We start from the raw sequence: 114,178 nt of genomic DNA, 5'->3' as shown, positions 1-114,178 counted from the left end.
GTCGCTGGAGCGCTTCATGATGGATTTCCTGACCAAAGTCCCTGGCGTTGCGAACATCCGTTCAAGCTTCGCCCTCAAGCAAGTGCGCTACAAAACCGCACTGCCATTGCCGGCCAACGGCCTGACCCTTTCGAGCTGACCCCGTCCCCGTAGCAGCTGACGAGCCACGCGAGGCAGCGTCCGGCGGCGCAGCCGTCGCAAACCTGGCCATCGAGTTTTGTCAGGTAAACCGCAGACGCAGCCTCGCGGTGCTCGACAGCTGCTACGAAGGGTGGGGAGTCAGCGTGGAAGTAATCGAACGTCAGAGTTTATTGATGGGGATTTTCAGGTACGTCACGCCATTGTCCTCAGGCGGCGGCAGATTCCCGGCCCGCACATTCACCTGAATCGCCGGCAGCAGAAGGTTCGGCATGCCCAACCCGGCGTCGCGGCGCGTGCGCATTTCAACGAAGGCGGTCTCATCAATGCCGTCATGCACGTGAATGTTGCTTTTACGCTGTTCGCCGACCGTGGTCATGCACTGGGATTCGCGGCCTTCGGGCGGGTAATCGTGACAGATGTAAAGACGCACGCTGGCCGGAAACGCCAGTAATTTCTGGATCGAGGTAAACAACTGATTCGCGTTGCCGCCGGGAAAGTCGCAACGCGCGGTGCCCACATCCGGCATGAACAGGGTGTCGCCCACCAGAATCACATCGCCGTCGACCAGGTAAGCCATGTCCGCCGGCGTGTGGCCGGGTACGTGCAGGGCGGTGGCCTTGAGGTTGCCGATCATGAACGACTCATCCGGTGCGAACAGATGATCGAACTGCGAGCCGTCAATGCGAAATTCCGGCTCCAGGTTGAACAGGTTTTTGAACACGCCCTGAACCAGGCTGATCGACTGGCCAATCGCAATGTTGCCGCCCAGCTCGCGGCGCAGGTAAGGCGCGGCAGACAAGTGATCGGCATGGGCGTGGGTTTCCAGCAGCCATTGCACCTGCAAATGATGTTCACGAGCAAAGGCGATGATCTTGTCGGGTTGGGTGGTCGCGGTCCGCCCGGCCGCCGGGTCGTAATCGAGCACCGGGTCGACGATGGCGCAGTGGCCGCCATCGGTTTCATAAATCACGTAGCTATAGGTCGACGAGGCGGGGTCGAGGAAGGCTTTGATCAGGGCAGGCATGGTGAGCGTTTCTTACTGGGCGAGTGCTGAGGGTAGATTCATTTTCCCCGCATTGGCCAGCCCGGATTAATTCAAATGATGAAAAAATCTGCGCGGGCTCTATCCTGTCAGTCATCGATACCGGGCGGTCCCGGCTTTTTTTCGCAGATCACGAGTGGTTTATGTTGCTGGCGAGTTTTTTTGGGGTGGTCATGGGCCTGGTCCTCGGGTTGACCGGGGCCGGTGGCGGCATTCTTGCGGTGCCGGCCCTGGTATTGGGGCTGGGCTTGACCATGACCCAAGCGGCACCCGTCGCCTTGTTTGCCGTGGGCAGTGCGGCGGCGGTCGGGGCGATTGACGGATTGCGGCATGGCCTGGTGCGTTATCGCGCGGCGTTGCTGATCGCGTTACTCGGCGCGGTGTTTTCACCGGTCGGCATTTACTTCGCCCATCAGTTGCCGGAAAAAATCCTGATGGTCCTGTTCAGTATGCTGATGGTCATGGTTGCCTGGCGGATGCTGCGACGTGAACGCAAGGACGAAGGGCCAAGCGATCACGGCCACGCCAACTGGGGCCAGAAAAACTGCATGCTCGATCAGCAGACCGGGCGTTTTTCCTGGACTGCCAAATGTACGGCGACCTTGGCCGCGCTCGGCGCGGTTACCGGTGTGGTGTCGGGGCTGCTTGGGGTGGGCGGCGGTTTTCTGATTGTCCCGGCGTTCAAGCAGCTCACTGATGTGCAGATGCGCGGCATCGTTGCCACTTCCTTGATGGTGATCAGCCTGATTTCCGCCATCGGCGTGATCGGTGCGTTTCATGCCGGCGTGCGAATCGACAGTCTCGGCGCAATCTTCATCGTCGCCAGCATCGTCGGCATGATCGTTGGCCGCAAGCTTTGTGCGCATGTGCCGGCCCGGGCGCTGCAGGTGGGCTTTGCCAGCATCTGCATGGTGATTGCGGCTTATATGCTGTTCAGAGTAGGCGTTTAGCCAGTACTGAGGTCTATGACTTCCAAGTGGGTCAACAGACCTACACCTTGAGTTCCGGGCCGTGCCGACGGCCGGTCTTACACCGTAGTTGTCATGCGTTCCCGGCCCTGCCAAAGCACTTGAGCACCGCTCCCAAGGCAGCGTATGGCGCCGCCGGTCACCTTTCGATAATCGCTTCCGACACCTCGTCCCCTGTCGCGGAGCGCGCCATGTACAACAATAAGAACGTCAAGCATCGCTTTTTACCCCTCTTCATCGCCAGCCTGTCCGGCCTTGGCCTGAGCTCAATGGCCGAGGCCGAGATCATGCTGTATGACAAGGACCAGACCACATTCTCGACCGACGGCTACATCAACGCATTTTATGTGAACAGCGATGTCGACCGTGCCGGTGATCAGTTCGACCGCCGACAGGCACGCGTCAAGATGGGGTTCCTGCCCAACTACCTGGGCTTCAACATGGGCAAGCAGGTCGATGACCTGAAGCTCGGTGCCCGGGCTTCGTTTTGGGTGACCATCAACGACAGCCAAACCAACGGCACCGACACCGCCATCGATGTGCGGCAGTTCTACGGTACGGTGGCAAACGCTGAGTGGGGTGAAGTGCTGATCGGCAAGGACTTCGGCCTGTTTGCCCGCTCCAACATCCTGCTCGATGAAATGCTCGCCGGTTACGGTCAGGTCAGCGATACCTTGGGGTTGGTGGATGGCGGCGGCGTCTCGTTCGGCAACATCGGCACCGGGTATCCGTATCCGTTCCCGACATCGCAGATCACCTACCGCACGCCGGTCATGGACGGTTTGCGCGTAGCGGTCGGGATCATGGACCCGGTTGATACCAACGACAGCAGCCCGACGGGCAAGGCTTATCAGGAAAACCCGCGCACCGAGAGCGAGATCACGTACCAGTTCGACGTCGCCGGGGCGAAGATCTACAGCTGGGTCAATGGCAGTTACCAGACTTCGGACAATACCGACTCCACCGTCAACACAGTCACCTCTAAAGGGGTTGGCTATGGCGTGCAGGCGAAGATGGGCGGGTTGTCACTCACTGGGTCCGGGTTCCAGGCCAAAGGCATCAATCCGTTCTTCACCAACAACGCCGGCGAGCCAACCTTGCGCAACGTCGACAGCGACGGATACCTGCTGCAAGGTTCCTACAAGCTGGGCAAAAACCGCCTGGCCCTGTCCTACGGCAAGACCAACGATGATGGCAATGGCGTGGTCGGCAGTGGCGCGGACTACGAAACGCGCGGTATTGCGCTGTTCCATGACGTGAATGACAACCTCAAACTTGTCGCCGAGTACAACCAGTTCGAAATCAACGGTCATGACACCAGCGCCCAGAACGAAAACACCGATACCGTTGCGGTGGGGGCCGTGTTGACCTGGTAACCCTTGGTCGTGACCCTGGCTGTGCGCATCGCAGCCGGGGTCTCGACCCTTCTCATCCCATCGAAGTGGTTACCCGCTACCCAAGTAGCATTCGTTACGACCCGCAGGCTTCGTACACTCATGCCTCATATCTACGCACCTGCGGGGGGCGATCATGGAGCAGGCCCAAGGCGCAGGCATTGTCAGCGCAATGTCCCAAGCCACCGATGCCCGGCAAGTGGCGCAAGAACTGGCGCGGCAATTGTTGCACCCGCATCTGGGTTTCGTGCTGTTTTTCTGTTCCGCCGAGTATGACTTGCAGGCGCTAGGGCAGGCCTTGCAACACAGCTTCGGCGGTATTCGTCTGGTGGGTTGCACCAGCGCCGGGGAAATCACCCCGCTGGGCTATGGGCGCAATTGCGTGACGGCAGTGGGTTTTGATCATCGGCACTTCTCCATTGCGGTCGAGCTGATCGACGAAATGGAACACTTCAGCCTGATCGATGCCCAGCAAATGGTCGAGCGTCTGGTCAGTGGCTGTCGCAGTAACACCCTGGCCCCGATCAAGGGCAACAGCTTTGCCCTGACGTTGCTCGATGGTTTGTCCAGCCGTGAAGAAATGGTCCTCGCGGCGCTCAGTGCCGCGTTGGGCGACATTCCGCATTTTGGCGGTTCGGCCGGTGACGACAATTACCTGACCCATACCCACGTTTACTTCGACGGCGAATTCCACAGCGGCGCGGCAGTGGTGGTGCTGGTCAATACCTGGCTGGATTTTGAAGTGTTCACCACCCACCACATTCTGCCCAGGGCCGAAAAACTGGTGGTCACCGGGGCCGACAGCGCCTCGCGCCGAGTCTATGAACTCAACGCCGAACCGGCCGCCGCCGAGTACGCCCGGCACATTGGCGTTCCGGTTGATGAGCTGGATCACCGGATCTTTGCTGCACACCCCTTGGCCGTGCGCATCAACGAACAGTATTACGTGCGCGCCATTCAGCAGGTGCACCCGGACTTGAGCCTGAGTTTTTACTGCGCCGTGGAGAACGGCATCGTGCTCACCGCCATGACCCCAGGCCCGATGTTGCCGAACCTGCAAAACCTGTTCGAGGGGTTACAGGAGCGCTTGGGCGACTTGTTGCTGACCATCGGTTGTGACTGCTTTCTCAGGCGTCTGGAGCTGGAAGACGACGGCAGTCTCGAAGCAATCGGAACGTTTTTGCGCGAGCAGCGGGTGATGGGTTTCAACACCTACGGAGAACAGTTCAATGGCATGCACATCAACCAGACCTTCACCGGCGTTGCCATTGCCCGAGGTCGGTCCCCGGGGCACCGCTGAACTCCAGGCAGAAGTCGCCAGCCTGCTGCACGATAACCACAAACTTCAACGCATCAACGCGGCGCTGATCGAGCGCATCGAGTCCGGCATCACGCGCGGCAACGATCCATATGCGGCGTTCCAGCACTCAGTGGTGCTGGCCGAGCAGGTGCGTGAGCGCACCGATGCCTTGAACCAGGCCATGGCCGAACTCAAGGCTGGCAATCATTTGCTCAGTGAGGCACGCCTGCGCGCCGAAACGGCGCATCGACATCTGATCGATGCCATCGAGAGCATTTCCGATGCCTTTGTATTGTTCGACGCCGACCAGCGAATTGTCTTGTTCAACAGCCGCTTCAAGGCGTTCTGGAGCAACAGCCGGGTGCGGATCAACGCGGGCATGCGCCTGACCGAGGTCAAGCGCCTGATGATGAACAACGGGTTGTTCACCGAAGAACCGCGTGGCAATGCTGACGAGAGCCTGCTCTATCGCCTGCTGAACGGACGTTGGCTGCAGGTCAGCGAGCGGCCGACTCAGGAAGGCGGGCGGGTCATCCTGTTCACCGACATTACTGACGTCAAACTCAGCGAAACCGTGCGCCGCGAGCAGGCCGTGGCGCAGAAATCGCATTTGTTGCAGCGGGCGGTCGATAACCTGTCCCAAGGGGTGGCCATGGTCAACGCCGACGGCATCCTGGAGTTGTGGAACCGGCGCTTTCTCGAATTGAGCGGCCTGGCACCGGTTGCTGCCCATCGACCGTTTGCCGAAGTGATCGCCGACACGGAGTTGAATTTGCTCACCCCGGCCAGTCGCGATGGCAACGGCCGGCCTGTACAGGAATGCGAACAACGCCTCTATGACGGCCGGGTCCTGGAGATCCGCACGCATCCGCTGCCCACTGGCGGATTCGTCAACACCTTCACCGACATCACCGAGCGCTACCAGCACGCCGAAGCACTGAGTGAAAGCGAGCGCTGGATTCGCCTGATCACCGACCACGTCCCGGCGCTGATTGCCTACCTCAATGCCGATCTGGTGTACGAATTCACCAACAAAGTCTACGAAGAATGGTACTGCTGGCCCCGTGGCGTGATGCTCGGTCAGAGCCTGCGTGAAGTGCACAGCGAACAGCATTACCAGCGCCTGGAGTCTTACGTGGCCCGGGCATTGGCCGGTGAGAGCGTCACGTTCGAGTTCGCCGAGACCAACGTCAATAATCAGGAACGCTACATGCTGCGCTCCTATGTGCCCAATCGACTGGCTACAGGGGAGGTGGTGGGGATTTTCGTGTTGATTCGCGACATCACCGAACGCCGCCGCACCGCTGAGGCGTTGCACCAGGCGTACCAGAATCTTGAGCTGCGGGTGTGCGAACGCACGGCGGAACTGACCACCCTCAATGACCAGTTGTTGCGTGAAATCGATGAGCGTCGTCGGGTGGAATCCCGTTTGCGCGAGGCCAAGCTTGAAGCCGAGCAGGCCAACCTGTCGAAGACCAAGTTTCTGGCGGCGGTCAGCCATGACCTGCTGCAACCGCTGAACGCCGCACGATTGTTCACCAGTGCATTGATGGAGCGGCGCGAGCCCATCTCCAACGAAATTCTGGTGCGCAATGTCAGTAACTCCCTGGAAGACGTGGAAAACCTGTTGGGCACGCTGGTGGATATTTCCAAGCTCGATGCCGGGGTGATCAAGGCCGATATTGCGCCGTTCGCCCTGAGCGAACTGTTGGAAAACCTGGCGGCTGAATACACCCAGGTGGCGCGCAGCGAGGGCCTTGAACTGCGCTTTGTTGCCTGTTCGGCCTTGGTGCGCAGTGACATCCAGCTATTGGCGCGCATCCTGCGCAATTTGTTGAGCAATGCGATTCGTTACACCTACAGCGGTCGTGTGGTGTTGGGCTGCAGACGCCATCACCAGCGGTTATTGATTCAGGTCTGGGACACGGGCATGGGCATCGCCGAACATCGCCTGGAAGAGATTTTTCAGGAGTTCAAACGCGGTGACGTGCAGCGTCCGGATCAGGATCGCGGCCTGGGACTGGGCCTGGCGATTGTCGAGAAAATTGCCGGCATTCTCGGGCATCGCATCCAGGTGCGCTCCTGGCCGGGCAAGGGTTCGATGTTCTCGGTCGAAGTGCCGTTGAGTGCAACAGCGCCCAAGCCTCAGCCGACGTTGCAGATGAGCGAGCCGATGCTTGAGCGCTTGCGCGGCGCGCGGGTATGGGTGCTGGACAACGACGCGACCATTTGCGCCGGTATGCGCACGTTGCTGGAAGGGTGGGGTTGTCGGGTGGTCACGGCGCTGTCGGAAGAGGATCTGGCCCGGCAAGTGGACAACTACCACGCCGAGGCCGACCTGCTGATCGCGGACTACCATCTGGACAACGATCAGAACGGTGTCGACGCCGTCGCCCGGATCAACGCCCGTCGGGCTTCACCAATCCCGGCAATGATGATCACGGCCAACTACAGCAATGAACTCAAACTGCAAATCCGCGAGTTGGGCCATACCCTGATGCACAAACCGGTGCGGCCAATGAAACTCAAGACCGCGATGAGCCATCTACTCGGCAGGCCTTGAAGGCTTGCTCCCATAAGGGTCGCGTTGTACCTGTGGGAGCGAGCTTGCTCGCGATGGGGGCGACGCGGTCCATCGGTTGCCGCTAATTTCAACGCCGCAAATAAGACCCGAAATCAATATCCCCGGCACTCAAGATCGCCTGCACCCGGTTGTGCACGTTGAGTTTGCGCAGGATCGCCGAGACGTGGGCCTTTACCGTGGTTTCGGCAATTTCCAGGGTGTAGGCGATCTGCTTGTTCGACTCACCTTTGGTCATGCGTTCGAGCACCTGCAATTGCTTGCGGGTCAGGGCCTGGAGCAGTTCGGGCGGGAAGCTCGGGGTGTCGTTCATCCGCCGGTGAGTGCTGCTTTTGGTCGTGCGAATGATGTCCGGGGGCAGGTAGACATTGCCGTTGAGGATTTGCTGGATGGCGTCGGTCATCTGCGTGCGTGGCGAAGACTTGGTGATGAAGCCCACGGCGCCGTAAGTGATGGCTTGCAGGACGATTTGTTTGTCCTGCTCGGCGGAGACAATCACCACCGGAATGGTGGGCGCCTCGTTGCGCAGGTTGATCAGGCCATTGAGACCATGCATGCCGGGCATGTTCAGGTCGAGCAGGATCAGGTCCAGGTCGTCGTGTTCCTGAGTGAGCGCCAGGGCACTGTCGAGGTCGGCCGTTTCCATGACTTCGCTGTTCGGGAAACCATCGCTGATGACGTTATGAATTGCTTCGCGGAACAGCGGGTGATCGTCGGCAATCAGAATTTTGTACATAGCCTTTCACCTCATTATTTTGATTATGGTGTGGCAACAACGCGCCAGCGTAAAGGTCAGGGGAAAGGTTCGGGCCGGGCGGGCGTCACGGGCAGGTTTGCCGCTTGCCAGGCGTCCAGGCCGTCGCGATACCAATACAACGTCTTATAGCCCATGGTGGCGGCACGTTTAACCGCGTTCCAGCTCAACCAGCAGTCGGAGCGGCAATAGAAGACCAGCGGTTGCGCCGGATCGCCGGCGGTCAATGCCTTCAGGTTTCGCGCAAAGTAAGCCTGCCAGTCGGGCGTCAGGTTGCCGTCGCCGGTATTGGCCAGCCAATGACTGCCGGGCAGGTTTTCATGGGGCTGGTCTTCGATAAAACGCCCTTGCAGCCATTGGCGGCGATAGACGTCGATCAGAATCGGGGCAGGGGTTTGACTGAGCAGGTCTTGCAGGGCAGGGGTGTCAATCAGCGTCGCGCCTTGCAGGCTGTTGGGCGTCGGGCTGCGGTACAGGTCGATGCGATAGCCATCGGGCGAAAACAGCGCTGGCTCAGCCTGCGCGGTGCCCAGCAACAGGCTCAGCGACAGCGCAGCGAGAGTAGGGCGCAACAGACAACGTCGGGCACGCGGCATGGGTTCAATCCTTATAGTTATGAACCTATTACATGCCAGTCGGGGTGCGTTGGGAATGAGACGATAGACAGGTAAACCCGTACTAAAGTAGTAATTTTGCCGTGTTCAATGAAGATCAACGGTGCGGCGCTGTGTCATTAGCCGGCTTTGCGCAAGGCCGCATGCTGCGGGTTGAAGGTGAGCACGGCGAGTAACGTGAACATCACGGTCAGCCCCCCACACACCGCCAGGGCGAGCGGATTGAAGCGTTCATAAAGGGCAAACCGCACCAGCTCCACCGCATGAGTGAACGGGTTCATCGCGCACAGCCAGTACAACCACTCGTTAGCCTCACGCATTTTCCACAGCGGATACAGCGCCGATGAGAGGAAAAATAGCGGGAAGATCACGAAATTCATCACCCCGGCAAAGTTCTCCAATTGGCGAATGGCGTTCGACAGCAACAGGCCCAGTGCGCTGAGCATCAACGCCACCAGCAACAGCGCGGGCAGGGCAATCAACAAACCCATGGCCGGTGGCTGCACGCCGTAAACCCAGGCAATCGCCAAAAAGGCATAGACCTGCAGCAGTGAAATCAGTGAAGTGGCCAACAGCTTGCTGCACAGCAGAAAGGTTCGCGGCAGCGGGCTGGTCAGCAGCACGCGCATGCTGCCCATTTCGCGGTCGTAAACCATCGACAGCGAGCCTTGCATGCCGTTGAACAGCAGAATCATGCAGGCAAGGCCAGGGATGATGTAGACCTCGTACGGAATGTAGGTGTCGTAGGGCTCGATGATCGCGATGCCCAGGGCCGCCCGGAAACCGGCGGCGAACACGAGTAGCCACAACAGCGGCCGTACCAGCGCACTGAGAAATCGCGTGCGCTGCAACACAAAGCGCAGCCATTCGCGCAACACGATGCCGCTAAAACATTGCCAGTAAGCATTCATCGAGCAACTCCTGTGGTCGCCAACGTGGTCAGGCGGGTGAAGACTGAGCCGAGGTCTGCGCCGTATTCCAGGCTCAATTCACTGGCCTGTCCGCTGGCCACCAACCGGCCCAGATGGAGAATCAGCAAATCGTCGCCGGCCTGCACTTCGTCCAGTAAATGAGTGGCCCAGAGCACGCTGATGTGGTGCTCGCGGCACAGGTTGCGAATGTGCTGGTTGAGCGCCAGGCGACTGGCGGGATCGAGCCCTGCACTGGCTTCGTCAAGCAGCAACAGGCGCGGCTCATGCAATAGGGCGCGGGCGATTTCCACCCGACGGCGATGACCGCCATTGAGTTCGCGCACCCGTTCGTGGCGGCGTTCAGTCAGGGCTTGACGGGTCAACTCGGCGTCGACACGAATGCCGGTCTGGCGCCGCGACAAGCCGTGCAACGCCGCGTGATAACGCAGGTTCTGCTCGACGCTGAGGTCCAGGTCCAGCGTGCTTTGCTGAAACACCACACCTAACTGCTTGAGTGCCGGGCGAGGTGCCTGGCGCAATGAATTCCCACCGACCCGGATGTCACCGTGTTGCAGGTCATAGAGCCGGGTCAGCAGGGCGATCAGGGTCGATTTGCCGGCGCCGTTGGGGCCCAGTAAAGCGGCGAAACGCCCCGGTTCCAGGCTGAAATTCAAATGGCGCAAGGCTTCCCGGGGGCCGTAGGCGAAGCTCAGGTCGCTGACTTCCAGGGCGTTCATGGCGTCACCACCACGCCCCACGGGTAGCGTCCGACTTTCACCGATTTGCTCACCTTCAGGCTGTCGACATCGATGACCGACACATCACCGCTGACGCCATTGGTGGCCAGCAGTTGTTTTTGGTCTGGTGTGAATGCCAACTGCCAGACACGCCGGCCCCCCAGCAGGTAGTCGAGGATGTCGAATGTCTTGGCATCGATGACCGCCACATGATTGGCCGGACCGAGTGCGACGAAAGCGTACTTGCCATCGGCGCTGAGCTTGATCCCCACCGGCTGGACCTTGTCCGGGTGCACGCCTTTGATCTGGAAGTTCAGGGTCTTGAGGATCTTGCGGCTGGCCACATCGAGAATCGTCACCGTGCCGCCAATTTCCGCTGAAGCCCAAAGCTGTGAACCGTCCTGATTGAACTCGACAAAGCGCGGTCGCTGGTCCACCAGGGTGCTGTCGGCGAGGGTCTGGGTGCTGGTGTCGATCCAGTGCAGCATGTTGGTGGTTTCGCTGGTGTTCACCGCCCACTTGCCGTCGGGGCTGACGGCCATGCCTTCGGGCTCGACGCCGACGTTGATCTGGCCGAGCACTTTGGAGGTTTCGGTGTCGATCACGGTGACCAGCGCATCGTCTTCGTTGGAGACGTACAACCAGCGGTTGTTGGGGTGCAGGGCGAATTGTTCGGGGTCTTTGCCTGAAGGCAGTTCCTTGATGATCTTGCGCGTGGCCACGTCCATCACCTGGACCCGGTCCGAGTCGCTGGCGCAGATGTACAGCAGCTTGTTGTCATGGGACAGCAGCAGGCCGCGCGGGCGCTGGCCGACGGGCAAGGTGTCGGTGACTTGCTGAGTCTGCATGTCGATCAGGCTCAGGGTGTTGTCCTTTTCGTTGGAGACCCAGGCGGTGCTGGCAGCGGCATGGCCGGCGGCGAGCAGCAGGGCGCATGAAAGCAGGGTGCGGCGCATGGCGGATTCCTTGTTGTTGTAATTATCGAGTCAGGGAAAGCGGCAGCTGACCTCGGGCTTGTCGTAGCCCAGGCTGTCCATTTCGTTGAAGGGGTGCAGAAATCCGTCCTGCGGTGAGGTACTGACCAGTGCCCGGGGCTGGACGATGGGGATCGGCTGGCGCAATTGGCCGTTCCATGGGCGATAACTGAGCTTGCGTCCTTTGAAACCGTCCAGCGGCAGTTGATCGCTGATTTCAAGCGTCCGGATCGCCATCGGCTCGGTCTGCCCCAGTTTGCTCACGGCGCTGGCGATGCTGCGCACGGCGATCCACGCAGCGAAATCGCGGTCGTTCATCCAGCGTCCGGCCAGGGCTTCAAAACGCTTTTGCAGCTGCGCAGCGCCGTAGGTTTCCACGGTCTTGTGCCAGCCCACCGGGGTCAGGCCCTGAGTGCCGGCGACCGGGCGCGGGAACCAGGTCTGGTAGGGCACGTATTCACCGAAGTCGCCGCGTTCATCGGCCACCAGCACCACGTCATATTCGGCGGTCTGGGTGAACAGCGGCATGTCGGCTTGGGCGCTGCGGCGTTGATCGTTATCGAAGCTCCAGGGTTTTTCCGCGACCAGTTGCAGACCGAAGCGCTTGGCGGCGCGGCGCAGGGCGGCGGCATAGGCTTGATCGTCAGGAGTCGGGCCGACAATCAGCAGCGCCCGTTGCCATTTGCGCACCACCAGAAATTGCGCCAGGGCATCGGCGAGCATCGCCCGACTCGGCAAGGTGTGCAGCACGTTCGGCAAGCAATCGGTGGTGCGCAAGCGGTCGTCGGGACTGCCGGCGTTGAATAGCAGGCTGTCGGGCAGGGCAGCGCTGAGTTGGCGCAAGGTGTCGACCGGAGCGTTCACCACAAACAGACGCAGGCCCTGTGCGTGCTGGTTTTTGGCCGCTTCAAGCAAGGCTTGCGGATTGTCGACGCTGGCGCTGAGCAGGCTGTAACCATGGTTGAGAAAACGCCCGGTGCTGTTGCTGTCGGTGATCGCCAGTTCGGCGCCGCGCAGCCCGGCATCAGCCGGCTCGGGAATGACGTTCGACAACAGTGGCCCCGGATCGGGGCGATACCCCAGGTAGCCGATTCGCACCTGCAATGGCGCGTCTGCCGCCTGGCTGTGGGTGGCCACGCCCGCAGCGCAGGCAATCGCCAGCAGGTAGAGCAAGGCGTAAGGGGCAAGCTGGCGCATAGGGCACTCCTTTACAGGTAGCGCCAGCATAGGAAGCCCGTCGAGCTGGGGAAATATGCAGAAAGTACCGGTCGGCCAGTACCAAGGTAGTAACTCGCCCCGTGCGGCGCGGCTCTAGCATGGGCTGCAACGGTCATCGCCCGGGAGGAGAACGTCCATGCGAATTATCAAAGCGCTGCTCCTGCCTTTTTTGCTGATTTTGACCCTGATCGGCGTCGACCGGCTTCACGGCCCGCATCCACTGCCGTTACCCGTGTTGCCCACCACCCCGGGTCGCTAGGGCTGCTCCCGGTGTCGATCCATCGCCTTACTACCAAGGGACTAGGCGGCGAACACCAAAGCAGCATGGGGTGAATGCGAAGCCGTTTCTAAGATGGGTGCCATAGCCTCTGCCAAGAGGTTTTGCGTGCAATCCAGAGGGCATAACAATGACAACAAAACGCAACGCCTTACTTATCGCCGGGCTGCTGGCCGGTGTTATCAGTGCAGGTTCCGTATGGGCTCACGGCAACGTGGTGCCTCAAGCCGTGGAAACAAAAGGCCTGACGCCCATCAAGGACGCCGGTGTTCAGGTCGATGGCGATGGCTGGGCGGCAGTGAACCCCTACCGCACCTCCCCGGAGCACGACAAAGCGCTGGAAATCGGCTCGTCGGCCTACAACCAGAACTGTGCGGCGTGCCATGGCCTGGAAGCCAAGTCCGGCGGGATTGCCCCTGACTTGCGCATGCTGGATGTCGCTGAGTCGGGAGATGAGTGGTTTGTCGAACGCGTCCGTCATGGCGCAGTGCGTGACGGCCGGGTCTACATGCCGAAAATGGCTGACTACTTGAGCCAGGAAGCGTTGTGGGCGGTGCGCACTTATCTGGACAGCGTTCACGTCGAGGAGTAACCCCATGCGTCTGCTCGCGGTATTGATCAGCGCTGTGTGGCTGTGCTGCCAGGCGGTGCAGGCGCAGGTTCGCAATTACGACGAAGTGATCGCCGCCGGGGAACTGAAAGTGGCGGTCTACAAAGACTTCGCCCCTTACAGTTTTGAGCAAGCCGGCCAGCCCCGAGGCGTTGATGTAGAACTCGCCGAGGCGTTGGCCAAGGCACTCGGTGTGCGCTTGACGCTGATGTGGGCGCCTGCCGGTGAAAAGCTCGACGACGATCTGCGCGATTACATATGGCGCGCCAGTGCTCTGCACAACCAGCAACTGGCCGACCTGATGATGCGGGTGCCCTACGACCGTGACTACGCGCAAAGGCGCAACGAATTGGGCGAACTGGAAAACGGCCATGTGGTGATGTTCGGCCCCTACCAGAACGAACAATGGCAAGTGGCTTACGATCGTCGCCGACTGGACAAGGTCGCCAGCGTTGCAGTGTTCGAGCACCACCCGATTGGCGTCGAGGTCGACAGCGTGCCGTCGTTCTACCTGACCTCGGTGTTCAACGGCATGCTCGCCGGCAAAACCCACCACTACCCAGGCGTACCCCAGGCATTTGCGGCCATGAAGGCCGGAGAGGTCGACGCGGTGATGGCCATGCGTGGCGAAATTGACTGGCAGGTGCATGAAGCGGCCGACCCGCAAGTGGCACTGGCGGAGAACGCCTATCCGAACATGGGCAAACAGCTTTGGGAAATCGGCATGGCGGTGCACGAAAGCAATCGGCAATTGGCCTATGCCGTGGAAGAGGCACTGGAAGGCCTCATCCGCGACGGCTCGGTGAAAACGATCTACAGCCATTACGGCCTGCGGTATGACGTGCCCGAGATGTATCAATAGGAGCAGTTGATGAGCTGGCGAGTGACATGTCTGTTGGCCTGCTGGTTTCCCTGGATCGTTCAGGCCGCGAATATCGATCCGGGCAAGGACCCGGTGCCGTCGGTGATGTGGGGCTTCTATCACAAGCAGATGCTTGGTGATGCCCCCTTTGTTTTTGATGAGCGAGTGAAGCTGCTGGCGCCGCCGTTTGCCGAAGATGCCCGGCAAGTGCCGCTGGAAATCGATGCCCGCTCGTTCAAGGGCGAGGTGGTGAAAATCCTCGCCTGGGCCGAGCTCAACCCGCTGCCGAAAATTGTCGACTTCCAGCCGCTGGACCGTGTGCTGCCGTGGCTGTCGGTGCGGATTCGCATCGAACAGGCCACGCCGTTGCGCGCGGCGGTATTGACCCGTGATGGGCTATGGCACGTCGGTTCGACCCTGATCGACGCGGCGGGCGGTGGCTGCACCGCGCCGAGCGTCGTGCGCACCCAGCCAGGCTGGGAGGACCACATCGGCGAAGTGCTGGGTGGCCGCTATCCACGCAGTGAGTTCAGCCGATTACGTGTGCAGGTGGCGCATCCGATGGACAACGGCATGGTCAGCGGTATCCCGGAATTTTTCATCAACCATGCCGAATTGAAGGACCAGGACGGTCAGGTGTTGGCCCGGCTTGAGTTGTTTCCCGCCGTCAGTGAAAACCCCAACCTGACCTTCGACATCGAAGGGGCAGGGCAGACACGCCTGTTCGTGCGGGACACCAGCGGCAACGAATTTGATGCGGCCATTCCCTGACCCAAAGGAGCGTTTCATGCGCTGGATACTGCTGATTGTGTTTAGCGTCAGTCTGTCGGCATTGGCCGACCTTGAATATTCACTCAAGCCCCGACAGATCGCCCAGGACACCTGGTTGCTGGAGGGCAGCACCGATAATTTTGCCAAGGATAACGGCGGCAACATCGTCAACACCGCCTTCATCGTCACCGAGCGCGGCGTGGTGGTCATCGACACCGGGCCGTCGAAACGTTATGGCGAAGCGATGCGCAAGGCGATTGCCGCCACCACCGATAAGCCGGTGATCCAGGTGTTATTGACTCACCATCACCCGGACCATGTGCTGGGCAATCAGGCCTTCACCGACGTGCCGATCGGTGCCTTGGCCGGCACCACCGAGTTGTTGCATCAACAAGGTGATGCGATGGCCGAGAACCTGTATCGAATGGTGGGGGACTGGATGCGCGGCACCGAAGTGGTGTTGCCTCGCCAAGAATTGACGCCGGGTCTCTACAGTTTTGGGAATCACGATTTGCGCTTGCTGAGCCTGGGTGGGCACTCAGGGGCGGATCTGGCTATTCTCGACCAGCAAACCGGCGTGCTGTTTGCCGGGGACCTGGTGTTTTATCAACGGGCCCTGACCACCCCCAACAGCCCCGGGTTGTCGGTGTGGCTGGCGGACATCGCCACGCTGCAGGGCTTGCCATGGACGCTGATCGTGCCCGGCCACGGCCCGGTGGCCAGCGACTCAGGCCCCTTTGAGCAAATGCGTGACTACCTCACCTGGCTCGATCAACTGCTGCGCGACGGCGCGGCTAACGGCAGCGACATGGCCGAGATCATCCGCAGCCCCATCCCTGAACGTTTTGCCGGGATCAATCTGAGCCGTTATGAATTGATCCGCAGCGTTAGTCATTTGTACCCGCGTTACGAGCGTGGGCAGATGACCCGGGTCGATTCCGGCGCAAGCCGGTAAGGCCTGTACGAATTCGACCCGCTACTAAGGGATTAGGAATCTCCTTATTGCGGGTAATTGTTGTCGCGGCAGTGGCGCCCAAGAATCTGCACTACACCGGGAAACTTTCCCGCTAATAACAAAAACCGCAGAGGTAGCCGTCATGACTCAACCCGTACGTCGCCAGCCCTTCGTCTTGAGCCTGCTGCTCAGTGCCATGCTGTTGTCCGGCCAGGCATTGGCCGCCGTCTCCGACCAGGACATTCTCCAGGACCCGAAAAACCCGGAGCAAGTCGTCACCAACGGCCTGGGTGTCCAGGGGCAGCGCTACAGCCCGCTGGACATTCTCAACGTCGATAACGTGAAGGAATTGCGGCCGGCCTGGGCGTTTTCCTTCGGTGGTGAAAAACAGCGTGGCCAGCAAGCGCAGCCGATGGTCAAGGACGGCGTGATGTACATGACCGGCTCGTACTCCCGGGTGTTCGCCGTGGATGCACGCACGGGCAAAAAGCTTTGGCAATACGATGCACGTCTGCCGGATGACATCCGCCCGTGCTGCGACGTCATCAACCGGGGTGTTGCGTTGTATGGCGACCTGGTGATTTTCGGCACCCTCGACGCCAAGCTCGTGGCGCTGAACAAGGACACCGGCAAGGTGGTCTGGAGCAAGAAAGTCGCTGACCACAAGGAAGGCTATTCGATCAGTGCCGCGCCGCTGGTGATCAACGGCAAACTGATTACCGGCGTGGCTGGTGGCGAGTTCGGCGTGGTCGGCAAGATTGAAGCCTATGACCCGAAAAACGGTGATCTGCTGTGGACCCGTCCCACCGTCGAAGGCCACATGGGTTATGTCTACAAGGACGGCAAAGCCGTGGAAAACGGCATCTCTGGCGGCGAGGCGGGCAAGACCTGGCCGGGCGACCTCTGGAAAACCGGTGGCGCCGCCCCTTGGCTGGGTGGCTACTACGACCCGGAAACCAATTTGCTGCTGTTCGGCACTGGCAACCCCGCGCCATGGAACTCGCACCTGCGCCCTGGCGACAACCTCTATTCGTCGTCGCGACTGGCGCTCAATCCAGACGACGGCACCATCAAATGGCACTTCCAGAGCACGCCCCATGATGGTTGGGACTACGACGGCGTGAACGAACTGGTGTCGTTCAACTACACCGAGGGTGGCAAAGAAATCAAAGCGGCGGCCACCGCTGACCGCAACGGTTTCTTCTATGTACTGGATCGCACCAACGGCAAATTCATCCGCGGCTTCCCGTTCGTGGACAAAATCACCTGGGCCACCGGGCTCGATAAAAACGGCCGGCCCATCTACAACGAAGCCAGCCGTCCGGGTGCCCCGGGTTCTGAGGCCAAGGGCAGTTCGGTCTTCGTAGCGCCAGCGTTCCTCGGCGCGAAAAACTGGATGCCGATGGCTTACAACAGGGACACCGGGCTGTTTTACGTGCCGTCCAACGAGTGGGGCATGGACATCTGGAACGAAGGCATCGCCTACAAAAAAGGCGCGGCATTCCTCGGTGCCGGCTTCACCATCAAGCCATTGAACGAAGACTACATCGGCGTGCTGCGCGCCATTGACCCGAAAACCGGCAAGGAAGTCTGGCGCCACAAGAACTACGCGCCGCTGTGGGGCGGGGTGCTGACCACCAAGGGCAACCTGGTGTTCACCGGCACGCCGGAAGGTTTCCTGCAGGCGTTCAATGCCAAGACGGGCGAGAAAGTCTGGGAGTTCCAGACGGGTTCCGGCGTACTCGGCTCACCCGTGACCTGGGAAATGGACGGCGAACAATACGTGTCGGTCCTCTCCGGCTGGGGCGGCGCCGTGCCGTTGTGGGGCGGAGAAGTGGCCAAGCGGGTGAAGGACTTTAACCAGGGCGGCATGCTCTGGACCTTCAAGCTGCCAAAAGACCTCGTCGCCAAGCACTGATCGACGTCACCTACTACCAAATAACGAGAGTCCCCCTGCCAACGGCGCATTCGTCTGGTACGCGGGGCTCTCTAGTATCGGTTCATCGCCTGTTGGTACGACAGGCATCGACCCAGACAGAGGCCCACCATGATCTACGCACAACCCGGAACCCCAGGCGCCGTCATTACCTTCAAACCACGCTACGGCAACTTTATCGGTGGCGAGTTTGTCGCACCGATCAATGGCGAGTATTTCACCAACACCTCGCCCGTCACCGGTGAGGTGATTGCCGAGTTCCCGCGCTCCAGCGCCGCTGACATCGACAAGGCGCTCGACGCCGCCCATGCCGCGGCCGATGCCTGGGGCAAGACCTCGGCTCAGGACCGCTCACTGGTGCTGCTGAAAATTGCCGATCGCATCGAACAAAACCTGGAAATCCTTGCCGTCACCGAAACCTGGGACAACGGCAAGGCCGTGCGCGAAACCCTGAACGCCGACGTGCCGCTGGCCGCCGACCACTTTCGTTACTTCGCTGGCTGCATTCGTGCCCAGGAAGGCGGGGCTGCCGAGATCAACGAGCTGACCACGGCCTATCACTTCCACGAGCCTCTGGGTGTGGTCGGGCAAATCATTCCGTGGAATTTCCCGCTGCTGATGGCGGCCTGGAAACTCGCCCCGGCCCTGGCCGCCGGCAACTGCATCGTGCTCAAGCCTGCCGAGCAAACGCCGCTGTCGATCATGGTCTTTGCCGAGCTCATCGCCGACCTGCTGCCGGCAGGGGTGTTGAACATCGTTCAAGGCTTCGGTCGCGAGGCCGGCGAAGCACTCGCCACCAGCAAGCGCATCGCCAAGATCGCCTTCACCGGCTCCACCCCGGTGGGCGCGCACATCATGCATTGCGCCGCCGAGAACATCATCCCGAGCACTGTCGAGCTGGGCGGCAAGTCGCCGAACATTTTCTTTGAAGACATCATGAACGCCGAGCCACAGTTCATTGAAAAAGCGGCCGAAGGTCTGGTGCTGGCGTTCTTCAACCAGGGCGAAGTGTGCACCTGCCCATCGCGAGCGCTGGTGCAGGAATCGATCTACGAGCCGTTCATGGCCGAGGTGATGAAAAAGATCGTCAAGATCAAGCGCGGCAACCCGCTGGACACCGACACCATGGTCGGCGCCCAGGCGTCGGAGCAGCAATACGACAAGATTCTCTCGTACCTGAAAATTGCTCAAGAGGAGGGCGCCGAGCTCCTCACCGGTGGTGCCGCCGAGCGCCTTGAAGGTGACCTGTCCAGCGGCTATTACATCCAGCCGACCCTGCTCAAGGGCCACAACAAAATGCGCGTGTTCCAGGAAGAAATCTTCGGCCCGGTGGTGGGTATCACCACCTTCAAGGACGAAGCCGAAGCCCTGGCGATTGCCAATGACAGCGAGTTCGGCCTCGGTGCCGGCCTCTGGACCCGCGACATCAACCGCGCCTACCGCATGGGCCGGGCGATCAAGGCCGGGCGCGTCTGGACCAACTGCTATCACCTGTACCCGGCGCACGCCGCGTTCGGGGGCTACAAGAAGTCCGGCGTCGGTCGGGAAAACCACAAGATGATGCTCGATCACTACCAGCAGACCAAAAACCTGCTGGTGAGTTACGACATCAATCCGTTGGGGTTCTTCTGATTCCGCAAGAACACTGAAAAACCTGTGGGAGCGGGCTTGCCCGCGATGAGGCCAGCACATTCAACATTGATGTTGAACGTCAGGCCGCCATCGCGGGCAAGCCCGCTCCCACATTGGTTTTCTGTATCCCGATCCATGTGCAACACCCCCTACCAAATCACCCCCAAAACTCCTTCGAAAGTAGCATTCGGGCACTCAACGCCCCGTGCATTAATGGCTCTACCGGAATCGCCCGGCACAAGAAGAGGATTGACCCATGTGGACTAAACCCGCGTTTACCGATCTGCGTATTGGCTTCGAAGTGACGATGTATTTCGCCAACCGTTGATTGATCACCCGGCCAGCCGTCGCGTTGGCCGGGCCTGCCTTCAGGAGCCTCCACCATGCACATTCGCGTTCTCGGTTCCGCCGCTGGTGGTGGGTTTCCACAGTGGAACTGCAACTGCCGCCAGTGCGCCGGTGTGCGCAATGGCAGCCTGCGAGCACAGCGTCGTACGCAGTCGTCGATTGCCCTGAGCGACAACGGGGTGGACTGGGTGCTGTGCAACGCATCGCCGGACATTCGTGCGCAACTCGAGAGTTTCCCGCTGTTGCAACCGGCCCGTCAGTTGCGCGATAGCGCCATCGCGGGCGTCGTGCTGCTGGACAGCCAGATCGATCATTGCACCGGCCTGTTGAGCCTGCGCGAAGGCTGTCCGCATGCCGTTTGGTGCACCGAGCGGGTGCATCAGGACCTGAGCAGCGGCTTCCCGTTGTTCAACATGCTGCGGCACTGGAATGGCGGGTTGCAGTGGCAGCCGATTGGTCTGGATCGCCAGCCGTTCAGCCTGCCGGCCTGCGAGCACCTGCAATGGCGGGCGATTCCCTTGGTCAGCAACGCACCGCCGTACTCGCCCAATCGCGGCAATCCGCAACCGGGCGACACCATTGGCTTGTTCATTGAAGACCTGCGCAGCGGTGCCTCGCTGTTCTATGCGCCGGGCCTTGGGCAAGTCGACGATGAAGTGTTGGGCTGGATGCAACGTGCCGATTGTCTGCTGCTGGACGGCACCCTGTGGCGTGATGACGAAATGCGCATCTGCGAAGTCGGCCAGAGCCTGGGCAGCGAAATGGGGCATCTGTCTCAAAGTGGCCCCGGCGGCATGCTGGACGTGCTGGAAGGTTTTACCCGCCAGCGCAAGGTGCTGATCCACATTAACAACACCAACCCGATCCTTGATGAAGACTCGGCTGAGCGCGCCTTGCTGGAGCGACGCGGGATCGAAGTGGCTTATGACGGCATGAGTATTGAGCTGTAGCGAAGGACGCCTTCGCGGGCAAGCCCGCTCCCACAATGGATTTCTGCTGTACATGAAATGTGTGTTCACACCGAACACCTGTGGGAGCCGAGCTTGCTCGCGATGAGGCCGAACCAGACGCCGCAGAACTTCCCGGAGAACCGCAATGACTGACAACGCAATGACCCCCAGCGAATTCGAAGCCGCCTTGCGTGCCAAAGGCGCCTACTACCATATTCACCATCCCTTCCATCAAGCCATGTATGCCGGGCGTGCCAGCCGCGAGCAGATCCAGGGCTGGGTCGCCAATCGTTTCTACTACCAGATCAACATTCCGCTGAAGGACGCCGCGATTCTGGCCAACTGCCCGGACCGTGACGTGCGCCGGGAATGGCTGCAACGGATTCTCGACCACGACGGCGTCCCCGGCAGCGAGGGCGGTATCGAAGCCTGGCTGCGCCTGGGTGAAGCGGTGGGGCTGGATCGCGAGCAGATCCTGTCCCAGGAATTGGTGCTTCCCGGCGTGCGTTTCGCGGTGGACGCCTACGTCAATTTCGCCCGTCGCGCCTGCTGGCAGGAAGCGGCCAGCAGTTCGCTGACCGAACTCTTTGCCCCACAGATCCATCAGTCGCGACTCGACGCCTGGCCGACCCATTACCCGTGGATCGAAGCCGCCGGCTACGACTATTTCCGCACGCGCCTGAGTCAGGCCAGACGCGATGTCGAGCACGGCTTGCGCATCACCCTGGCGCACTACGTGACCGCCGAGGGGCAGCAACGCATGCTGCAGATTCTGCAATTCAAACTCGACGTGCTGTGGAGCATGCTTGATGCCATGAGCATGGCCTACGAGCTGGAACGCCCGCCGTATCACACGGTCACTGCCGAGAACGTCTGGCACCGGGGGATTGCCCTGTGAGCCTGATCAACCGCCAACAGTCACCGGCCTTGCGTCGTGGTTTTCGCCTGCAATGGGAGCCTCGCCAGGATTGCCATGTGCTGCTGTACCCCGAAGGCATGATCAAACTCAATGGCAGTGCCGGTCAGATCCTCGGTCTGGTGAACGGTCAGCGCAGTGTCGCAACGATCATCGATCTACTGGCCGCGAATTTTCCCGGTGTGCCGGGAATTGACGAGGATGTGCTGGCGTTTCTGGAGGTGGCCCATGCGCAATTCTGGATCGAGTGAGACCCCGCCGGGACCGCCGTTGTGGCTGCTCGCCGAGCTGACCTACCGTTGTCCGCTGCAATGCCCCTATTGCTCCAATCCATTGGATTTTTTCCGGCATGGCGAGGAACTGAGCACGGAAGAATGGATTCGCGTATTCCGCGAAGCGCGGGACATGGGCGCCGCTCAATTGGGCTTTTCCGGTGGCGAGCCGCTGGTACGTCAGGACCTCGCCGAGCTGATCAAGGCTGCCCGGGACATGGGTTACTACACCAACCTGATCACCTCGGGCATCGGCCTGACCGAGCAGAAAGTGCGCGACTTCAAGGTGGCCGGGCTGGACCATATCCAAATCAGCTTCCAGGCCGCTGACGAAGCGGTCAATAACATGCTCGCCGGTTCGCGCAAGGCCTTCGCCCAGAAACTCGCCATGGCCAGGGCGGTGAAAGCCCAGGGCTACCCGATGGTCCTGAACTTCGTCACCCATCGGCACAACATCGACCGGATCGCGCAGATCATCGAGTTGTGCCTGGAACTGGAAGCGGACTTCGTCGAATTGGCCACCTGCCAGTTCTACGGCTGGGCTGAACTCAATCGCGTCGGCCTGTTGCCCACCCGCGAGCAATTGCAGCGTGCCGAGCGCGTCACCAACGAATATCGCCAACGTCTGGAAGCCCAGGGCCACCCGTGCAAGTTGATCTTCGTCACCCCGGACTACTACGAAGAGCGTCCCAAAACCTGCATGAACGGCTGGGCCAATCTTTTTCTCGACATCACCCCCGACGGTACTGCCTTGCCTTGCCACAGCGCCCGGCAGTTGCCTGTGCAGTTTCCCAACGTGCGTGAACACAGCCTCTCGCACATCTGGAATGACTCGTTCGGCTTCAATCGTTTTCGCGGCGATGACTGGATGAAGGAGCCGTGCCGCTCCTGCGACGAAAAACACAAGGACCTGGGCGGCTGCCGCTGCCAGGCCTTCATGCTGACCGGCGATGCCAGCAATGCCGACCCGGTGTGCAGCAAATCCGCGCACCACGGTGTGATCCTCAAGGCTCGCGAGGAGGCCGAGGCGCCGGGGTTGGGGATGGAGCACCTGACGATGCGCAACGAGAAGGCTTCACAGTTGATCTATCGCGGCTAGTCTGGCGACACAAATCCCCTGTGGGAGCGGGCTTGCCCGCGATGAGGGTGGCACATTCAACATCGATGTTGACTGTCAGGCAGCTATCGCGGGCAAGCCCGCTCCCACAGGGGGAGTACACCGCAGGTAGGGCTACCCATTGGTCTGATTGCATTCGCAGCTGGATGGTTTAGTGTGGTTTCTACCTTCCAAAACAATAAAAACAGGCTTTCCAATGAGCCAGAGTCTCAACCAGCTGCGTAAATTCGTTTCGCCTGAAATCATCTTCGGTGCCGGTAGCCGGCACAGTGTCGGTAATTACGCCAAGACTTTTGGCGCGCGCAAGGTGCTGGTGGTCAGTGATCCCGGTGTGATTGCCGCCGGCTGGGTCGCGGATGTCGAAGCCAGCCTGCAAGCCCTGGGTATCGAATACTGCCTTTACACCGATGTCTCGCCCAACCCACGGGTCGAAGAAGTGATGCTCGGTGCCGAGATGTACCGGGAAAACCACTGCGACGTGATCGTCGCCGTCGGTGGCGGCAGCCCGATGGACTGCGGCAAAGGCATCGGCATCGTCGTCGCCCATGGCCGCAGCATCCTGGAATTCGAGGGGGTGGACACCATCCGCGTACCCAGCCCGCCGCTGATTCTGATTCCGACCACCGCCGGCACCTCGGCCGACGTCTCGCAATTCGTGATTATTTCCAACCAGCAGGAGCGCATGAAGTTCTCCATCGTCAGCAAGGCCGTAGTGCCGGATGTTTCGCTGATCGATCCGGAAACCACCCTGAGCATGGACCCGTTCCTGTCGGCCTGTACTGGCATCGACGCGTTGGTGCATGCCATCGAAGCCTTCGTGTCCACTGGCCACGGGCCGCTGACCGACCCCCACGCGCTGGAGGCTATGCGCCTGATCAATGGCAACCTGGTGCAAATGATCGCCAACCCGACCGACATCGCCCTGCGCGAGAAAATCATGCTGGGCAGCATGCAGGCCGGGTTGGCGTTTTCCAACGCCATCCTGGGCGCGGTGCACGCCATGTCCCATAGCCTCGGCGGCTTTCTCGATCTGCCCCATGGCTTGTGCAATGCGGTGCTGGTGGAGCATGTCGTTGCCTTCAATTACAACTCGGCACCGGACCGCTTCAAGGTGATTGCCGAGACCTTCGGCATCGACTGCCGAGGCCTGAATCACCGCCAGATCTGCGGGCGTCTGGTCGAACACCTGATCGCCCTCAAGCACGCCATCGGCTTTCACGAAACCCTCGGTTTGCATGGCGTCAGGACCTCGGACATTCCGTTCCTGTCGCAGCATGCCATGCACGATCCGTGCATCCTGACCAACCCGCGTGAATCCAGTCAGCGTGATGTCGAGGTCGTCTATGGCGAAGCCCTCTGACGAGCAGCAACGGGCTCTGGCGGGGCTACTCGGGTTAGGCAGCCATTCGGCGCGCAAGAGTCATTACCCGGAATTGGCCGCGCGGCTCGACGAACTGGAAGCCGAGCGCAATCGCTACAAATGGCTGTTCGAAAACGCTGTGCAGGGAATTTTTCAGGCCAGCCTGCAAGAAGGCATGCGGGCCGCCAACCCCGCGCTGGCGCATATGCTTGGTTATCAGGACCCGCAGGAGGTGCTGTTCTCCCTGACCGACCTGGCCAGTAACCTGTTCGTCGACGGCGCGCAGGAGTTGGAAAACATCGGCGAAATCCTCAGGCACCAGTGCAGCCTCCATGGCTATGAGACCCGTCTGCGCCGCAAGGACGGCAGCCACCTCGATGTGTTGATGAACCTGCTGCTCAAGCCCGGTCAGGAGGGACTGGTGGAAGGCTTCGTCGCCGATATCACCGAGCGAAAACTGGCGCAGCAACGCCTGCAGCAACTCAACGACGAACTGGAGCAACGCGTCACCGCGCGCACCGATGAATTGTTGGAAGCCAACCGCAACCTGCAACAGCAGATTACTCAGCGTAAACAGATTGCCCGCGCCCTGCGCGATGCCCGCGACGCCGCCGAGGCGGCCAACCGCAGCAAGGACAAATACCTCGCTGCCGCCAGTCACGACCTGCTGCAACCACTTAACGCCGCGCGCTTGCTGATATCGACGTTGCGTGAACGCAAACTGCCCGACGTCGAGCAGGTACTGGTCGAGCGCACCCATCAGGCGCTGGAAGGCGCGGAAGATCTGCTCACTGATTTGCTGGATATTTCCCGACTCGATCAAGCGGCGGTCAAACCAGACATCGGTCTGTATCGTCTGGACGAATTGCTCGGGCCGCTGGTTTCCGAGTTTCAGTCGGTCGCCGAAGCGGCCGGTCTGAATCTGCGGGTGCATGTGGGCGATTACGCCATCAGCACCGATTTGCGCCTGATGACCCGCATCCTGCGTAATTTTCTCAGTAACGCCTGCCGCTACACCGATGAGGGTAGCGTTCTGCTTGCGGCCCGCCGACGGGGAGCCATGCTGCGCCTGGAAGTCTGGGACACCGGGCGCGGCATCGCTGCGGACCGACTGGATTCGATTTTCCTGGAGTTCAACCAACTCGACGTCGGACGTGCTGCCGACCGCAAAGGCGTGGGGTTAGGACTGGCCATCGTTGAACGCATCGCCAAGATTCTGGGTTATCAGGTTCGGGTTAAATCGTTGCCAGGGCGTGGTTCGCTGTTCAGCATCGACGTACCGATTGCCCATGAGGTGCCGCTACCGATCAGTCAGGCCACACCTCAGTTGAGCACGGGCAATCCCTTGCCTGGCCGACGTTTGCTGGTGCTGGACAACGAAGTGAGCATTCTCGAGAGCATGAGCGCGCTGCTTGGGCAGTGGGGGTGCGAGGTGGTCACGGCCACCGACGAATCCTCCGCGCTGGCGGCCCTGCGCGGGCAACCACCGGAGCTGATTCTGGCGGACTATCACCTCGATCACGGCATTGTCGGGTGCGATGTGGTCAGGCATTTGCGCGAGCATTTCGGCCAGGCTATTCCGGCGGTGATCATCACGGCGGACCGTACGGACCAGTGTCGACGCTCATTGCAGAGACTCGGCGCACCGCTGCTGAACAAACCGGTGAAACCCGGCAAGCTGCGCGCGGCGCTGAGTCAAATGCTCGGATAGTGGCGTTATCAGAGCGCACGATACTGCAGGCTGAACCCGAGCTCAGCCGACTGGCCTTGCTCCAGCAAGCGCAAACCTGGCCGACCCGGCAGGTGATGTGCGTTGACTGGGTGGCTCACCGGTTCGATGCAGAAAAACCCCAGGTCGACCGGGCAGTACAGCAGGTAGTAGTCGCTGCCGGTGGCCTGGCATTCAAGCGCATAACCGAGGTCGGGTTGCTGGATCAGGCAATGGCCGTCCCAGTGACAGAAACCGTTGTCGACCAGCGTCGCGGGTAATGCGCCCGGTTGCTGAAAGTCCCAGGCGGCGGGCAGCTCAATCAACTCGGTCGGCAGTTTCGAGCTATCGCACAACCAGACTTGCTCGGCCTTGGCCTGTAGCTGCGTGTTGGCGGTGCGTGGAAAGTAGGGGTGCAGACCGAGCCCATGCCAGGCAGCGCGGTCGGCCAAATGAGTGACCTGCAATTCGACGTTTAATCGACCCTTGCTCAGATGGAAGCGTTGGCGGGCGCGATAGGCGAACGGTGTGGTGCTGTCGAGTTGCAGGATGACTTCGTCGACGGCGTGCGACACCACCTGCCACGGTTGTTGCCAGGCACTGCCGTGAATGGGCAGCGGATCGGTGAGGCTGTTGGGCGTCAGGGCCAGCCAGCCATCGGGGCAGTCGAAGCCGCCTTCGGCGATTCGGTTGGACCATGGCACCAGGGGATAGCAGCCGAGTTTGCCCGGCAAACCGGTGTTCAGCGCCTGGGCATCGTTGTGACGCAACAGCGGTTGCCCCGTGCTGCGAACCGTCCAGTTGACGATGCTGCCGCCGAGCTCGGGGGCGAGGGTGAGGCGGGTGAATTCGTCTTCGAGCTCTAGAATCTTTGGCGTCATCTAAATGGGTTCCAAATATGAGAACACTAACCTTGTAGCAGCTGGCGAAGCCTGCGTTCGGCTGCGCAGCAGTCGTAAAACCATATTGCACGGTGCATCAGAAAGACCGCATTCACCGGATTGACGACTGCTGCGCAGCCGAACGCAGGCTTCGCCAGCTGCTACAGGTGAGATCGGCGGTGGTTCATGCGTTGAACTGAGGTTCGGGCAACCCGGTAACGCCTGGATTGAGGGCAAACACACCACCGGCCAGAGACTGCTCATCCTGGTCGTCACCGGGGCGGATCGAGGTCACGAACAGCGTGTCCAGTCGACTGCCACCGAAGGCGCACATGGTCGGTTTTTTCACCGGGACGGGGAGCGAGCGATCCAGGCGGCCGTCCGGGGTAAAGCGGTGAATCAGCCCGGCGTCATTGCCGCAGATCCAGTAGCAGCCATCGGCATCGACAGCGGCACCGTCGGGGCGGCCGGGGAACTGCTGCATGTCGACGAACAGCCGCCGATTGGACGGTATGCCGCTGCCGACGTCGTAGTCAAAGGCCCAGATCTGCTGGACCGAAGGATGAGAGTCAGAGAGGTACATCGTGCGACCATCCGGGCTGAAACCCAGGCCGTTGGGGACGATAAACCCGCCGAGTTGCGCCGCAAGTGGCCCGCGTTCACCGGCGCTGTAGCGATAAAGCGCGCCATCGGCCGCGTTGGCACCCATGTTCAGCACCATGCTGCTCGCCCAGAAACGGCCCTGGCGATCGCAGCGCCCATCATTCAAACGCATGTCGGTCCGGGCATGGTCGACATGCGCCAACACGCGACTGTCGAGGCTGCCGTCGTTGTGCGTGTGCAAATGGAAAAAACCGCTTTCCATCCCTGCCGCCCAGCCACCGTCGCGGTGGCGGGTGATGCACGCGAGCATCTCCGGTGCTGTCCACGTATGGACATCACCGCTCGCGGCACTCCAGCGTTGCAGGCTCCCGGCAGGAATATCCACCCAGTACAGGGCGTTTTCCTCGTGGACCCACACCGGGCATTCACCGACGGCGTTACGGGCATCGACAATCAATTCGGCTTGCATGGCGCCTCATTCCCTTGGGTTTTTGTAGTGGGGTTCAACCGGGGAGCAGGGCGTCAGTCACCAAACGGGCCGGCCGCGCAAAAGGCGCCGCCCTGGTAGACACGGGCCGGATCATCGGTGGCTGGCATCGGCTGGGTTTCGACTTTTTCGCGGAACACTTCGGAAGTGTCGTTCGGGGCATAGCCCAGGTGCGCAGCGTAGCGGTTGTCCCACCAGATGTCCTTGTTGTCGGACATGCCGTAGACCACGGTGTGGCCGACATTCGGAGTGTACAAGGCTTGTTCGAGCAATTGGGTCAGGTCGTCGAAGCTCAGCCAGGTGCTCATCATCCGGCGGTTGTGCGGTTCCGGGAACGAAGAGCCGATCCGCACGCTGACGGTTTCGATGCCGTAGCGATCGAAGTAGAAGGTGGCCATGTCTTCACCGTAGGATTTGGACAAACCGTAATAGCTGTCCGGACGGTGAGGCGAGCGGGCGTCGATGACTTCGTCCTGCTTGTAGAAGCCGATGACGTGGTTGGAGCTGGCGAAGATCACCCGCTTGACGCCATGACGGCGTGCCGCTTCATAGATGTGGAATACGCCGCAGATGTTGGCGCCGAGGATCTGCTCGAACGAGTGCTCGGTCGACACGCCACCGAAGTGCAGGATCGCGTCCACGCCTTCGACCAGTTGATGCACCGCTTGCTTGTCGGCGAGGTCGCACGGCACGACTTCTTCACGGTCATCAATAGCCGGGGCGATGTCGGCGATGTCCGACAGGCGAATGACATTGGCGTAAGGGCGCAAGGTTTCGCGCAAGACTTTACCCAGGCCACCGGCGGCGCCGGTCAGCAGCAGGCGATTGAAAGGGGAGCGGGCGGTTGAAGTGGTCGTCATGGGGAATCCTGGGCAATCAGATTGTTGTTATTGATTCGTTGTAGGTTGTCATACGACTGTGCAGAAGTATCGTAAGGCTTTCCGGGTGTTGTCAACGTGACGTTGGTTGAAATGGACGGAGGGTTGTTTGCTCCTGCACAAACGCTAAACCTCCCGACTGGAAAGCCACCCCTGTAGGAGCAAAGCTTGCTCGCGATTGCGGTAGTTCAGTCAACTCATTTGCTGACTGAAAGATAGCCATCGCGAGCAAGCTCGGCTCCCACAGGGGTGGGGTAATTCCTGAAAACGTCGGTGTTACAACAACGAAATCGGGTAGTTGATGAAGATACGGTTTTCATCAAATTCGTTGGTGCTGAAGCTCTTGCGGATGGAAGCGTTGCGCCACTTGATGTTGAGGTTTTTCAGCGGGCCGCTTTGCACGGTGTAGGCCAGTTCCGATTCGCGACCCCATTCTTCACCGTCGGTGATCTTTCCGGTGTGCACGTTATCGCCGCTGATGTAGCGGTTCATCATCGTCAGGCCGGGAACGCCCAGGGCGACGAAGTTGTAGTCGTGGCGCACTTGCCAGGATTTTTCCCTGGCGTTGTCGTAGCTGGAGTTGTAGCTGTCGTTCGCCAGAGTGCCGCCGCTCGTGCCGTTGACGCGCATCCATTGATCGTCACCGGTCAGTTTTTGCAGTCCGACGTAGAAGGTGTTGCCGCCGTATTTGGCAGAGAGCAAGGCGAATGCGGTTTTGTTGTCGAGGTCGCCGGCCAGGGCGCTGCCGTTTTCTTTGCCGATGAAATAGCCCAGGTTGGCGCCGAGGGTCCAGTCGCCGATTGGCTGGCTGTGGCTCAGGTTGAAATACTGTTGCTGGTAGATATCGCTGAGTTCCGCGTACCAGACGCCGACCTGGGTGCGCTTGTCGTTGAACGCGTATTCACCGCCACCGAAGTTGAAGCGGTCCGAGGTGATCGCCGCCGATTTGCCGTTCATGAACATGTCTTCCATGCTCGCATCGTTACGCGGGCTATTTTGCTGGAACTGGCCGCCGTACAGCGTCAGGCCGCTGATCTCGGTGGACGTCAACTGGCCACCGCGGAAGGTTTGCGGCAGCGAACGACCGTCGTCCGAACGCAGGATCGGCAGCACCGGCATCCACTCGCCGACCTTCACTTCGGTTTTACTCACTTTCATCTTCCCGGCCACCGCCAGACGACCAAAGTCATCAACTGGGCGGCCGTCGCTGCCAATCGGCAGCAATTGGGTGCCGCCCGTGCCTTTGCCGCCATCGAGCTTGATCGACAACAGACCCAGCGCATCGACGCCAAAACCCACCGGGCCCTGTGTGAACCCGGACTTGGTGTCGAGAATAAAGTTTTGCGTCCACTCTTCAGCCTTGCCCTGCGGATACGCCGGGTTGACGTAGTTGCGGTTGAAGTAGGCGTTGCGCAAATTGAGCGTCGCCTTGGCGTCATCGGCAAAACCTTCGGCATGACTGGTCATCGGCAGGGCAAGGGCCAGGCCGCTGCATCCAATGAGGCTTAGGGTATGACGGCGTTTAAAAGTCGGACGTGGGGTGCAGGCGGACGAATTGCGGGCGAGCTTGCTCACTGTGACGCTCCCTTACTTTTTGTTGTTTTTATTTTTGTCATACGTCGTCGTACAACATTGGCGGCGATTATTTGCGAGGCCTCGACGGGTTGTCAATTAGAAGTTGTACGACGACATGGCCGGTCGTCGCGGATGTCGACGAAACCGTGGGAGGGTGTCAGCTGGAAATCATGGGGGGCAGGGTGCCCAAGAGGGAGACGGTGGCGACAGCGCCAATCCCCAGCAGCCATTCGAGGATTACGCTGGTTTTCAGGGTTGCCAGGCGCTGCTCGCAATCGTCTATGCGCAGGCGATTGAACAGTGCCAGGCCCAGCATTACGGCAATCAGCACCACCTTGATCAACAGAATCAACGCGAAACCGGTGAACAGGGGTGTGGGCCAAATGACGCCGGTAAGGACTCGAACATTGATCAATCCGGTGATCAGCAACCCCGCCACCAAGGCGTAACCGACACCACTGAAACGCAGCAGAATCGCTTTGATGGGCTGTGCTGCCGGTTGGCGCAAGATCATCACCAACAGCAACAACCCGCCGAGCCAGGCGCCCACGCAGCTCAGGTGCACGACTTGGTTGAGGATCAGCAATTGGCCGTTGAGGCCGTCCAGCATGCCACCGTGACCGACCGGGGCGAGGGTTGCCAGCAACAGGCTGGCGAGGCCGATTTGCAGAGGGGTGTGCGCCCGCCACGGCGACATCAGCAGCGCTACCAACAAAGCGTTGAGCAGCAAATGCCAGCGCCAGACTTGACCGAAAAACGTATTGCTCAGCACCAGGTGCAGGGTCGACGGATCAACCGCCGCTTCCCAGGCTCCGGCCATGCTTGCGGTACTCAGCAGCAACCAGGCAACGCCGCTGACCAATGCCACTGCTGCCAGCCAGCGAGTTGTCATCGTCAGCCGTCGATCAAGGTGTTCAGCGCTGCCATTGAGCAGCAGTGGCCTGAACACCCACGCCCCGAACAGCATCAGCACCACGGTGAAATGCACAAAGCGACACAGCACCATCGCGCTGATCATGAATTACTGGCCGACCTTGAAGGCGTAGGCGCCTTCGCTTTTGTGGGTGTCGACCGAGACCGCGTGCCATTCGACTTTATAGGTGCCCGCCGTCAGCGGTTCGGCAGGCGTGACGATCAGGGTCTTCTTGTCGCTGCCTTCGCTGGTGAGGCTCTTCACGGGCACGGCGGCACCGTCCTTGCTGAGCATGACCTTGGTGAAGCTCGCCTCGACACCTTCGGAAAACTCCAGGCGCAGCATCGATGGCGCGCTTACGGTGCTGTCGGCCGCCGGGGTCTGGCTTTTCAGATGAGCATGGGCAAACACCGACGAAGCACCAAGCAGCGAGGAGAGCAAGGCGGTGGTGACCAGGGCTTTCTTGAGCATCGTGAATTCCTATGAGTCAAGTTCGGAGTCAAGTTCGGAGGCAGGTTTGAAGTGGCGTCAGTTTAGCCGTCGGAAGCCTGGTGTACAGAGTTTCGTTTTAGCCTGTCGCCGCGACGTAGAGCGGATGCTAGTCTTGGTCAACGCAGGTGTCGGGGAGCCCATATGGGCAATCACAAGATCGGGATTCGTCGCAGTAATGTAGAGAAAATTCTGCTGGGGGCGGAAAAGGTCTTCGCCGAAAAAGGTTTTGGCGGCACTGCCATGGCTGATATCGCCGCGCAGGTGCAATTGCCGCGATCCAACCTGCATTACTACTTCAGCACCAAGACCGAACTGTACAGCGCAGTGCTGTTCGACCTGCTGGAAGTCTGGAAACAGGATGCGTTGTGCTTCGAGATGTTCGACGATCCCCGCGTGGTGCTCAGCAGCTACATCCGCGCCAAGATGAACCACTCGCGCAGCCGGCCTTACGGTTCGAAAGTGTGGGCCAACGAAATCATCCACGGCGCACCGACATTGGGTGAGGCCCTGGACGCCAGCCTCTACGACTGGGCCAAGATGAAAGAAGCGAAAATTCGCCAGTGGGTGGACGATAAACGCATCTTGCCGGTGGAGCCTTCGAGCCTGCTGTACATGATCTGGGCGTCGACCCAGCATTACGCGGACTTTGATCATCAGGTGAACATTCTCAATGACCATCAGCCGTTATCGGACATGCAATTCGAGCGGGCGGTGCAGACGGTGACCAGTGTAATTTTGCGCGGGATCGGGCTGGAGCCTTGAGATTTTCTGTGAGGCTGCTGGCCTCATCGCGGGCAAGCCCGGCTCCCACAGGGGCGGTGTTGAACACAATATTTGTGAACACCACTGATCCTGTGGGAGCCGGGCTTGCCCGCGATGGCGTCAATTCAACCACCGCCTGCTTCAAGGTGAGACATGGTACGGATTCCTCGGATCATGATTCCAATCCAGAAACGGCTTGCCCGTGTCCATCGGCACCATCTCGATACAGTCCTGTACCGGGCAGGTGATCTGGCACAAATTGCAGCCCACACACTCCTCATCGATCACGGCATATTGATGCGTTCCGTCTGCCTGCTTCAGGCTGGCGATCGCCTGATGCGACGTGTCCTCGCACGCGATGTGGCAGCGCCCGCAACCGATACACGCCTCCTGATCGATTTTCGCGATCACCTGATAATTGATATCGAGGTACTTCCAGTCCGTGGTATTGCCCACCGCACGCCCCGTAAATTGCGACACGCTGGCGTAACCCTGACTGTCCATCCAGCGTGACAAGCCGTCCTTCATCTCCTCGACAATCCGGAAACCGTGCAGCATCGCCGCCGTGCACACCTGCACCGAGCCACTGCCCAGCGCAATGAATTCCGCCGCGTCGCGCCAACTGCCAATGCCGCCAATGCCGGAGATCGGCAGGCCTTGAGTCTGCGGATCACGGGCGATTTCGGCGACCATGTTCAGCGCAATCGGCTTCACCGCCGAACCGCAGTAACCGCCATGAGTGCTCTGGCTGCCCACGATCGGGTTGGCGACCATGCGCTCCAGATTGACACTGGTAATCGAGTTGATCGTATTGATCAGCGACACCGCATCTGCGCCACCGCGATGGGCCGCGCGGGCGGCGACGCGGATGTCGGTAATGTTTGGCGTGAGCTTGACGATTACCGGCAGCGAGCAATACGTCTTGCACCAGCGAGTGACCTGTTCGACGTACTCCGGCACCTGGCCGACCGCCGCACCCATGCCACGTTCCGGCATACCGTGGGGGCAACCGAAATTCAGTTCGATGCCATCGGCGCCGGTGGCCTCCACCAGCGGCAGAATGTGTTTCCAGGACTCTTCGACACAGGGCACCATCAGCGACACGATCAGCGCGCGGTCGGGCCAGTCCTTTTTGACTTGGGTGATTTCCCGCAGGTTGATCTCCAGCGAACGGTCGGTGATCAACTCAATGTTGTTGAAACCCACCACCTCACGGTTGGCGCCGAAGTGCGCCGAATAGCGCGACGATACGTTGACCGCCGCCGGGTCTTCACCCAGGGTCTTCCAGACCACGCCACCCCAGCCAGCTTCGAAGGCGCGGACCACGTTGTAGGCCTTGTCGGTGGGTGGTGCGGAGGCCAGCCAGAACGGATTGGGGGCTTTGATGCCGGCAAAGACAATCGAGAGATCGGCCATTTACGCAGCCTCCACATTGAGCTTGAGTTGAGCGTTGATCGCCTCGGCGGCACGCTTGCCGTGCTGCACGGCTTGCACGGTGAGGTCCTGATCGAGGCTGGTGCAGTCGCCACCGGCATACACGCCGGGGATGCTGGTGCGCAGGTGTTCGTCCACTTCGATGCGCTCACCCTGGCGCTTGAGTTCGCGAGCCAGCGGGTCGGCCAGGGCGCTGCCGTCAAAGGCCTGGCCGATGGCTTTGAAGATGGCGTCGGCGGCCAGTTCGAAGGTTTGTCCGGTGGTGTGCAGGCGACCGTCTACCAAATGGGTGCGGGCAAAGCGCATGCCGCGCACGTTGCCTTGATCATCGAGCAACACTTCTTCCGGTTGGGCCCACGTCAGCAAGCGCACCTGATTGGCTTTGGCGATGTCCTGTTCGTGACCGGTAGCGCCCATGTCTTCAACGCCACGGCGGTACACCAGGTTCACATCGTGAGCGCCCAGACGCGCCATTTGCACGGCCATGTCGATGGCGGTGTTGCCGGCGCCGAGGACGATGCAATGATCCGCCAGCGGCAGTTGAGTCAGGTCATCGGCCTGGCGCAGTTCACGAATGTAATCGGTGGCGGCCAACAGGCCAGGCGCCTCTTCGTGGGGCAGGCCAAGTTGTTTGCTGGCGTTCAGGCCAAGGCCGAGAAACACTGCGTCGAATTGCTGATGCAGTTCGCTCAAGGTCAGGTTGTCGCCGAGTTTTTGCCCGTGGCGAATCTCGATTCCGCCGATCTGCAACAGAAAATCCAGCTCCTTCTGTGCGTAATCGTCCACCAGTTTGTATTTGGCGATTCCATATTCGTTGAGGCCGCCGGCCTTTTCCCGGGCTTCGAAGATCACCACGTCATGGCCATGCATCGCGCTGCGGTGGGCGCAGGACAAACCGGCCGGGCCGGCACCGACCACGGCAATGCGTTTGCCGGTGGCGGCAGCGCGCTGGAAGGGATGTTCGCTGAAGTGCGCGTTGTCGACCGCGTAGCGTTGCAGCAGGCCGATCAGCACCGGGGCGCATTCATGGTCGTTGTTGCGCACGCAGGCTTGCTGACAGAGGATTTCGGTGGGGCATACCCGGGCGCAACTGCCACCGAGGATGTTCGCCGAGAGGATTTTTTGCGCCGCGCCCTGAACGTTTTCCTGATGGATGTTGCGGATGAACGACGGAATATCGATTTCGCTCGGGCAGGCGTTCACGCACGGCGCGTCGTAGCAATACAGGCAACGCGAGGCTTCCAGATGCGCCTGGCGATCGTTGAGTGGCGGCGCCAGGTCGGTGAAATGACCGGCGAGGGCGGCCGCATTCTCATAGGGATGCGGGAGGTGGTTCAGGGTCTTGATCACGGTATTGGCCTCACGGTGATGGAGGTGCTGCCTCTGGTGGGCATTGTTTTTGTGTTGTCAGGGCTGACGCCATCGCGGGCAAGCCCGCTCCCACAGTTGAAATGCGTTCCCTTGTAGGAGTCGGGCTTGCCCGCGATAGGCCGAAGGCCGCTCTCAGCGTTTCACAGCAGCTGGCTTATTCAACTCAGCCCGCTTGCTCAGCAATTCAAACACCGCCGGATACGCCGGCCGTTCGACATACCGCCCCGCACCGCGCTCGGCGCGCAAATCGCCATCGGCCCAGACCACACGGCCCTGGCTGACGGTGTGGCTCGGCACACCGCGCACGGTCTTGCCTTCGAAGATGTTGAAGTCGACCTGCTGGTGGTGCGTCTTGGCTGAAATCGTCCGCGTACCTTGCGGGTCCCACAGCACCAGGTCCGCATCCGCGCCGACCCGAATCGCGCCTTTGCGTGGGTAGAGGTTGAAGATCTTCGCGGTATTGGTGGAGGTCAGCGCGACGAAATGCTGCATCGACAGACGTCCGGTGTTCACCCCTTCATCCCAGAGCACGGCCATGCGGTCTTCGATGCCGGCGGTGCCGTTGGGGATTTTGCTGAAGTCGTCGCGCCCGGCGGCTTTTTGCTCAGCGCAGAAGCAGCAGTGGTCGGTCGCGGTGGTGTGCAGGTTGCCCGATTGCAGGCCGTGCCACAGAGCCTCTTGATGACCGCGAGGACGGAAGGGGGGACTCATCACGTAACCGGCGGCGGTTTGCCAATCCGGGTGTTGATAGACGCTGTCGTCCAGCAACAGATGCCCGGCGAGCACTTCGCCGTAGACTTGCTGGCCTTTGCTGCGGGCGTAGGTGATTTCGTCGAGGGCTTCTTTGGTCGAGACATGCACCAGGTACAGCGGCGTGCCCAGGGTCTCGGCGATACGGATCGCCCGGCTGGCCGCTTCACCTTCAACCTGCGAAGGCCGTGACAGGGGGTGTGCTTCAGGGCCGGTGATGCCCTGGGCCATCAACTTGCGTTGCAGGTGATAAACCAGCTCGCCGTTTTCGGCATGCACGGTGGGCACCGCGCCGAGTTCCAGGCAACGTTCGAAACTCGCCACCAGCGTATCGTCGGCGGCCATGATCGCATTCTTGTACGCCATGAAATGCTTGAAGCTGTTGACGCCATGATGGTTAACCAGCTCAGCCATGTCCTCGCGCACCTGTTCGCTCCACCAGGTGATCGCCACATGGAAACCGTAATCCGACGCTGACTTTTCAGCCCAGCCGCGCCACTGGTGAAACGCCTCCATCAGCGATTGCTGCGGATTGGGAATCACGAAGTCAATGATCGACGTGGTGCCACCGGCCAGTCCTGCCGCCGTGCCACTGAAAAAGTCTTCACTGGCCACGGTACCCATGAAGGGCAGTTGCATGTGCGTGTGCGGATCGATGCCGCCGGGCATCAAGTACTGGCCGCTGCCGTCGAGCACTTCGGCACCCGCCGGAACGTCAAGATTGTCGCCGATGGCTTTAATCACGCCGTCGGCGCAATAGACGTCGGCGCGATAACTTTCATCATGGGTAATAACGGTGGCGCCACGGATCAACAGAGACATTCCGAGTTCCTCGCAGGCAATGACCGGCTTGGGCCGGTTCTAACTGTTTTTATATAAATCGGCGTCAACAGGTGTATTCCTGTCAACGCTGTCAAGAATTGAAGCTAGTCTGAGTTTATGAATTCAGCAAGAATATTTTTTATAAGCTTATAGCTAGTTTAACTACTTGATGAATAAAGATTAAATGTGCAAATCACCAAAATGGGGAGACTGCTCACCAATTTGACGCACTTGACAGGATGGGAAAATGGTCAAGATTTTCTATGTGAAATCAACTGTTTGAACAGGGTCTATGATTGATGCGCCTCGATTGAAAAAAAAGCGGTGCACCCGTTTGAGGCCTGATGTTTCGGACAACTTGCCTGGCATTCGGCCTGAGTGAACGGGCAAGTCACCGAGGACTCAGCGGGTATATAAATAAAACTGATAAACATCAGTTGGTTGCAAGGTTTTATGGAACTGCCCGATGCGCAATCGGGGACGTTCGGCATGCTTATTGATGCCATCCGCCCTTGATGAGCAAAAAAATAATTCAAAGAACAGTGGAGCGGCCATGCAACAGATCAGATCGCAAGTGACCGAGCGCGACGGCTTGTACGAGCTCGAAGCCGGCAGTGACGTCCTCGACAGTCTCCGTTATAACCACGACATCGCCCCGACCAAGGTGGCCGAACGAACCTGGAACAAATGGCACATCACCGCGTTGTGGGTCGGCATGGCGATTTGTGTGCCCACTTACACCCTTGGCGGTGTGCTGACTGCCTACTTCGGCCTGAGCGTCGGTGAAGCGCTGTTGGCGATTCTGTTTGCCAACATCATCGTGTTGATTCCCCTGACCCTGAACGCCTTTGCCGGCACCAAGTACGGCATTCCGTTTCCGGTGCTGCTGCGTTCGTCCTTTGGCGTCCTCGGTTCCAACATTCCCTGCCTGATCCGTGCCGTGGTGGCGTGCGGCTGGTTTGGTATCCAGACGATGTTCGGCGGCCTGGCGATTCACCTGTTCCTCGGTTCGGTGTTCGAGGGCTGGAAGTCGTTGGGTGGCACCGGCGAGGTCATCGGCTTCATGGTGTTCTGGGCGTTGAACCTGTGGGTGGTGATCCGTGGCGCCGAGTCGATCAAGTGGCTGGAAACACTGTCTGCGCCGCTGCTGGTCGCGGTGGGCGTGGGGTTGCTGGTGTGGGCGATGCCGAATGTCTCAATGACCGAATTGCTGGCGATTCCGGCCAAGCGTCCTGAAGGCGCTGGCGTGGCCAGTTACTTCGCCGCCGGGCTGACCGCCATGGTCGGATTCTGGGCCACGCTGTCGCTGAACATTCCTGACTTCAGCCGCTATGCGAAAAGCCAGAAGGACCAGATTGTCGGGCAGATCATCGGCCTGCCGCTGACCATGTTCCTGTTCGCCTCCCTTGGCGTGGTCATGACCGCGGCGTCGGTGAAACTGGTCGGTGTGACGGTTTCCGACCCGGTCACGTTGATCGGCCATATCCAGAGCCCGTTCTGGGTGGCGATTGCCATGGCGCTGATCATCATCGCCACGCTGTCCACCAACACCGCCGCCAACATCGTTTCGCCCACCAATGACTTCCAGAACATCGCGCCCAAACTGATCAATCGCACCACGGCGGTGCTGCTGACCGGCCTGGTGGGGCTGGCGCTGATGGCCCATGAACTGCTGAAAAAACTCGGCTTGATCGTCTCGGACCTCAGCCTGGAAACCGTTTACTCCAACTGGTTGCTCGGTTATTCCAGCCTGCTCGGGCCGATCGCCGGGATCATGGTGGTGGACTATTTCCTGATCAAGAAACAGCAACTGGACCTGGCCGGGCTCTATCGCGATGACGTGTATCCGGCCTGGAACTGGTTCGGGTTTATCGCCTTCGGTGTGCCGGTGGCGTTGACGCTGCTGTCGTTGGGCAGCGATGCGTTCAGCTGGTTTTACAGCTACGGCTGGTTCACCGGGTCGGCGCTGGGCGGGTTGATTTATTACGGGTTGTGCTCGTTTCGGCCTGCCCCGTCCGTAGCGAAATCTGCGGTGTGACGGATGGCCTCTTCGCGGGCAAGCCCGCTCCCACAGGGGAATGCATTCCAAATGTGGGAGCGGGCTTGCCCGCGAAGACGGCCTCACCGACACCAATGAAACGTCTGAAGAAACCTATAACAACTGCCTGAGGAGATCACCATGAACGCTGCCGTAGACGTTCTGCAATCCACCCATCAGCACATCAACCGCGACCGCTTGTGGGCCTCACTCATGGAGCTCGCCAAACTCGGCGCCACGGTCAAGGGCGGCGTCTGTCGCCTGGCCCTGACTGACCTCGACCGTCAGGCCCGGGACATCTTCGTCAACTGGTGTGAAGACGCCGGCTGCACCGTCAGCATCGATGCCGTGGGTAACATCTTCGCCCGCCGTCCGGGACGCAATCCGAACCTGCCACCGGTCATGACCGGCAGCCATATCGACACCCAGCCTACCGGCGGCAAGTTCGATGGCTGCTTCGGCGTCCTGGCCGGCGTCGAAGTGCTGCGCACCCTCAATGACCTGAAGATTGAAACCGAAGCGCCGCTGGAAGTGGTGGTCTGGACCAACGAAGAAGGTTCGCGCTTCGCGCCCTGCATGATGGGTTCTGGCGTCTTCGCCGAAAAATTCACCCTCGAAGAAACCCTGGCCAAAGTCGACGCCGAAGGCATCAGCGTCGGCGAAGCGCTGAACGCTATCGGTTACGCAGGCCCGCGCAAGGTCAGTGGCCACGCGGTGGGCGCCTATTTTGAAGCCCACATCGAGCAAGGCCCGATCCTTGAAGACGAACACAAAACCATCGGTGTGGTGATGGGCGCGCTCGGCCAGAAATGGTTCGACCTCAAACTGCGTGGCGTCGAAGCCCACGCCGGCCCGACGCCGATGCACTTGCGCAAGGACGCCCTGGTCGGCGCCGCGGTGATCGTCGGCGCACTCAACCGCGCCGCCCTCAGCCATCAGCCTCACGCCTGCGGCACCGTCGGCTGCCTGCAAGCCTATCCCGGCTCACGCAACGTCATCCCCGGTGAAGTGCGCATGACCCTCGACTTCCGCCATCTGGAACCGGCACGCCTGGACTCGATGATCGCCGAAGTTCGCGAGGTGATCGAAAGCACTTGCAAGGCACATGGCCTGACCTTCGAACTCACCCCGACCGCCGACTTCCCGCCGCTGTACTTCGACAAGGGCTGCGTCGAAGCGGTACGCGGCGCGGCGCAAGGGTTGGGCTTGTCGCACATGGACATCGTCAGCGGGGCAGGGCACGACGCGATCTTCCTCGCCGAACTGGGCCCGGCCGGCATGATCTTCGTACCGTGCGAAGGCGGCATCAGCCACAACGAAATCGAAAACGCCGCGCCGGACGATCTGGCGGCCGGGTGTGCGGTGTTGCTGCGGGCGATGCTGGCGGCCTCGGCGGCGATTGCCAAGGGGGAATTGGCGGCCTGAAACGCCTGACGTGCGCTGAGAAAACACAGCGCACGCCGCTTGATCGTCTGGCGTCATGTCTGTGATTTCAGTGCTGCAAAGTGCGCCGCGCTGGCCTGGACCGAAGCTATGGCCGTACACAGGTTCTTCGCACGATCCCAGCCCTGTGCGGTCGTAATCTTCACAAAGCGCCGCTGAACGTGTGGAGATCCGATGAGCCAGGACGTCCTGAGTACCGAGACCAATCGTCGCCAGTTGCAGCAGATCATTGCCGGCTTGACCGACGGCGTGATTCTGCTGGAGCCAGACCAGAGCCTTCTCTGGGCCAATGATGCTGCGCTGGCCATGCACGGTGTCGGGCAGATCAGCGAACTGGGTGCCAATGCCCGTGAGTACGCCAAACGCTTCATCTTGCGCTATCGCAACAATCACCCGGTGCCGAAGGAAAACTACCCGATCAACCGTGTCGCCCGGGGTGAAACCTTCAGCGATGTGCTGGTGGAAGTAACGCCGTCCGACGATGAAGAACGCACTTGGGTGCACAACGTGCGCAGCATGGTGCTGGCCGACAGCGCCGGTGAACCGCAATCGCTGGTGTTGATCATCAACGACGTCACCGAGTGGGCCGGCGCCGAGCGGCGTTTCGAAAAAACGTTCAATGCCAACCCGGCTCCGGCCGTGATCTGTCGCCTCAGCGATTTGCGTTACATCAAGGTCAACAGCGGCTTTTTGGATATGACCGGTTTTGCCCGCGATCAGGTCATCGGCGCGTCGGCCTATGAATTGGATGTGCTGGAGGGCGCGGAAAACCGAAACCTGGCGATTGAGCGTTTGCGTGACCAAGCCACGATTCCGCAAATGCAGGCCCAGTTGCGATTGCCTGACGGCGGCAGCAAGCAGGTGATCGTCGCCGGGCAGCCGCTGGAGTTGAACGAAGAAGCCTGCATGCTGTTTTCGTTCGTCGACATGGAGCCTCGGCACAAGGCCGAAACTGCCTTGCGCCAGAGCGAAGAACGTTTCGCCAAGGCTTTTCGCCTGACGCCCGTGCCGACGTTGGTGTGCAGCGCCGAGGATCAGCGAGTGCTCGACGCCAACGAAGCGTTTTATGTGACCTTCGCCTATCCCAGCGAAGAAGTGCTCGGCAAGACCGTGGAGCAACTTGAGTTCTTCGACTCGGGCATTGGCACACGCTTGTTTTCGACGCTTGAGAACGCAGGGAGTCTGGACCGGGTCGACGTGAAAATCCGCAAGAAAGATGCGGGGCTGATTGATTGCGCGGTCTCGGCCGACACCGTGAACATTCAGGGCAGTCCTTGCTACCTGCTGGTATTGATGAACATCACTGAGCGTAAACGCACGGAACTTGAACTGGTCACGGCGATCGAGGAGGTGATGAAAGACGCCTCCTGGTTCAGCCGCACGCTGATTGAAAAACTGGCAAACGTGAAAAACGTCAACTCACCCCAGGTCCCTGGCGCGTCTTTCACCGATCTGACGGCCCGGGAGCGCGATGTACTTGGCCTGATCTGCGAAGGGCTGGCTGACAAGGAAATCGCTGCACGGTTGAAGCTGGCACCCAACACGGTGCGCAATCACGTCGCGACGGTGTATTCCAAGCTGAATGTTCACAGTCGCAGCGAGGCGATTGTCTGGGCACGCCAGCGCGGTTTGTTTTCCATTGAGTGGCGGCCCAAGGGCCAGCGCTAGAGTGCAAATGCACTAGTGGAGACAGTGCAAATTCATGTATTGGCGCATGCCTCTCTTTCTTAGGCTGTCAGGGTGCGAAACGGATTTTCAGCCGTTGTCGCATCCACTGCGTAACCGCTTAAGGAACCGTCCCATGTTTCGCCCTTTCAACAGCGTTTCAGTCGATAAACGTGCCCGTCAGCCAGCAGGTGAATCTTGATGATTTATCTGACGCAATTGCGCGATCAACTGGAGCGGCACTTTTCTCCCCGAGCCTGCGAATGCAGTGTGTCAGGCGACAACTCGGTGACGGTCAAGCTGTATCACCCAGCGTCGGGGCAGGTCGATCTGGTGGTCAGCGGGTTGAAGGTCACGAACCTCAGTTCGCCGCAAGCGGTGGCGTTGTTGATTGAAGAGCTGCGTTATGAGTTGGAGAGCAATGGTTTGCATCAACCCGGCGAGAATGCTTAGAAACTGTCGTTTTTTGCGGTAAAAATGAGGCTAAGTGCCTAATTTGCTGGCATTGGCCGGTGAGTGGACTATAAGAAATGCGAGGGTAAAATTTTCTGTGACCGGTCCGCGGCTTCGCGGTGTTCTTGTCGTGTCGCGGAAAGTCTCGATTACTTACCGCGGGTCAGCTTATGAACAGTCTTGGAAAACGTGCTTTTTCGCCGCTGTCGCTCGCTTTCTGCGTAGCGATCCTCAGTGGTTGCTCCAGTCCGCCACCTCCACCACCTCCTTTGCCACCTGTAGAACGCACCTGCGAAACCCTGGACAAGACCGATGTGATGGGGGACGCGAAAGGAGAGGGTGAAGTGACTCGGGTCACCACCACCACCCGCTGCATAACTCAATAGCCCAGGGCGCTTCGGACACCCATGATGAGCTGAAAAACATCCATGAAAAAGGCAGCCCCAAGGCTGCCTTTTTCTCATCCGGCGAATCGAATCAGGACAGGAACCCGCCGTCCACATTCAGCGAAACCCCAGTGGTGTAGCTCGACGCATCGCTCGCCAGGTACAACACGGCACCGGCCATCTCGCTTGGGTCCGCCACACGTTTGAGTGGAATTTGTGCCAGTGCGGTTTTCAGGATCGCATCGCTCTTGACCAGTGCCGAAGCGAACTTGGTGTCGGTCAGGCCTGGCAGCAGGGCATTGCAGCGGATGCCGAATTGCGCGCATTCCTTGGCGAACACTTTGGTCATGTTGATCACGGCCGCCTTGGTCACCGAGTAGATGCCCTGGAAGATGCCGGGCGAAACGCCGTTGATCGAGGCGACGTTGATGATGCTGCCGCCACCGTTTTCGCGCATCAGCTTGCCGGCTTCCACCGACATGAAGAAGTAGCCGCGGATGTTGACGTCGACGGTTTTCTGGAAGGCGCTGAGGTCGGTGTCCAGGACGTTGCAGAACTGTGGGTTGGTTGCCGCATTGTTGACCAGAATGTCGAGGCGGCCAAACTGTTCCTTGATGCCGGCGAAGACCTGGCTGATCTGCTCCATCTCACCAATATGGCAAGCCACGGCGGTGGCTTTGCCGCCGGCGGCGATGATCGCGTCGGCGACGTGCTGGCAACCGTCGAGCTTGCGGCTCGAGACGATGACGTGGGCGCCTTGCTGGGCCAGGAGCTTGGCGATGGCTTCACCGATACCGCGGCTGGCGCCGGAGACGAAAGCGATCTTGCCGTCGAGGTCGAACAACTGAGTCTTGGACATGGGATTCTCTTATGAAAAGTCTTGTTATTGGGCCAGGAGCGTAATCAAAGGCTGGATTTCTGGATGACTTGCAGGCTCATTTGCTCCAGCAGTTTGTTCATGTGAATGAACTGCGAGAAGCGTTTGTCCTGGGTCTGACCATGGAAGAAACGGTAGTAGATCTGCTGCACGATGCCGGCCAGGCGGAACAGGCCATAGGTGTAGTAGAAGTCGAAATTATCAATTTGAATGCCTGCGCGCTCAGCGTAGTAGTCGACGAATTCACGGCGGGTCAGCATGCCCGGTGCGTGACTCGGTTGGCGGCGCATCAGTTGCACCGGTGCCGGGTCGTCAGCCTGAATCCAGTAGGCGAGGGTGTTGCCCAGATCCATCAGCGGGTCGCCCAGGGTTGTGAGTTCCCAGTCGAGCACACCGATGATTTGCATCGGGTTTTGCGGGTCGAGGATCACATTGTCGAAGCGATAGTCGTTGTGGACGATGCTTGAAGTCGGGTGATCGGCCGGCATCTTGTCGTTGAGCCAGGCTTTGACCGTTTCCCACTGTGGAGCATCTGGCGACAGGGCTTTCTCGTAGCGGTCGCTCCAGCCTTTGATTTGCCGTGCGACATACCCTTCGGGTTTGCCAAGGTCACCCAGGCCGTAGGCGTTGTAGTCAACGCGGTGCAGTTCAACGAACTTGTCGATGAAGCTTTTGCACAAGGCTTCGGTTTTCGCCGAATCCAGGCCCAGTTCCGGTGGCAGTTCGGAGCGCAGGATGATCCCGTTGACCCGTTCCATCACATAGAACTCGGCGCCGATCACCGATTCGTCGGTGCAGTGCACGTAAGCCTTGGGGCAGTACGGGAAGCCATCGCGCAGTTGATTGAGGATGCGAAATTCGCGGCCCATGTCGTGAGCGGATTTGGCTTTGTGGCCAAACGGCGGCCGGCGCAGGACGAATTCCTGTTCCGGGTATTCCAGCAAGTAAGTGAGGTTCGACGCGCCGCCTGGAAACTGGCTGATCTGCGGCAAACCACTGAGGCCCGGAATGTGCGCCTTGAGATACGGATCGATCAGGCTGGCATCGAGTTCTTCGCCAGAGCGGATACGGGTGGACTGGTCAGTAAGCGCCATGCTTATCCCTTCTGCTTATTTTGGAGGCCAGACATCATTGGCTAATCTAATGGTGCGCCGGGGGAGCCACAAGTGCGGCACGGTCTTATAGGTTAGCGTGTTGCAGGATAATCAGCGTTCCTGATGTGCGGGAACAGGGACGGCGGGCTATGGTTCAGGGGGTACGGTGCTTCCAGGAAGGAGCGTTGAAATGGGCTGTCCGCAAGTCTGTGCCACCGCAACCCTGCAATGCAGTTTCGGCGCGGCACCTGCCGTGCTCAATGTGTTGCCGGTAAATCGCACCCTGACCGCTGGCCTGCCAGCGGCGAACATCATGGACCACATCCCGATGGTGAATGTCATGCCGTTTGGCATGTGCACGAGCCTGGCCAACCCGATGGTCGCGGCGGCCACTGCGGCGGCACTTGGGGTGCTGACGCCAATGCCCTGCATCCCGGCCACCGCTAGCCCATGGATCCCCGGCGGTGCGCCAACCGTCCTGCTGGGCAATATGCCGGCGCTCGACGCCAACAGCACCTTGATGTGCAACTGGGCAGGGGTGATCAAAATCGTCATGCCGGGGCAGATGCAGATGCTCATTCCCTGAGTCAGCTACGCCTGCTCCGGATCCGTCCAGCGTCGAAACCACCAGCGCATCCGCGAAATCGGTTTGCCCTCGGCATCCAGCGGTCGCCCGTCACTGGCAAAACCCTGCTCCGGTTCAACCAGTTGCCCATTGAGGTAACGCGCATCAACCGCTGGTTTACCATTGGGATGAAAGCGCTGATAACGCCCCTCGCGTACACCATCGCGGTAAAACTCCGACTCGGCGATCTGCCCATCGGGGAAATAATTAGTCGCCTCACCCTGCAACAAGCCCCGGCGGTAGCTGGCCTTGCGCTGCAGCCAGCCTTCAGGCGCATAAAAACTGGCAATGCCCTGCAATTTATCCTGCACATAAGGCAACTGCGCCGATACCTTGCCGTTGGGGTGATACAGCACGCTGGGGCCTTGGAGTTCACCCTGGCTGTAATTCAGATCAGCCTGTGGCCGACCATTTTCCTTGATGTGCAGCGGGCCCTCCAGTCGATCATCGATCAGGCGTCCGTCCATGTGGCTGTCACCACGCTGCAAGTCCACTTTGCTGGATGTCATCGTCATCCGTCTCCTCAGTTGACTTTCACCAGCCCGCCCTTGAGGGTCAGCATGCCACCGCCGTCCACAGTCTGCTCGGCCCCGCCCTTGTTCATCAGACTGACCCCCGCATCGTTGGTCAGCGTGGTGCCGGCCTTGTTGGTCAGTGACGTCCCGGCCTGATTGGTCAGTGCAGTGCCGGCTTTGTGCGTGACGGATGTACTGGCTTCAGCCGCGAAGTCCGCGCCACTCTTCATCGAAAAAGTGCCGCCACTTTCCAGGGTCAGGGTGCCGGTCACTTTGATGGTCAGATTGCCGTCGACCGTCAGGCTGTAATTGCCCGTGACCTGGTGCTCGTAGTTGCCGCCGGTGCTGTGCGTCTGGTCGGCGCCGACCTTCACCGTGCGGCTGTCCTTCACGTCGAGCGTGTCGCTGCCGGTCTGGATCGTCACGCTGCGTTTGCCTTTCTCCAACGTCACGGTTTCGTCACCGTCCTTTACCGTGCGTGTGCGAGCGTTCTGCACCGTCAGGGTTTCGTCATGGCCGACCGTGGCGGTGGTGTCGTTGAGCACATTGATCTTGAAATCCTTTTGCGCCTGCAAGAACACCTCTTCGGCGTCTTTCTTGTCCTCAAAGCGCAATTCGTTGAAACCGCCGCCGCCCTTGGATGATTGAGTCTTGATCCCGGACTGGGTCTGATTCGCCGGCAAGGCATAGGGTAGGGCGTTGTCACCGTTGTAGACGCAACCGGTCACCAGCGGCCGATCCGGATCGCCATCGATAAACGTCACGATCACTTCCTGGCCGATACGCGGGACGAACTGCATGCCGAAACCCTTGCCACTCCAGGGCAGCACGACCCGAACCCAGCACGAACTGGTTTCATCGTTCTTGCCGTCGCGATCCCAGGGGAATTGCAACTTGATGCGGCCATATTGATCGGTCCAGATTTCTTCACCGGCCTTGCCGACGACGAGGGCGGTCTGAGGGTGCATGCGGGGTTTGGGTGTCGTGCGTTGCGGGCGGAACGGTGTGGCCTTGGGGATCGCTTCGAAGCGATTCTGGTAGTTTTCGTGACTGGCTTCATGAGTGACCGCCGTCACTACCCAATCGATATTCAGCGTCGAGTCATCATGGCCGGCGAGGGTGAACCAGTGCCCTGGCACCAGCCAGCGACAGTCACTCTCGCCGACAAAACGTTTCTCCTGGCTGCGCAGCCCGTCGACTCGCTGCTTGGTCAACGTATCGCCCCGAGCCTTGGCGTTGTAGCTGCCGGGGTGCTCGTACATCGAGCGCGGCCCGGCGACGGCTTCGGCCTGGCTGTAGAGCGACGTGGTCGGCGTCGTGAACTCGTAATCTGTTGCACGAAAAAAGCCGGCTACGGCTTGCATGCACACCTGGCCGGAGCGAATGCCGTGCAGTTCGCGCTCGCCCATTTGCTGGCCGAGGTAGTTGATCTTCGGTCCGTTGGGGATCTGCGCGAAGGCATCGTTGCTGTCCCCCAACACCAGCGTGTGCTTGCCTTCTTCGTGGGTGAAAAACCAGAAGATCCCTTCTTCTTCCAGCAACCGCGAAACGAAGGCGAAATCCGTTTCGCCGTACTGCACGCAGTACTCGCGAGGGGTGTAACTGCCGGTGAGTTTCAGCGCGAAGTCGGTGAAACCGTGAGCCTTGAAAATCGTGGTGACGATGTCTGAGGTGCTGAGGTTCTGGAACACGCGGTTGTTGCTGGCCAGCGTAAGCCACCAGAGCCATGGCCGCAGTACAAGCTGATAACGCTCTGCGGTGGCGTCGGCGGGGAGTTGGCGTATTTCGGCGACCAGTGCGTCGAACGCGCGACTTTGTGCGTCGTTGTGCAGGGTGGTGGTGACATGTGTGGCGACCGCAGAAGCCAGGGGCAGGGCGGAACCGTCGTTGAGGCCGTTGAGGGTTTGCGAGCCGAGCGAGTTGAGCGCTTCTTCGCCGGACAGCGACTCAGGATAAAGCGCCGACAGCGAGGTGGCGGTGAGGGAGAGGGTGGTGTTGCTGTCGGTGGTGCGTGGCATTGAACGCCTCAGCAGTGATCAATTACTTGGATAACCGGCACCGCCAGCAAAGTGTCTTCGATATTAATTATCTAGAGGCCTGTGACGTCGTATCCCTTTGAGATCAGGATGGTTTTTAAGTGGCCGGGGAACTCTTGGATTGCGGTCACTGCTACTTTGTAATAACTGTCATCGCCTTTTCCCGTTCGACTCCAATCGACCTTGTGGGTGACCTGGTTATTAAAAAAAATAATACTGATGGCCCTGAATTTATCTTTGGTGCCATGGCTTCCCATCTCGTCAAAGTTTTTACCTACTTCAAACAGGAAGTTTTGAGTGTGTGCAACGCCGGGCTGGTCGGCAATTTTGGTTGTGGTGGCCGTTCTAGAGCAGGCACCTCCTTCGTCGTAGTAGGGGTTTTTTTTGTCGCTGGCTTCTCTCGGTACTACGTCAACATCCCAGTCGAGTGCGTCAGGTTTGAAATAGCCTTCGATGTCGGTGACATAGTTATCTACTTGAGGGCCTTCCAGCCATTTCATGGTTCTGGACTTGAATTGAATCATCTTGCCGTTGGGGGACTTGATGGTGAATACAATTCCGTTGGTCAACGCCTGACTAAAACTTTGACCTATCGCCGATATATCCTCGTCAACGTCGACTCTCAATTGGGCATCGTCAAATTTCATAGGCATACGTTTGACCTCCATGAATTAATTGCTGTCCATGCCGCGGAGTTTTTCACTGGCGACACTCAGCGGCGAGTGCAGTCGTATCCGGGTTGGATCGGGTTGATTAAATGGGTGACTCGTTATAGCCACCTGGACTGGTCTGGGGATTGGAGCGTTGTTGCCACTCAATGAATGATTCGCCATACACGTCGAGTGACTCAAACAGGTGGCCAACGCCAAATGCTCCTGGCGGATTTGCCACGCCTGACAAGATGGCGGTTATTGTTGGCTTCAATGCTCCGCCCAGCAGATTGACCCTGGCAGCGAATATTGTGACCCGACGAGGGAGGAAGGACATGGAGGCATAAAACCGCTGATATTCACGTTCGACCCAACGCAGCGCCCTGCATGTCATGAAGTAGATTCTTTCGGGATTCAACATGCTTAAAGCATCTATCAAATCTTGTGAATGCACGCATTGGGCGGGAGGAGTCGTCATGGGGTGGCCAGCTCTCAGAGGAACTTTTATTCCCGCATTTCCATGCCCCATCCAGAACACCAGGTTGGGACCAGGGTAGGTCATGGTCACGGTGCGTATGTGATGGAGTGTGGCTGGTGATATCCGGCTACCAACGAACAGAACATTGATCAGAACGGCCCCGGTACCAGCAAACAGCGCCGGAGCACGGCCACCTTGATCATCCGAATTGTGCAACACGATAACTGCCATGATCCTGAAACTCCTTTGAGGGTGCCTGACGGCACCTGAATAATCATTTACTCAAGCACCCACTCCGCCAACTTCCCCGTCACCTGCGTCATCAACACATTTTCAACATCCCTCGCACCCGCCGCACTGCACTTGGCCAACACTGCCTGGACAATCCCGGCATCAAATTCGAACTGTTTTCCAGTCGCGGCTTTGTATCGGCCACGCAGTTTCTCCAGCTTCGCCAACACAATCCCTTCCAGTGTTGCCTCATCCAGTGGCCGATACGCCACCACCGTCATCCGCGCCAGAAACGCCGGGCGAAATGCTTGCAGCAGCACTTTGTGCAACGCTTCGTTGAAGGCGTCGGTGCCCAGTTGCGCCACGGGTGTGTCGAGCAACAATTCAGCACCGACGTTACTGGTGGCGAGCATCACAGTGTTTTTGAAGTCCACCACCAACCCGGTGCCGTCCTCCATGACGCCTTTGTCGAAGACGTTGTAGAAGGCTTCGAGCACATCCGGGTGGGCCTTTTCAATTTCGTCGAGCAGCACCACCGAATAAGGTTTACGCCGCACCGCTTCGGTGAGCACGCCGCCGCTGCCATAACCAACATAGCCGGGCGGGGCACCTTTGAGTTGGCTGACGGTGTGGGCTTCCTGGTATTCCGAAAGGTTGATGCTGATCAGGTTACGTTCGCCGCCATACAGCGCATCGGCTAGCGCGTAAGCGGTTTCGGTTTTGCCGACACCGGTGGGGCCGACCAGCAGGAACACGCCGACCGGTTTTTGCGGGTCGGTAAGGCCGGCACGGTAGGCCTGCAGACGCTGGGCGATGGTGCCCAGCGCAATGCTCTGGCCCATGACGCGCAAACCCATGCGCTGGCCGAGGGTGCGTACGGCGTGGGCTTCGTCAGCGAGCATTTTTCCGACCGGGATGCCGGTCCAGCCGGCGATGACGGCGGCGACGGTTTTGGTATCGACCTGTTCCGGCACCAGCGGGTCGTCCTGGCGAATGGCATCGAGTCCTGCTTCCAGTCGTACCAGTTCTGCAGCCAGGTGATCGATACGGCTGTCGATGGCTTCGTCCGGTTTGTCGCTGTCGGCGCGCTCGCTCAAGGCCAGCAACTCGCTGCGGGTTTCCAGCAACTCGCGCACGGCGACTCGCTCTTCGTTCCAGCGGGTTTCCAGTTCGCGAATGGCCTGCACATTGCCGGTCGATTCGCTTTCCAGCAGGGTGATGCGCTCACGATGATCGAGTCCGGTCGCCTGTTCGCGGCGCAGGCGTTCGACTTCATCTTTGAGGCTGTTCTGGCGGTGGCGCAGGCTTTCCAGTGGCGGTGGCACGTCGTGCTGGCCGAGGGCGACACGGGCGCACGCGGTGTCGAGCACGCTGATTGCCTTGTCCGGTAACTGGCGTCCGGAGATGTAGCGGTGGGACAGTTTCACCGCTTCGTGAATCGCAGCGTCCAGCACCTGCACACCGTGGTGTTGTTCGAGTTTGGCAGCGACACCACGGAGCATTTCCACGGCGGTGGTTTCGTCCGGTTCTTCGACTTGTACCAGTTGAAAACGCCGGGCAAGGGCCGGGTCCTTCTCGAAGTATTTTTTATACTCAAGCCAGGTGGTCGCGGCGAGGGTGCGCAGTTCGCCTCGGGCGAGCGCCGGTTTGAGAAGGTTGGCCGCGTCGCTGCCGCCTTCGGCACCGCCAGCGCCAATCAGTGTGTGGGCTTCGTCGATGAACAAAATGATCGGTTTCTCGGCGCTGCGCACCGCGTCGATCACGCCTTTGAGGCGTTGCTCGAACTCACCTTTGACCCCGGCGCCGGCCTGCAACATACCAAGGTCAAGCACCCGCAAACTGACTTCCTGCAACGACGGCGGCACGTCCCTGGCGGCAATGCGCAGGGCCAGGCCTTCGACCACCGCAGTTTTGCCCACGCCCGGTGCACCGACCAGAATCGGGTTGTTCTGTCGGCGGCGCAGGAGGATGTCGATGCATTGGCGGATCTCGCCATCGCGGCCGACGATGGGGTCTATTCGCCCGGCATGAGCGTCGGCGGTAAGGTCCTGGGTGTACTGGTCCAGTACGCCATCGTGTTTTGGCCCCGGGTTGCCAGCCCCTGGAGAACGTACCGCCCCCACGTGTTCCCGAGAGCTTTCGGTCCATTCCAGCAGATTGTTGCGCAGCGCCTCGCGAGGAATTTTCAACAGTGAGGAAGCACTGTTGAGCAGCAGGCTGCGGCGCTCGTCGCGGTCGATCAATGCCAGTAGCAGTAAGCCCGAGCGAATGCTGTCCAGCCCTAGCACGCTGGCTTGCACTACCGCATCTTCGAGCAGGCCGGTGGTGTGCGACGACAATGCCGGGGTGCGTGTGCTGCCGGATTTGAACAGGTCCAGCGCCTTGTTGATTTCCGCCGTCAAGGCATCACGCTCCAGGCCGAAACGCGGCAGCAGATAAGCGAAGTCACCGCCCTCGATGTCCAGCAGTTCCAGCAGCAAGTGCTCAATTTCGACGTAGTGATGGCCCCGTTGCAGACAGCGTTGCGCGGCTCGTTCGAGGGCGCGGCGGTTGTCCGGGTTGAGGCGTCCGATCAGGCTGGCCAGTTCCATGTTCAGGTGATCTCCGGCTGACGAAGGCCGATGGTGATCCGTTGCACGGCAAGGCTGGCCTGACGTTGCAGACCGCCATTCCAACTGAGCACTGGAGGCGCTTGACGTCCAAGTTTCATTGGGCCGGCGCCACGTACCAGCAGCACCAGCGTGCAATCCAGATCCGGACCGAAATACAGGGCGCTGAGGCTGGCGAGCGCAGCATGAGATTCGCCATCGGGCAGAAATCGCGCGGCCTGGGCAGACGTCAGCGGGCCGAGGGTCAGGCGATAACCTGCGTGTTCATCCCAGACCCGAGTGCCGGCCACTGCGCTGACGCCCAATTGCAGATTGCGCCCACCCGGTTGCAAGCGACTGCGACTGGCGGGCGGGATCTCGCGCCAGGCACCTTGAAAGGCACTGAGCTCCACGGGTAGTTCGAACTGCTCACGTATGATCGCGGCAAATCCGGCAAGGGAGCGGCGTCCATCAGTAAACAGGGCAGTGCACGCCAGTACGGCGCAATCGGGGATGGCCTGTCGTTCCTGCAACGCTTTGGGCAGCAGTCCGGTCAGTGCCCGCAATTGCACCTGCACCGGGGAGACTCCGGGTGCGGTGAAACCTGCGGCGATCCGGTGTTTGCGCATCACTTTGTACAGCAGGCTCAGCAGTCGATGCTGGAACAGGTCAAGGAATACGGCGGGGGCATGATCCTTGGCCCGTGCCCGTTGCTGCAGCCATTCCTGATAGGCGTAGGGCAGGGGGCCGTCGGGGCCGCCAAGGCCAAATACCGGTGTGCTCAGGACCGGCTGCTGGCCGGGTTCCTGGGTGAGGCTTTCGATTTCACTGGCCGAGAATAGTGGCGTCAACGGCCCCCGCAAGCGCAGTGCTTCCGCTTGTGGGGCGGTGCCGCTGCCCAGCGATTCGGCCTGCGGGTGTTCGCGTTCCAGCAGCAACAACGCCTGCAACAATTCGAACGCCTGGGGTTCCTGACGCAGTCGTTGGCTCAGGCTCAGAGGGACAGCGGCATGCCGGCTTGGGGTTGCCATGCTTTGACCTCCTTGTCTGATTGAACCAGTACCGTGCGCACAAAGCGGTTGGCGGTGGCGTAGAGCGAAAAGAATTGCGCCAGTACCGCTGAAAACAACACCGCGCTGCTGCCGACGAAATGCTGCGGATCAAGCTGTAACCGCACTTCAAGTCCATTGCGCCAGCCGCGCCAGGCGTCTTCGCCGACATGGGCGATGACCCGTTCGCAACCGAGGCCAAGCAAGCCTTCGATCTGTCGCCAGGCGCTGGCCTCGTCACGCAGGTTGTGCAATTGCAGAATTTCCCGGAGTGCATCCAGAGCCTGTGGCCCTTCGACCAGCGACAAATGATTGAGGCTCAGTTGCGACACCAGCCGCCAACGCGATTCTCCGTCCAGGCGCGGCAAACTCTGTGGGCTTGGAGGATTGCGCAGGCGCGCCCAGGCTACCGGGCCCGGACGCTCAAAGCCTAACGGCGTGCCGGCGGGAAGGCTCTGAGCCAGGTGTCGGTTTGTGCAGAGCAGTTCGGCGGTGAGGCTGTATTCGATGGCGTCCGTCAGCGGGTCGAGTCGGGTATCCACTAGGCTCAGCAACAGGTCAGTGCCGAGGCGATTCGGGGTCATGCCGCTAACGCGCCGGGCGTGCCAGTAACACTGTTTATCGTTTCCGCTGTGCTGGCTGCCGTAATAGGCCGGTACTCGCTGTACGCCCTGGCGGGTGCTGGCCCGCATCGCCCGGATGCTATGGATCTCGACGCTGTTTTCCCGATGACTGTCGGCCACCAGGCGGTATTCGCTGCGGGTGCCGTCCGGACGCAGTGGCTCTGAGGTTCGCGGAAACAGGTTGATCACCGGCGTGCAGCCCAGTGCAAAATCGCTGGCCTGAAGGTGCATTCGATTGCTCGGCGCACGGTCAAAGACGATGTACACATACAGGGCCTGGTGATCGCTGGTGACACCGGCCAGAGGCAAATCAAAGAAGTTGAATTTGTCCGGGAAGGCAAAGTATTCGGCTAATAAGCGCATGCCAGGGTGCACGCCATCCTCGTCTGGTAGCAACACTTCATCGCTGGCAAAACCGACGATGTGTGGCAGCCCCTCAAGCCCCTTCGGCACGCTGCCGATGGGGCCGGCCAGCACCTTCACGGCATGAGCACCGAGCAGGTCATAGAGACAAGCGTTGATCACCGGCGAGGCGCTCAGGTGGATACGCAATTGTTCGATGCCCAGCGTTGACCATTGACTGTCGCCCAGGCAACGCAGGCCCAGACGCAGCGCCGAACGAGCCTGAGCGACGCCCGTCAGGGCCTGGGCTTCTTCGCTGCCCAACATCAATGCTTCATTGATTTCCAATGGCCACAAACGAACCGCCGCAGTGGTGCGAAAATGGATGCTTTCGCCTTTGCTGGTGGTGACGAACAATGGCGTATCGCGGGGCAACGGGTAACCGTCGTCCAGATTGCCTTTGCTGGGGTCCGGTTCGAATTGCACGATGGCGCAAGATGGCAGGGGGCGCATCGCCAATGGATACAGTTGTTCCAGAAGCGCATCGCTGAATTCGGCGTAGTCGTCATCCAGTCGCCGTTGCAGGCGCGCCGCCAGAAGCGCAAAACCCTCCAGCAGCCGTTCGACGTGCGGGTCGGGGCATTCCCCGGGAGACAGCTCCAGGCGCCTGGCAACCTTGGGGTAACGTTCGGCGAAAATACTTCCCGCATGGCGCAACCAGGTCAGTTCCTTCTGGTAATAGTCGAGCAGTTGCGGGTCAATCGAGTCGCTCATGACGCACCTCAAGGCCATCGCTGACCCGCTCGATAAAAAAGGCCACCGGCCAGTGCTGACGGCCACTGCGTAGCTCCCCGACCAACCGAATCCTCAGTTGCTGCGGTTGACCGGGCACTGGCTCGACCTGAACTTCGCCCAGTCGCAGGCGCGGCTCAAAATGGGTAATGGCCTCGCGCACGTCCCGCGCCAACTGACGACGGTCATCGCTGCGTTGCTGTTGCAGGGCGGTCCAGTCAGCGATGCCGTAGTCGAGAATGCTCGGCGGTGAGGTGAGCGCGTGTGGACCGCGTCGGGTGTTGAACAGGCGCAGCAGTTCCGTGCGGACCGAGTCGAGCAGGCCTTGAAGGTCGAACACGCGCAGCGTGTCGACCTCGCTTGAGGCGAGTCGCTCGAACAGCGGCGGGAGGAAGCGGCTGCCAGCCATGGCCGACGCGTGCGCTTACTTGACGAGCTTGTTGGCAGCCAGATCCCAGGTCGAGGCGGCCGTGCCTTCCTTGGTTCCGTCGTCCTTTTGCGCAGTCAGCTCCCATTTGATCTTGGTGAAGTTCAGGGACAGGGTTTCCACCGGTTTGCCACCCGTTCCGCCGCTGACGCTTACGTTGGACAGCACCACGTTGGTCAGGGTGTAGATGATGAACGGCATCAGTTGGCCGCTGCCTTCAGCCGCGTTGCGACCGATGATGACCTTTGCTTCCGGAATCGGTTTGCCGGCGCAGCAATATTCGTTCAGAGATGGAGTCGAGCTGTCGACGAACTTCGTCAACGTGAACTCACCGATGTGTGGCTTGCCGGAAGTCCGTTCCGAGTTGCTGACATCGTTGGTCACCTGCATGGCCACGTTGTGGCTGTAGGACATGACTTCGATCTTGTCCTTATAGCCCTCAAGCAGGCTGTCGCCTTTGATGTCGCCGCCGAGGTCGAGAATGATTGCATCCATCGCATGAAACTCCTGAAGGTTATCGCAATTAAGTGGGGTGAACGCCCATGCCGATCAGTCGAGCCACCGATTGAGCCCCGTGGCGAGGAAGCAAGCCCCCTCGCCACGGGTCAGTGGTCAGGCGGCTACCGGTGGCGGCAGGGTGGCGACCAGGCGGATCGAGGCGGTCAGTTCTTCCAGCTGGAAGTGTGGCCGCAGGAACACCGTGGCCTTGTAGGCGCCCGGCTTGCCGGCGACTTCAGTCACATCCACACGGGCTTCACGCAACGGGTACTGCGCCTTGATTTCTTGCGGCGCGTTATCGTTGATCAGCACGTAATCGGCGATCCAGTTGTTGAGGTAGGTCTGCACGTTGTCACGGGTCATGAAGCTGCCGACCTTGTCGCGCATGATCACCTTCAGGTAGTGCGCGAAACGCGAGGCGGCGAGCACGTAAGGCAACATCGCCGAAATCCGCGCGTTGGCGTTGGCCTCGTTGGTGTTGTACAGCTTGGATTTGTTGGTGGTCTGGCCGCCGAAAAACACCGCCACGTCGCTGTTTTTCTTGTGGCACAAGGCGATGAAACCGAGGTCGTTGAGCTCTTTTTCCCGGCGATCGGTGATTGCCACTTCAGTCGGGCACTTGAGTGACAAGTCGCCGGAGGTGGTGCGGAACGTGTGGGCTGGCAAACCTTCGACTGCGCCACCGCCTTCGGCCCCGCGAATCGCCGCGCACCAGCCGTACTTGGCGAAGGCTTCGGTGATGCGTTGCGACAAGGCCCAGGCGGCGTTGCCCCACAAGTATTTACCGTGGTCGCTGCCGTTGACGTCCTCAACGTAATTGATGCCTTCGACCGGCGAGGTGTCCGGGCCGTACGGCAGGCGCAGCAGGAAATGCGGCAACACCAGCGACACGTAGCGCGAATCTTCGCTTTCACGGAACGAGCGCCATTTGATCAGTTCCTGGCTCTCGAAGACTTTCGACAGGTCACGTGGCACGGCCAGTTCGGTGAAGCTGTTCATGTCGAACAGTCGTGGGCTGGCGGCGGCAATGAACGGGGCGTGCGCCGCTGCGGCGACGTTCGACAGTTTCTCCAGCAGGCCGATGTCCTGCGGGTGACGGCCAAAGGTGTAGTCACCCACCAGCAGGCTGAACGGGTGGCCACCGAAGGTGCCGTATTCTTCTTCGTAGATCTTCTTGAACAGCGCGCTCTGGTCAAACTCGACAGCTTTTTCCAGGTCGTTCTGCAGCTCTTTCTGAGTCACATTCAGCAAGCGCAATTTGAGCCTGGAGCTGGTTTCGGTGTTTTGCACCAACAGGTGCAAGCCGCGCCAGGAGGCTTCGAGTTTCTGTAAGTCGGGGTGGTGCAAGACTTCATTGAGTTGCGCGCTGATCAATTCATCGATCTGGCTGATGCGGTCGTTGATCATCGCCACGGTGTCCTTGTCGATGGCCATGCCTTCGTCGAGAACCTGGGTGGCGAACTCCGCGAGCATGTCGCGGGCATAGTCCTGCTGGCTATCGTCATGGGCCATGCGGCCTTCGGCGATGATGCGGTCGAGCAAGGACAGGCTTTGAGTAGTGCTTTCACTGGTGTTGGCGCTGGCTGAAGCGGGCATGGCGACGTCTCCTTAAGTGAATAAGTGATCAGGCCTGCGGTTGATCGGGGGCATCGCTCGGTGCTTCGCTGTCACCTGCGGGGGGAGCGGTTTCCGGGCGCGCAGACTTGATCTCTTGCAGGCCTTCGGTGTTGGCGATGACGTCGCGCAACAGCTTGTCCAGGTCATCGTTGCCGTCGAGTTTGGTCAGCAGGTCACGCAAACGCTGACGGGCTTCGAACAGACGCCGCAACGGGGTCACTTGCTCGACCACCTTGACCGGGTCGAAGTCGTCGATGTGTTTGAAGTTGAGTTCGATGTTGAGCTTGCTCTCGTCACCGCTGAGCGTGTTGGTGACCTGCAAGGTGGCGCGCGGGGCAATAGAGGCGAGCACTTCGTTGAAGTTGTCGCGGTCGATCTCGGTGAAGCGCCGTTCGTTCAACTTGGGAAGTGGCTCGAGTGGTTTGCCGGAAAGGTCGGCCAGGATTCCGACGACCAACGGCAATTCTTTTTTCTCGATGGCGTTGCCGATTTCGACGTCGTAGGTGATTTGCACCCTTGGCGGGCGGACCCTGTCGAGCTTGTGCTGAGTACTTTCTGCCATGTTGGCTGACTCCGATGCATGAGCGGGCGCAATGCATCGGGAGGCCCGTTCATCGCTTTCCCTTGCTGGACCGTAGGTTAGAAAGGGTGGCAGATGGACCTGTCGTTCCTTTGACAAACCTTCCACATTCGGCATAGGGGGGCCGAACTACCCAAGACGCTAGAACAGGTCTATAAAAAAGCAAGCGAAAAACAATCTTGGACCGCCTCGAGAAAAGGACAATTCACTTTGTTTGCACGTTTTTTTGCTTTCGCCCTGTTCCTGACCCTTTCCGGGTGCTCGTTTTTCGGGCCTCGGGTGGACCTCGACAACCTGACCCTGGACGTCGCGCCCAAGGCCAACGACGACACTCCGATCGCTGTGGATTTCATCGCCGTGAACGACCCGGACTTGCTCAAGCAGTTGTCCGGCATCACGGCGCGGCAGTGGTTTGCCGAGCGTGATCAATATCAACGCGACTATCGGCAGTTGATAACGGTGTGGGGGCTGGAGCTGGTCCCCGGCCAGTTCATCGACAAACAACCCTTCCCGCTGGGGGGCAAGCGGGCGACTGGACTTTTGGTCTTCGCCAGCTATAACACTCCCGGAGCACACCGATTACGGCTCGATGATCAGAGCGATGCCTGGCTCAAGTTCGACAGCCGCGAGATGACGCTGGTCAACAACACTGCGCAGTGAACCCATTGTCAGTGCGCCGTTTTGCGCGGTGATGTAGACGTCGAAGGGAGTCGTATGAGCCTGTTACCTGACGCGGTTTGTTGGCACGAAGGCATGCAGTTGCTGCCCCAGCATTTCCAGTTGCAAGGGTTGCGCGCCGAAGCGTTGGTGGCGCACTTTGCCCAGGCCTGCAATCCGTGGTTCTGGGGGGTGAGCCGGGTGGAATTCGACCCCGGTGCACTGAGTGCCGGGTTGGTGCGCCTGGTCAGTTTGCAAGCGACGATGCCGGACGGCCTGCCGGTCAATGTGCAGGTGGGTGTCGGGCCGACACTGGAGCTCGATATAAGCGAAGCGGTCAACGCCTCGCAGAACGCCACGGTGACGGTGTATCTCGCCGTCAGCCCATTGTGGCGTGCCGGGCAGTTGTTGCCGCTCAAAGGGCGACTGCAATCGGTGGTCGGCGATGCGTTGCCGGATTTGACCAGCGGCGAGTACCCCGAGTCGATCACGGTGTGGCGGCCGAACCCGCGTTTGTGCACGCAGTTGAACAAGGCCGATTCCGTTTGCTTGCCTCTGCTGAAAATTCGCAAGGAGGGCGGTGGTTTTCTGTCCTTGCCCTACACGCCGCCCACGCCATGCCTGTCGCCGGAATCGGTGTTGGGTCGCCGGGTCGCCGGGCTGTGCGCCAGGACGCGAGAGAAATGCATGTTCCTCGCCGGCCGTTTGCGCCAGGCGCAACAGGCCGGAAATCAGGACGATGCGATGGAAATTCGTCGCCAGTTGACGGCGCTTTGGGCGCGTCTGCCGGAGGTCGAAGGAACGTTGAACAGCCGACTGGCATCGCCACAGGCGTTATACGGGGTGTTGCTCGGGCTGGCGGGAGCCTGGTCGGCCCTGGACCCGCTGGCGGGCGTGCCGCCCTTTGCCCCGCTGGACTTTCTGGAGCTGCAACAAGGCTATGAGCCGGTCCTCGACTGGCTCGACAGAACCCTGGAACTGATTCGCGCCGGCTATCGCAGTGTGCCGTTTGAACGCAGCGAACAGAGCTTCTCGATTCAACTGCCCGACGATCAGCCGAGCCAGCGTCTGGTCATCGGTTTGCGCATGCCCAACGGTGCCAGCGAGCAGGCGGCCAGCGAATGGCTGAGTGGGGCGATCATTGCCTCGGCGCCGCATATTACGTTGTTGAGCCGGCAACGCATGAGCGGTTTGCCCCACCAGGCCATGAGCCGCAACGAGCAAGTGGCCTACAGCGTCGGCGAGGACACGCGATTGTTTGTGGTGACGGCCGATGGCCAATGGTTCGACGGGCAATTGCCGTTACTGATTGCCGCGCCGGCCTCAAAACCGGCGAGTAGTCCATGGCAAGTGGTGTTGTTTGTGGCCCAGGCGAGTGAAGGTGCTTGATCCAGGAAGGGGCGTCGAATGTCTGAGGGAAATGCCGGGACGGGCACACGGAGCCTTCGTGAGGCGCCACTGAGCAGCGCCTTTCGCGAGGCCTGGTTGCAATGGTCCCAGGAATGGAATCAGTTGCCCAAGGACAGCGACGATGACGCGCTGGTGGAAGCGGTGGTCGATCTGTCGACGCAAATCTCCCAGCGGCTGTGGCGAACGGCATACGCCCGGGTCGGTGATGCGGCGACCGACCAGGTCAAGGCGCTGGTCTATGCCTTTGTCGCGTTGATCGACGAAACGCTGTTGTTTACACCCTGGCCGGGCCAGTCCGTGTGGCAGGAGAAGCCGCTGGAATCGCGGATGTACGCCAGCCGTCAGGCCGGTGAAAAATTGCCGCTGGCGATCAAGGCTCTGCTGGACGAACAGATTCCCGCTACCCGCGATCTGGCCAATGTCTATTTGCAGTGCCTGGTGTTGGGATTTGAGGGGCGCATGCGTGGTGAGCTGGGGCAATCGCGGCATGAAAAACTGCGTCTGGCGTTGTTTACCTTTGCCTGGCAGCACGAACCTGATTATGCCGATGTCAGCGCCCGGCTTCAGCAACCCTCTGCGGTGCCACCGGTGCAGTTGCCGGTACGTCAATCGTTACCGGATGGTTTTCGGCTTGGCGTGGGGATTCTCGCCATGGTCCTGATACTGACAGGGCTGGGGCAGTTTTTCTGGCGTGACATCCGCCAGGAGCTTGATCCGGTGTTGCAGATGACCGACTCGGTCAGCACCTCGGAGCAAGACTCATGAGCGCGTTGGGGTGGGTGAGTCTGATCATTGGGTTGCTGTTGCTGCTGATTATCATCGGGGCCGTGGTCTGGTGGTTGCGCACCCAGAGCGGGGCGGCGGTCCGCAGTTTTTATACCTCGGTCCGCCATATGGAGCAGGAGCAGGGCGCTCAGGACCGGTATCAGATCCCGTGGTTACTGATGCTCGGCGACGAAACCCAGGGCACTCAATTGTGCAGCCAGTGGCGTCTGCAACCAACCGACAAACCCGCCTGGTTCGGGCGCTGGTGGTCGGACCCCGAAGGTGCGGTGTTGGTGGTGCCACAGGCGCTGTTTTTGCCGGAAGAAGGCATGAACCTGCAACGAGGCGGCTGGTGGCGTTTGCTGGGATTGATCTTGCGCTTGCGCAGCAAACGACCACTGGACGGGGTGATCTGGACGGTCCCGGTCAGTCGATTGGGCAATGTCGAGTTGGCCGCGAGCCTCGGTCTGGCGGCCCGTCGGCGCTTCATCGACGTGCTGCAACGATTCGGCCTGAGCTTGCCGGTGTATGTCGTGATCACCGGTATGGAAGAGCTGCCCGGGTTTCAGGAGCTGATCACGGCACTGCCCGTTGATGCCCGCGAACGCACGCTGGGCTGGTCGACACCGTTTGGCCCCGAGTCAGCCTGGCAGGCGCAATGGAGCGATCAGGCGCTGGATCAGGTTAACCGTGCCTTGGCGGAATCGATCATCGAAATCGGCACATTGTCGGGCCATTTGAAGGGCGAGCTGTTCGGGTTGCCGGAACGTATCGAGGCGCTGAGGCGCAATCTGCAAACGGTGCTGGAGCCGGTGTTCCAAGGCAATGCCCAAGGTGAGGCGCCGCGTTTTCGTGGCGTTTATTTCACCGCTAACCAACCGACGCAAGACACGCCGGACGGATTTTCAGCCTACGACACCGGGTTGCAACAAAGTGCATTCGCCCGCCAATTGTGGCAGCGCCGGGTAGTCGCCGAGCGGGGATTGTCGCAAGTGGTACCGCGCCTGTTGCGCTTGCGTCAGCGTTGGCAGCGATTGACGGGGGTGGTGGCGCTGGTGGTCGGTGTGGTGTGGGCCGCGAGCATGCTCTGGGTCTGGCAGGACTCTGTCAAAGATGCGCATGAGCTGTCGCGTCTGTTGCAAGGTGCGCAGAAAAACTACCTGACGGTTACCGACGAGTCGCATCGGCTGGAGTCGACACGACGCAACGTCCAGGGATTCTGGCGGGTGTTGGAAAAGGCCCCGCGCTGGACCTTTACTTCCGTAGCGTTTCCCACGTCCTGGTTTTCTTCACTGGATGTGCAGCTGGAAAACCAACTGCGCCTGACCGCCCAGAGCCACTTATTGGAGCCCTTGCACGACTTGCTGAATGCGGAGCTGGTGAAACTCAAGGGCATCCGCAACACCGAGCGCCGTGGCAACGTCGAAAGTGAGGACCCGGCCCAATGGCAAAACTACGTCAAAGCCAAAGACCTGGTGGAGCGCGCGGTGCGCCTTGAGCAGCAGAATCAATGGTTCAATCAGGCGCTGAACAACCCCAAGGCCCCACTCGAAGACCTGGCGTTGCTGAGCAACAACGCCTTGTCCCTGAACCTCAATGTCGGCAGCTTGCCCCGTGCCGGTTTTTACAACCGGATGTTGCTCGATGCCAATGCTGGCGACTTGAAACCGCTGGACCTGGCCATGGAGCGGCAAGTCATCGAGGAAAATTTTTCCGGGCTGATGGAGCGTTGGCTTGACCAGTATTTTCTCGCTGACAATTTTGTCCGCCAGGCCGGTTACCTCAAGTTGCATCTGGAACGGTTGGAGGCAGGCAGCGGCAACTCCCTGACGGAGCTTGAGGATTTGCGCGCATTGATCGATGACCTGCAAGCGCTGGTCGGCCTGACCAACTCCGCCTGGAGCCGCGGTAAGGGGCAGGACCTGGTGCCGGGTTATCGCGAGATGATGGATAAAGTGCGCCAGAGCAGCTTGCTCGGCCCGCAGGTTGAACAACAGCTGGATCAGCAAGCGTCCAAGTTGCAGCAAAGCTTTCGTGACCAATGGATCGCGCAGGCAGGGGCCAGAGGCAACTTGCTGGTCCAGCAAGGCAGTGGGCAGCTGGCGTTGCAAGTGCATGTCAGCCAGTTGAACAACGCGGTGCAGGCGCTGTTCAAACGCGATTTCGTGGCCATCGCCTTGCGCGCAGACAAGACCGCCGATGCCATTGAGGGGCAAAGCGTTGATGGCGATGACCTCAGCACGGCGCTGAACTATTTTGCCAGCTACAAGAGTTATGCCGCCGAAGAGCTGCCGCGTATCCCGCCGGCGTATCGCGATGCATTGGTTCAGGCGGCAGAAGCGGCGGCAGCCAAGGCCATGTGGTTGAGTCTCAAGGATCAAAACGACCGCCCCCGCGGCGACGGTGTTTTCAATGTGCTTGCACCGCAAGCAGTGGCCCTGCAAAAAGCCTTCGCCGAAGTGCACCGCAATGATTTGGCGATGCGAGTGCAAAACGCATTAAACCGCCGCGCTATCGCTCAGGTTGTCGACGGTCTTGCGGAGATCACCGCGCAGCCATTGTTCGGCGGGCGCAGTGAAATCAGTCAGTGGGATGGCTCGAAAAACCTCGGCTTGCAATTGTACGGCGCCAGCGATGTGCAGGATTTGAAGCTGAGCCTCAAGCAGCAATTCAACACCATGCTCGGGATTACCGAGCGGCGCACCTCAGCACTGGAATGGTTGAAGACTCAGCAACAGAATCTCTCGGCGCTGGATTACGAGCGCGTTACTCAATTCAGTGCGCTCAACGAAGAGCTGCTCAAGTACAAGGACCAGAATCCTGCCAGCTCGCCGGCCCAGATCGAACAGCTGGTGAGCCGCGATTTCATCGAAATGGACGCCACGTCCTGCGGTCAGATTTTGCAAACTGCCAACCTGTCCGGTGGGCGTGGGACCTTGGCGTTACGTGCGCTGGACCTGCAACAAAGCGCCATGCAACGCTGTCAGCTCCTGCAGCAACAGCAAGCGGCAGCGGCATGGAACGACCTGGCCAATTATTTCAATCAGTACTTGGCCGAACGCTTCCCGTTTGCCAATGGCGTGCAAGCCACCGACGCTGACCCGGCCCGGGTCCAGCATTTTCTCGAGTTGATCGACAAGCGTCTGCCCGTGGCTCAAGCCGGATTACAGCTCAGCCAGACGCCGGAACGGGTGGCAGCCGAAGATTTTCTCAACCGTCTGAAGCAGGCCAGCACATGGTTAAACCCGCTGTTTGTGCGAGACAAGAGCGGCATCATTGGCGTTGAAATGGACGTGCGCTGGCGAACCGATCGCGAGGAGGAACGGGGCGCCGATCAAGTGATTGCCTGGGGTTTGAATGCCGGCAATCAACAGATCAATTACCCGGGCGAAACCCAGCCGAACCTGCGCTGGATGGTCGGGCAACCGGTCCGGCTGACCTTGCGCTGGGCCAGAAACGGCTCGCAACGTCCGGCCAACGATCCCTTGCAGCCCAATCTGATGGTGCGTGACTTTGAGGCCGATTGGGAATATGGCGGCCCGTGGTCATTGCTGCGCTTGATCCGTGCGCACCAGTCCGTGCAGCGCCAGCCCAATATGGATTTCACCGATTTTCCACTGGCTTTGCGCCTGCCGGTGACCGCGCAGACCAGCACGGCGCAACAGACGCTGATGTTTATGCGCCTGTCATTAATGAGCCAGGGTGCGAAGCTGCCGTTGTCTATTCCACCGCTGCCCACCCGGGCCCCGCGTTCTCCATTCATGCAAACCAGGTCGACCGCGTCCGCGACGGTCATGACTGAGGAGGAGGGGTTTTGAATCAGATTTCACCACCGTTGCCGGAACTGATTGTCCGACTGCTCGAACCCATTAGCGAGCAAGCACCTTGCGGCGAGGACTTGCGCTACGAGCGCGAGTTCGACCAGGCGCGTGAACTGCGTCGCGAGGACGACACCAGTCTGCCTACGGGCGTCTGGCAGTCGTCGATCAAGCGGGCGCAGTGGCCGGAACTGGAAAAACTGACGTCCACGTTGCTGTTGGAGCGCAGCAAGGACTTGATGCTGTGTGCCTGGCTCGGTGAGGCCTGGTTACATCAGGAGGGTCTGGACGGATTGCCGGGCAGCCTCGCGCTGGTCGCCGGTTTATGTGAACGCTATCCCGAGCACCTTCATCCTCTGGCCGAAGACGGTGATCAGTCGTGGCGGGTGATTCCGCTTGAATGGCTGGCGCGACGCTACAGTGAGGTGTTGCTGACGCGCACGCCGTTGCTCGAACCGCGAAGTGGTGAATTCGACGGTTACTGCCTGGATGCCTGGCGGCGATTGCAGTTGCAACAGGTACTGGCCAATGACAGCAAGGCGGCCAAAACATCAGCGGAAACAGCACGCAGCGAACAGAAAAAACTCACTGGACTGATTCGTGCCACGCCACTGTCCCACTGGTTGCGCCGTGAGGACAGTCTGTTGTCGAGCTTGCGACATCTGCAACGGCTCGACACATGGTGCAATGCCTATCTGGGAAACCAGGCGCCGGGCTTCAAGGTCTTGCAAGACGTGATCGAGGCGTTGTTGACACTGGTTCAGGAGTTCATTGCCATGCAGCCACGCCCGTCAACCGATGCGCCGCTGGAGGTACAGCCCGTGGCGGCGTCCGGACATGACGACGCGCCGCAAGCGGCACCGGTGCCCCAGGTGTTTCGTGAACCGTTGAGTCGCGACGAGGCCTACCGTCAGTTGCTGTTGATTGCCGAGTACCTGGCACGTACCGAACCCCACAGTCCCGTCCCTTATTTGATCCGGCGCGGTGTGGAGTGGGGCAACAAGCCATTGAGCGAGTTGCTGGGCGAGTTGATCTCGGCGGATGCCGAGTCTCGTCGCCTCTGGACGCTGTTGGGCGTCCTTTAGTCAGCGACTCAGCAGGTGGCGACAGGCAGAGGCAGGGCAATTGGTGTCAGTACCGGCTGGTTGCTGAAGAAAGCCACCAGATTTTTCCCGACCAGTTCAACGGTGCCCTGGGTGGCCTCCGGTGAAAGTCCGGCCACGTGCGGGGTCAGGATCACGTTGGTCAACGATTTGAGCGTATGGGGCACGTGCGGCTCTGCGTCGAACACGTCCAGGGCGGCGCCGGCAATGCGTCGTTGCTCAAGCGCGCTGACCAGGTCGGTGGTGACAATCACGCTGGCGCGGGCGATGTTGACGAGGAACCCGTTGGGTCCCAAGGCGTCGAGGACGGATTTGTTGACCAGGTGTTTGGTGCCCAGTCCTCCAGGTGCCGCGATAACCAGAAAGTCCGAGTTGCGCGCCAGTTCAGTAGGGGTGGAGCAAAAGGTGTACGGCACATCGCTGCGATGCTGGCGGTTGTGGTAACTCACCGTCATGTCGAAGCCATTGGCAGCGCGTTTGGCGATGGCCATGCCGACGGCGCCAAGGCCGAGAATGCCCAGGCGCTTGCCGGCCAGGGAGGGGCGCATGATCTTCGGCCACTCACCACGGCGCACGGCTGCATCGCAACGGGGAATGTCGCGCACCAGTGCCAGCAGCATCGCCATGGCGTGGTCAGCGACAGATGACGCATTGACGCCGGCACCATTAGTGACCGTGATGCCACGGTCGGCGGCGGCTTGCAAATCGACGTGTTCATAACCGGCGCCGATGACGCAGATGATCTTGAGGTTGGGCAGGGCGCTGATTTCATCGGCGTACAGGCCCAATGGCCCACGGGTCAGCACCGCATCGATCTGACCTCCATGCCGGCCAATGGCAGCAGCGCGCTCGGCTGGAGTCGGGGCAAGAATCAGATGAAAACCCTGATTTTCGAGAATCGGCAAGTAATCATTGATGGTTTCAACCAGTACCAGAACGGTTGCGGGCATGCTGCGCTCCTTTGGGCATCGGAATGTCGGGGTTCGAATGTCGCTTCAGATTGCTGATTCCCTGACAGTTTAGCAATGGCCGAGGATCGCCATGGGGTTGTTCAGTTTGATGCACGCTTTGCGGTCAGAAACGTGCTGGCGGCGTCGAGAATTTCATCCGACACCGTATCGCCCCGACTGGCGCGAGCGAGGGTCAGGGCGCCGAGCATCAGCGAATACTCCACCAGCGCCTGTTGCCGATCGGCTTGGGCATCGCCTGAATCCAACAGTGTGCCGTAGGCGTTCAACAACCGGTTGAGCCCCTCCATGAAGGTCTGACGCAAACCACTGTCGGCCGCTTCGTGGCACATGTCCCCGGCGAAGGCGGCCACCGGGCAACTGTCACCCGGATTGTCGCGGCTGTCCTGCGACAGGTAAGGCTCGATCAGCGCACGGCGTGCGGCGTCCTTGTCGTCTTTGTGATCGCTGATTCGCTCCCGCCAGCGCTCCGCCGATTGTTCAAACGCTCGGCCACTGGCCTCCTGCGCCAGCGCTTCCTTGGACTCGAAATGCCCGTAGAAGCCGCCGTGGGTGAGGCCTGCCGCCCCCATGACATCGACGACACTGATGCCATGCAGTCCTCGTTCGCGAAACAGCCGCGTGGCTGCCTCGACGATGATTTCGCGGTTGAGGTCGGCTTGCTTGCGGGAAACTCGGGGCATCAGTGGCTCACAGGTATAAAAGGTTTAATCAAAGGGCGTACTGGGCAATCCCGTTACCGAACGACCAGTTCTCTTTTTTCACTTCCACCAGATTAATGAAAACATCTTCCAGGCGCACGGCCAGTTCGCGATTCAGACTCTCGGCGATGGTTTTGTAGAGCAGTTTTTTCTTCTCGTCCGAACGGCCTTCGCTCAGCGTGATCTGGATGATGATCAGATTGTCGGTGCGTTGGATGCCCAGGTATTGGGGGTCGAAGATGAAATGGTGTTCATCGTGCTCCGCCAGAATCTGGAAATTATCGTTCTCCGGTACGGCAATGGCGCTGTGCATGGCAGCGTAAATCAGTTGTCCAACACGTTTGGCGAATGTGGGGTCTTGGTGCTTTTTGATGTCGACGCGAACCAGTGGCATGGGGTGTCTCCAGATAGACAGCCGGTCAATTGAAAATACATGACAGGTGTCCTTTATCAAGGGAAAGCTGCTATTTGGCGATGAAACACCCATGTAGCTTTCAGGAAGTAACACAGAGTGTCTTTAAGCACGGAAGTTAAACAGGTGAGCGCTTCTAAATAATCGAGGAAAATTCCGACAATTTTTTGGAGGGTGAAATGGCCTCCCGCGTCCACGGATTCGGATGCTTTCAGTTGCCTGTTTCAGATTAAGGCCACAGTGGCCGACGGATATTGCCGCAGATTAATAGGGCGCCCGGAAACTATGGTCCTCCCGTTGCATGTCTCGCCGCTTGCGTGGGCCGTCAGATCAGAAGCTTCAAGTAACCCTTGGGCGAACACCCTGTCCGCTCCTTGAAACACCGATAAAAAGTCGACAATGAGTTAAACCCCGCAGCACTGGCAATCTCGTCGATCCGCGCCGCATGACGTTGCTCGTTCAACCGGCCCAACGCCTCCTCAAGCCGCAACTCATTGAGAAATGTATAAAATGTCTGACCTCGAACCTGATTCAGAAAAAACGAAATCTGGTTACGTGTATAACCCGTCGACGCTGCGACAAGCGACAGATCAAGTCGCGGATCGAGATAAGGCTTCGATCGCTCGAAGTACTGCTGCAGGTCATTGGCCAGCGCGCCGACCTGACGAGCCGATAACCCCAACCGGCTGACGGCGTCAGCGCTGTACGCCGGGCGAATGACCATTGGCGCCTGGGTGACCAGCACCGCGTGCTCGTTGACTTTGACAATCAACCCGTCCTTCACCGTCAGTGCTTCAACCGTACTGAATGAAACCAGGCCATCGCTGCCATTGAGCGTCACCCGGTACTGCAGGAACGCGGTGTTGCCATCGATGCGCAGGCGATCGGTGTAGGTCTGCAACTCTTCTGATCCTGACGGCATGCTTGCGCCGAGGTAGTCGCGCAGCTGTGCATAGTCGATGGTGCGGTTCTGGAAAAAATCGTGGTATTCGACGTCGGGGTGATACAGCGCCATCACACCGTCCAGATCGCATCGCTTCCAGGCCTGGTGATAACGCACAGTCACTTCATGAGTTTGCACACTCGACGGGTCCGCAAGGAAGGTGGGGGTGGTGGGTAAATCAGGTACTTCCACGACGGACTCCATGGCGAAGATCAGGACGAAGCCAAGAGTATTCCAGAAACGCCGGTTTTCCTCCCGTGTCCGCTGCGAGGTTTGCGCCTGTGAAAGCGTCGGCCATTGCTTTAGCGTCGGCCCATGAATTTTCTGGAGCAGGCGTGCATGACATTACCTATTGAAAACCGCTCTCTGGCCGAAGCCCGGCCTTACCCTGTCTGGCAGGAAACCCGGACGGATGCGCCCGCCGCGCCAAGACTGACCGGCGAGTTATCGTGTGATATTGCCATTGTGGGCGGCGGGTTTGTCGGGTTATGGACTGCATTGATTGCCCGTCAGCGCTGGCCCGACGCGACGATCGTGGTGCTGGAAGCCGGGCAGTGTGGCGGTGAAGCCAGTGGTCGTAATGGCGGGTTCTGCGCGCCGAGCATCTCCCATGGCGTATCCAATGCACTGAAACGCTGGCCCAGGGAAGCAGAGCAACTGGTGCGGCTGGGTCGGGAAAACCTGGTGGCATTCGAGGAGGATTTGCAGCGTTATGGCATGGACGCAAGCTTCGAGCGTTCGGGAAAGTTGAACGTGGCGAGTCAGCCTTGGCAGGTCGATGGGCTGAAATCGATGCAGCGCAACTATGCGCGTTTTGGTATCGCCTGCGAGTATCTGGAAGGCAGTGAACTCAAGTCGTATCTCGATTCTCCCGTCTATGTCGCGGGGGTTTTCGAACCCAATTATGCGTTGCTGAACCCGGTGAAAATGGTCGCGGAACTGCGCCGCGTGTGCCTCGCACACGGGGTGCAGTTGTTCGAGCATTCGCCGGTGTCGACCTTGCGCGAGGACGGTCTTCATCAAGTACTGGAAACCGGTCTGGGGACCATCAAGGCAGCGAAGGTCGCACTGGGCACCAACATCGCGCCACCGTTGCTGGGCTCGCTGAAGTCCAAGGTCATCCCTATTTATGACTATGCCCTGGCAACCCGGCCCCTCGACGATGCTCAATTGCGCGCCATCGGTTGGGTCGGGCGCTACGGTATTGCCGACAGCGGCAATCAGTTTCATTACCTGCGAAAGACCGAGGACAACCGGATTCTCTGGGGCGGTTACGACGCCATCTATCACTTTGGCAGCCGACGTGATGAGGCATTGACGCAGCGTCCCGAGAGCTTCGCGACACTGGCGCAACAATTTCAATCGGCGTTCCCGGCATTGGCGGATGTCACGTTCAGTCATGCCTGGGGCGGCATCATCGACACCTCGGCGCGCACCACTATGTTCTGCGGCACCTCGCCAAACGGGCGCATTGCCTATGCCCAGGGCTTCACTGGACAGGGCGTGTCGGCCAGCCGTTTCGCAGCCTTGACCCTGCTCGACCTGCTGGAAGGCAAAGCCACTGAACGCACAAAACTGGCGATGACCTCGACCGCGCCGTTTCCGTTTCCCCCCGAACCCTTGCGTTACGTGGGCGTGTCGCTGGCGCAGCGCTCGCTGGCCCGCGAAGACCTGACTGGGCACCGCGACTGGCTGCTCAAAGGGTTTGACGCGCTGGGCATCGGTTTCGATTCTTGATCTGGAGTGACAATGACCATGAGTAAACCCGAACACGTCATCGACTTTGCCAACCCCGATTTGCCCGTCGTCGAGCTGGAAACCAGTGATCCCGCGCTGGTCGACGTGCCCTTTCGCAGCCGGAGCTGGCGGCATTTCGTGGACCCGCAAAAAAAGGCCACCGGTGGCATCTGGGAGGCGCCCGAACATCTGGAGCGTTGTGAGTGTGATTACGACGAGCTCTGCCATTTGCTCGAGGGGCATGTGCGTTTGACCGACAGCCACGGCATCAGCCAGGAGTTCAAGGCCGGCGCCACATTTGTCGTCGCCGCAGGGTTCAAGGGAACGTGGGAAAACCTGACACCGGTGCGCAAGGTGTTCATGATTCTCAGGGACTAAGCCTCAGTCCACCCGCGCAATCATTTCCGGTTCCCGCATCAGCCAGTCTGCAAGCGGTGGGTCAGGCGTTGGGCAGCGCCAAGATTGCCCGTGCGGCGATGTCAGTACCGCGAGTCGCCTGCATGTTTTTGCTGAAGGCTTCGAGGCGTTGCTTCATCGATTGATCGCTCAGCAACTGTTCGAGGGCCGCCGGTAATGCCGACAACGGATCGGCGAACCGTGGCAGGTAGCGGCCGACGCCGACTTCCTCGGCACGTGCGGCGTTGTCGTGGCCGTCCCAGCAGTAAGGAATAATCAAAGACGGCAAGCCGAAGTACAGCGCCTCGCAGAAACTGTTGTTGCCGCCGTGGTGGATGAACAGCTGACATTCCTTGAGCACGGCCGGTTGCGGAAACCAGCTGTCCAGGTACACGTTGTCGGGCACGGTGGTGTACGTGTCCCGATAGGCACCGACGTTGATCAGGAAGCGATAGGGCAGGTGTTCGATAGTGCCAATCAGGCGCTTGATCATGCCGGTGTCGGCAGCCCCGAGGCTACCGAAGCTGATGTAGATCAGCGGTGCGTCGTTGTGCCGCGGAAAGCCTGGAACGATGTAAGGCGCCTCGCGCCGCACACAGCCGTCGAGGTAGACATAGCGCTGCGAGTCCAGTGGCAACAGGCGTTCATAACGCACCGGCGTCGGCGACAGCAGCAGGTTGAGCCATGGCGAATCGACAAGAAACTGGCCCGGCGGGCAAGGCGCTGTGCCGTTGCTCGCGAGAAATTGCAAAAAGCGTTCATGGGCCGGCGCGACGACTTTCTGGTAATGCTCGGTAAACCGCTCACGGCCGTCCCTGTCGCTGGCCAGGCAGCCCGACAGATACGGCGGTACGGCGGCATCCGGCAGCTCGGTTTCGGCGCAGGACACCATGCGCACCCAAGGGCAGCCGGCGTTGGCGATGGCGGGGAACATGACCACGTTGTCGAGGACGATGACGTCCGGCTTCAGTCGACCGAGCAACTGTTGCAGCGGTTTTTCCGCTTCGATGGCGGTGTCGATGATCGCTTCCCAGGCCGGCGCCACATAGCTGTCGATCTGTGCCAGTGGCGTCTGGTCGAAGTAAGGAATGTTGCGCTCTATGAACCGTTCCCAGTAATGCTGATGTTCCGCCGCCGACAGTGGGCTGGCTTGCGGGATCGGGTACTCGTCGAAGCCGTACTCGGCGAAGAGTCCCTGAAAGTGTTCGTGGCAGATGAAGACCGGTTTTGCTCCCTGCTCACGCAGCGATTGGGCGATCCCAATGCAGTTCAAGGCCGCGCCGAAACTGGCTTCCGGAAACATGGCGATAAGTTTTTGTGTGTGCATGGCGGAGGTATTCCATGGCGGGTAACGCCCGCCGATCCTGAAGATGTCTGGATGCTGTCTTATTTTATAAAAAAAATCATCCTGTTTTTTGAAACTCAACGGCGCCCGAATGACTGGCCCTGCGGGATGCCGCGATTAGCCGTTTGCGGGCGCTGCGCGGCGCTCAGGCGCAGGTGCAGGCGCAGCACGTCGGCCGCGATCTCCAGTTGTCCGCGTTCGATGTGCGCAATGATTTGCAGGTGTTCGCGCAGGGCTTCTTGCAGGCGATGCACGCTGACGGTCGGCAGCAGATTCGGCAGGCGCCGCAGGCTCTGATGCTGGAGCAGGGCATCGCCGATAAAGCGGTTGCCGCAACTCTGGGCGATCAGTTCATGAAAGCTGATGTCCAGCTCGCGAAACTGTTGGATATCGAAGTGCTCAACCGGGCTCGCGAGCAACAACTGCATGGCGCTGCGCAAAAGGGACAGACGTTGTGGGTCGGCGTTGAAGTTGGGGTTGAGCAGCGCTTCCGGCTCCAGGATCAGGCGGAACTTGAGGCTTTCTTCGAGTGCGGCGAGGTTGTTCAGCGAAGGGCGAAACAGCCAGGACTGGCCGGGGCCGCGCTCGATGGCCTGGCTTTCACTGAGTTGCGCCAGTGCTTTTTGCGCCGCCGGCCGGCCGATGTCGTAGCGGCGCATCAGTTCGCTGATGCTGATGCTGTCCCCAAGGCGGCCGGCCATGCGGTCGCGCAGGACCGAGGTAGCCAGTTCCTCTTCCTCGGCTTGCGGCAATGCGGCGTTGAAGTGCTGGCCGGTCGGCAGTGCGGCCAGTCGGTAGCCTTTGCCGGCTTCATGGCTCAGCAGGTTTTCTTCCAGCAGCACTTTCAGTGCGCCACGAATCAGTGTGCGCGACACCTGAAAAGTACGGGCCAGTGCTTGTTCTGCCACCGGGGCGCCGGCCACCAGGCCGGTTTCCTGGGTGTGTTCCAGGATGCGCCGGGCGAGTTCGAGGTGATTGGTGCGAGGTTTTTTTTCGGGTGTTGTGCTCAAGCTTCTTATCTCTTTTGGTCGCTTCGACTCAGGTGCTCATCTTATGCCATGCACCACAAAAACGTCAGGCGCGAAAAAACCGTTGACATAAAACCATGCTGGTCCTAATTTCTAAAAAAAAACACCAATACTGTTTCTCTTTTTGCCGTACTGCCTTCGAACACAAAAATAAACAATCGTCGGGTGAGTATTATGAGAAAGCTGAAAGGCCTTATGTGTCTGGGATTAAGTGTTTCCCTGGCGATCGCATCACAGGCTGCAAGTGCAAAAGATATGGTGATTTCCATCTGGGACGGTTACATGGCCCCGGATGCGCTGGACAAGTTCAAAGCGGCCAGCGGCGTTGACATCGACAAGGCTTTGCACGCGACCAACGAAGAAATCATGGGCAAGCTGATGGCGTCTGGCGGTGAAGGCTATGACGTTGTGTTTGTCTCCTCACCGTTCGCCGAAGTCCTGCACAAGCAGGGTCTGCTGGCGGATATCGATCCGGTCAAGGTTCCCAACCTCAAGAACCTCTATCCCGAAGCCACCCAGCTGGAATATGACCCGGGCAACCATTTCTCGGTGCCGTATACCTGGGGCACGACCGGTATCTGCTATCGCTCCGACAAAGTGACGCCGGCGCCCACCAGCTGGAATGAGCTGCTCAACCCAAGCGATGCGCTCAAAGGCAAAGTGACGATGCTTGCCACTGACCGCTGGATGCTCGGCGCCGCTTTCCTGGCCAAGGGCTGGTCGGTCAACGACAACGACGCAAGCCACGTCGCCGCCGTCCGCGACCAGTTGATCGCTACCAAGAAACGCATCCTCGCCTTCGACGACACCACCTTCTACTCGAAACTCGCTTCCGGCGAATCGCTGATGGCCCACGCCTGGGATGGCTGGTGCAACTACGGGACCCAGGCCAACGCGGCGATCAAATTCGTCGTGCCCAAAGAAGGTTCCGATCTGTGGGTGGACACCATGGTCGTGCTGAAAAGCTCGAAGCATCAGGAGGAGGCGTTCAAATTCCTCAACTTCATGCTCGCCAAGGAAAACCACGTATGGGTTGCGGAAAACATCCTCTACAAAATCCCCAACCAGGCCGCAATGGCCGGTTTGTCCGCTGACCTGCTCAAGCAATATCCCAACTTGACCATCGCCCCGAGCGAGTTGTTGAAGATGGAGCAATTGCGCGATCTGGGCGGCACCACCCAGAAAGCCTATACCCGGGCCGTCACCGAAATCATGGCGGCGCAGAACTAAGCCTCAACAACCGTAAGCCGCATCAAACCGAGGCATGCCTGCATGCCTCGCCACGCTCGCAAGCCGCCTCTGTTCCGGGGCGGGAGGATATGGGTAATGAGTGCTTTGCATGCTGACAGGCGTTTGTCGGCCTGGCTTCTTGCGCCCGGCTTTGGCTGGCTGCTGATATTTCTGGTGGTGCCGTGCATTCTGGTGCTGGTCTACAGCTTCGTCGAACGCGGTGCCTACGGCGGCATCGACTGGCTGTTCACCTGGGAAAACTACCAACGCGCATTCGATCCGTTGTACCTCGGGATCCTGCTCAAGTCGGCCAAAATCGCCGGCCTGGCGACACTGTTTGCGGTGCTGATCGGCTATCCGGCGGCCTACGCGATTGCCCGCGCTCCGCGGCGCCATCAAGCGGTGTTTCTGTTTCTGGTAATGCTGCCGTTCTGGAGCAACTACCTGATCCGCACCTATGCGTGGATCGTCCTGCTCAATCGCGAAGGCCTGATCAACCGCATGCTGCAGTTGTTCGGCTATAGCGGTGAACCGATCAGCCTGCTGTACACCGAAGCGTCGGTGGTGCTGGGGCTGGTCTACAACTACATCCCGTTTGTGATCCTGGCGATTTTCTCCTCGTTGTCGCGCATCAATAACGAACTCTGGGACGCCTCGAAAGACCTTGGTGCTTCGGGCTGGATGACCTTTCGCCGGATCATCCTGCCGTTGAGCGTGCCCGGTGTGGCGGCTGGCGCGGTGTTTGTATTCGTCCTGAGCATCGGCAACTTCATCACCGCCGACCTGTTGGGCGGCAAGCAAGTGCAGATGGTCGGCAACCTGATCTACTCGCAATTCCTCACGGCGCGGGACTGGCCGTTCGGCGCGGCGCTAAGTTTCTTCCTGATCGCGATCATGCTGATTCTGTTGTTCGTGCAGGCGCTGGTTGCTCGTCGCGCAGAAGGAGGTCGCGCATGAGCCAGTCTCGTTCCGTAAGCGGCACCGTACTCACTACGCACCTGGGGTTGGTGTATGCCTTCCTTTATGTACCGATCCTGGTATTGATTCTGCTGTCGTTCAACAAGTCCGGATTACCGACGGCCTGGGGCGGCGTATCGCTGAAGTGGTATGTGGCGCTGGCGCATAACTCGGCGATTTTGTCGGCGGCGCTCAACACCCTGATCGTGGCCCTCTCGGCGACCTTCATTGCCTGTGTGCTAGGGACATTCCTCGCGCTCGGCATCGAACTGCGCCGCAAGGGCAACGACAAGGGGCAAGTGGTCGACACGCTGCTGATGGCGCCCATGATCATTCCCGACATCGTCCTGGCCATTGCGCTGCTGAGCTTCTTCAACCTGCTCAAAGTCGGGCTGGGCTTGCACTCGATCATCATCAGCCACGCCGTGTTCAACATCGCCTTCGTCTGCGCGGTCGTGCGCACGCGCCTCAAACACTTCGACTATTCGATCCTCGAAGCTTCGATCGATCTCGGCGCGAGCTGGGCCACCACGTTTCGCCGGGTGTTGTTGCCGGCGATTTTTCCCGGCGTGCTGGCGGGCGGTTTGCTCTCGTTCACCTTGTCGGTGGACGAATTCATCATCGCCTTTTTCAACTCCGGGTCCGGCCAGGCTTCCACCACGTTGCCGATGCAGATCTACGCCATGATCCGTTTTGGCGTCACCCCGGAAATCAATGCTCTGGCGACGTTGGTGATGCTGGTCAGCATTACCGCGCTGCTGGCTTCGCAGCGTCTCAACAAGGCTCCTCGCACCCATGAATAACTCATCTGCGGTACTGATCCTGGACAAGGTCAGCAAGTCTTATGGCAACGGTCTGGCGGTCGACGAGGTGTCACTGAACATCCGCGAGAACGAGTTCTTTGCGTTGCTCGGGCCGTCCGGCTGCGGCAAGACCACCCTGTTGCGCATGCTCGCCGGTTTCGAGACGCCCAGCGCCGGTTGCATTTATCTGGACGGCAAGGACATCTCGCCGCTGCCGGCCAACAAGCGTCCACTGAACCTGATGTTCCAGTCCTATGCGCTGTTTCCCAACATGACGGTGCGCAAGAACATTGCGTACGGCCTGGAGATGGAGCGTTTGCCGGAAGCGGAAATCCGTCGCCGGGTCGATGAAGTGCTGAGCACGGCGCAGCTGGGCGAGTTGGCCGAGCGCAAGCCGGATCAACTTTCCGGTGGTCAACGCCAGCGCGTCGCCCTGGCGCGGGCGCTGGTCAAACGCCCACGGGTGTTGCTGCTCGACGAACCGTTGGGCGCACTGGATAAAAAACTCCGGGAAAAAATGCAGCTTGAACTCAAGCGCTTGCAACTCGAGAGCGGCATCACCTTCATCATCGTTACCCACGACCAGGAAGAAGCCCTGGTGATGTCGGACCGCATGGCCGTACTCGATGGCGGGAAGGTCTGCCAGTGCGGCAGTCCGACTGAACTCTACGAAAACCCCAACAGCCGGTTTGTCGCCAATTTCATTGGCGTCAGCAACCTGTTTGAAGGCGTGCGCTCTGGTGCACACACGGTGCGCGTCAACGGCCAGGAGCTGGCTGTCGAAACCGTTGAACCGTTGATTCCAGGGCAGAAAGTCGCTGTCGTCGTGCGCCCGGAACGTTTGCAGGTGCTGCCTGCGGAGGGGGGCGACTGCGCCAATCAGGTCACCGGAAAAATCGTCGAAATCGCTTATCACGGCCTCGACACCAACGTGCATGTGCTGACGGCGCTCAGCGACAAGGCGCTGATCGTCCGCGTGCCGTCCTCGCAGTTCGAATTTGCTCATTTTGCTATCGGCATGAACATCCGGTTGGGCTGGCAGGCCCGCCATGCCCGCGTATTGACGCGCTGAACAATAAAAAAGACCAGGCAGGAGTACCTCTCGATGAAACAGAAAGTGATCGCCTTTTTTCCGGAAGCCGCTTATGGCCCGGCACTGAACTCCGTCGGTATTGCCCAGGCATGCGAAGCCCTTGGCCACAAAGCGGTATTCCTCACCGACCCGGGCATGAGCGGCGTGTATGCCGGTTACGGGTTTGAAGAACACATGGTCAACATGTCGGCACCGATGCCGGCCGAAGAAATGGCCCGCTATTGGGTCGATTTCATCAACGGCCACATTCCCAATTTCCGTAAAACCCCTCTGGATCAAATCGACAACTACGTGAAGGAATGCTGGGCGGCCATCGTTGAAACCGCGAAATGGGCGCAAAAGGACCTGCCGGCCGTTCTGGACAAGGTCAAGCCTGACCTGATCTGCGTCGACAACGTGATCCTGTTCCCGGCGATCAAGCAATACGGCAAGCCATGGGTGCGGATCATTTCCTGCTCGGAAAACGAGATCGAAGACCCGGAAATCCCGCCGCACCTGTCAGGCATGAGCGTTCACGACAAGGCTGGCCATGCTGAATTTCGCCGGCGCTTCGAAGAGGCGGTCGGGCCGATCCATGAGGACTTCAACCACTTCCTGCAAGCCCATGGCGAGCAGCCGTACCCGCTCGGTACGTTCTTCGAAGCCTCGCCGTACATGAACCTGTTGCTGTACCCGGACGCCGTCAAGTTCGAGCGCCGTCATCCATTGCCGGCGGAGCGTTTTCACTATCTGCAAGGGTGCGTGCGGCAGGACACGACCTACGAGATTCCGCCGTTCAAGGCCAACAACGACAAGCCTTTGCTGTATGTCAGTTTCGGCAGCCTGGGTTCCGGCGATGTCGATCTGCTCCAGCGTCTGATCACGGCAGTAGGCAAGCTGCCTTATCGCGCATTGTTCAACGTCGGTGAGCATCTTGATGAATACCCGAACCTGCCGGACAACGTGCTGATCTCCAACTGGTTCCCACAGCCTTCGGTGATTGCCCAGGTCGATGCGGTGATTCACCACGGCGGCAACAACAGTTTCACCGAATGCCTGTTTTTCGGTAAGCCGGCGATTGTCATGTCCTACGTCTGGGACGGTCACGACAACGCCATGCGCGCCGAAGAAAGCGGCCATGGTTTCAAGCTCGATCGCTACGAGTGGAATGAAACGCAATTGGCGGAAAAACTCGCCGCGTGTCTCAACGACCAGACGATGCGCCAACGCCTGCAAATCACCAGCACACACATGCAATCACGCAAAGGGCCTGCGGACGCGGCCGCCATTCTCGACAAGGTGCTTGACAATGCCTGAGCAAAACACCACGGCGGGTATCACGCCGTACCTCGAATCCGTCAGCAGTCGCACCGATCTGGTGGACTGGGGCGTACAGAGCGACGCCGTCGAAGGCATTTCGCATTCCAGCGGACGGCTACTGTTCAAAGGGCCGAATAACAGTCCCGAAACCGGGCTCTGGGTGTGCACGCCCGGGCGCTGGCGACTGTCGATTCCCCGCGATGAGCTGTGCCACTTCCTTGCCGGCGAGGCCACTTATCGCAATGACAACGGCGAAGTCATCGAAGTCCGAGCCAACACCCTGGTGCTGTTCCCGGCCGGCTGGACCGGCGAATGCCACGTCCGGGAAACCCTGCGTAACGTCTACATGCTGGCTTGAACCTGCGGGCTGACACTGACTTTTATCTGGAGAACCACAATGACTACCCCGTTTCTGTACAACCCGTTGCAAATCACCGACGTCAAGGACTGGGGCGTGATCCCGACCATGCTCGAAGGTGAGTCCCACATCTCTGGCGTGGTGCTGCACAAAGGCCCTGAAGGCCAGTCCGAGTGCGGTGTGTGGATCTGCACGCCGGGCAAGTGGTTTTGCCACGTCACCAGCGACGAGTTCTGCCATTTCCTCGAAGGTCGCTGCACCTACGTTCACGAGTCCGGCGAAGTGATCGAGATCAAACCCGACACCGCGGCCTTTTTCCGCAAGGACTGGAAAGGCGTATGCACCGTCCATGAGACGGTGAAAAAGGTCTACATGATCCGGTGATTGCCATGACTGACACACGTGCGTCATCGCCCGATCGTGAAAGCCAGCGCGCAGCCTTTCTGGCGCGTGCCGGCTTCGCCAGGGCGCCACTGATCGCATTGCCGGCGGATGCCTCGACCCGGCGCTATTTTCGCTTGAGCGGTGAAGGCTTGCTGCTGATGGATTCGCCACCGCACAGCGAGCCGATCGGTCCGTTTGTGCAGGTTGCCCGCCACTTGCACGGGCTGGGGCTTTCCGCTCCGGCCTTGCGACAGGTCGACGAAGCGGCGGGGTTGGCACTGATCGAAGATTTCGGTCACGACACCTACACCCGATTGCTGGCCGCGGGGCATCCGGAAGGCGCGTTGTATCACCTGGCGGTCGATGCGCTGGTGGCATTGCATCGCGCGCCGCCAACGGCAGACATGGCGCCTTACGATGCCCGGCAGTTGAGAAACGAGTATGCGTTGCTGATCGACTGGTACATCCCGCTGCTGATCGGCAGGGACGCCGCGCTGGCACTGCGTGAGTCGTTTCTGAACCTGTTTGCCGAGGCCTGTGAAGAGGTCGCACAGCGTCGCGAAGCGTTGGTGCTGCGCGATTTTCACGTCGACAACCTGATGTTGCTCGAAGGTCGCGAAGGTATTGCAGCCTGCGGTCTGCTGGATTTCCAGGACGCTTTGCTCGGTTCGGCGGCCTATGACTTGATGTCGTTGCTCGAAGACGCACGTCGCAATGTACCCGAAGCATTACGCGTGGCGCTGATGACGCATTACCTGATGCAACGCCCGGAGCTCGACGCACCACGCTTTCTCGAGGACTACCGGCGACTGGCCGCCCAACGCCATGCCAAGGTGCTGGGGATTTTCGTGCGCCTGGCCGGGCGCGACGGCAAACACGGTTACCTGGCGCACCTGCCGCGCACCCTCGGTCTGTTTGTGCGAGCACTGGAGGCAGACGCCTTTGCGCCCCTGCGCGCATGGCTAAACGAACACGTGCCGGGCTGGCGCGATGAACTGCCGCCCACCACCCTCGCCGCGTTGCGCGAGACCCCTTATCGATTGGTTCAAGGATCCTCCCATGGCCACCTTTAACACTGATACCGCACTGCGCTTCATCAACGCCGACTATGTGCCGCTGACCGATGCCCGAGAGCGTGAAGTGCTCGACCCGGCGACACTGCAACCGGTCGGCAAGGTTGGCGTGTGTGGCGAATTCGACGTGCAAGCCGCCGTCGATACCGCCACCGCCGCGCAGAAACAATGGCGACTGATCGATGCGAAAAGCCGCGCCGCGCGCTTGCATCAACTGGCCAATGCCATCGAACAGAACGTTGCCTGCAACCGCGAAGTCGCTCGCTTGATGACCCTGGAAATGGGCAAGCCATTCCCCGAAGCGATGGGCGAACTCGCCAACTGCGCGCCGATCTTTCGCTACTACGCGGAAATGGCCCGGGACGACGCCGGCAAGGTCGCCGGCACCACGCAGATCGGTTCGTTCCAGCATGTGCGTTATGAGCCGTATGGCGTCAGCGTGCACATCATGCCGTTCAACTTTCCGATACTGCTGATGTGCTGGACGGTCGCTGCGTCGCTGGCGGCGGGTAACGCTTGCATCATCAAACCGGCGGAAGCCACGACCCTGTGCACGCTCAAATTCATGGAGCACTTCACTGCGCTGCTGCCGGGCCTGGTGTCTTGTGTGCCGGGTGATGCGGTGACCGCACAGTTGCTGGTGCAATCCACCGGCACCCACGCCGTTGCGTTCACCGGCAGTGTGGCGGCGGGCAAAGCGGTGGCGATGGCCTGTGCCGAACAGATGAAACCGTGCGTGATCGAGGCCGGTGGCAGCGACCCGTTGATCATTTCGAAACACGCGCCGCTTGAAGTGGCTGCGGCAGGTGCGGTGACCGCTGCGTTCCACCTGAGCGGACAGATCTGTACCTCGGCTGAACGCTTCTATGTGGTCGATGAGATCCACGATGAGTTCGTCGCGAAGTTCGCCGAACGCACCCGTGCCCTGCGCATCGGTCATGGTCTGGAACATACGGAAATCGGGCCGATGGTCAGCGAAGCAGCGCGCAACAAGGTCATGCGCCTGGTCGACGACGCGCTGGCCAAAGGCGCGACGCTGGTCTGTGGCGGGCGGATTCCGCCGCAACACACCGTGGGCTGGTTCTACGAACCGACCATCCTTACCGGCGTCACCACCGACATGGCGATTCTTCAGGAAGAGTGTTTCGGACCGGTCGCAGCGATCTGCCGTGTCAGTGACTTTGACGAAGCGGTACGCAAGGCCAATGACTCGCCATTCGGCCTGGGCGCCTCGCTGTTCTCCACCGACCTTGCCGAAGCCATGGAGGCTGCCGAGCGTCTCGAAGCCGGGATGGTCTGGGTCAACAACCCACTGATCGACAACGACGCACTGCCGTTTGGCGGCTGGAAGATGTCCGGTCTGGGGCGTGAACTCGGGCGTCAGGGCCTGGAAGCGTTCCGTCGCTCGAAGATGGTCATCATCGATCACCAGCCCAAGATTCAGGACTGGTGGTATCCCTACGCCGACGACGTGTTCTATCGCGATCAGGTTTAACTCATTTGTAATCGGGAGGGTCGCAATGGGCGACAACATTTCCTGGCCAACCCTGGCGGTGATTCTCGCCGCCGGGCAGGGCACTCGCATGCGTTCGCCGTTGCCGAAGGTCATGCATCTGGTGGACGACCGGCCGTTGCTCGGTCACGTGCTGGCGGCGGTCGGGGCAGCGGATATCGAGCATTGCGCGGTGGTGGTGGGCGCTGGCAGTCGGGTGGTGGCCGATTATGTGAAGCAGGCCGCACCCAGCGTGCGCACGTTTACCCAGAATGAACAGCTGGGCACGGCACACGCGCTGCTCGCCGCCCGGCCCGCGTTGCAGGCCCATGAGCAGGGCTGCGTGCTGGTACTGTTTGGCGATTCACCGTTGATAAGCCCGCAGACGTTGTTGCAGCTGCGTCAGGCGCTGATCGAGGGCGCTGCCGTGGCGGTCGCCGGGTTTCACACCGAACGGCCAGGGCCTTACGGGCGACTGCTGGTAGAAGGAGGGCGTTTGCTGGCGATTCGCGAAGCCAGGGACGCCAACCCACAAGAACTTGGGGTCAATTTTTGCAACGGCGGGGTGATGGGTTTGCGCGCCGACACGTGCCTCTGGCTGCTCGACCGGATCGGCAATCAGAATGCCCAGGGCGAGTATTACCTCACCGATGCGGTGGCCGTGGCCAACAGTGCCGGCCTGCCCGTCACGGCGGTGGAGGTGGATGAGGCCGAGGTGCTCGGTGTCAATGATCGCGAACAATTGCAGGCAGCCGAACAGCTTTTCCAGCAGCGTCGACGCGGCCAATGAAGGAGTCTGTCATGGGGAATTATCAACGGCTGTACATCGGTGGTGAGTGGATCGCGCCGGTCCAGCGCGGAGTGTTCGAGACGCTCGACCCGGGCGACGAGTCGGTGCTGGCGCAGGTCGCTGCCGCTACGGCAGAAGACATCGACCTGGCCGTCGCCGCCGCACGCCTGGCCTTCGACGAAGGCGACTGGCCGCGTTGGACGGGCGCGCAACGCGCACACGTGCTGCGGCGAATCGCCGACGGCATCCGTGCGCGACAGGACGAACTGGCCGCGATTGAAGTACACGACAACGGCAAGCCGCTGCCGGAAGCGCAGTGGGACATCGCCGACACCGCCGGTTGTTTCGATTTCTATGCCGGACTCGCCGAAGGCTCGGATCAACACGGCGAACAGTCAATCAGCGTGCCGGATGAGCGCTTCAACTCCTCGGTGATCAAGGAGCCGGTAGGCGTGGTCGCCGCGATCATCCCGTGGAATTTCCCGATGCTGATGGCCTCGTGGAAAGTCGCCCCTGCGCTGGCAGCCGGCTGCACCGTGGTGCTCAAACCTTCGGAGCTGACGCCGCTGACCGCCATTGAACTGGCACGCATTGCCGATCAGGCCGGCTTGCCGGCCGGGGTGTTGAACATCGTCAGCGGGCTCGGGCGAGAGGCGGGCGCGTCGCTGGCTGAACACCCGGATGTGGACAAGATCGCCTTCACCGGCAGTGTGCCGACCGGGCGCAAGATCATGCAAGCCGCGGCCGCCGAGATCAAAAATATCAGCCTGGAACTGGGCGGCAAATCGCCGTTCGTGATCTTCGCCGACAGCGACCTCGATGCCGCAGTGGAATGGATTCTGTTCGGGATTTTCTGGAACCAGGGCCAGGTCTGTTCGGCCACTTCGCGGGTGTTGGTGGAGCGCGCATTGTACCCGGCGCTGCTGGCGCGTCTGATCGTGGCTACCGAGCAGATCCAGATCGGCGAGGGCTTCACCGAGGGTGTGAAGCTTGGGCCGCTGGTCAGTCAGGGGCAACTGGACAAAGTCCTCGAGGCGATTGCGGTCGGCCAGCGAGAAGGCGCGCGCCTGGTGTACGGAGGGACGCGTCCGGCGCACTTGCAGAAGGGGTACTTCCTGACGCCGGCGATTTTCGCCGATGTGCCGCAAGACAGCTCGGTGTGGCGCGAAGAGATCTTCGGCCCGGTGGTGTGTCTGCGTGCATTTGATACCGAGGCCGAAGCGATACACCTGGCCAATGACTCGCCGTTCGGTCTGGCGGCGGCCGTCATGTCCCGTGATATTCCACGTTGCGAACGCGTGGCTCGACGTTTTCGCGCCGGTATCGTGTGGGTCAACTGCTCGCAGCCGACCTTTGTCGAAGCGCCGTGGGGCGGTTACAAGCAGAGCGGTATCGGCCGAGAGCTGGGGGAGTGGGGCTACAACAATTACCTCGAGACCAAGCAAATCACCCGGTACAACGGCGAGGCGTGGGGCTGGTATCTGAACTGAGAAAGGTGCTGCAGGAACCGGCTGGCCGGTTCCTGCCTGCTGATCCGAGAGCGACTATTTCAGGTACCAGCCCCACTTCTGATCACTGATGTACTCGGTGACTTGCTTCACCTCCAGGTAATTGTGCAGTCCCCACTGGCCCAACTCGCGGCCAATCCCGCTGTGTTTCATCCCGCCCCACGGGGCTTCGACGAAGGTCGGCTGCGAGCAGTTGACCCAGATGATTCCCGCGCGTAACTGGTTGGCGACGCGGGCGGTGCGTTGCAAATCAGCGCTCATTACCGCGGCGGCGAGGCCGAAGCGGCTGGCGTTGGCCATTTGCACCGCTTGCTCTTCGGTCTTGAAACGCTTGATGCACAGTACCGGGCCGAACACCTCTTCGCGCCAGAGAATGCTGCTGTGCCCGGGCTCGTCGAAGATCGCCGGTTCAATAAAGTAACCTTTAGGGAGATGCGCCGGCCGCCGACCACCGATGAGCAGACGGGCACCGCTGGCGAGGCCTTGATCAATGAAACCAAGGACCTTGTCATGCTGGCTTTGACTGACCAGTGGGCCGAGCAGGACGCCGGGTTCCATGCCCGGGCCGATACTGATCTTGCGGGTTTCCTCCACCAGACGTTCGATCAATCGCGGGGCAATGTTTTCCTGCACCAGCAGGCGTGACGTGGCGCTGCACACCTGGCCCTGGTTCCAGAAAATCCCGAACAGAATCCATTCCACCGCCGCCTCGACATCGGCGTCGTCGAATACGATGAATGCAGATTTTCCGCCCAGTTCGAGGCTGATGTTCTTGATGTCGCGGGCGGCCGCCGACATGATTTTCGCTCCGGTGGGCACGCTGCCGGTGAAGGCCAGTTTGTCCACGCCGGGATGTTCGGTGAGCGGGCTGCCGGCGTCGGCACCGAGGCCGGTGACCACGTTCAATACCCCGGCGGGCAAACCGATACGGTCGGCGGCAGCGGCCAGCTCCAGTGCTGTGAGAGGCGTCAGCTCGGACGGTTTCAACACCACCGTGGCACCTGCAGCCAAGGCCGGCGCGACTTTCCACGCCGCCATCAACAATGGGTAGTTCCAGGGAATGATCTGCCCGGCGACGCCAATCGGCTCATGACGGATACGGCAGCGAAAGCGTGCGTCCGGCAACGCCAGCGGTTGATCCTGCTGCTGATCCAGTTCGCGGGCCAGGCCGGCGTAATAACGGAAACAACCAATGGCATCGCCGACGTCCCACTGCGCTTCGGGCAATGGTTTGCCGTTGTCACGCACTTCCAGTTCGGCCAAGACCGGTTGGCTGTTTTCCAGTTCATCAGCCAATGCCTCCAGCCATTGCGCGCGTTCGGCGCCGGTGGTCTGGCTCCAGCCGTTATCAAAGGCTCTGCGTGCGGCGCGCACCGCGTGATCGACGTCTTCTTCGGTGCCTGCGGCTACCCGATGGAAAACCGCTTCGGTGGCCGGGTCGATGACGTCCAGATAACCGCCCAGGTCCGGACTGACCCACTCTCCGTTGATGTAAAGCTGATCACGCATGGTTTGACTCCTGGACGCCGGTACGGCGGTTTTGCAGAGAGCGGGAAGTGAATAGCAGGGCCAGTGAGGCGCAGATAATGACGGTCGAGACCGCGTTGATTTCTGGCGTCACGCCGCGGCGGATCGATGAAAAGATGTAGATCGGCAACGTCGTCTCGGAACCGGCAACGAAGAACGCGATAATGAAGTCGTCGAAGCTGAAGGTGAACGCCAGCAGGAATCCGGCCATGATTGCCGGGCTGATCTGCGGCAGGGTGACCCGCCAGAACGTTTGCATGGGTGGGGCATAGAGGTCCGCTGAAGCTTCGAGCAAGGCCTTGTCCAGCGAGTCGACGCGGCTGCGCACGATCACCATGACCAGCGCCATGGTAAACAGCGAATGCGCAGCAATCACCGTGGAAAAACCCATGTTCAGACGCGGCACATTGGGTATCCAGCTTGCCAGCAGCGGATTGATCAGGTCGAACAGGGTAATGAACGCAATCAGCGTCGAGATGCCGATGACGATGCCCGGCACGATGATCGCGCAATAGGTCAGTGCATCGAACAACAGGCGTACTTTTTTACCCGCGCGTTGCAAGCCGAACACTGCCAGGGTGCCGAACAATGTGGCGATCACTGCCGACGTGAAGGCGATGAACGCACTGTGCCCCAGCGCTTCCATGATGAACGGGTTGCCGAAGGCGCGACCAAACCATTGCACCGAACAGCATTCGAATGCCAGGCCACTGCGCCCGGCGTTGAAACTGAACAGCACGATCAACGCGATCGGCGCGTAGAGAAACAGGTACAGCGAGGTTGAATAGCTGCGCAGCCACATGTCACAACCCTCCATCGGCAGGGCGGCCGCCGTAGCGCGCCACCAGTTTCAAATACACGCCGATGATCAGCAGCATCATCGCCACCAGCGTCATTGCCAGGGCACTGCCGAACGGCCAGTTGCGCGACTGCAGGAACAAGTCGACCAGCGCGTTGCCGACGAAGAACACTTTGCCGCCGCCGAGAATCGCCGGGATCAGGAACTCGCCCATCAACAGGATGAACACCAGCATCACGCCGGTGATGATTCCCGGCGCGGACAGCGGCAAGGTGATCCGCCGGAAGCTCTCGAATGCGCTGGCACCGAGATCGGCAGAGGCTTCGAGCAGGCGTTTGTCGAGTTTTTCGAGGCTGACGTAAATCGGAAACACCATCAGTGGCAGGTAGCCGTAGACGATACCGATCAGCACCGCCCACGGCGTGTTGATCAGCCGCACGTCTTCCAGGCCAAGACTGGCGAGCAGGGCGGGGATGCCCTTGCCGCTGAGGATGAAGATCCAGGCGTAGGTACGGATGAGGAAACTGGTCCAGAACGGTACGATCACCAGCGTCAGCAACAGCGAGCGGTTACGGGTGACCTTGACCGCCAGAAAGTACGCCAGCGGGTAGGCCGCGACCAGGCACACCAGGGTGCCCAGTGGCGCCAGCATCAGCGTGTTACTGAATGCCGCGCCACGCGAGCCCAGGTTCAGGTAGTTGGCCAGGGTGAAGCCACCGGCGTAGCCGCCCACGGCACTGCGCTCGCCGAAACTGAAGACCAGTATGATGACCAGCGGCATCAATAACAGCAGCAGGAACCACAAGGTCGAAGGCAAGAGCATCAGCAGGGTGATCCGCCGACCGAGGCTGCGCCGTTGACGTACCTCGATTGACAGGGCATTGCCTGGCTGCACCGTTTGCGGGTGGGCGGCAGCATTCATGGGTGACTCCTCATTGGCCATGGTCAGGCGATCAGGCGGACTTGAAACGCGCCATCAGTTCGGCGCGCGCCGGGCTGGTGAGCGTTGCAGCGGCGCCGAACTCCAGTGGGCTGAGTGCTTCGGCGGCCGGGTACATGATCGGATCGTTGAGCATCGCGGTGGGAAGCAGCGCATCGACCCGTTTGTCGCCGCTCGGATAGCCGTGACTCAACACTTCGAGCTTGTTGTGCTGCGGGTCGAGCAGGTAATTGATGAAGGCGTAGGCCGCGTCCTTGTGCTCCGAGCTTTTCGGGATGGCAAAAAAATCACTCCACAGTTCGCCACCTTCCTTGCCCAGTTCGAACTGCATCTGCGCGTTGTCGCGGTGCAACTGCGAGGCGTCGCCGGTCCACGACATCGCGAGCCAGGCATCGCCGCTGCGCATTGACGGCTGAATGTCGGAGTTGATGGCGAACAGGTGCGGCTTGACCTCGATCAACAGTTTTTCCGCGTCGGCCAGTTCTTTTGGGTCGAGGGAGTTAAAGCTGTAGCCGAAGCTTTTGAGGGCGTTGCCGATGGCGGTCAACTGGTAATCGTGAACCATCGTCCGGCCGCTGGCAGGGCCTTGGGCGGCGGCCCAGAACTCTTTCCAGCTGCTCGGCCCGTTCTTCAGTTTGCCGGCGTCGAAGAGCATGCCGGTGGTGCCCCAGTTTTTTGGCACGGCGTACACCTTGCCGTCCACGGTGCCTTGGGCCATGAATTTTTGCTGGAATGCCGAGGCATCGAAGTTGGGAATGCGCGACAGGTCCAGCGGCTCGATCAAGCCCAGACCGACGTAGGTGCTGATGGTGTAGTTGGTCGGAACCAGTACGTCCCAGCCACTGCCACCGGCTTGCAACTTGGCGAGCATTTCTTCGTTGGAGCCGAACACGCTCATCGAGACGCGGGCGCCGGTGGTTTTGCCGAAGGTGTCGAGGTTTTCCTGGCTGTGGTAGTTCGGCCACGTCGCCAGTGACAGGCGATCCCCCAGCTTGGCCTGTTCGGCCGCTTCTGCGCTGGACGTCAGCAGGCCGGGCATGTTGGTGGCGACCACGGCGGCGGCAATCCCCAGGCCGGTGCGGCCAAGAAATTCGCGACGACTGATCGAGCCGTTCTGCCAACTGCGCAGGGTTTTGATAAACGTCTTCTGGTCCATAGCACGCTCCACATCCGGTTGATGAATCGAGTCGATGATTTACAACGCCATGGCCAGGCCATTGGCGTGATCCCAGCCGACGCTCACTGCAGCGCCGTGTTCGAATGCATTGGCGCCGTGATCCTGCTGGCGGGGAACCCGCACACAGACCACGCCAAAGGCCTGGGTGCGCACGCGGTATTCGGTGGAATTACCGAGGTAGATGCGGTCTTCCACGCAGCCTTGCAGTTTCACTTCACGGGCCAGATCGGCGTGGGCGCCGGCAATGCTGATCAACTCGGGGCGCACCGCGATGCAACCGGCGGCGTCGGCGCTCAGGGCCTTGCCGGTTGGCGTCAGCGGGCTGGTCAGCTCCAGGCCTTGCTCGGTACGCAGCACCACCGAATTGCCGTGCAGGTGGCGTACGGTGCCGTTGAACAGATTGGATTCGCCGATGAAGTCGGCGACGTAACGGCTGGCCGGAGCTTCGTACAGTTGTTCCGGGGTGGCCGTCTGGATGATCGAACCGTTGTGCATCACGCTGATGCTGTCACTCATCGACAAGGCTTCTTCCTGGTCGTGGGTGACCAGCACGAAAGTGATGCCGACTTCGCGCTGCAGGCGCAGCAGTTCGGATTGCATTTCCTTGCGCAACTTGCGGTCGAGCGCCGCCAGTGGCTCGTCGAGCAATAGCACGGTCGGTTTGTTGACCAGCGCCCGGGCGAGGGCGACACGTTGCTGTTGGCCGCCGGAGAGTTCGCTCGGTTTACGCTGGCCGAAGCCGCTGAGGCGAACCATTTCCAGGGCCTCATCGGCCATGCGCAATTGGGTTTTCTTATCCGGGCGCGGCGTGCGATAACGCAAGCCATAGGCAATGTTCTGCGCCACCGTGAGGTGCGGGAACAGGGCGTAATGCTGGAACACCATGTTCACCGGCCGTTCGAACGCCGGTATGCCGGCGACGTTTTTGCCGGCCAGGCGTACTTCGCCGCTGGTCGGTTGTTCGAAGCCTGCAATCATGCGCAGGGTCGTGGTTTTGCCGCAGCCCGAGCCACCGAGGAAAGAGTGGAATGAGCCACGACGCACGGCGAAATTCAGGCCATTGACGGCCGCCACCTCGCCATAGCGTTTGACCACATTGCAGAATTCGATATCGCTTGGCTGGTTGTCATTCACGGTGCGGCTCCCCTTGCAGTGATCAATCATTGCGTCGGGAGCCAAACTAGCAATCGCGGTTTTGCGCTGTATATATCCCTTGGGGGATAGAGTCGTTTTCAGGTGTCAGGCTTCGGCGAGCAGTTCCTGGCCGGTGAGATCGCGGATAAACAGCCCGAGCAACTCGGACTGGCTGCCGATGCCGAGCTTGGCGTAGATGTTCTTGCGGTGAATCTTCACCGTGCCGGGGCTGATGCTCAGTTGCTCGGCCACCGAGGCACTGGAGTGACCGCGCAGCAGCAACTGCACCACTTCCTGTTCGCGGCAAGTAAGGATGTGCGCGCCGAACTGATCGAACGCTTCGCGGATCTTGAAGTCGAGGTCTTGTGCCGGGCGCGGCTGTTGCGCCTGACGCAAGCGCCAGGCTTCGTTGACGACTTGTTCGACGACGGCCTGTGCGCATTCGATCAACTGCATTTCGTCACGACTGAACGCGCAACTGGCAGAGGAGCGCATCAGCGATAGAACGGCCATGGCGCCGTCGCCGAGCTCGACAAAAAAAGCCACTTCTTCGGCCAGTCCGGTCTGCTGGTAATAAGTCAGGTAGTACTCGCCGAGGTAGAAGTGGTCGGGCGCGAACTGGCGCAAGCGCCACAGTCCCGCCGCTTGTCCGCGGGTGCAGGCGAGGTAGAACGGATCGAGCAGATACGGACCGCACTGGTAGTCATCGACATACACCGCACGCTTGTCGGCGGCAAAGGTGTCGAACAGCGCCAACGGTCGGTGATTGCCTTCGTAGACGAACAGGACGAAATGATCGACCGGACACACCTGGCGCAACCAATGGCTTAACGCCGATAACCGCGCATGCCCTGCAGGCAGGTCAAGTAGGTGGGCGACACCGGTGGTCCAGAGTTTCAGTTCCTTGGGGCGCATGGCGGTTTCAGGCAGGAGTGGAATGCCATTGGATGCACAAACTACGCCATGGTGGGTTGCGCCTTGCCGCGCGGGACGCACGCCCGTACGTCAGGGAAAAGACGCACCGCAACAGGGCTGGATGTTACCGAGTGCTACACGGTTGGTAGCAGAAACGATCGTATCGGCCCACAGCCCTGTTTGCTCCTGTATAGCCTCCTGAACACTGATCCGCACTACCATTCTTCAGCTAAGTCTTTGCTTCTGTTGATTAATCCCGGACAATCGCGCCCCTGTTTCGGCCAGGGCGCTGCCTGTCGGATTTTTCCGACTCGTCCTGACCGGGTAGCAACTGACCGGAATGCGGAGATCCCACCGGATGAATGATCAGGCCAATAGCGTCGACAAACGCTATGTAGCGGCGACACCAGCAACGCTTTCGAGCTGGAATCGCCATGACACCACCTGGATGCTCGGCCTGTTTGGCACGGCCATCGGGGCGGGCACGTTGTTTCTGCCGATCAACGCAGGGCTGGGCGGCTTTTGGCCGTTGCTGGTTCTGGCGGTACTGGCGTTCCCCATGACCTTCTACGCACACCGCGGCCTGACCCGCTTCGTGCTGTCCGGACGCGAAGGCGCCGACATCACTGAAGTGGTGGAAGAGCACTTCGGCATCAAGGCCGGTGCGCTGATCACTTTGCTGTACTTCTTTGCGATCTTCCCGATCCTGCTGATCTACAGCGTGGCGCTGACCAACACCGTGGGCAGTTTCCTTGAGCATCAACTTCACATCATGCCGCCACCGCGCGCGGTGCTGTCGCTGGTGCTGATCCTCGGTCTGCTGGCGGTGGTGCGTTGCGGTGAGCAACTGATCGTCAAGGCCATGAGCCTGATGGTCTACCCGTTCATCGTCGCACTGCTGTTTTTGGGGGTGTACCTGATTCCACACTGGAACGGCGGCATCCTGAGCACCGCCAGCACGGTGCCGGAACCATCGGCGCTGCTGCACACCCTGTGGCTGGCGATTCCGGTGATGGTGTTCTCCTTCAACCATTCACCGATCATCTCGGCGTTTGCGGTCGACCAGAAGCGCCGTTACGGCGATCACGCCGAAGAGCGCAGCTCGCAGATCCTGTCCCGCGCTCACCTGTTGATGGTGATAATGGTGCTGTTCTTCGTCTTCAGTTGCGTGCTGACCTTGTCGCCGGCGCAATTGGCTGAAGCCAAAGCGCAGAACCTGTCGATCTTGTCGTACCTGGCCAACCACTTCAGCAACCCGACCATCGCCTTCGCGGCGCCGTTGATTGCCTTCGTGGCCATCTCCAAGTCGTTCCTGGGCCACTACATCGGTGCCAGCGAAGGTCTTAAAGGCCTGATCGTCAAAAGCGGCAAGCGTCCGGGCGCCAAGACCCTGGACCGCATGACCGCGGCGTTCATGCTGGTGGTGTGCTGGATCGTTGCCACGCTGAACCCGAGTATTCTGGGCATGATCGAAACCCTGGGTGGCCCGGTCATCGCGGCGATTCTGTTCCTGATGCCGATGTACGCGATCCGCAAGGTGCCGGCGATGGCGCGTTATCGCGGGCAGGCGTCCAACGTCTTCGTCACTGCGGTGGGCCTGGTGGCCATTACGGCGCTGATTTACTCGCTGACCGCGTGATCGTTCGGGCTGCTCGCGCAGCGCCGAATTGACAGCTACAGTGGCCGCTGCGCGTGATGCGCGCAGCGGTTTTTTTTCGCCTGGAGACATTGGATTGTCGAGCGCCTCTCCCCGAAACCCCACCGGACAACCCAGCCGCTGGCAAGACTTGCTGGCCGGGTTGTCTATTGCTGGCCTGTTGTTGCCCGAAGCGGTCGCCTATTCAAGTATTGCGGCCGTGGCGCCTCAGGCCGGGGTGATCGCCTTGTTTGCCGGTTTGCTGTGCTATGGACTGTTAGGCACCAGCCGCTTCGCCATTGTCTCTGCGACGTCTTCGTCGGCTGCGGTGCTGGCCGCTGCGACCGCGACGCTGGCCAACGGCGATCCGCATTTGCGCTCGACTCTGGCCATTGGACTGGTGCTGATGACCGGCGTGTTCTTCCTGCTGGCCGGGCTGTTCAAACTCGGCAGCGTGACGTCGTTCATTGCCAAGCCGGTGCTGCGCGGCTTTGCCTTTGGTCTGGCGTTGACCATCATCCTCAAACAAGTGGCCAGTGTGGTCGGTGTGCATTTGAGCGACGCCAACCTGGTCCGGTTTCTACCGCAATTGCTGGAACAACTACCGCAGTGGAACTGGGTGGCGGCGGGTGTCGCGGCGGTGGCATTGGCCTTGTTGACGCTGTTCGGGCGGCTGCGTCGTTTGCCGGGCGGCTTACTGGTCGTGGTGATTGGTATTGTGGCCGGTCAATGGCTGAACCTGCCGGTGTATGGCGTGAAGTTGATTGGCGTGATCGATCTGAGCCTGGAAGTGCCCCAACTACCGGTATTGCCCTTCAGTGACTGGTTGCGCCTGGGTGAGCTGGCAGTTGCCATGGTGATGATCCTGTACGCGGAGTCATACGGCTCGATCAGTGCCTACGCGCTCAAGCACGGCGACCGTATTTCATCGAACCGCGATCTGCTCGCGTTGGGTGCGTCCAATCTGTTGTCCGGGTTGTTTCATGGCATGCCGGCGGGGGCAGGGTATTCGGCGACGTCGGCCAATGAAGCGGCGGGCGCCACGTCGCGACTGGCCGGTGGCGTGGCGGCGCTGGTGGTGTTGCTGATCGTTTTGACGGTGTTGCCTTACATTGCCCTGACGCCGGAGCCGATTTTAGCCGCCATCGTCATCCATGCCCTGGCCCGAGGCTTGAGCCTGCAACCGTTGGGGCGGTACTTCATTTGGCGACGTGACCGCGTGCTGGTGATCTGCGCGGTGGCCGCCGTGCTGGTGTTGGGTGTGCTGGACGGGTTACTGCTGGCGGTGGCGATCAGTGTGGTGCTGATGCTCAAGCAACTGTCGGCGGCCGACATTCAGGTCCTGGGGCGGATTGATGGCGGTCACGACTTTGTCGACCTGCAACGCCATCCGACGGCGCAAACGGTGCCAGGGGTGTTGATTGTTCGACCGGGTGAGGCGTTGTTCTTTGCCAACGTCGAGCGTGTTCTGGGGAGTACGTTGCGGTTGATCCGCCATTCTGAGGCGCCGATTCACTCGGTCATTCTCAGCCTTGAGGAATCGCCCGATCTGGATGGCACCAGCATTGAGGCGTTGCAGGAATTTTTTGTGCGGGTGCATCACGAAGGCAAGCAGCTGGTGCTGGCACGGCTCAAGGATTCGGCGCAAACCGCGTTGGCGGCATTGCCGGAAGTGAAGGATACACAGGTGATCCTCAGCGGCTTGAGCGTAGATGGCGCGGTACAACAAGCCCTCACTTCTACAGAGGGATTTGTGTAAGGGCATAGTCATGTTGCAGGCATAAAAAAAACGCCGCCCCTCTCACGAAGGGCGGCGTTTTCTATGGCGTTGTAACGTTACGCTTGAACGACCGGGATCTTGGCGTTCGCAGCGACTTCACGGAACTCGGCGATCTGGTCGAAGGACAGGTAGCGGTAGACATCGGCCGCCATGCTGTCGATCTTGCCCGCGTATTCCATGTACTCCTCGACGGTCGGCAGGCGACCCAGGATGGAAGCAACAGACGCCAGCTCAGCCGAAGCCAGGTAGACGTTCGCGCCGTCACCCAGACGGTTCGGGAAGTTACGGGTCGAGGTCGACACTACAGTGGAGTTCGGCTCAACGCGGGCCTGGTTACCCATGCACAGCGAGCAACCTGGCATTTCCATGCGTGCGCCGGCCTTGCCGTAGATGCCGTAGTAGCCTTCTTCGGTCAGCTGGTGAGCGTCCATTTTGGTCGGCGGCGACAGCCACAGACGGGTTGGCAGCTGACCCTTGACCTGATCCAGCAACTTGCCGGCAGCGCGGAAGTGACCAATGTTGGTCATGCACGAACCGATGAACACTTCGTCGATCTTCTCGCCAGCAACGCTGGACAGCAGACGGGCGTCGTCCGGATCGTTTGGCGCGCAGAGCACAGGCTCTTTGATGTCGGCCAGATCGATTTCGATGATTTCAGCGTATTCGGCGTCAGCATCGGCAACCATCAACTCAGGGTTGGCGATCCAGGCTTCCATCGCTTGAGCACGACGTTCCAGGGTACGCACGTCACCGTAGCCTTCGCCGATCATCCAGCGCAGCAGGGTGATGTTGGAGCTCAGGTATTCGGTGATCGACTCTTTCGACAGCTTGATGGTGCAACCGGCAGCCGAACGTTCGGCCGAGGCGTCGGACAGTTCGAAAGCCTGTTCGATGCTCAGGTTGTCCAGGCCTTCGATTTCCAGGATGCGGCCGGAGAAGGCGTTCTTCTTGCCTTTCTTCTCGACGGTCAGCAGGCCAGCCTGGATCGCGAAGTAAGGAATGGCGTGAACCAGGTCACGCAGGGTGACGCCCGGTTGCATCTTGCCTTTGAAGCGCACCAGGATCGATTCCGGCATGTCCAGCGGCATGACGCCGGTGGCAGCGGCGAACGCGACCAGACCGGAACCGGCCGGGAACGAGATGCCCATCGGGAAACGGGTGTGCGAGTCACCACCGGTACCGACGGTGTCTGGCAGCAGCATGCGGTTCAGCCACGAGTGGATGATGCCGTCGCCCGGACGCAGCGAAACGCCGCCACGGGTCATGATGAAGTCAGGCAGGGTGTGGTGGGTGGTCACGTCGATCGGCTTTGGATACGCCGCGGTGTGGCAGAACGACTGCATCACCAGATCAGCCGAGAAGCCCAGGCACGCCAGGTCTTTCAGTTCGTCACGGGTCATTGGACCGGTGGTGTCCTGAGAACCTACGGTGGTCATCTTCGGTTCGCAGTAGGTGCCAGGACGCACACCGGCTACGCCGCAAGCCTTGCCGACCATTTTCTGCGCCAGGGTGTAACCCTTGGTGCTTTCAGCCGGGGCTTCCGGCAGTTTGAACAGGTCGAACGCTGGCAGACCCAGTTCGGCGCGAGCCTTGTCGGTCAGGCCACGGCCGATGATCAGCGGAATACGGCCGCCAGCACGAACTTCGTCCAACAGCACCGGGGTCTTCATTTCGAAGGTGGTCAGGACTTCGTCAGTACCGTGTTTGCAGACTTTGCCCGCATGCGGGTACAGGTCGATCACGTCGCCCATGTGCATGTTCGACACGTCGAATTCGATTGGCAGTGCGCCGGCGTCTTCCATGGTGTTGTAGAAGATCGGAGCGATTTTGCTGCCGAAGCAGAAACCGCCAGCACGCTTGTTCGGCACGTAAGGAACGTCGTCGCCGAAGAACCACAGTACGGAGTTGGTCGCCGATTTACGCGAGGAACCGGTACCGACCACGTCACCGACGTAGGCGATCGGGAAGCCTTGGCCGCGCATTTCTTCGATCTGCTTCATCGGGCCGGTAACGCCTTGGGCGTCAGGGACGATGCCGTCGCGGGCCATTTTCAGCATGGCCAGGGCGTGCAGCGGGATGTCTGGACGGGACCAGGCATCCGGGGCAGGGGACAGGTCGTCGGTGTTGGTTTCGCCGGTGACCTTGAACACGCGCAGGCTGATCTTGTCGGCCAGGGTCGGGCGGTTCTTGAACCACTCGCCGTCAGCCCAGGACTGCAGCACGCCTTTAGCGTGAACGTTACCGTTCTTGGCGCGCTCAGCGACGTCGTGGAAGGCATCGAACATCAGCAGGGTGTGCTTGAGTTCTTTGGCCGCGACGGGCGCCAGTTCGGCGTCGTCCAGCAGGTTGACCAGGGTCACGATGTTGTAGCCGCCCTGCATGGTGCCGAGCAGTTCAACAGCGCGCTTCTTGTCGATCAGGGGGGATTTGGCTTCGCCTTTGGCGAGGGCGGACAGGAAGCCGGCCTTGACATAGGCCGCTTCGTCCACGCCAGGTGGAACGCGATTGGTGATCAGGTCAACGAGGAAAGCTTCTTCGCCAGCCGGAGGATTCTTCAGCAGCTCGACCAGGCCTGCAGTTTGTTCGGCGTTAAGTGGCTGGGGAACGATACCCAGTGCTGCACGCTCTTCGATATGTTTGCGGTAGGCTTCAAGCACAGTTATTACCCTCATCAGTGGTCCCAAATGGGTGTCCGGGACGCTCATCCCGAAATTGCCGTACTCATGCGCTGCATGGCGTTGTGAGCCACTTAGCCAGAATTACCGACAATTCCTTACAGAAGCTGCTTTCAAAGTTTTACGCCTGCAGAACGGGAGCTGATGAGGGTTGGCGTTGAGCTTTTCCCCGCTGGAAAAACCCTTCGCCAACACCGCTCTGAAGGAACGACTGTGCTCGTGACGCTTTGAAAACAGCTTCAAACGGACATTGGCGCCTTAAAAAGGCTGGCTGATTCTACGGCAAAAAAAAATTAAAGGTAAGTTAGCCCTCGAATTTTGAGGGGTGATGAATGTTAGACAAAGGGCTAACATGCGGACCTGTCAGTTTTCCCCGTGTTTTGCCTACCTCTATGCCCAATCAGACTATCAAGACGCCATGCGTCGGCCTTTGCTCCACTGTTTACGGTGATTTGGTGTGCCGTGGCTGTAAGCGTTTCCACCATGAAGTGATCAACTGGAATGGCTACAACGAGGAGGAGAAGCGCGCCGTATGGCTTCGACTTGAACAATTGCTGTCCCAAGTGATGGCCAGCAAGCTGGAGGTGTTCGACCCCCAGCGCCTGCGTTTGCAGCTGGAGCAACGCAAGATTCGTTTTGTGCCGCATCAGTCAGAGTATTGCTGGGCGTATCAACTGATTGCCCGAGGGGCGCGGGTGATCAACAACCTGGAGGCTTACGGGATGGTGTTGATGCCGGAATTCCGCGACTGGAACCTGCCGGAATTGCGCGATGCCATTGATCGGGAATTTTTCCTCCTGTCCGAGGCGCACTACCAGCGCTACATCGCACCGGGTTTTCTGAAAGACGCCTTTGGCGCCTAGAAACTTCGCGAGCAGTTCGAATAGTTGCACCGCTCGCGAAAGTTTGCGCCCCGACGTTAAGCATCTCAATGCTTGTCAGCCAACTCCTCCAGATGATCCTCGATCTCCCGCGGCTTGAGCACCAGCACGTCACTCTCCACCGAATCCAGCACCACTTCAGCCGTATTGCCGATCAATGCCCCTGACAGTCCGCTGCGCGCCACGGTGCCAATCACGGTCACAGCCGCCTGCAGCTTGTGCGCCATGAACGGTATCAAAACGTCTGCCGGGCCTTCTTCGATGTGCAGGTGCGAGTCGTCGATGTCGAACTCTGCCTGGAACGCCCGGCACTGCTCGCGATAGCGCGCCTCGATGGTTTCGCTGAGCTGCAACGTGGGGTCGGCAGCGGACAACATCGGCGACGGATGAGCGCTGACGACGTGTAGGTGCGCCTTGGCCAGGCCGGCGATGTCATAGCCATGATCGATGATGGTGTTGTGCAGGTGGCGGTGTTCAGGGTCGGTATTGCCGACATCGACGGCCGCCAGAATCACTTTGTCTTTCCAGGAACCGGCGGTTTTTACCAGCAGCACGGGGGTAGGGCACGCGCGAAGCAACTTCCAGTCATCCGGGGTCAGCAGTGCCTTTTTCAGCGGGCTGTCCGGGAAGTGCTGCTTGACCACCAGCCCGCAGCCTTCAGCTTGCTGCACCTCGACGATGGTTTCGTGCAGGCTCTTATGCCAGGCCTGTTCGGTGGTGACGCTGTAACCGTCCGCCACCAGGGCCGCCTTGAGCACGCCCAGCAAGCCGCTGTGATCATGCTTGGGGTCGCCGACCAGCAGGTGCAAGTGCGCCTGAGTCACACCGGCAATCAATTTGGCCCGTTTGAGCGCCAGGCTCTCCGAGTGTTCGGGTTCTATGACCACCAGAATGCTGCGAATGGCTTGCATGATCGGGATCTCCTGAAGAAAAAAGCACGGCGTTGCACAACTATAGTTGCTGCCCGGCATCCGGCGACTTGATGCATATCAATGGTTGGCCGCTGGTGGTCTGCGGGCAGGCCGGTATAATCGGCGCCCTTCGATTTGAACCACTTATCCGTGAGCCCCATGATCCTTCCCGAAATTCACGAGTTCCTCGGCTGCCGTACCCCCGACGGCTGGGTTCAGGCCGCACTGGCCGATCAGGAAACCCTGCTGATCGACCACAAGAACTGCGAATTCAAGGCCGCCAGCACCGCGCTGAGCCTGATTGCCAAGTATCACTCCCACGTCGACCTGATCAACCTGATGTCGCGCCTGGCCCGGGAAGAACTGGTGCACCACGAGCAGGTCATGCGCCTGATGAAAAAGCGCAAGATCGAGCTGCGCCAACTGTCTGCCGGGCGATACGCCTCGGGTTTGCGCAAAGTGGTGCGTAGCCACGAACCGGTCAAACTGGTGGACACCCTGGTGGTCGGCGCGTTTATCGAGGCCCGTAGCTGCGAGCGTTTCGAGGCACTGGTGCCGCACCTGGACGAAGAACTGGGCAAGTTCTACTTCGGCCTGCTGAAAAGCGAGGCCCGGCATTTTCAGGGTTACCTGAAACTGGCCTATCAGTACGGCGATGCCAAGGATATCGCCCAGGTGATCGACAAGGTCCGCGCCGCCGAGCAGGAACTGATCGAGTCGCCAGACGTGGAATTCCGTTTCCACAGCGGTGTGCCCGCAGCGGCCTGACACAGACTGTTAAACGTCCTCGCGAGTCAACCCAAGGCGCTCGTGCCAGTCGGCGATGGATTCTTCGGGATAAACGTCGAATTGCTGATCGCCAGGGTGCGCCTCGACCTCCACCCACGGTGCTTTCGAGCCGAGCATCAGGTGCGTGTGCTCCGGTGGCACCGGCAACGGAGTGTCGATGGCGGACGCGAACGGGTGGATCAGCTCCGGCCACTCAGGGCTGAACAGCCACAAACCACTCCCGCACAGTGAGCAGAAATGCCGCTCGGCGCTGCTGCTGTGGGCGCGTTTGTCGCCGTCATTCTTGAGCCGCGCATGGTAAATCGCGATGTGCTTTCGCCCGTGTACCTTAAGGCTTGCGGCATCGCCGCCGAGGTTGATCGCATACCCGCCACCGCCCTGTGTCTTGCGGCAGATCGAGCAGTAGCAACGCTGATAAGGGTAGGGGTGGGCGCTGTTCAAACTGAACGACACCGCGCCGCAATGACAGGAGCCTTCGAGCTGCATGGCAACCTCCGACCGGTCTGGGGTTTATCCAGACAGCCTAGACCGGTACCAGAATCGCATCGCCGGTCGCTACCAGTTTCAGTTGATCGCCGGTTTGTGCAAACAGCTCGGCGCGGGCGAACACCTGTTTCTTGCCAGCCTTTACCACCCGACCCCGAACGACGAACGCTTCACCGATTGCAGGCGCCAGGCAGTTGACCGAAAAGTGCGACGCCAGCACGTTGCCGGCGACCGTACCGGCAGCAAAGCCGCACGCCGTGTCGAGCAGCGCGCCAATCAGGCCAGCGTGCAGGAAGCCTGCATATTGCGCCATATCGGTTTCGCGAAAAGCCATGGTCAGCTCGGCTTCGCCACTTGCGGCATGGGTCACTTCGAAATCGGCCCAGCGGTTGAAGGCTGAGGTTGAGTTGATCTGTTTCAGTGCTTCGAGCATGGCGAATCCCTCCGGTTGAGACACCAACATGCGCCTGGGATGGAGGGAAGTCATGATGGATAAGGGAGGGTGATGGGGCGGTGGATTTGTGGTGAATGGGCCGCCGCTATCGCGAGCAAGCTCGGCTCCTACAGGGTGTTGTGAACGCCTGTAGGAGCCGGGCTTGCCCGCGATGAACGATAACGCGGTCCTGCTGGACGCCCACTCACGGCCAAGGCAGCATGGGCGCCTCCATCACCGGGGCTGACTCATGCGACGACTACCTTCTCTGGCAGCACTGCGAACCTTCGAATGTGCTGCCCGTCACGCGCATTTTGGCCGGGCGGCGGCGGAGTTGTGTGTCACCGACAGCGCTGTCAGTCACCAGATTCGCCAGTTGGAAGAACAGCTGGGCGTGTCGCTGTTTGTGCGTGAAGGTCGCCAGATTCGCCCGACGATGGCCGCCGGGCGCTTGATGCAGAGCTTGCAGCAGGCCTTCGAATTGATCGGCGATGCCTGCGACGAACTGCGCGATCCGTCATCACTGGCAGTGTTGCGACTGGCGGTGACCGCCGAGCTGGCACAAAAATGGTTGATGAGCCGCCTCACGGATTTTTACGCGCGCTATCCGCACATCACCTTGCACCTCTATGAACAACCCATTGATGCGACGGCACCCGGGGAAGACATCGACCTGGCGATCACCTATGGCACGGGCCCGGTGGACAGCAGCGCGTACTTCGTCCGGCCATTGCCGGCATTGCAGTTCTTTCCGGTGTGCAGCCCCGGTCTGTTCAACCAGGGTACGTTGAAGGCGCCCAAGGATCTGGCGCGCCATTGCCTGTTGCACGACGATCAGGACGGCAAGACCTGGACCGCCTGGCTGACCAGCCATGCCGGGGATCAACGCCCCGAACGGCAGTTGTATTTCGCCCACGCGGGCCTGGCACTGGAAGCAGCGGCCCAAGGGCAGGGCGTGGCAATGGGCGACAACCTGACGGCTCAGGAGGACTTGCTCAGCGGGCGTCTGGTGCGGCCGTTCACGTCCAGCATGACGGCGCTCGGCCAATACGCGCTGGTGTGCGAGCGGGTGCGGTTGGAGCGCCCCGCAGTGGCGCAGATGCTGGAATGGTTCAACGATCAACTGATCGATTGATGAGTTGTATTCAAGTGTTCCGAAATAATCATCGTTGGCGAGCAAGGCGCCAGCGACCTTAGCCTGTGGTCATTCCAATCCCCGTTGATGAGGTTTGAACATGGCACGTTTGCTCGACTCCACCCCCAAACAAGACGGCTTCCGCCTGCCAGGCGAATTCGAAGCCAAGTCCGGCTGCTGGCTCGGCTGGCCGGAGCGCACCGACGTCTGGCGCAACGGCGCCAAGCCTGCGCAGAAAGTCTGGGTGCAAATCGTCACCGCCATCTCGCACAGCGAACCGGTGACCGTGTGTGCCTCCGCCGCCCAATTCGCCACCGCCCGCCGCCAGCTTCCCCCTCAAGTGCGGGTGGTGGAAATGACCTGCAACGACACCTGGTTCCGCGACAGTGGCCCGTGCTTTGTGGTCAACGACCACAGCGGTGAAGTGCGCGGCGTCGACTTTGAGTTCAACGCTTATGGTGGCCTTGACGGAGGTTTGTACTACCCGTGGGACAAGGACGATCAGATCGCCAGCAAGATTCTCGAAATCGAACGTTTCGACCGCTACCGCGCACCGTTGATTGCCGAGTTGGGTGGCATTCAAAGCGACGGCCAAGGCAGCATCCTCACCACCGAGCAATGCCTGCTAAACCGCAACCGCAATCAGCATTTGGGCAAGGAAGAGGTCACGCGCCGACTGACCGATTACCTCGGCGCCGAGCAAGTCATTTGGCTGCCGCGCGGTTGCAAGTTTGACGAAACCGACGGCCACGTCGACGATCTCGCCTGCTTCGTGCGACCCGGTGAAGTGGTGCTGCAATGGACCGACAACCGCGATGACCCCCAGTGGGAAATCTATCAGGAGGCCTACGACATCCTGCGCAGCACCCGTGACAGCCGTGGTCGCGAGCTGATCGTGCATAAACTGCCGCAACCGGATGTACTGCAATGGACCGCTGCAGAAGCCGAAGGGCTGGATCAGCAGGACAGCACGCATACGCGCCAGGCCGGGACGCAGATATGCGCGTCGTATATCAACTACTACGCCGGCAATACGTCGATCGTGGTGCCGTTGTTCGGTGACCGTCACGATCAGGCGGCGCTGGCAACGCTGGCCGAACTGTTCCCGACCCACACAATTGTCGGTATCGAAAACTCCCGGGAAATCCTCCTCGGCGGCGGCAATGTCGCGTGCATCACCATGCCGCAATACGCGGCGCCTGCCCGCAACAAAAAGGACGTTTGAACATGGGCCTGCACAAACTGACTCAAGCGTTAATGCTGGTGCTTGCACCCCTGTGTGTGCAGGCCGCCGACACCACCAGACCGGTGGTCAACCTGTATATCTGGGGCGAGTACCTGGCCCCGGATACGTTGAAGAATTTCGAGGCGAAAACCGGTATCCATGTGGTCGCTGATCACTTTGATTCACTGGAAACCGTCGAAACCAAACTGCTGACCGGACGCAGCGGTTATGACCTGGTGCTAACGGCGGGGCAGCACTTATCGCGGGCGATCCAGAGTGGCGCGATCCAGACGCTGGACCACCAGCAAATACCGCATTTTCAAGGTGTCGGCGACGAATTCCGCGAACACATGGCGGTGTTTGATCCCGGCAATCGCTACGCCGGTATCTATGCGTGGGGCACCACCGGCGTCGGCTATCAGGAACAGGCCGTAGAACAGCGTTTACCGCACGCACCAACGGACAGTTGGGCGATGCTGTTCGACCCGGCGGTGGTGTCGAAATTTGCCGATTGCGGGGTCAGCCTGCTCAACGATCCCAACGAAGTGTTTGCGGCGGTCATGAAGTACATGGGCCTGGACATCAACCGTCAGAACCTGGATGACCTGAAGCTCGCCGAGCAGCAATTGGCGAAGATCCGGCCGTACATTCGCTACTTCGACAATGACCTGAACATCAGCGATCTGGCCAATGGCAACACCTGCGTGGCGATGTCGTGGAACGGCAACGTGGCCATCGCTGCCGGACAGGCAGCGGCTGCGAACAAGCCATTCACGCTGACTTACCGGATCCCGAAGGAAGGCACGTTGATCTGGTTTGACGCGATGGTCATCCCCAAGGATGCGCCGCATCCCGAGGCGGGACTGGCGTTGATGGATTATTTGATGACGCCGGAGGTGATTGCGCCGATTACCGACACCATTCATTACGCCAATGCGATTACGGCCGCGGATGGCTTGATTGATCCGGCGATTCGCAATGATCCGGGGACGTATCCGACGGCGCAGGTGAAGGCCTCGTTGTACAGCAAGAATGATAATGGGAAGGCGTTTAACCGGGCATTGATTCGGGCGTTTAGCCGGTTGAAATCCGGGTTGTGATGGGCATTGGGTAATGGGGTGAATGTGATTCCGCCATCGCGAGCAAGCTCGGCTCCTACATTGGTCTTGTGAACGCCACAAATCCACTGTGGGAGCCGGGCTTGGTCCGGGCGGCGTTCCGACGATGAACGATAACGCGGTTTATTTGTTGGGCACCCGCCACAAATACCAAGCCGCCACCGTCCGGTATGGGCTCCACGCCAGCCCGATCTCGACCATCTGCTTGCGTGTTGGTTGTACTTCCAGCCCCTTCAGCCGCCGATACCCCTCACGCACGCCGAAGTCATCGGCCGGCAAAATATCTGGCCGTTCGAGGCTGTAGATCAACAACATCTCAACCGTCCAGCGCCCGACCCCGCGCAAGGTCACCAGTCGCGAGATCAGGTCCTCATCTTCCATCGCCGATGCCGTGGCGTAATCCGGCACCACGCCGTCCAAGGTCGCTTGGGCAATCCCTTGAATGGTCGCGATTTTACCTGCCGAGAACCCGCAGCTGCGCAATTGATCGAACCCTGTTGCCAGAATCTGCTCGGGCCGTGGAAAGCTCACCGATGGAAACAGCGCCAGCAACCGGCCGACAATCGCATCCCCGGCCTTGGCGTGCAGTTGCTGGTACGCAATCGCCCGCACCAGCGACTCATACGGATCGCGAGCCGCATGAGGCTGATGCAGGCACGGGCCGATGGCGGCGATGTGGCGCGCCCAGTCGTCGTCCAGGGCCGCCAGGAAAGCGCTCTCGGCTTGATAGGGATCGGGCATGGCGATCAAGCAGTCCCGGCAGGTTTGAGCAAGGCGTTGATCTCGCCGTAGGTGAACGCCTTGAGGTGACTGCTGTCGAGTTTGCCGGTTTCCAGAAAGCTTTTTGAAAGGCCGGCCATCGCACCGTAAAGAAACTCGGCGATGCCCGAACCGGCACTCAAACGTCGCACACCCAAGGCTTGCAGCGCGTCGGGCGAGGGCAGGCTCGCCAGTCCCAGCACGTTTACCGGCAGCGCGGTGCCTTGGCACAACGCCGCGATTTCATACTCCGCCGAGACGCCCGCCGCAAACAACCCGTCGGCACCCGCCGCCTGGTATAACGCGGCGCGCCTGAGTGTCTCGGCGACGCGATCCTCGGCCGGCACCAATCCGCGGAGGTACACATCGGTGCGTGCATTGATAAACAGTTTCACATTGCACTGATCGGCGACCTTGCGCGCCACTTCGATTTTGCGCACCAGCAGCTCGGGCGGGGACGCGCCGTCCTCGATATTGATCCCGACCGCCCCGGCGTCAATCACCGCCTCAATCACTTGCGCAACGCGCGCAAGGTCATCGGAATAGCCAGCCTCGATGTCCACCGTCAACGGCACGGAAATCACCCGGGCGATGGATTCGACGGTCGATACCAGGCGTTCGACGGGCAGGGCATTACCGTCCGCATAACCATGAGCCCACGCCACCGCCGCACTGCTGGTGGCGACCGCTTTACAGCCCAGTTGCTCGACGATCCGCGCCCCGGTGGCATCGGCGACGTTGGTGAGGATCAACAAGCCTTGCTGGTGCAACTGGTGGAATTGGTTGTCCATCGAATGTCCTTCCTTATGACGGTTGAGAAATTCAGAACGCGAGTGGTTGGGTGAGCTGCACCGCCGCGTTTTCCAGCCGTAGCAGAAACGCCTTGCGCGGTTGTCCTCCACCATAGCCGGTCAACGAGCCGTCCGCACCGATCACCCGGTGGCAGGGCACCACGATGGCCAGTCGATTGCGCCCGTTGACCAGGCCCACGGCGCGGCTGGCACCGGGCTTGCCCAGTCGTGCGGCAATGGCGCCGTAGGTGCTGGTCTGGCCATAGGGGATAGTAGCCAGTTGCGCCCACACCTGGCGGGCGAAGTCGCTGCCCGGCAAGTGCAATGGCACGCTGAAGTGCGTGAGCTTGCCGGCGAAGTACTGCGCCAGTTCGGCCTCGATGTGTTGCAGATGGGCGTGATGTCCCGGCGCGACAGCGTAGTCATGCCGGTGCTGCAGTTCTTCGATTTCCCGGGTCAATGCCGGGCGATCGAGGAACTCCAGCAGCACCAGCCCGCGACGCTCAGCCATGGCGATCATCGGCCCCAGTGGCGTGGTCAGCCGGGTAAAGAGCAGCGGTTCACTTTGAGCGGCCCGGCCCGGCGTAATGTGGAACGACTTCTGAAAAGCGTCACGAAAGCCGCTGAGCGATTCATAACCTGAGTCGAATGCCGCGCTGTCGATGGAGTCGCCCTGTTTGATCCCGCCCAGCGCCATACCGAGGCGGCGGGTGCGCAGCCAGGCGTGAAAGGTCATGCCGAAATGCTGCTTGAACCAGCGCCGCAACTTCAGCGGCTCGATGCCCTCTGCCAGCAACTGGGCGTCAGTCCAGCGCTGCTCGGGATCGGCGTCCACCGACTTCAGCAGCGTCTGCACCCACTCCGGCGCGATGGCCGCAGCGTCCAGCGGTTTGCAGCGCAGACATGCGCGATAACCCGCCGCCATGCATTCATCGGCGTGCGCAAAGAACTCGACGTTCTCCGGTTTCGGCGAACGCGCCGTACAGCCGGGGCGGCAGAAGATCCCGGTGGTTTTCACGGCCGTGAAGAACACCCCCTCATAGGCGGTGTCGCGTTCGAGCATGGCGCGAACCATTTCGGCGTGGGGCGGCAGTAAAGCGGTCTGTATGTTCATGGGGTGAGCATAAAACCCTGTGGGCGGTGTCTCCACCGCAAAATCGACAGTGAATTTTCGTCGTGCTGAACTACAGTTTTCGGGTTATTGACCAGCCAGCCATTCAGGAACCGATTTCATGCCACCGTTCACGATTCAACACATTGATCACATTGTGCTGCGCGTCCAGGACCTGGAGCGAAGTATCACGTTTTATGCTCAGGTGTTCGGCGCTGAGCTGGTCAAGCGCCAAGACAATCTGGGGCTGGTGCACCTGCGCGCCGGGACCTCGATGATCGACCTCGTCAACCTGGACGGTGAGCTCGGGCGCAAGGGCGGCGCTGCCGCGGGTCAGGAGGGGCGTAACCTCGACCATGTCTGCCTGCGTATCGAACCCTTTGATGAGGCGGCGCTTGTCAGCCACTTGCAGTCGTTTGGTCTGACAGTGGAGAAAGCCGCCACGCGCTTTGGTGCTGAAGGTTATGGCTTGTCGCTTTATTGTTTCGACCCGGATGGTAACCAGGTCGAGCTCAAAGGGCCGTCCACTGATCAGCCTTAGGCATCCCCAAGCCGCTATCGTAAAAACTCGATTCGGGGCAAGCGAACTTCAAGGCATCAAACCGGCCACTCGATAGGATTCGATCATTTGGTCGTACACCGAAATGTCGTTGCGCCCTCGGGACACCAGTTGCGCACCTTGAATGGCGGCAAATATCGACAGTGCTTGCCGTTCAAGTGCTTCTGGCTGAACGTCTGGCTGTTTCAGCGCCAGCACCTTGGCCAACCATCGAACGTTCGTATCCGTGAACCCGTCCACTTCGACGCGTACTTCGGCCGGGAGATCGTGGTGCTCGGCCGCCAGGATTCCGCACAGGCACATCCGATTGTCGTTTTCCAGGGCTGCGCGGAAGGCGGCCGTGTAGTCCTTCATCATCGACTTCGGGTCTTGTGATTCCACCAGTAACTGATCCAGATACGCGGCGGTGTCTTCGGTGTAGCGTCGAGCCAGAGCAGCACCCAAATCACCCTTGGTTGGGAAGTGGTAGTGGATGCTGGCGCTTTTGATCCCCACTTCTTTCGCCAACTCGCGAAAACTCAATGCGTTGTAGCCGCGGGCCTGCACGACTCTACGGGCTGCTTGCAGGATGGTTTGCTTGGTATCGATTGTTGTCATGCTGTTTTTGCCTACCTATCGATAGATATCGGTTGACCTGAACGATCGCTGGTCGCATTGTCTACCTCCCGATAGATAGATGGCAATGGAGTTAACGTGAAGATCTACGATATCCCCGGTTTTCCTAGCCCGTTACGTATTCGAGTGGTCATCGCCGAGAAGGCGTTGGCGTCCAGCATCGAGTTCATCAAGATCGATTTGCCGGCAGCCGAACACAAACAAAGCGCTTTTTAGCGATCAACCCCACCGGCACCGTGCCGGTTCTGGAACTGGATGACGGCACTTATCTGTCTGAATGCACGGCCATTACCGAGTATCTCGACAACCTTGATGGCAATCCCACGCTCACCGGCACAACGCCGAAAGAGAAGGGGATGATCCACATGATGCAGAAACGCGCCGACGACCAGCTCATCGATGCCATCGGCATCTATTTTCACCACGCGACCGACGGGCTCGGGCCTCAATTGAAAGCCTATAAAAGCCCCGAGTGGAGCGACCGGGTCGTATGGGGCGAGATGCACCGAGAGAAAGCTATCAACGGCATGAAGTATTTCGACCAGGTCTTGAGATCGCAGCCTTACGTGGCCGGCGATCAATTCTCGATGGCGGACATCACCGTTTGGGCGGGCTTGATCTTCGCCGGTTTCGCTCAAATTGCGATTCCGGATGAGTGCACTGCGCTCCTCGCATGGAACGCAAAAACAGGTGAGCGGCCAAGCGTGAAAAACCCGGCCTGATCCTGTCTGAAGGCCTTACTGCGCCCCGGCCGTCAATCGGTACGGGGCGTTTGCGTTTTCGTTCAGCGTATAAGCCGAGATCGGGCTACGCCGGGCTTTGTTGAACGAAGCGCCCAAGCAGCCACCTACGCTAAAAAATGCCGGATGTTTCTTTGATTTTTTTGGATGACTTCACGCGTTTAACGAAGCGTGTTTAAAAACACTTGGTGTTACGTCCCGAAGGCTACAAGACCTTGCGCCGTTACCTACGATCAAGCCAGAATCCGCCGGCTTGTGCGGCTACGGGGTGGGCTATATCGTTTCCCTGTCACTGAAAAACAGTGATCGGGTTTGGTAGCCCGTCTAGAAGCCGCATGACAACACCTTATGTAGTCTCTTTTTGGGACTCTGTGTTTATGGTGGTCATGCGTGGGGCTCCATTGTGAGCGCCGGGTTTCCAGCTTCTACCGGTCTACCAACCCACGTATGGCCGCCACCCCTTCGTTTGGTAGCGAGGGTGATGGCTCCTCAATATTAGAAGTTGGAGTTCATCTATGTTCAAAGTAACACCTAACCCGCCGGACACCGATTCACCCGATACCGATCCGCCAACCGCCGAGTCAGTATCCCCGTACGAAACCCTCGACCCAAAAAAACTCCACGACGCAGCCGAACGCGCGCTGAACTTCTATCTCAATCCGGCGGCGCTCATGAACAACACCCCACGTAAACCCAGCACCATTTACATGATTGCCCCAGACGTCGACCATGAAACCTTGCTGGTTCAAACGTGCGAGAACATGGCGTCGGCCAGTGTCATGGCCAGCAACGTGGCGGCATCGCTAGAGGGGACTCATCGCAGCAACGTGCTGGCGTTGCAGCAGGTCATCATGTTGGGGGAGTTGGCGGTGAATCGAATGCTGGATAACTTCGTTCCGCCCAAGTAATCGCTGCATCACGTTGGCGGGGGAGCTTGCTTCCTCGCCAACCCGCTATCGATACACCTGCGGCGCATCCGCCGCATTCAGCTTCTGGATCACCCACGCGATGAACGCCGATACGGCGAGCGGCAACTGTCGACGGCTCGGATACAGCACGTTAAAACCGTAGCCGTGGGGCTGGTATTGCGGCAGCACCGGGACGAGCACTCCCGCCTGAACGTCGAGCCTGGCCATCATGGGCGGGAGCAACGCGATGCCGAGCCCGGCCACGGCGGCCTTGCGCAGTGCTTGCGCGGTATTGCCACTGAAGCGCCCGGCAACTTGCACCTCTTCCTCACCGTTGGGCCCGACCAGGCGCCACGTAGCATGACCACCGGGTTGCGCGGAGATCACGCAATCGTGGTTCAACAGGTCCTGCAGTGTGCTCGGTGAGCCGCGTGCCGCGATGTAGGACGGGCTGGCCACCATCCCGACGCTGCGAGGGTCGAGAATCTGACGACCGACATAGCCTGAGTCGCGCAAGGACCCGCCACGAAAGGCGACGTCAATCTGCTCGGCAATCAAGTCAGCCTTCACATCGCTGAGCACGAAGTCGAGCCGCACGCGCGGATGCATCGCCAGAAAATCGGTCACCCATTCCATCTGAAAGAAGTCGAAGAAGTCGGCCGGGGCCGCCACGCGCACCCAGCCGCTCGGCTCGTTGCTGCCTGTTAACAACGCCTGACCCGCGTCGAGCAGGCCGTCGACCGCGCCCGCGCAACGCTCATGAAAGTCCTGGCCGGCACTGGTCAGCGTGAGTTTGCGGGTGGAGCGTTGCAGCAGGCGCGTACCCAGATGCGCTTCGAGCTGCTGGATGCGCCGACTCACGGTATTGGGCGGCATGCCGAGGCGTCGCGCCGCCTCTGCAAAGCTGCCGCTGCGTACCACCTGCACAAACATGGCGATGTCATTGAGGTCGATCATGGCGGGTCATTCTTGTTGCTGGTGGACGAGTGCAATCCAATTGTATCGACTTATCAAGTAATCGCCTTGGCCCTATTGTTTCAGGCATCGGGTCGCAAGGCTCCCAACTCCGCATTGCAGGCAACCATCATGACCGTTCAGCAACAGCCTCCCATCGGCATCGCACCAGACGCCAAGCATCGCGCCATCAGCTACCGCACCACCGGCAGCGGGCATGGCTCGATTGTCCGACTGATGAGCCCGTCCGATCTCGGCCACCTGATCAAGCCATTTGTTTTCCTTGATCTGTTTGAAGGTGAGAGCTCATTCATCGGGGGGATGCCCATGCACCCACACTCGGGGATCGCCACCGTCACCGTCATTACTGAAGGCAATTTGCGCTTCGAGGATGCCGAATCGGGTGCGGGGACGATTGACTATGGCGGTGTTGAATGGATGCGCGCGGGGGGCGGGGTGTGGCATGGGAAGGAAATGTCGGTCGGGACATCGAAGCGGATTCAAGGCTTTCAACTGTGGGTTGCACTGCCGCCCGCGTTGGAAAACGCAAGTGTCGACAGCCAGTACCTGGAGTCAAACGTGATGCCTGAAGTGGGGCCGGCGCGGGTGATTCTTGGCGCGTACCAAGGTGTCCAAAGCCCGGTCCGCGCTCCGGCGGGCATGAACTACTTGCTGGTCACGCTTCCGGCCGGGCAGTCCTGGACCTATGTGCCACCGGATGGGCACGAATCTTTGTGGTTAAGTGTCAGCCGGGGATCGCTCGGCGCACCAGGCCTGGTCACGGCGGGTGAAATGGTTATCTTCGAACCCGGTAGCGGGGCAGTGACGCTGAAGGCCATGCATCAGGATACAGTTTTCGTGATCGGTTCCGCGGAACCTCATCCCCATGATCTTGCGCTGGGCAGCTACTCGGTTCACACCAACCCGCAGGCCTTGCGTGCGGGGGAGGCAAAAATTGCGGAGATTGGCGTTCGGTTGCGTGAGTACCTGCGAACGCCAAACCCGTCGGCGAGCGTGCCGGTTTTCAAGTAACCCCAGCGCCGGCGAACGCGTCGATCCGAGCCGTTATCCACTCACGGCCATACGCAAGCACGCTATCTGCCAGGGCGGTCGGAAAATGAATAAACCCGTGGGGACATGACGGCAACACATGCACCTCGACCGGTGCCGATTTGGTCCATCGTGCGGCTAATTCGATTGTGTCGTCTCTCAAGGGGTCCAGCTCGCCGGCAAACATCAGCGCCGGCGGGAAACCCGTAAAGTCGCCGTACAGCGGTGACAAGGGTGGCTGCCGGCGTTGCTGGTCATTGAGGTCCGGCGTCAGCCTGCGCAACGCTTCAACCATGCCGGGGCCGTCCAACACCAGCGTTTCAGGGGGCGCCGCACGCACGCTCGCTGTTCCCGTCAAATCGTAGACGCCGTAATACAACAGCGCACCGCTCACCCGTTGAAGCAAGTCGGGTGATAGCGCCAGCAACGTTGCCGCAGCAAGATGCGCCCCGGCCGATTCACCGACGACGATCACGGGCAGTCCCGCAGACTCTTCACAACTGTCATTCAGTAACCAGCGTGCTGCACACAGGCAATCCTCCATGACACCTTCAATCGGCGTCGATAGAGCAAGCCGGTAATCGACCGAGACGACCGTGACGCTGCAGGTATTCACCATCGCAACGTTGAAGTTGTCATCCATCTGCGCGTTGCCGATCACCCAACCGCCACCATGGAAATCCAGCACAACGCCCTTTGCTTTACCTCTGGGCCGGATGATCCGAACGGGCACTGAAACGCCGCCCACACTCACCACTTTTCTTTCAGCCTTGAGCCCATGCTTTCGCAATTTACCCGCGCCGCCGATTTGACTGGCGCGCAGCAAGGCCTGGATCACTCGAGGCATGAGGCGATTGCGGATTCGAAAGCGCGGCAACCAGGCGAGCTTCTTGTTGAAGTCGCGCACTTGCGCCAATGCCCGCTCGTCAGCAGGCCAAGGCGATTTGATCCCCTCGTTGGCATTCATCATCAGCGGTTGTTGCGCAAGATGGAAAAATTCAACGCAGCGGCGACGCAAAGCCACCCAAGGTAAGGCAGCAGAATCAACCCAGTGATCACATCAAGCTGCAACGCCATCACCACCATCACCGCGACCACCAGCCAGAGCAGCGTCAGGATCAACATTCCGGTGAACATGCGCTGCGCGCCGAAGAACACCGGTGTCCACAGCGTATTCAGCGCAATCTGCGCCGCCCATAACGCCAACACCTCCTGACTGCCAGGTATCAGGGTCAACCGGTACCCGGCCCAGGCGAGTAAAAGGTAGATCGTCGACCAAGCGACTGGAAACACCCAGTTGGGTGGGGTGAAGGCGGGTTTGACCAGCGATTCGTACCACTGGCCCGGTTTGAAAAAGAAGCCTGTGCTTGCGGCGGCACCGCAGGCTAGAAGAAAAACAAGAAAGGTCATCGGCGATCCTTGGCTGAGGGTAGCTCTTTAAGGCTGCAAGCCATGCCGGCAGCATTAAAGAGAGGACGCCCGGCGAAGGAAAAAGTTTGGATTGATCGACGACATTTCTCCGGTATCAAACAAACATCCGCAAAAGAATAGTTGCCAGGATCACCGTCGACGCACCGCCGATACGCGTGGAGATCTGTGCGAATGGCATCAGTGACATACGATTGGCCGCTGACAGAATCGCTACATCACCGGTGCCTCCAAGGCCGCTGTGGCAGCAGGTCACGATGGCTGATTCGATGGGGTACATTTTCATCAGGTTGCCGATGAAAAAACCTGCGACGGTCATTGAGACCACTACCGAAACGCAGACTAGAACGTAGCCGATAGAAAAGACTTTTACGACGCTATCGAGCGGAACATACAACATGCCCAGACCGATCATGACGGGCCAGATGAAGGCGGCGGAAACCAGTTTGTAGAAACTGTTCGCACCTTTTTCCAGTTTTTCCGGCAAGACACGCACGTACTTAAAGAGCACGGCGGCGAGGATCATCATGACAGGACCTGGAATTCCCACGACTTTTTCAAGCAGACCGCCCAGGACGAAGAAGGCGCAGATGATCAAGACGCCTGCACCCATCAGTCTGAAATCGAATACCGAGTTGCTCTCTTCCTTGACCTGGAATTTGTCATTCTCGTCCTTGGCCCGGATCAGTGATCCTTCGCCATTGAGGTGCGGGCGTTTGAGCGCCAGACGGGCCAGATAACCCGCGCAGATAATCGCCGCGATGTTGCCGACCACAGCGGCCGGCGCCAATTGGGCAACGTAGATGTCTGGCGTGCCACCGAGGATCGCAGAGTAGGCCAGCGACAGCGGCAATATCCCTTCACCAATCCCTCCGCCAATGATCGGAACAATGATGAAAAAGAAGGTGTGGTAGAAACTGTAGCCGACCAGTTTCCCTACAAGGAGCCCACTGCCCACGGCAGCCACGGTTCCGACAAGCAGTGGTATGAACATCCTGATCATGCCTTGAACCAGAATAAAGCGACTCATCCCCAGAATGCTGCCGACGACCAGGCTGGCAATGACGAAGTACAAAAAGTTGGCTTCCTTCATCAACATTTTTGTCGCG

General features: G+C 60.0%; 106 protein-coding genes and 2 pseudogenes (2 of these 108 running past the window's edge). 55 read left to right on the top strand and 53 right to left on the bottom strand.

Translation table 11 applies throughout. The features are described 5' to 3' along the window. Positions 1 to 139, top strand: the final stretch of a protein-coding gene (gene bkdR / locus LOY55_RS17900; protein ID WP_027923281.1) for a Bkd operon transcriptional regulator BkdR. Its footprint begins 350 nt before the window's first position; the window shows 139 of its 489 coding nt (coding positions 351-489); the start codon falls outside the window, past its left edge; it ends in the stop codon at positions 137 to 139. A gap of 162 nt (positions 140 to 301) precedes the next feature. Here the strand turns inward: bkdR and LOY55_RS17895 are convergent, their stop codons facing one another. Continuing rightward, positions 302 to 1,165 carry an MBL fold metallo-hydrolase gene (locus LOY55_RS17895; RefSeq protein ID WP_258666045.1) on the bottom strand — a complete coding sequence of 288 codons (864 nt, stop codon included), beginning with the start codon at positions 1,163 to 1,165 and terminating at the stop codon, positions 302 to 304. 161 nt (positions 1,166 to 1,326) lie between these two features. Here LOY55_RS17895 and LOY55_RS17890 point away from each other — a divergent pair, with 161 nt between their 5' ends. The 4 genes from LOY55_RS17890 (at position 1,327) to nahK (ending at position 7,408) form a co-directional block, all read left to right on the top strand. After that, the gene (locus LOY55_RS17890) at positions 1,327 to 2,133 is read left to right on the top strand and encodes a sulfite exporter TauE/SafE family protein (protein WP_077432015.1); all 807 of its coding nucleotides are present in this window, start codon (positions 1,327 to 1,329) and stop codon (positions 2,131 to 2,133) included. A 209-nt stretch (positions 2,134 to 2,342) separates the two neighbouring features. Then, entirely contained in the window at positions 2,343 to 3,527 is a 1,185-nt protein-coding gene (locus LOY55_RS17885; RefSeq protein ID WP_046031437.1) for a porin, read from the top strand. Positions 3,528 to 3,681: 154 nt separating this feature from the next. Beyond that, positions 3,682 to 4,845, top strand: a complete 1,164-nt coding sequence (gene nosP / locus LOY55_RS17880) for a nitric oxide-sensing protein NosP (protein ID WP_258666042.1) — start codon at positions 3,682 to 3,684, stop codon at positions 4,843 to 4,845. Next, positions 4,775 to 7,408, top strand: coding sequence for a hybrid sensor histidine kinase/response regulator NahK/ErcS' (gene nahK / locus LOY55_RS17875; protein WP_408980956.1), 2,634 nt, complete (start codon positions 4,775 to 4,777; stop codon positions 7,406 to 7,408). The genes nosP and nahK overlap by 71 nt, the downstream gene beginning before the upstream one ends. A gap of 88 nt (positions 7,409 to 7,496) precedes the next feature. Here the strand turns inward: nahK and LOY55_RS17870 are convergent, their stop codons facing one another. The 6 genes from LOY55_RS17870 to LOY55_RS17845 form a co-directional block, all read right to left on the bottom strand. After that, entirely contained in the window at positions 7,497 to 8,162 is a 666-nt protein-coding gene (locus LOY55_RS17870; protein ID WP_046031434.1) for a response regulator transcription factor, read from the bottom strand. 56 nt (positions 8,163 to 8,218) lie between these two features. Continuing rightward, the gene (locus LOY55_RS17865; RefSeq protein WP_046031433.1) at positions 8,219 to 8,776 is read right to left on the bottom strand and encodes a PQQ-dependent catabolism-associated CXXCW motif protein; all 558 of its coding nucleotides are present in this window, start codon (positions 8,774 to 8,776) and stop codon (positions 8,219 to 8,221) included. A gap of 137 nt (positions 8,777 to 8,913) precedes the next feature. After that, on the bottom strand, positions 8,914 to 9,705 hold the full coding sequence (locus LOY55_RS17860) for an ABC transporter permease (RefSeq protein ID WP_258666039.1): 792 nt from the start codon (positions 9,703 to 9,705) through the stop codon (positions 8,914 to 8,916). Next, on the bottom strand, positions 9,702 to 10,442 hold the full coding sequence (locus LOY55_RS17855) for an ABC transporter ATP-binding protein (protein WP_109786148.1): 741 nt from the start codon (positions 10,440 to 10,442) through the stop codon (positions 9,702 to 9,704). The genes LOY55_RS17860 and LOY55_RS17855 overlap by 4 nt, the downstream gene beginning before the upstream one ends. Beyond that, a complete protein-coding gene (locus LOY55_RS17850; protein ID WP_258666036.1) occupies positions 10,439 to 11,398 on the bottom strand; it encodes a YVTN family beta-propeller repeat protein in 960 nt (319 codons plus the stop codon). Before LOY55_RS17850 ends, LOY55_RS17855 begins: the two co-directional genes overlap by 4 nt. Positions 11,399 to 11,428: 30 nt before the next feature. Continuing rightward, on the bottom strand, positions 11,429 to 12,613 hold the full coding sequence (locus LOY55_RS17845) for an ABC transporter substrate-binding protein (protein WP_046031429.1): 1,185 nt from the start codon (positions 12,611 to 12,613) through the stop codon (positions 11,429 to 11,431). Between the two features lie 157 nt (positions 12,614 to 12,770). On the opposite strand from LOY55_RS17845, the gene LOY55_RS17840 reads away from it, so the two are divergent. From LOY55_RS17840 to LOY55_RS17775, 14 genes are all read left to right on the top strand, one after another. Beyond that, positions 12,771 to 12,893: a hypothetical protein gene (locus LOY55_RS17840; RefSeq protein ID WP_256594772.1), complete on the top strand. Its 123-nt coding sequence runs from the start codon at positions 12,771 to 12,773 to the stop codon at positions 12,891 to 12,893. A 148-nt stretch (positions 12,894 to 13,041) separates the two neighbouring features. Beyond that, positions 13,042 to 13,503 carry a cytochrome c-550 PedF gene (pedF, locus tag LOY55_RS17835; protein WP_109786146.1) on the top strand — a complete coding sequence of 154 codons (462 nt, stop codon included), beginning with the start codon at positions 13,042 to 13,044 and terminating at the stop codon, positions 13,501 to 13,503. Positions 13,504 to 13,507: 4 nt separating this feature from the next. After that, positions 13,508 to 14,383, top strand: a complete 876-nt coding sequence (locus LOY55_RS17830; protein WP_258666034.1) for an ABC transporter substrate-binding protein — start codon at positions 13,508 to 13,510, stop codon at positions 14,381 to 14,383. A 9-nt stretch (positions 14,384 to 14,392) separates the two neighbouring features. Continuing rightward, positions 14,393 to 15,154: a quinoprotein dehydrogenase-associated SoxYZ-like carrier gene (locus LOY55_RS17825; protein WP_109786145.1), complete on the top strand. Its 762-nt coding sequence runs from the start codon at positions 14,393 to 14,395 to the stop codon at positions 15,152 to 15,154. A gap of 16 nt (positions 15,155 to 15,170) precedes the next feature. Further along, on the top strand, positions 15,171 to 16,109 hold the full coding sequence (locus tag LOY55_RS17820) for a quinoprotein relay system zinc metallohydrolase 1 (RefSeq protein ID WP_223525191.1): 939 nt from the start codon (positions 15,171 to 15,173) through the stop codon (positions 16,107 to 16,109). 142 nt (positions 16,110 to 16,251) lie between these two features. Next, the gene (locus tag LOY55_RS17815) at positions 16,252 to 18,027 is read left to right on the top strand and encodes a PQQ-dependent methanol/ethanol family dehydrogenase (RefSeq protein WP_046031424.1); all 1,776 of its coding nucleotides are present in this window, start codon (positions 16,252 to 16,254) and stop codon (positions 18,025 to 18,027) included. A 129-nt stretch (positions 18,028 to 18,156) separates the two neighbouring features. Next, on the top strand, positions 18,157 to 19,677 hold the full coding sequence (locus LOY55_RS17810) for an aldehyde dehydrogenase family protein (RefSeq protein WP_258666031.1): 1,521 nt from the start codon (positions 18,157 to 18,159) through the stop codon (positions 19,675 to 19,677). A gap of 256 nt (positions 19,678 to 19,933) precedes the next feature. After that, positions 19,934 to 20,005, top strand: coding sequence for a pyrroloquinoline quinone precursor peptide PqqA (pqqA, locus tag LOY55_RS17805; protein WP_003253598.1), 72 nt, complete (start codon positions 19,934 to 19,936; stop codon positions 20,003 to 20,005). Between the two features lie 55 nt (positions 20,006 to 20,060). Beyond that, on the top strand, positions 20,061 to 20,975 hold the full coding sequence (gene pqqB, locus LOY55_RS17800) for a pyrroloquinoline quinone biosynthesis protein PqqB (protein ID WP_077432023.1): 915 nt from the start codon (positions 20,061 to 20,063) through the stop codon (positions 20,973 to 20,975). Positions 20,976 to 21,120: 145 nt separating this feature from the next. Continuing rightward, positions 21,121 to 21,873 (top strand): pyrroloquinoline-quinone synthase PqqC, encoded by a 753-nt coding sequence (gene pqqC, locus LOY55_RS17795; protein ID WP_046031421.1) that lies wholly within the window; start codon positions 21,121 to 21,123, stop codon positions 21,871 to 21,873. After that, a complete protein-coding gene (gene pqqD, locus LOY55_RS17790; protein ID WP_109786142.1) occupies positions 21,870 to 22,142 on the top strand; it encodes a pyrroloquinoline quinone biosynthesis peptide chaperone PqqD in 273 nt (90 codons plus the stop codon). The genes pqqC and pqqD overlap by 4 nt, the downstream gene beginning before the upstream one ends. Further along, positions 22,120 to 23,262 carry a pyrroloquinoline quinone biosynthesis protein PqqE gene (pqqE, locus tag LOY55_RS17785; RefSeq protein ID WP_258666027.1) on the top strand — a complete coding sequence of 381 codons (1,143 nt, stop codon included), beginning with the start codon at positions 22,120 to 22,122 and terminating at the stop codon, positions 23,260 to 23,262. Before pqqD ends, pqqE begins: the two co-directional genes overlap by 23 nt. A 214-nt stretch (positions 23,263 to 23,476) precedes the next feature. After that, on the top strand, positions 23,477 to 24,640 hold the full coding sequence (ercA, locus tag LOY55_RS17780) for an alcohol dehydrogenase-like regulatory protein ErcA (protein WP_223525199.1): 1,164 nt from the start codon (positions 23,477 to 23,479) through the stop codon (positions 24,638 to 24,640). After that, complete coding sequence (locus LOY55_RS17775) at positions 24,624 to 26,351, top strand: NahK/ErcS family hybrid sensor histidine kinase/response regulator (RefSeq protein ID WP_223525201.1); 1,728 nt, start codon at positions 24,624 to 24,626, stop codon at positions 26,349 to 26,351. The genes ercA and LOY55_RS17775 overlap by 17 nt, the downstream gene beginning before the upstream one ends. A gap of 8 nt (positions 26,352 to 26,359) precedes the next feature. On the opposite strand, the gene LOY55_RS17770 is transcribed toward LOY55_RS17775, so the two are convergent. The 6 genes from LOY55_RS17770 to copC form a co-directional block, all read right to left on the bottom strand. Continuing rightward, the gene (locus LOY55_RS17770) at positions 26,360 to 27,229 is read right to left on the bottom strand and encodes an aldose 1-epimerase (protein WP_258666024.1); all 870 of its coding nucleotides are present in this window, start codon (positions 27,227 to 27,229) and stop codon (positions 26,360 to 26,362) included. A gap of 184 nt (positions 27,230 to 27,413) precedes the next feature. Continuing rightward, positions 27,414 to 28,301 carry an SMP-30/gluconolactonase/LRE family protein gene (locus LOY55_RS17765; RefSeq protein ID WP_258666022.1) on the bottom strand — a complete coding sequence of 296 codons (888 nt, stop codon included), beginning with the start codon at positions 28,299 to 28,301 and terminating at the stop codon, positions 27,414 to 27,416. A gap of 53 nt (positions 28,302 to 28,354) precedes the next feature. Next, entirely contained in the window at positions 28,355 to 29,179 is an 825-nt protein-coding gene (locus LOY55_RS17760) for an NAD(P)-dependent oxidoreductase (RefSeq protein WP_258666020.1), read from the bottom strand. A gap of 294 nt (positions 29,180 to 29,473) precedes the next feature. Further along, positions 29,474 to 30,772 (bottom strand): OprD family porin, encoded by a 1,299-nt coding sequence (locus LOY55_RS17755; protein WP_046031413.1) that lies wholly within the window; start codon positions 30,770 to 30,772, stop codon positions 29,474 to 29,476. 157 nt (positions 30,773 to 30,929) lie between these two features. Then, on the bottom strand, positions 30,930 to 31,790 hold the full coding sequence (gene copD / locus LOY55_RS17750) for a copper homeostasis membrane protein CopD (RefSeq protein WP_258666017.1): 861 nt from the start codon (positions 31,788 to 31,790) through the stop codon (positions 30,930 to 30,932). A 3-nt stretch (positions 31,791 to 31,793) separates the two neighbouring features. After that, positions 31,794 to 32,156 carry a copper homeostasis periplasmic binding protein CopC gene (gene copC / locus LOY55_RS17745; RefSeq protein WP_109786134.1) on the bottom strand — a complete coding sequence of 121 codons (363 nt, stop codon included), beginning with the start codon at positions 32,154 to 32,156 and terminating at the stop codon, positions 31,794 to 31,796. A 162-nt stretch (positions 32,157 to 32,318) separates the two neighbouring features. Here copC and LOY55_RS17740 point away from each other — a divergent pair, with 162 nt between their 5' ends. Further along, positions 32,319 to 32,939: a TetR/AcrR family transcriptional regulator gene (locus tag LOY55_RS17740; protein WP_046031410.1), complete on the top strand. Its 621-nt coding sequence runs from the start codon at positions 32,319 to 32,321 to the stop codon at positions 32,937 to 32,939. A gap of 141 nt (positions 32,940 to 33,080) precedes the next feature. Here LOY55_RS17740 and preA read toward each other — a convergent pair whose 3' ends face one another. From preA to hydA, 3 genes are all read right to left on the bottom strand, one after another. Then, positions 33,081 to 34,355 (bottom strand): NAD-dependent dihydropyrimidine dehydrogenase subunit PreA, encoded by a 1,275-nt coding sequence (gene preA / locus LOY55_RS17735; RefSeq protein WP_258666013.1) that lies wholly within the window; start codon positions 34,353 to 34,355, stop codon positions 33,081 to 33,083. Then, positions 34,356 to 35,723, bottom strand: coding sequence for an NAD(P)-dependent oxidoreductase (locus tag LOY55_RS17730; RefSeq protein ID WP_258666012.1), 1,368 nt, complete (start codon positions 35,721 to 35,723; stop codon positions 34,356 to 34,358). It lies immediately after the preceding gene. A 153-nt stretch (positions 35,724 to 35,876) separates the two neighbouring features. Then, a complete protein-coding gene (gene hydA, locus LOY55_RS17725) occupies positions 35,877 to 37,316 on the bottom strand; it encodes a dihydropyrimidinase (RefSeq protein ID WP_258666010.1) in 1,440 nt (479 codons plus the stop codon). Positions 37,317 to 37,869: 553 nt separating this feature from the next. Here hydA and LOY55_RS17720 point away from each other — a divergent pair. From LOY55_RS17720 to LOY55_RS17705, 5 genes and pseudogenes are all read left to right on the top strand, one after another. After that, positions 37,870 to 39,354 (top strand): NCS1 family nucleobase:cation symporter-1, encoded by a 1,485-nt coding sequence (locus LOY55_RS17720; RefSeq protein WP_258666008.1) that lies wholly within the window; start codon positions 37,870 to 37,872, stop codon positions 39,352 to 39,354. Positions 39,355 to 39,495: 141 nt separating this feature from the next. Continuing rightward, positions 39,496 to 40,779: a Zn-dependent hydrolase gene (locus tag LOY55_RS17715; RefSeq protein WP_258666006.1), complete on the top strand. Its 1,284-nt coding sequence runs from the start codon at positions 39,496 to 39,498 to the stop codon at positions 40,777 to 40,779. A gap of 36 nt (positions 40,780 to 40,815) precedes the next feature. After that, positions 40,816 to 40,896: pseudogene (locus tag LOY55_RS31035) on the top strand (carboxymuconolactone decarboxylase family protein); the annotation flags it as partial. Between the two features lie 75 nt (positions 40,897 to 40,971). Next, positions 40,972 to 42,465 (top strand): helix-turn-helix transcriptional regulator, encoded by a 1,494-nt coding sequence (locus LOY55_RS17710; RefSeq protein ID WP_258666005.1) that lies wholly within the window; start codon positions 40,972 to 40,974, stop codon positions 42,463 to 42,465. Between the two features lie 198 nt (positions 42,466 to 42,663). Beyond that, a complete protein-coding gene (locus LOY55_RS17705) occupies positions 42,664 to 42,915 on the top strand; it encodes a DUF1652 domain-containing protein (protein WP_109786129.1) in 252 nt (83 codons plus the stop codon). A gap of 477 nt (positions 42,916 to 43,392) precedes the next feature. Here LOY55_RS17705 and LOY55_RS17700 read toward each other — a convergent pair whose 3' ends face one another. Continuing rightward, on the bottom strand, positions 43,393 to 44,160 hold the full coding sequence (locus LOY55_RS17700) for an SDR family oxidoreductase (RefSeq protein WP_258666002.1): 768 nt from the start codon (positions 44,158 to 44,160) through the stop codon (positions 43,393 to 43,395). A 44-nt stretch (positions 44,161 to 44,204) separates the two neighbouring features. Then, a complete protein-coding gene (locus tag LOY55_RS17695) occupies positions 44,205 to 45,272 on the bottom strand; it encodes a phosphotransferase family protein (RefSeq protein WP_258666001.1) in 1,068 nt (355 codons plus the stop codon). 190 nt (positions 45,273 to 45,462) lie between these two features. Between LOY55_RS17695 and LOY55_RS17690 the strand changes: the two genes are divergently transcribed. Next, complete coding sequence (locus LOY55_RS17690) at positions 45,463 to 45,858, top strand: DUF4280 domain-containing protein (RefSeq protein ID WP_258665999.1); 396 nt, start codon at positions 45,463 to 45,465, stop codon at positions 45,856 to 45,858. Positions 45,859 to 45,863: 5 nt separating this feature from the next. Here LOY55_RS17690 and LOY55_RS17685 read toward each other — a convergent pair whose 3' ends face one another. From LOY55_RS17685 to tssB, 11 genes are all read right to left on the bottom strand, one after another. Next, on the bottom strand, positions 45,864 to 46,406 hold the full coding sequence (locus tag LOY55_RS17685) for a toxin-antitoxin system YwqK family antitoxin (protein ID WP_109786254.1): 543 nt from the start codon (positions 46,404 to 46,406) through the stop codon (positions 45,864 to 45,866). Positions 46,407 to 46,420: 14 nt separating this feature from the next. Then, on the bottom strand, positions 46,421 to 48,430 hold the full coding sequence (tssI, locus tag LOY55_RS17680; protein WP_223525220.1) for a type VI secretion system tip protein VgrG: 2,010 nt from the start codon (positions 48,428 to 48,430) through the stop codon (positions 46,421 to 46,423). Positions 48,431 to 48,501: 71 nt separating this feature from the next. After that, the gene (locus LOY55_RS17675; RefSeq protein WP_109786127.1) at positions 48,502 to 49,101 is read right to left on the bottom strand and encodes a hypothetical protein; all 600 of its coding nucleotides are present in this window, start codon (positions 49,099 to 49,101) and stop codon (positions 48,502 to 48,504) included. Positions 49,102 to 49,201: 100 nt separating this feature from the next. After that, complete coding sequence (locus LOY55_RS17670; protein WP_046031397.1) at positions 49,202 to 49,807, bottom strand: hypothetical protein; 606 nt, start codon at positions 49,805 to 49,807, stop codon at positions 49,202 to 49,204. A gap of 47 nt (positions 49,808 to 49,854) precedes the next feature. After that, positions 49,855 to 52,398, bottom strand: a complete 2,544-nt coding sequence (gene tssH, locus LOY55_RS17665; protein ID WP_258665997.1) for a type VI secretion system ATPase TssH — start codon at positions 52,396 to 52,398, stop codon at positions 49,855 to 49,857. Positions 52,399 to 52,400: 2 nt separating this feature from the next. Further along, the gene (tssG, locus tag LOY55_RS17660; RefSeq protein WP_258665995.1) at positions 52,401 to 53,426 is read right to left on the bottom strand and encodes a type VI secretion system baseplate subunit TssG; all 1,026 of its coding nucleotides are present in this window, start codon (positions 53,424 to 53,426) and stop codon (positions 52,401 to 52,403) included. Then, complete coding sequence (gene tssF, locus LOY55_RS17655) at positions 53,390 to 55,183, bottom strand: type VI secretion system baseplate subunit TssF (protein ID WP_258665993.1); 1,794 nt, start codon at positions 55,181 to 55,183, stop codon at positions 53,390 to 53,392. Before tssF ends, tssG begins: the two co-directional genes overlap by 37 nt. Next, complete coding sequence (gene tssE / locus LOY55_RS17650; protein WP_109786124.1) at positions 55,167 to 55,610, bottom strand: type VI secretion system baseplate subunit TssE; 444 nt, start codon at positions 55,608 to 55,610, stop codon at positions 55,167 to 55,169. The genes tssF and tssE overlap by 17 nt, the downstream gene beginning before the upstream one ends. Positions 55,611 to 55,625: 15 nt before the next feature. Beyond that, positions 55,626 to 56,123 carry an Hcp family type VI secretion system effector gene (locus tag LOY55_RS17645; protein ID WP_046031392.1) on the bottom strand — a complete coding sequence of 166 codons (498 nt, stop codon included), beginning with the start codon at positions 56,121 to 56,123 and terminating at the stop codon, positions 55,626 to 55,628. A 117-nt stretch (positions 56,124 to 56,240) separates the two neighbouring features. Beyond that, complete coding sequence (gene tssC / locus LOY55_RS17640) at positions 56,241 to 57,722, bottom strand: type VI secretion system contractile sheath large subunit (RefSeq protein ID WP_046031391.1); 1,482 nt, start codon at positions 57,720 to 57,722, stop codon at positions 56,241 to 56,243. Positions 57,723 to 57,750: 28 nt separating this feature from the next. Then, positions 57,751 to 58,305 (bottom strand): type VI secretion system contractile sheath small subunit, encoded by a 555-nt coding sequence (gene tssB / locus LOY55_RS17635; protein ID WP_046031390.1) that lies wholly within the window; start codon positions 58,303 to 58,305, stop codon positions 57,751 to 57,753. A gap of 228 nt (positions 58,306 to 58,533) precedes the next feature. Between tssB and LOY55_RS17630 the strand changes: the two genes are divergently transcribed. From LOY55_RS17630 to tssA, 5 genes are read left to right on the top strand one after another with little or no spacing between them, the layout of a single operon-like run. Next, a complete protein-coding gene (locus LOY55_RS17630) occupies positions 58,534 to 58,983 on the top strand; it encodes a hypothetical protein (RefSeq protein ID WP_046031389.1) in 450 nt (149 codons plus the stop codon). A gap of 54 nt (positions 58,984 to 59,037) precedes the next feature. Then, positions 59,038 to 60,369: a type VI secretion system baseplate subunit TssK gene (tssK, locus tag LOY55_RS17625; protein ID WP_046031388.1), complete on the top strand. Its 1,332-nt coding sequence runs from the start codon at positions 59,038 to 59,040 to the stop codon at positions 60,367 to 60,369. Positions 60,370 to 60,387: 18 nt separating this feature from the next. Further along, a complete protein-coding gene (locus LOY55_RS17620) occupies positions 60,388 to 61,155 on the top strand; it encodes a DotU family type IV/VI secretion system protein (protein WP_109786122.1) in 768 nt (255 codons plus the stop codon). Further along, complete coding sequence (locus LOY55_RS17615) at positions 61,152 to 64,973, top strand: type VI secretion protein IcmF/TssM N-terminal domain-containing protein (protein ID WP_109786121.1); 3,822 nt, start codon at positions 61,152 to 61,154, stop codon at positions 64,971 to 64,973. The genes LOY55_RS17620 and LOY55_RS17615 overlap by 4 nt, the downstream gene beginning before the upstream one ends. Next, positions 64,970 to 66,058, top strand: coding sequence for a type VI secretion system protein TssA (gene tssA / locus LOY55_RS17610; RefSeq protein WP_223525231.1), 1,089 nt, complete (start codon positions 64,970 to 64,972; stop codon positions 66,056 to 66,058). Before LOY55_RS17615 ends, tssA begins: the two co-directional genes overlap by 4 nt. A gap of 8 nt (positions 66,059 to 66,066) precedes the next feature. On the opposite strand, the gene LOY55_RS17605 is transcribed toward tssA, so the two are convergent. The 4 genes from LOY55_RS17605 to LOY55_RS17590 form a co-directional block, all read right to left on the bottom strand. Further along, positions 66,067 to 67,026, bottom strand: a complete 960-nt coding sequence (locus LOY55_RS17605) for a 2-hydroxyacid dehydrogenase (RefSeq protein WP_046031384.1) — start codon at positions 67,024 to 67,026, stop codon at positions 66,067 to 66,069. 101 nt (positions 67,027 to 67,127) lie between these two features. Next, entirely contained in the window at positions 67,128 to 67,727 is a 600-nt protein-coding gene (locus tag LOY55_RS17600) for a TetR/AcrR family transcriptional regulator (RefSeq protein WP_046031383.1), read from the bottom strand. 28 nt (positions 67,728 to 67,755) lie between these two features. Further along, entirely contained in the window at positions 67,756 to 68,139 is a 384-nt protein-coding gene (locus LOY55_RS17595; RefSeq protein ID WP_046031382.1) for a tautomerase family protein, read from the bottom strand. Positions 68,140 to 68,482: 343 nt separating this feature from the next. Beyond that, positions 68,483 to 69,292 (bottom strand): nuclear transport factor 2 family protein, encoded by an 810-nt coding sequence (locus LOY55_RS17590; RefSeq protein WP_109786253.1) that lies wholly within the window; start codon positions 69,290 to 69,292, stop codon positions 68,483 to 68,485. Between the two features lie 147 nt (positions 69,293 to 69,439). Between LOY55_RS17590 and LOY55_RS17585 the strand changes: the two genes are divergently transcribed. Continuing rightward, positions 69,440 to 70,837 carry an FAD-binding oxidoreductase gene (locus LOY55_RS17585; protein WP_258665985.1) on the top strand — a complete coding sequence of 466 codons (1,398 nt, stop codon included), beginning with the start codon at positions 69,440 to 69,442 and terminating at the stop codon, positions 70,835 to 70,837. An 18-nt stretch (positions 70,838 to 70,855) separates the two neighbouring features. Then, positions 70,856 to 71,215 carry a cupin domain-containing protein gene (locus LOY55_RS17580; protein ID WP_256594769.1) on the top strand — a complete coding sequence of 120 codons (360 nt, stop codon included), beginning with the start codon at positions 70,856 to 70,858 and terminating at the stop codon, positions 71,213 to 71,215. Positions 71,216 to 71,276: 61 nt separating this feature from the next. Here LOY55_RS17580 and LOY55_RS17575 read toward each other — a convergent pair whose 3' ends face one another. After that, a complete protein-coding gene (locus LOY55_RS17575; RefSeq protein ID WP_109786117.1) occupies positions 71,277 to 72,560 on the bottom strand; it encodes a glycosyltransferase in 1,284 nt (427 codons plus the stop codon). Positions 72,561 to 72,655: 95 nt separating this feature from the next. Further along, complete coding sequence (locus LOY55_RS17570; protein WP_109786116.1) at positions 72,656 to 73,588, bottom strand: GntR family transcriptional regulator; 933 nt, start codon at positions 73,586 to 73,588, stop codon at positions 72,656 to 72,658. Between the two features lie 273 nt (positions 73,589 to 73,861). On the opposite strand from LOY55_RS17570, the gene LOY55_RS17565 reads away from it, so the two are divergent. The 11 genes from LOY55_RS17565 (at position 73,862) to LOY55_RS17515 (ending at position 84,575) form a co-directional block, all read left to right on the top strand. After that, complete coding sequence (locus LOY55_RS17565; RefSeq protein ID WP_223525239.1) at positions 73,862 to 74,836, top strand: spermidine/putrescine ABC transporter substrate-binding protein; 975 nt, start codon at positions 73,862 to 73,864, stop codon at positions 74,834 to 74,836. A 96-nt stretch (positions 74,837 to 74,932) separates the two neighbouring features. Then, positions 74,933 to 75,793, top strand: a complete 861-nt coding sequence (locus LOY55_RS17560; protein WP_223525240.1) for an ABC transporter permease — start codon at positions 74,933 to 74,935, stop codon at positions 75,791 to 75,793. After that, positions 75,790 to 76,596 (top strand): ABC transporter permease, encoded by an 807-nt coding sequence (locus LOY55_RS17555; protein WP_258665978.1) that lies wholly within the window; start codon positions 75,790 to 75,792, stop codon positions 76,594 to 76,596. The genes LOY55_RS17560 and LOY55_RS17555 overlap by 4 nt, the downstream gene beginning before the upstream one ends. Beyond that, on the top strand, positions 76,589 to 77,668 hold the full coding sequence (locus tag LOY55_RS17550; RefSeq protein WP_109786112.1) for an ABC transporter ATP-binding protein: 1,080 nt from the start codon (positions 76,589 to 76,591) through the stop codon (positions 77,666 to 77,668). Before LOY55_RS17555 ends, LOY55_RS17550 begins: the two co-directional genes overlap by 8 nt. Positions 77,669 to 77,701: 33 nt before the next feature. Then, the gene (locus LOY55_RS17545; protein ID WP_109786111.1) at positions 77,702 to 78,985 is read left to right on the top strand and encodes a glycosyltransferase; all 1,284 of its coding nucleotides are present in this window, start codon (positions 77,702 to 77,704) and stop codon (positions 78,983 to 78,985) included. Next, positions 78,978 to 79,346: a cupin domain-containing protein gene (locus LOY55_RS17540; RefSeq protein ID WP_258665975.1), complete on the top strand. Its 369-nt coding sequence runs from the start codon at positions 78,978 to 78,980 to the stop codon at positions 79,344 to 79,346. Before LOY55_RS17545 ends, LOY55_RS17540 begins: the two co-directional genes overlap by 8 nt. Positions 79,347 to 79,385: 39 nt before the next feature. Further along, entirely contained in the window at positions 79,386 to 79,730 is a 345-nt protein-coding gene (locus LOY55_RS17535; RefSeq protein ID WP_109786109.1) for a cupin domain-containing protein, read from the top strand. A 5-nt stretch (positions 79,731 to 79,735) separates the two neighbouring features. Then, entirely contained in the window at positions 79,736 to 80,803 is a 1,068-nt protein-coding gene (locus LOY55_RS17530; protein WP_223525244.1) for an aminoglycoside phosphotransferase family protein, read from the top strand. Further along, entirely contained in the window at positions 80,790 to 82,298 is a 1,509-nt protein-coding gene (locus tag LOY55_RS17525; protein WP_109786108.1) for an aldehyde dehydrogenase, read from the top strand. Before LOY55_RS17530 ends, LOY55_RS17525 begins: the two co-directional genes overlap by 14 nt. A gap of 25 nt (positions 82,299 to 82,323) precedes the next feature. Then, positions 82,324 to 83,085: an NTP transferase domain-containing protein gene (locus tag LOY55_RS17520; protein ID WP_258665972.1), complete on the top strand. Its 762-nt coding sequence runs from the start codon at positions 82,324 to 82,326 to the stop codon at positions 83,083 to 83,085. 11 nt (positions 83,086 to 83,096) lie between these two features. Beyond that, the gene (locus LOY55_RS17515; RefSeq protein WP_109786106.1) at positions 83,097 to 84,575 is read left to right on the top strand and encodes an aldehyde dehydrogenase family protein; all 1,479 of its coding nucleotides are present in this window, start codon (positions 83,097 to 83,099) and stop codon (positions 84,573 to 84,575) included. Positions 84,576 to 84,629: 54 nt separating this feature from the next. Here LOY55_RS17515 and LOY55_RS17510 read toward each other — a convergent pair whose 3' ends face one another. From LOY55_RS17510 to LOY55_RS17485, 6 genes are all read right to left on the bottom strand, one after another. Then, positions 84,630 to 86,102 carry an aldehyde dehydrogenase family protein gene (locus LOY55_RS17510; protein WP_109786105.1) on the bottom strand — a complete coding sequence of 491 codons (1,473 nt, stop codon included), beginning with the start codon at positions 86,100 to 86,102 and terminating at the stop codon, positions 84,630 to 84,632. Further along, a complete protein-coding gene (locus LOY55_RS17505) occupies positions 86,095 to 86,922 on the bottom strand; it encodes an ABC transporter permease (protein ID WP_046031380.1) in 828 nt (275 codons plus the stop codon). The genes LOY55_RS17510 and LOY55_RS17505 overlap by 8 nt, the downstream gene beginning before the upstream one ends. A gap of 1 nt (position 86,923) precedes the next feature. Beyond that, entirely contained in the window at positions 86,924 to 87,841 is a 918-nt protein-coding gene (locus LOY55_RS17500; protein ID WP_046031379.1) for an ABC transporter permease, read from the bottom strand. A 31-nt stretch (positions 87,842 to 87,872) separates the two neighbouring features. After that, positions 87,873 to 89,015 (bottom strand): PotD/PotF family extracellular solute-binding protein, encoded by a 1,143-nt coding sequence (locus LOY55_RS17495; protein WP_223525248.1) that lies wholly within the window; start codon positions 89,013 to 89,015, stop codon positions 87,873 to 87,875. A gap of 39 nt (positions 89,016 to 89,054) precedes the next feature. Then, positions 89,055 to 90,170 (bottom strand): ABC transporter ATP-binding protein, encoded by a 1,116-nt coding sequence (locus LOY55_RS17490; protein WP_046031809.1) that lies wholly within the window; start codon positions 90,168 to 90,170, stop codon positions 89,055 to 89,057. A 105-nt stretch (positions 90,171 to 90,275) separates the two neighbouring features. Further along, positions 90,276 to 91,085 carry a response regulator transcription factor gene (locus LOY55_RS17485; protein WP_109786103.1) on the bottom strand — a complete coding sequence of 270 codons (810 nt, stop codon included), beginning with the start codon at positions 91,083 to 91,085 and terminating at the stop codon, positions 90,276 to 90,278. Positions 91,086 to 91,443: 358 nt separating this feature from the next. Here LOY55_RS17485 and LOY55_RS17480 point away from each other — a divergent pair, with 358 nt between their 5' ends. After that, positions 91,444 to 92,724 (top strand): serine/threonine transporter, encoded by a 1,281-nt coding sequence (locus LOY55_RS17480; RefSeq protein ID WP_046031376.1) that lies wholly within the window; start codon positions 91,444 to 91,446, stop codon positions 92,722 to 92,724. A gap of 94 nt (positions 92,725 to 92,818) precedes the next feature. Continuing rightward, the gene (locus tag LOY55_RS17475) at positions 92,819 to 94,480 is read left to right on the top strand and encodes a SulP family inorganic anion transporter (protein WP_258665963.1); all 1,662 of its coding nucleotides are present in this window, start codon (positions 92,819 to 92,821) and stop codon (positions 94,478 to 94,480) included. Positions 94,481 to 94,557: 77 nt separating this feature from the next. On the opposite strand, the gene acnB is transcribed toward LOY55_RS17475, so the two are convergent. Then, positions 94,558 to 97,158: a bifunctional aconitate hydratase 2/2-methylisocitrate dehydratase gene (gene acnB / locus LOY55_RS17470; RefSeq protein WP_258668353.1), complete on the bottom strand. Its 2,601-nt coding sequence runs from the start codon at positions 97,156 to 97,158 to the stop codon at positions 94,558 to 94,560. A 410-nt stretch (positions 97,159 to 97,568) separates the two neighbouring features. On the opposite strand from acnB, the gene LOY55_RS17465 reads away from it, so the two are divergent. Next, a complete protein-coding gene (locus LOY55_RS17465; RefSeq protein ID WP_027923350.1) occupies positions 97,569 to 98,039 on the top strand; it encodes a DUF1289 domain-containing protein in 471 nt (156 codons plus the stop codon). A 65-nt stretch (positions 98,040 to 98,104) separates the two neighbouring features. On the opposite strand, the gene LOY55_RS17460 is transcribed toward LOY55_RS17465, so the two are convergent. Continuing rightward, positions 98,105 to 98,968 carry a universal stress protein gene (locus LOY55_RS17460; RefSeq protein WP_258665961.1) on the bottom strand — a complete coding sequence of 288 codons (864 nt, stop codon included), beginning with the start codon at positions 98,966 to 98,968 and terminating at the stop codon, positions 98,105 to 98,107. 159 nt (positions 98,969 to 99,127) lie between these two features. Between LOY55_RS17460 and LOY55_RS17455 the strand changes: the two genes are divergently transcribed. Then, complete coding sequence (locus tag LOY55_RS17455) at positions 99,128 to 99,736, top strand: tRNA-(ms[2]io[6]A)-hydroxylase (protein ID WP_046032069.1); 609 nt, start codon at positions 99,128 to 99,130, stop codon at positions 99,734 to 99,736. Between the two features lie 9 nt (positions 99,737 to 99,745). Here the strand turns inward: LOY55_RS17455 and LOY55_RS17450 are convergent, their stop codons facing one another. Continuing rightward, positions 99,746 to 100,243: a GFA family protein gene (locus tag LOY55_RS17450; protein ID WP_077432046.1), complete on the bottom strand. Its 498-nt coding sequence runs from the start codon at positions 100,241 to 100,243 to the stop codon at positions 99,746 to 99,748. A gap of 37 nt (positions 100,244 to 100,280) precedes the next feature. Continuing rightward, positions 100,281 to 100,676 (bottom strand): PaaI family thioesterase, encoded by a 396-nt coding sequence (locus LOY55_RS17445; protein ID WP_046032071.1) that lies wholly within the window; start codon positions 100,674 to 100,676, stop codon positions 100,281 to 100,283. A gap of 250 nt (positions 100,677 to 100,926) precedes the next feature. Between LOY55_RS17445 and LOY55_RS17440 the strand changes: the two genes are divergently transcribed. The 3 genes from LOY55_RS17440 (at position 100,927) to LOY55_RS17430 (ending at position 104,136) form a co-directional block, all read left to right on the top strand. Then, positions 100,927 to 101,811, top strand: coding sequence for a LysR substrate-binding domain-containing protein (locus LOY55_RS17440; RefSeq protein WP_077432223.1), 885 nt, complete (start codon positions 100,927 to 100,929; stop codon positions 101,809 to 101,811). A gap of 100 nt (positions 101,812 to 101,911) precedes the next feature. Continuing rightward, a complete protein-coding gene (gene aguA, locus LOY55_RS17435; RefSeq protein ID WP_258665956.1) occupies positions 101,912 to 103,036 on the top strand; it encodes an agmatine deiminase in 1,125 nt (374 codons plus the stop codon). A gap of 2 nt (positions 103,037 to 103,038) precedes the next feature. Next, the gene (locus LOY55_RS17430; RefSeq protein ID WP_258665955.1) at positions 103,039 to 104,136 is read left to right on the top strand and encodes an extracellular solute-binding protein; all 1,098 of its coding nucleotides are present in this window, start codon (positions 103,039 to 103,041) and stop codon (positions 104,134 to 104,136) included. Between the two features lie 141 nt (positions 104,137 to 104,277). Here LOY55_RS17430 and LOY55_RS17425 read toward each other — a convergent pair whose 3' ends face one another. Genes LOY55_RS17425 through LOY55_RS17415 form a run of 3 tightly spaced genes read right to left on the bottom strand, consistent with a single transcriptional unit; the run spans position 104,278 to position 106,818 of the window. Next, complete coding sequence (locus LOY55_RS17425) at positions 104,278 to 104,895, bottom strand: DNA-3-methyladenine glycosylase (protein WP_258665953.1); 618 nt, start codon at positions 104,893 to 104,895, stop codon at positions 104,278 to 104,280. A gap of 5 nt (positions 104,896 to 104,900) precedes the next feature. After that, positions 104,901 to 105,704 (bottom strand): isocitrate lyase/phosphoenolpyruvate mutase family protein, encoded by an 804-nt coding sequence (locus LOY55_RS17420; protein WP_258665951.1) that lies wholly within the window; start codon positions 105,702 to 105,704, stop codon positions 104,901 to 104,903. A 31-nt stretch (positions 105,705 to 105,735) separates the two neighbouring features. Further along, positions 105,736 to 106,818 (bottom strand): bifunctional transcriptional activator/DNA repair enzyme AdaA, encoded by a 1,083-nt coding sequence (locus LOY55_RS17415; protein WP_258665949.1) that lies wholly within the window; start codon positions 106,816 to 106,818, stop codon positions 105,736 to 105,738. Positions 106,819 to 106,936: 118 nt separating this feature from the next. Here LOY55_RS17415 and LOY55_RS17410 point away from each other — a divergent pair, with 118 nt between their 5' ends. Beyond that, positions 106,937 to 107,356, top strand: coding sequence for a VOC family protein (locus LOY55_RS17410; protein WP_223523596.1), 420 nt, complete (start codon positions 106,937 to 106,939; stop codon positions 107,354 to 107,356). Between the two features lie 48 nt (positions 107,357 to 107,404). Here the strand turns inward: LOY55_RS17410 and LOY55_RS17405 are convergent, their stop codons facing one another. Continuing rightward, positions 107,405 to 107,971, bottom strand: a complete 567-nt coding sequence (locus LOY55_RS17405) for a TetR/AcrR family transcriptional regulator (protein ID WP_046032079.1) — start codon at positions 107,969 to 107,971, stop codon at positions 107,405 to 107,407. A gap of 96 nt (positions 107,972 to 108,067) precedes the next feature. Between LOY55_RS17405 and LOY55_RS17400 the strand changes: the two are divergent. Further along, a pseudogene (locus LOY55_RS17400) lies at positions 108,068 to 108,711 on the top strand (glutathione S-transferase). 533 nt (positions 108,712 to 109,244) lie between these two features. After that, positions 109,245 to 109,637 (top strand): DUF6124 family protein, encoded by a 393-nt coding sequence (locus LOY55_RS17395; protein WP_109786567.1) that lies wholly within the window; start codon positions 109,245 to 109,247, stop codon positions 109,635 to 109,637. A gap of 45 nt (positions 109,638 to 109,682) precedes the next feature. On the opposite strand, the gene LOY55_RS17390 is transcribed toward LOY55_RS17395, so the two are convergent. Beyond that, the gene (locus LOY55_RS17390; protein ID WP_109786566.1) at positions 109,683 to 110,594 is read right to left on the bottom strand and encodes a LysR family transcriptional regulator; all 912 of its coding nucleotides are present in this window, start codon (positions 110,592 to 110,594) and stop codon (positions 109,683 to 109,685) included. A 129-nt stretch (positions 110,595 to 110,723) separates the two neighbouring features. Between LOY55_RS17390 and LOY55_RS17385 the strand changes: the two genes are divergently transcribed. Next, the gene (locus tag LOY55_RS17385) at positions 110,724 to 111,623 is read left to right on the top strand and encodes a pirin family protein (protein ID WP_258668352.1); all 900 of its coding nucleotides are present in this window, start codon (positions 110,724 to 110,726) and stop codon (positions 111,621 to 111,623) included. On the opposite strand, the gene LOY55_RS17380 is transcribed toward LOY55_RS17385, so the two are convergent. The 3 genes from LOY55_RS17380 to LOY55_RS17370 all read right to left on the bottom strand — a co-directional run. After that, positions 111,616 to 112,611 (bottom strand): alpha/beta hydrolase fold domain-containing protein, encoded by a 996-nt coding sequence (locus LOY55_RS17380; protein ID WP_046032083.1) that lies wholly within the window; start codon positions 112,609 to 112,611, stop codon positions 111,616 to 111,618. The two genes, LOY55_RS17385 and LOY55_RS17380, sit on opposite strands and share 8 nt — an antisense overlap. After that, positions 112,611 to 113,051, bottom strand: a complete 441-nt coding sequence (tspO, locus tag LOY55_RS17375) for a tryptophan-rich sensory protein TspO (RefSeq protein WP_046032084.1) — start codon at positions 113,049 to 113,051, stop codon at positions 112,611 to 112,613. The genes LOY55_RS17380 and tspO overlap by 1 nt, the downstream gene beginning before the upstream one ends. A gap of 115 nt (positions 113,052 to 113,166) precedes the next feature. Further along, positions 113,167 to 114,178 carry the 3' portion of a 2-hydroxycarboxylate transporter family protein gene (locus LOY55_RS17370; RefSeq protein ID WP_046032085.1) on the bottom strand. The gene runs 335 nt beyond the window's last position, so only the last 1,012 of its 1,347 coding nucleotides appear in the window; its start codon lies beyond the right edge, outside the window; its stop codon occupies positions 113,167 to 113,169.

Origin of the sequence: Pseudomonas sp. B21-040 (genome assembly GCF_024748695.1) — a bacterium.
GTDB lineage: Bacteria > Pseudomonadota > Gammaproteobacteria > Pseudomonadales > Pseudomonadaceae > Aquipseudomonas.
The sequence above is the reverse complement of the archived record's forward strand: the minus strand, read 5'-3'. Positions and strand labels throughout refer to the sequence as shown.

Coding starts and splice junctions, on each gene's coding strand:
- LOY55_RS17895 (WP_258666045.1), bottom strand. CDS start 1,165: ATGCCTGCCCTGATCAAAGCCTTCCTCGACCCCGCCTCGTCGACCTAT.
- LOY55_RS17890 (WP_077432015.1), top strand. CDS start 1,327: ATGTTGCTGGCGAGTTTTTTTGGGGTGGTCATGGGCCTGGTCCTCGGG.
- LOY55_RS17885 (WP_046031437.1), top strand. CDS start 2,343: ATGTACAACAATAAGAACGTCAAGCATCGCTTTTTACCCCTCTTCATC.
- nosP (WP_258666042.1), top strand. CDS start 3,682: ATGGAGCAGGCCCAAGGCGCAGGCATTGTCAGCGCAATGTCCCAAGCC.
- nahK (WP_408980956.1), top strand. CDS start 4,775: ATGGCATGCACATCAACCAGACCTTCACCGGCGTTGCCATTGCCCGAG.
- LOY55_RS17870 (WP_046031434.1), bottom strand. CDS start 8,162: ATGTACAAAATTCTGATTGCCGACGATCACCCGCTGTTCCGCGAAGCA.
- LOY55_RS17865 (WP_046031433.1), bottom strand. CDS start 8,776: ATGCCGCGTGCCCGACGTTGTCTGTTGCGCCCTACTCTCGCTGCGCTG.
- LOY55_RS17860 (WP_258666039.1), bottom strand. CDS start 9,705: ATGAATGCTTACTGGCAATGTTTTAGCGGCATCGTGTTGCGCGAATGG.
- LOY55_RS17855 (WP_109786148.1), bottom strand. CDS start 10,442: ATGAACGCCCTGGAAGTCAGCGACCTGAGCTTCGCCTACGGCCCCCGG.
- LOY55_RS17850 (WP_258666036.1), bottom strand. CDS start 11,398: ATGCGCCGCACCCTGCTTTCATGCGCCCTGCTGCTCGCCGCCGGCCAT.
- LOY55_RS17845 (WP_046031429.1), bottom strand. CDS start 12,613: ATGCGCCAGCTTGCCCCTTACGCCTTGCTCTACCTGCTGGCGATTGCC.
- LOY55_RS17840 (WP_256594772.1), top strand. CDS start 12,771: ATGCGAATTATCAAAGCGCTGCTCCTGCCTTTTTTGCTGATTTTGACC.
- pedF (WP_109786146.1), top strand. CDS start 13,042: ATGACAACAAAACGCAACGCCTTACTTATCGCCGGGCTGCTGGCCGGT.
- LOY55_RS17830 (WP_258666034.1), top strand. CDS start 13,508: ATGCGTCTGCTCGCGGTATTGATCAGCGCTGTGTGGCTGTGCTGCCAG.
- LOY55_RS17825 (WP_109786145.1), top strand. CDS start 14,393: ATGAGCTGGCGAGTGACATGTCTGTTGGCCTGCTGGTTTCCCTGGATC.
- LOY55_RS17820 (WP_223525191.1), top strand. CDS start 15,171: ATGCGCTGGATACTGCTGATTGTGTTTAGCGTCAGTCTGTCGGCATTG.
- LOY55_RS17815 (WP_046031424.1), top strand. CDS start 16,252: ATGACTCAACCCGTACGTCGCCAGCCCTTCGTCTTGAGCCTGCTGCTC.
- LOY55_RS17810 (WP_258666031.1), top strand. CDS start 18,157: ATGATCTACGCACAACCCGGAACCCCAGGCGCCGTCATTACCTTCAAA.
- pqqB (WP_077432023.1), top strand. CDS start 20,061: ATGCACATTCGCGTTCTCGGTTCCGCCGCTGGTGGTGGGTTTCCACAG.
- pqqC (WP_046031421.1), top strand. CDS start 21,121: ATGACTGACAACGCAATGACCCCCAGCGAATTCGAAGCCGCCTTGCGT.
- pqqE (WP_258666027.1), top strand. CDS start 22,120: ATGCGCAATTCTGGATCGAGTGAGACCCCGCCGGGACCGCCGTTGTGG.
- ercA (WP_223525199.1), top strand. CDS start 23,477: ATGAGCCAGAGTCTCAACCAGCTGCGTAAATTCGTTTCGCCTGAAATC.
- LOY55_RS17775 (WP_223525201.1), top strand. CDS start 24,624: ATGGCGAAGCCCTCTGACGAGCAGCAACGGGCTCTGGCGGGGCTACTC.
- LOY55_RS17770 (WP_258666024.1), bottom strand. CDS start 27,229: ATGACGCCAAAGATTCTAGAGCTCGAAGACGAATTCACCCGCCTCACC.
- LOY55_RS17765 (WP_258666022.1), bottom strand. CDS start 28,301: ATGCAAGCCGAATTGATTGTCGATGCCCGTAACGCCGTCGGTGAATGC.
- LOY55_RS17760 (WP_258666020.1), bottom strand. CDS start 29,179: ATGACGACCACTTCAACCGCCCGCTCCCCTTTCAATCGCCTGCTGCTG.
- copD (WP_258666017.1), bottom strand. CDS start 31,790: ATGATCAGCGCGATGGTGCTGTGTCGCTTTGTGCATTTCACCGTGGTG.
- copC (WP_109786134.1), bottom strand. CDS start 32,156: ATGCTCAAGAAAGCCCTGGTCACCACCGCCTTGCTCTCCTCGCTGCTT.
- LOY55_RS17740 (WP_046031410.1), top strand. CDS start 32,319: ATGGGCAATCACAAGATCGGGATTCGTCGCAGTAATGTAGAGAAAATT.
- preA (WP_258666013.1), bottom strand. CDS start 34,355: ATGGCCGATCTCTCGATTGTCTTTGCCGGCATCAAAGCCCCCAATCCG.
- hydA (WP_258666010.1), bottom strand. CDS start 37,316: ATGTCTCTGTTGATCCGTGGCGCCACCGTTATTACCCATGATGAAAGT.
- LOY55_RS17720 (WP_258666008.1), top strand. CDS start 37,870: ATGCAACAGATCAGATCGCAAGTGACCGAGCGCGACGGCTTGTACGAG.
- LOY55_RS17715 (WP_258666006.1), top strand. CDS start 39,496: ATGAACGCTGCCGTAGACGTTCTGCAATCCACCCATCAGCACATCAAC.
- LOY55_RS17710 (WP_258666005.1), top strand. CDS start 40,972: ATGAGCCAGGACGTCCTGAGTACCGAGACCAATCGTCGCCAGTTGCAG.
- LOY55_RS17705 (WP_109786129.1), top strand. CDS start 42,664: ATGATTTATCTGACGCAATTGCGCGATCAACTGGAGCGGCACTTTTCT.
- LOY55_RS17700 (WP_258666002.1), bottom strand. CDS start 44,160: ATGTCCAAGACTCAGTTGTTCGACCTCGACGGCAAGATCGCTTTCGTC.
- LOY55_RS17695 (WP_258666001.1), bottom strand. CDS start 45,272: ATGGCGCTTACTGACCAGTCCACCCGTATCCGCTCTGGCGAAGAACTC.
- LOY55_RS17690 (WP_258665999.1), top strand. CDS start 45,463: ATGGGCTGTCCGCAAGTCTGTGCCACCGCAACCCTGCAATGCAGTTTC.
- LOY55_RS17685 (WP_109786254.1), bottom strand. CDS start 46,406: ATGACATCCAGCAAAGTGGACTTGCAGCGTGGTGACAGCCACATGGAC.
- tssI (WP_223525220.1), bottom strand. CDS start 48,430: ATGCCACGCACCACCGACAGCAACACCACCCTCTCCCTCACCGCCACC.
- LOY55_RS17675 (WP_109786127.1), bottom strand. CDS start 49,101: ATGCCTATGAAATTTGACGATGCCCAATTGAGAGTCGACGTTGACGAG.
- LOY55_RS17670 (WP_046031397.1), bottom strand. CDS start 49,807: ATGGCAGTTATCGTGTTGCACAATTCGGATGATCAAGGTGGCCGTGCT.
- tssH (WP_258665997.1), bottom strand. CDS start 52,398: ATGGAACTGGCCAGCCTGATCGGACGCCTCAACCCGGACAACCGCCGC.
- tssG (WP_258665995.1), bottom strand. CDS start 53,426: ATGGCAACCCCAAGCCGGCATGCCGCTGTCCCTCTGAGCCTGAGCCAA.
- tssF (WP_258665993.1), bottom strand. CDS start 55,183: ATGAGCGACTCGATTGACCCGCAACTGCTCGACTATTACCAGAAGGAA.
- tssE (WP_109786124.1), bottom strand. CDS start 55,610: ATGGCTGGCAGCCGCTTCCTCCCGCCGCTGTTCGAGCGACTCGCCTCA.
- LOY55_RS17645 (WP_046031392.1), bottom strand. CDS start 56,123: ATGGATGCAATCATTCTCGACCTCGGCGGCGACATCAAAGGCGACAGC.
- tssC (WP_046031391.1), bottom strand. CDS start 57,722: ATGCCCGCTTCAGCCAGCGCCAACACCAGTGAAAGCACTACTCAAAGC.
- tssB (WP_046031390.1), bottom strand. CDS start 58,305: ATGGCAGAAAGTACTCAGCACAAGCTCGACAGGGTCCGCCCGCCAAGG.
- tssK (WP_046031388.1), top strand. CDS start 59,038: ATGAGCCTGTTACCTGACGCGGTTTGTTGGCACGAAGGCATGCAGTTG.
- LOY55_RS17620 (WP_109786122.1), top strand. CDS start 60,388: ATGTCTGAGGGAAATGCCGGGACGGGCACACGGAGCCTTCGTGAGGCG.
- LOY55_RS17615 (WP_109786121.1), top strand. CDS start 61,152: ATGAGCGCGTTGGGGTGGGTGAGTCTGATCATTGGGTTGCTGTTGCTG.
- LOY55_RS17605 (WP_046031384.1), bottom strand. CDS start 67,026: ATGCCCGCAACCGTTCTGGTACTGGTTGAAACCATCAATGATTACTTG.
- LOY55_RS17600 (WP_046031383.1), bottom strand. CDS start 67,727: ATGCCCCGAGTTTCCCGCAAGCAAGCCGACCTCAACCGCGAAATCATC.
- LOY55_RS17595 (WP_046031382.1), bottom strand. CDS start 68,139: ATGCCACTGGTTCGCGTCGACATCAAAAAGCACCAAGACCCCACATTC.
- LOY55_RS17585 (WP_258665985.1), top strand. CDS start 69,440: ATGACATTACCTATTGAAAACCGCTCTCTGGCCGAAGCCCGGCCTTAC.
- LOY55_RS17580 (WP_256594769.1), top strand. CDS start 70,856: ATGAGTAAACCCGAACACGTCATCGACTTTGCCAACCCCGATTTGCCC.
- LOY55_RS17575 (WP_109786117.1), bottom strand. CDS start 72,560: ATGCACACACAAAAACTTATCGCCATGTTTCCGGAAGCCAGTTTCGGC.
- LOY55_RS17565 (WP_223525239.1), top strand. CDS start 73,862: ATGGTGATTTCCATCTGGGACGGTTACATGGCCCCGGATGCGCTGGAC.
- LOY55_RS17560 (WP_223525240.1), top strand. CDS start 74,933: ATGAGTGCTTTGCATGCTGACAGGCGTTTGTCGGCCTGGCTTCTTGCG.
- LOY55_RS17555 (WP_258665978.1), top strand. CDS start 75,790: ATGAGCCAGTCTCGTTCCGTAAGCGGCACCGTACTCACTACGCACCTG.
- LOY55_RS17550 (WP_109786112.1), top strand. CDS start 76,589: ATGAATAACTCATCTGCGGTACTGATCCTGGACAAGGTCAGCAAGTCT.
- LOY55_RS17545 (WP_109786111.1), top strand. CDS start 77,702: ATGAAACAGAAAGTGATCGCCTTTTTTCCGGAAGCCGCTTATGGCCCG.
- LOY55_RS17540 (WP_258665975.1), top strand. CDS start 78,978: ATGCCTGAGCAAAACACCACGGCGGGTATCACGCCGTACCTCGAATCC.
- LOY55_RS17535 (WP_109786109.1), top strand. CDS start 79,386: ATGACTACCCCGTTTCTGTACAACCCGTTGCAAATCACCGACGTCAAG.
- LOY55_RS17530 (WP_223525244.1), top strand. CDS start 79,736: ATGACTGACACACGTGCGTCATCGCCCGATCGTGAAAGCCAGCGCGCA.
- LOY55_RS17525 (WP_109786108.1), top strand. CDS start 80,790: ATGGCCACCTTTAACACTGATACCGCACTGCGCTTCATCAACGCCGAC.
- LOY55_RS17520 (WP_258665972.1), top strand. CDS start 82,324: ATGGGCGACAACATTTCCTGGCCAACCCTGGCGGTGATTCTCGCCGCC.
- LOY55_RS17515 (WP_109786106.1), top strand. CDS start 83,097: ATGGGGAATTATCAACGGCTGTACATCGGTGGTGAGTGGATCGCGCCG.
- LOY55_RS17510 (WP_109786105.1), bottom strand. CDS start 86,102: ATGCGTGATCAGCTTTACATCAACGGAGAGTGGGTCAGTCCGGACCTG.
- LOY55_RS17505 (WP_046031380.1), bottom strand. CDS start 86,922: ATGTGGCTGCGCAGCTATTCAACCTCGCTGTACCTGTTTCTCTACGCG.
- LOY55_RS17500 (WP_046031379.1), bottom strand. CDS start 87,841: ATGAATGCTGCCGCCCACCCGCAAACGGTGCAGCCAGGCAATGCCCTG.
- LOY55_RS17495 (WP_223525248.1), bottom strand. CDS start 89,015: ATGGACCAGAAGACGTTTATCAAAACCCTGCGCAGTTGGCAGAACGGC.
- LOY55_RS17485 (WP_109786103.1), bottom strand. CDS start 91,085: ATGCGCCCCAAGGAACTGAAACTCTGGACCACCGGTGTCGCCCACCTA.
- LOY55_RS17480 (WP_046031376.1), top strand. CDS start 91,444: ATGAATGATCAGGCCAATAGCGTCGACAAACGCTATGTAGCGGCGACA.
- LOY55_RS17465 (WP_027923350.1), top strand. CDS start 97,569: ATGCCCAATCAGACTATCAAGACGCCATGCGTCGGCCTTTGCTCCACT.
- LOY55_RS17460 (WP_258665961.1), bottom strand. CDS start 98,968: ATGCAAGCCATTCGCAGCATTCTGGTGGTCATAGAACCCGAACACTCG.
- LOY55_RS17455 (WP_046032069.1), top strand. CDS start 99,128: ATGATCCTTCCCGAAATTCACGAGTTCCTCGGCTGCCGTACCCCCGAC.
- LOY55_RS17450 (WP_077432046.1), bottom strand. CDS start 100,243: ATGCAGCTCGAAGGCTCCTGTCATTGCGGCGCGGTGTCGTTCAGTTTG.
- LOY55_RS17445 (WP_046032071.1), bottom strand. CDS start 100,676: ATGCTCGAAGCACTGAAACAGATCAACTCAACCTCAGCCTTCAACCGC.
- LOY55_RS17440 (WP_077432223.1), top strand. CDS start 100,927: ATGCGACGACTACCTTCTCTGGCAGCACTGCGAACCTTCGAATGTGCT.
- aguA (WP_258665956.1), top strand. CDS start 101,912: ATGGCACGTTTGCTCGACTCCACCCCCAAACAAGACGGCTTCCGCCTG.
- LOY55_RS17430 (WP_258665955.1), top strand. CDS start 103,039: ATGGGCCTGCACAAACTGACTCAAGCGTTAATGCTGGTGCTTGCACCC.
- LOY55_RS17425 (WP_258665953.1), bottom strand. CDS start 104,895: ATGCCCGATCCCTATCAAGCCGAGAGCGCTTTCCTGGCGGCCCTGGAC.
- LOY55_RS17420 (WP_258665951.1), bottom strand. CDS start 105,704: ATGGACAACCAATTCCACCAGTTGCACCAGCAAGGCTTGTTGATCCTC.
- LOY55_RS17415 (WP_258665949.1), bottom strand. CDS start 106,818: ATGAACATACAGACCGCTTTACTGCCGCCCCACGCCGAAATGGTTCGC.
- LOY55_RS17410 (WP_223523596.1), top strand. CDS start 106,937: ATGCCACCGTTCACGATTCAACACATTGATCACATTGTGCTGCGCGTC.
- LOY55_RS17405 (WP_046032079.1), bottom strand. CDS start 107,971: ATGACAACAATCGATACCAAGCAAACCATCCTGCAAGCAGCCCGTAGA.
- LOY55_RS17395 (WP_109786567.1), top strand. CDS start 109,245: ATGTTCAAAGTAACACCTAACCCGCCGGACACCGATTCACCCGATACC.
- LOY55_RS17390 (WP_109786566.1), bottom strand. CDS start 110,594: ATGATCGACCTCAATGACATCGCCATGTTTGTGCAGGTGGTACGCAGC.
- LOY55_RS17385 (WP_258668352.1), top strand. CDS start 110,724: ATGACCGTTCAGCAACAGCCTCCCATCGGCATCGCACCAGACGCCAAG.
- LOY55_RS17380 (WP_046032083.1), bottom strand. CDS start 112,611: ATGATGAATGCCAACGAGGGGATCAAATCGCCTTGGCCTGCTGACGAG.
- tspO (WP_046032084.1), bottom strand. CDS start 113,051: ATGACCTTTCTTGTTTTTCTTCTAGCCTGCGGTGCCGCCGCAAGCACA.